Annotated in this window: 98 protein-coding genes, 1 pseudogene and 1 riboswitch (2 of these 100 cut by a window edge); of the genes and pseudogenes, 87 read left to right on the top strand and 12 right to left on the bottom strand. The window is 41.8% G+C overall.

What is annotated here, in order from left to right; translation table 11 throughout:
• The 3 genes in view from ACSQ8P_RS29845 to ACSQ8P_RS29835 are tightly spaced (at most 23 nt apart) and all read left to right on the top strand, a layout consistent with a single transcriptional unit that may run on beyond the window.
• A protein-coding gene (locus ACSQ8P_RS29845; protein ID WP_436238507.1) for a helix-turn-helix domain-containing protein crosses the window boundary here: on the top strand, window positions 1-1,498 show its 3' portion. 695 nt of this gene lie to the left of the window's left edge; the window shows 1,498 of its 2,193 coding nt (coding positions 696-2,193); its start codon lies off the left edge, out of view; its stop codon occupies window positions 1,496-1,498.
• Between the two features lie 23 nt (window positions 1,499-1,521).
• The gene (locus tag ACSQ8P_RS29840; protein WP_436238506.1) at window positions 1,522-2,628 is read left to right on the top strand and encodes a glycoside hydrolase family 88/105 protein; all 1,107 of its coding nucleotides are present in this window, start codon (window positions 1,522-1,524) and stop codon (window positions 2,626-2,628) included.
• Between the two features lie 22 nt (window positions 2,629-2,650).
• A complete protein-coding gene (locus tag ACSQ8P_RS29835; protein WP_436238505.1) occupies window positions 2,651-3,622 on the top strand; it encodes a bile acid:sodium symporter family protein in 972 nt (323 codons plus the stop codon).
• Between the two features lie 41 nt (window positions 3,623-3,663).
• On the opposite strand, the gene ACSQ8P_RS29830 is transcribed toward ACSQ8P_RS29835, so the two are convergent.
• Window positions 3,664-4,449, bottom strand: a complete 786-nt coding sequence (locus ACSQ8P_RS29830; protein WP_436238504.1) for a HipA family kinase — start codon at window positions 4,447-4,449, stop codon at window positions 3,664-3,666.
• Between the two features lie 532 nt (window positions 4,450-4,981).
• On the opposite strand from ACSQ8P_RS29830, the gene ACSQ8P_RS29825 reads away from it, so the two are divergent.
• Window positions 4,982-5,476, top strand: a complete 495-nt coding sequence (locus tag ACSQ8P_RS29825) for a hypothetical protein (RefSeq protein WP_436238503.1) — start codon at window positions 4,982-4,984, stop codon at window positions 5,474-5,476.
• Window positions 5,477-5,567: 91 nt separating this feature from the next.
• Here ACSQ8P_RS29825 and ACSQ8P_RS29820 read toward each other — a convergent pair whose 3' ends face one another.
• Window positions 5,568-8,078, bottom strand: coding sequence for an S-layer homology domain-containing protein (locus ACSQ8P_RS29820; protein ID WP_436238502.1), 2,511 nt, complete (start codon window positions 8,076-8,078; stop codon window positions 5,568-5,570).
• A gap of 602 nt (window positions 8,079-8,680) precedes the next feature.
• On the opposite strand from ACSQ8P_RS29820, the gene ACSQ8P_RS29815 reads away from it, so the two are divergent.
• On the top strand, window positions 8,681-14,800 hold the full coding sequence (locus ACSQ8P_RS29815) for an S-layer homology domain-containing protein (protein ID WP_436238501.1): 6,120 nt from the start codon (window positions 8,681-8,683) through the stop codon (window positions 14,798-14,800).
• Between the two features lie 250 nt (window positions 14,801-15,050).
• Here the strand turns inward: ACSQ8P_RS29815 and ACSQ8P_RS29810 are convergent, their stop codons facing one another.
• On the bottom strand, window positions 15,051-15,881 hold the full coding sequence (locus tag ACSQ8P_RS29810) for a WYL domain-containing protein (protein WP_436238500.1): 831 nt from the start codon (window positions 15,879-15,881) through the stop codon (window positions 15,051-15,053).
• The gene (locus tag ACSQ8P_RS29805) at window positions 15,868-17,178 is read right to left on the bottom strand and encodes a helix-turn-helix transcriptional regulator (RefSeq protein ID WP_436238499.1); all 1,311 of its coding nucleotides are present in this window, start codon (window positions 17,176-17,178) and stop codon (window positions 15,868-15,870) included. The genes ACSQ8P_RS29810 and ACSQ8P_RS29805 overlap by 14 nt, the downstream gene beginning before the upstream one ends.
• A gap of 455 nt (window positions 17,179-17,633) precedes the next feature.
• Here ACSQ8P_RS29805 and ACSQ8P_RS29800 point away from each other — a divergent pair, with 455 nt between their 5' ends.
• From ACSQ8P_RS29800 to ACSQ8P_RS29790, 3 genes are read left to right on the top strand one after another with little or no spacing between them, the layout of a single operon-like run.
• Window positions 17,634-19,133, top strand: a complete 1,500-nt coding sequence (locus tag ACSQ8P_RS29800) for a TROVE domain-containing protein (protein WP_436238498.1) — start codon at window positions 17,634-17,636, stop codon at window positions 19,131-19,133.
• 36 nt (window positions 19,134-19,169) lie between these two features.
• Entirely contained in the window at window positions 19,170-19,952 is a 783-nt protein-coding gene (locus tag ACSQ8P_RS29795) for a nucleotidyltransferase domain-containing protein (protein ID WP_436238497.1), read from the top strand.
• Between the two features lie 34 nt (window positions 19,953-19,986).
• The gene (locus ACSQ8P_RS29790) at window positions 19,987-21,213 is read left to right on the top strand and encodes an RtcB family protein (protein ID WP_436238496.1); all 1,227 of its coding nucleotides are present in this window, start codon (window positions 19,987-19,989) and stop codon (window positions 21,211-21,213) included.
• A 357-nt stretch (window positions 21,214-21,570) separates the two neighbouring features.
• On the opposite strand, the gene ACSQ8P_RS29785 is transcribed toward ACSQ8P_RS29790, so the two are convergent.
• The 3 genes from ACSQ8P_RS29785 to ACSQ8P_RS29775 form a co-directional block, all read right to left on the bottom strand.
• Window positions 21,571-21,993 (bottom strand): hypothetical protein, encoded by a 423-nt coding sequence (locus ACSQ8P_RS29785; RefSeq protein ID WP_436238495.1) that lies wholly within the window; start codon window positions 21,991-21,993, stop codon window positions 21,571-21,573.
• A gap of 12 nt (window positions 21,994-22,005) precedes the next feature.
• Window positions 22,006-23,043, bottom strand: coding sequence for an eCIS core domain-containing protein (locus ACSQ8P_RS29780; RefSeq protein ID WP_436238494.1), 1,038 nt, complete (start codon window positions 23,041-23,043; stop codon window positions 22,006-22,008).
• Between the two features lie 200 nt (window positions 23,044-23,243).
• The gene (locus ACSQ8P_RS29775; protein ID WP_436238493.1) at window positions 23,244-23,390 is read right to left on the bottom strand and encodes a hypothetical protein; all 147 of its coding nucleotides are present in this window, start codon (window positions 23,388-23,390) and stop codon (window positions 23,244-23,246) included.
• Between the two features lie 169 nt (window positions 23,391-23,559).
• On the opposite strand from ACSQ8P_RS29775, the gene ACSQ8P_RS29770 reads away from it, so the two are divergent.
• The 23 genes and pseudogenes from ACSQ8P_RS29770 to ACSQ8P_RS29660 all read left to right on the top strand — a co-directional run bounded on the left by ACSQ8P_RS29770 (window position 23,560) and on the right by ACSQ8P_RS29660 (window position 55,716).
• Window positions 23,560-25,356: a sensor histidine kinase gene (locus ACSQ8P_RS29770; protein ID WP_436238492.1), complete on the top strand. Its 1,797-nt coding sequence runs from the start codon at window positions 23,560-23,562 to the stop codon at window positions 25,354-25,356.
• A gap of 104 nt (window positions 25,357-25,460) precedes the next feature.
• Window positions 25,461-26,780, top strand: coding sequence for an ABC transporter substrate-binding protein (locus ACSQ8P_RS29765; RefSeq protein WP_436238491.1), 1,320 nt, complete (start codon window positions 25,461-25,463; stop codon window positions 26,778-26,780).
• A 70-nt stretch (window positions 26,781-26,850) separates the two neighbouring features.
• Window positions 26,851-27,732, top strand: a complete 882-nt coding sequence (locus ACSQ8P_RS29760; protein WP_436238490.1) for a carbohydrate ABC transporter permease — start codon at window positions 26,851-26,853, stop codon at window positions 27,730-27,732.
• The gene (locus tag ACSQ8P_RS29755) at window positions 27,733-28,584 is read left to right on the top strand and encodes a carbohydrate ABC transporter permease (RefSeq protein ID WP_436238489.1); all 852 of its coding nucleotides are present in this window, start codon (window positions 27,733-27,735) and stop codon (window positions 28,582-28,584) included.
• 45 nt (window positions 28,585-28,629) lie between these two features.
• Window positions 28,630-30,264, top strand: coding sequence for a response regulator transcription factor (locus ACSQ8P_RS29750; RefSeq protein ID WP_436238488.1), 1,635 nt, complete (start codon window positions 28,630-28,632; stop codon window positions 30,262-30,264).
• Between the two features lie 111 nt (window positions 30,265-30,375).
• Window positions 30,376-32,010 (top strand): annotated as a pseudogene (locus ACSQ8P_RS29745) (endo-alpha-N-acetylgalactosaminidase family protein); the annotation flags it as partial.
• A 9-nt stretch (window positions 32,011-32,019) separates the two neighbouring features.
• On the top strand, window positions 32,020-34,359 hold the full coding sequence (locus tag ACSQ8P_RS29740) for a glycoside hydrolase family 101 beta sandwich domain-containing protein (RefSeq protein WP_436239637.1): 2,340 nt from the start codon (window positions 32,020-32,022) through the stop codon (window positions 34,357-34,359).
• 239 nt (window positions 34,360-34,598) lie between these two features.
• Entirely contained in the window at window positions 34,599-35,873 is a 1,275-nt protein-coding gene (locus tag ACSQ8P_RS29735) for a hypothetical protein (protein ID WP_436238487.1), read from the top strand.
• Window positions 35,846-36,556 (top strand): glycosyltransferase family 2 protein, encoded by a 711-nt coding sequence (locus ACSQ8P_RS29730; RefSeq protein WP_436238486.1) that lies wholly within the window; start codon window positions 35,846-35,848, stop codon window positions 36,554-36,556. Before ACSQ8P_RS29735 ends, ACSQ8P_RS29730 begins: the two co-directional genes overlap by 28 nt.
• Window positions 36,557-36,558: 2 nt before the next feature.
• Window positions 36,559-36,963, top strand: coding sequence for a DUF2304 domain-containing protein (locus ACSQ8P_RS29725; RefSeq protein WP_436238485.1), 405 nt, complete (start codon window positions 36,559-36,561; stop codon window positions 36,961-36,963).
• On the top strand, window positions 36,957-37,295 hold the full coding sequence (locus ACSQ8P_RS29720) for a hypothetical protein (protein WP_436238484.1): 339 nt from the start codon (window positions 36,957-36,959) through the stop codon (window positions 37,293-37,295). The genes ACSQ8P_RS29725 and ACSQ8P_RS29720 overlap by 7 nt, the downstream gene beginning before the upstream one ends.
• A gap of 5 nt (window positions 37,296-37,300) precedes the next feature.
• A complete protein-coding gene (locus ACSQ8P_RS29715; RefSeq protein ID WP_436238483.1) occupies window positions 37,301-38,383 on the top strand; it encodes a GNAT family N-acetyltransferase in 1,083 nt (360 codons plus the stop codon).
• 42 nt (window positions 38,384-38,425) lie between these two features.
• Window positions 38,426-39,091, top strand: a complete 666-nt coding sequence (locus ACSQ8P_RS29710) for a class I SAM-dependent methyltransferase (RefSeq protein WP_436238482.1) — start codon at window positions 38,426-38,428, stop codon at window positions 39,089-39,091.
• Window positions 39,084-39,935 carry a DUF3473 domain-containing protein gene (locus ACSQ8P_RS29705; RefSeq protein ID WP_436238481.1) on the top strand — a complete coding sequence of 284 codons (852 nt, stop codon included), beginning with the start codon at window positions 39,084-39,086 and terminating at the stop codon, window positions 39,933-39,935. Before ACSQ8P_RS29710 ends, ACSQ8P_RS29705 begins: the two co-directional genes overlap by 8 nt.
• Before the next feature lie 113 nt (window positions 39,936-40,048).
• Window positions 40,049-41,845 carry an adenine deaminase gene (gene ade, locus ACSQ8P_RS29700; RefSeq protein WP_436238480.1) on the top strand — a complete coding sequence of 599 codons (1,797 nt, stop codon included), beginning with the start codon at window positions 40,049-40,051 and terminating at the stop codon, window positions 41,843-41,845.
• A 158-nt stretch (window positions 41,846-42,003) separates the two neighbouring features.
• Complete coding sequence (locus ACSQ8P_RS29695) at window positions 42,004-43,830, top strand: APC family permease (RefSeq protein WP_436239636.1); 1,827 nt, start codon at window positions 42,004-42,006, stop codon at window positions 43,828-43,830.
• Window positions 43,831-44,052: 222 nt separating this feature from the next.
• Window positions 44,053-45,870 (top strand): APC family permease, encoded by a 1,818-nt coding sequence (locus ACSQ8P_RS29690; RefSeq protein WP_436238479.1) that lies wholly within the window; start codon window positions 44,053-44,055, stop codon window positions 45,868-45,870.
• A 126-nt stretch (window positions 45,871-45,996) separates the two neighbouring features.
• Window positions 45,997-46,165: riboswitch (cyclic di-AMP (ydaO/yuaA leader) on the top strand.
• Between the two features lie 575 nt (window positions 46,166-46,740).
• Window positions 46,741-48,411: a potassium-transporting ATPase subunit KdpA gene (kdpA, locus tag ACSQ8P_RS29685; protein WP_436239635.1), complete on the top strand. Its 1,671-nt coding sequence runs from the start codon at window positions 46,741-46,743 to the stop codon at window positions 48,409-48,411.
• 38 nt (window positions 48,412-48,449) lie between these two features.
• The gene (kdpB, locus tag ACSQ8P_RS29680) at window positions 48,450-50,486 is read left to right on the top strand and encodes a potassium-transporting ATPase subunit KdpB (protein ID WP_436238478.1); all 2,037 of its coding nucleotides are present in this window, start codon (window positions 48,450-48,452) and stop codon (window positions 50,484-50,486) included.
• A 28-nt stretch (window positions 50,487-50,514) separates the two neighbouring features.
• Window positions 50,515-51,078, top strand: a complete 564-nt coding sequence (gene kdpC, locus ACSQ8P_RS29675; RefSeq protein WP_436238477.1) for a potassium-transporting ATPase subunit KdpC — start codon at window positions 50,515-50,517, stop codon at window positions 51,076-51,078.
• Between the two features lie 80 nt (window positions 51,079-51,158).
• Window positions 51,159-53,462 (top strand): histidine kinase, encoded by a 2,304-nt coding sequence (locus ACSQ8P_RS29670; protein ID WP_436238476.1) that lies wholly within the window; start codon window positions 51,159-51,161, stop codon window positions 53,460-53,462.
• A 4-nt stretch (window positions 53,463-53,466) separates the two neighbouring features.
• Window positions 53,467-54,987, top strand: a complete 1,521-nt coding sequence (locus ACSQ8P_RS29665; protein WP_436238475.1) for a DUF4118 domain-containing protein — start codon at window positions 53,467-53,469, stop codon at window positions 54,985-54,987.
• Between the two features lie 30 nt (window positions 54,988-55,017).
• Window positions 55,018-55,716 carry a response regulator gene (locus ACSQ8P_RS29660; protein ID WP_436239634.1) on the top strand — a complete coding sequence of 233 codons (699 nt, stop codon included), beginning with the start codon at window positions 55,018-55,020 and terminating at the stop codon, window positions 55,714-55,716.
• Between the two features lie 588 nt (window positions 55,717-56,304).
• Here the strand turns inward: ACSQ8P_RS29660 and ACSQ8P_RS29655 are convergent.
• Window positions 56,305-57,009 (bottom strand): hypothetical protein, encoded by a 705-nt coding sequence (locus ACSQ8P_RS29655; RefSeq protein WP_436238474.1) that lies wholly within the window; start codon window positions 57,007-57,009, stop codon window positions 56,305-56,307.
• A gap of 211 nt (window positions 57,010-57,220) precedes the next feature.
• On the opposite strand from ACSQ8P_RS29655, the gene ACSQ8P_RS29650 reads away from it, so the two are divergent.
• The 41 genes from ACSQ8P_RS29650 to ACSQ8P_RS29450 all read left to right on the top strand — a co-directional run bounded on the left by ACSQ8P_RS29650 (window position 57,221) and on the right by ACSQ8P_RS29450 (window position 101,202).
• Window positions 57,221-58,285 carry an HD-GYP domain-containing protein gene (locus tag ACSQ8P_RS29650; protein WP_436238473.1) on the top strand — a complete coding sequence of 355 codons (1,065 nt, stop codon included), beginning with the start codon at window positions 57,221-57,223 and terminating at the stop codon, window positions 58,283-58,285.
• Window positions 58,282-58,584 (top strand): helix-turn-helix domain-containing protein, encoded by a 303-nt coding sequence (locus tag ACSQ8P_RS29645; protein WP_436238472.1) that lies wholly within the window; start codon window positions 58,282-58,284, stop codon window positions 58,582-58,584. The genes ACSQ8P_RS29650 and ACSQ8P_RS29645 overlap by 4 nt, the downstream gene beginning before the upstream one ends.
• Before the next feature lie 210 nt (window positions 58,585-58,794).
• Window positions 58,795-59,556, top strand: coding sequence for a YveK family protein (locus ACSQ8P_RS29640; protein WP_436238471.1), 762 nt, complete (start codon window positions 58,795-58,797; stop codon window positions 59,554-59,556).
• Window positions 59,537-60,208, top strand: a complete 672-nt coding sequence (locus ACSQ8P_RS29635; RefSeq protein WP_436238470.1) for a CpsD/CapB family tyrosine-protein kinase — start codon at window positions 59,537-59,539, stop codon at window positions 60,206-60,208. Before ACSQ8P_RS29640 ends, ACSQ8P_RS29635 begins: the two co-directional genes overlap by 20 nt.
• Window positions 60,209-60,254: 46 nt before the next feature.
• Window positions 60,255-61,538 (top strand): efflux RND transporter periplasmic adaptor subunit, encoded by a 1,284-nt coding sequence (locus tag ACSQ8P_RS29630; protein ID WP_436238469.1) that lies wholly within the window; start codon window positions 60,255-60,257, stop codon window positions 61,536-61,538.
• A gap of 21 nt (window positions 61,539-61,559) precedes the next feature.
• Window positions 61,560-63,275 carry a hypothetical protein gene (locus ACSQ8P_RS29625; RefSeq protein WP_436238468.1) on the top strand — a complete coding sequence of 572 codons (1,716 nt, stop codon included), beginning with the start codon at window positions 61,560-61,562 and terminating at the stop codon, window positions 63,273-63,275.
• 12 nt (window positions 63,276-63,287) lie between these two features.
• A complete protein-coding gene (locus ACSQ8P_RS29620; protein WP_436238467.1) occupies window positions 63,288-63,491 on the top strand; it encodes a hypothetical protein in 204 nt (67 codons plus the stop codon).
• Between the two features lie 80 nt (window positions 63,492-63,571).
• The gene (locus ACSQ8P_RS29615) at window positions 63,572-64,354 is read left to right on the top strand and encodes a hypothetical protein (protein ID WP_436238466.1); all 783 of its coding nucleotides are present in this window, start codon (window positions 63,572-63,574) and stop codon (window positions 64,352-64,354) included.
• Window positions 64,354-64,623, top strand: a complete 270-nt coding sequence (locus tag ACSQ8P_RS29610) for a PqqD family protein (protein WP_436238465.1) — start codon at window positions 64,354-64,356, stop codon at window positions 64,621-64,623. Before ACSQ8P_RS29615 ends, ACSQ8P_RS29610 begins: the two co-directional genes overlap by 1 nt.
• A 73-nt stretch (window positions 64,624-64,696) precedes the next feature.
• On the top strand, window positions 64,697-65,065 hold the full coding sequence (locus ACSQ8P_RS29605; protein ID WP_436238464.1) for a signal peptidase I: 369 nt from the start codon (window positions 64,697-64,699) through the stop codon (window positions 65,063-65,065).
• Window positions 65,066-65,085: 20 nt separating this feature from the next.
• On the top strand, window positions 65,086-66,909 hold the full coding sequence (locus tag ACSQ8P_RS29600; protein ID WP_436238463.1) for an ABC transporter ATP-binding protein: 1,824 nt from the start codon (window positions 65,086-65,088) through the stop codon (window positions 66,907-66,909).
• Entirely contained in the window at window positions 66,890-67,930 is a 1,041-nt protein-coding gene (locus ACSQ8P_RS29595; protein WP_436238462.1) for a nucleotidyltransferase domain-containing protein, read from the top strand. The genes ACSQ8P_RS29600 and ACSQ8P_RS29595 overlap by 20 nt, the downstream gene beginning before the upstream one ends.
• 155 nt (window positions 67,931-68,085) lie before the next feature.
• Window positions 68,086-70,023, top strand: coding sequence for a lasso peptide isopeptide bond-forming cyclase (locus ACSQ8P_RS29590; RefSeq protein WP_436239633.1), 1,938 nt, complete (start codon window positions 68,086-68,088; stop codon window positions 70,021-70,023).
• Between the two features lie 14 nt (window positions 70,024-70,037).
• The gene (locus ACSQ8P_RS29585; protein WP_436238461.1) at window positions 70,038-70,169 is read left to right on the top strand and encodes a paeninodin family lasso peptide; all 132 of its coding nucleotides are present in this window, start codon (window positions 70,038-70,040) and stop codon (window positions 70,167-70,169) included.
• Between the two features lie 93 nt (window positions 70,170-70,262).
• Window positions 70,263-71,207 (top strand): HPr kinase/phosphorylase, encoded by a 945-nt coding sequence (locus ACSQ8P_RS29580; RefSeq protein ID WP_436238460.1) that lies wholly within the window; start codon window positions 70,263-70,265, stop codon window positions 71,205-71,207.
• On the top strand, window positions 71,191-71,484 hold the full coding sequence (locus tag ACSQ8P_RS29575) for a lasso peptide biosynthesis PqqD family chaperone (RefSeq protein ID WP_436238459.1): 294 nt from the start codon (window positions 71,191-71,193) through the stop codon (window positions 71,482-71,484). The genes ACSQ8P_RS29580 and ACSQ8P_RS29575 overlap by 17 nt, the downstream gene beginning before the upstream one ends.
• Window positions 71,477-71,944 (top strand): lasso peptide biosynthesis B2 protein, encoded by a 468-nt coding sequence (locus ACSQ8P_RS29570; RefSeq protein WP_436238458.1) that lies wholly within the window; start codon window positions 71,477-71,479, stop codon window positions 71,942-71,944. The genes ACSQ8P_RS29575 and ACSQ8P_RS29570 overlap by 8 nt, the downstream gene beginning before the upstream one ends.
• Window positions 71,945-71,994: 50 nt before the next feature.
• Window positions 71,995-73,776, top strand: a complete 1,782-nt coding sequence (locus ACSQ8P_RS29565; protein ID WP_436238457.1) for an ABC transporter ATP-binding protein — start codon at window positions 71,995-71,997, stop codon at window positions 73,774-73,776.
• 40 nt (window positions 73,777-73,816) lie between these two features.
• Window positions 73,817-74,881: a nucleotidyltransferase family protein gene (locus ACSQ8P_RS29560; RefSeq protein ID WP_436238456.1), complete on the top strand. Its 1,065-nt coding sequence runs from the start codon at window positions 73,817-73,819 to the stop codon at window positions 74,879-74,881.
• Window positions 74,882-75,145: 264 nt separating this feature from the next.
• A complete protein-coding gene (locus ACSQ8P_RS29555; RefSeq protein WP_436238455.1) occupies window positions 75,146-75,883 on the top strand; it encodes a glycosyltransferase family 32 protein in 738 nt (245 codons plus the stop codon).
• Between the two features lie 16 nt (window positions 75,884-75,899).
• Window positions 75,900-76,853 (top strand): glycosyltransferase family 8 protein, encoded by a 954-nt coding sequence (locus ACSQ8P_RS29550; protein ID WP_436238454.1) that lies wholly within the window; start codon window positions 75,900-75,902, stop codon window positions 76,851-76,853.
• A gap of 25 nt (window positions 76,854-76,878) precedes the next feature.
• Window positions 76,879-78,078: a glycosyltransferase gene (locus tag ACSQ8P_RS29545; protein WP_436238453.1), complete on the top strand. Its 1,200-nt coding sequence runs from the start codon at window positions 76,879-76,881 to the stop codon at window positions 78,076-78,078.
• A 19-nt stretch (window positions 78,079-78,097) separates the two neighbouring features.
• Window positions 78,098-79,210 (top strand): polysaccharide pyruvyl transferase family protein, encoded by a 1,113-nt coding sequence (locus tag ACSQ8P_RS29540; RefSeq protein WP_436238452.1) that lies wholly within the window; start codon window positions 78,098-78,100, stop codon window positions 79,208-79,210.
• 16 nt (window positions 79,211-79,226) lie between these two features.
• The gene (locus tag ACSQ8P_RS29535; RefSeq protein WP_436238451.1) at window positions 79,227-80,414 is read left to right on the top strand and encodes a glycosyltransferase; all 1,188 of its coding nucleotides are present in this window, start codon (window positions 79,227-79,229) and stop codon (window positions 80,412-80,414) included.
• Window positions 80,401-82,002, top strand: coding sequence for a lipopolysaccharide biosynthesis protein (locus ACSQ8P_RS29530; protein WP_436238450.1), 1,602 nt, complete (start codon window positions 80,401-80,403; stop codon window positions 82,000-82,002). Before ACSQ8P_RS29535 ends, ACSQ8P_RS29530 begins: the two co-directional genes overlap by 14 nt.
• A gap of 27 nt (window positions 82,003-82,029) precedes the next feature.
• Window positions 82,030-83,130 (top strand): acyltransferase family protein, encoded by a 1,101-nt coding sequence (locus ACSQ8P_RS29525; protein WP_436238449.1) that lies wholly within the window; start codon window positions 82,030-82,032, stop codon window positions 83,128-83,130.
• A 28-nt stretch (window positions 83,131-83,158) separates the two neighbouring features.
• The gene (locus ACSQ8P_RS29520) at window positions 83,159-84,307 is read left to right on the top strand and encodes an acyltransferase family protein (protein WP_436238448.1); all 1,149 of its coding nucleotides are present in this window, start codon (window positions 83,159-83,161) and stop codon (window positions 84,305-84,307) included.
• Window positions 84,308-84,525: 218 nt separating this feature from the next.
• Window positions 84,526-86,880, top strand: a complete 2,355-nt coding sequence (locus tag ACSQ8P_RS29515) for a hypothetical protein (RefSeq protein ID WP_436238447.1) — start codon at window positions 84,526-84,528, stop codon at window positions 86,878-86,880.
• Between the two features lie 507 nt (window positions 86,881-87,387).
• The gene (locus tag ACSQ8P_RS29510) at window positions 87,388-89,217 is read left to right on the top strand and encodes a polysaccharide biosynthesis protein (RefSeq protein WP_436238446.1); all 1,830 of its coding nucleotides are present in this window, start codon (window positions 87,388-87,390) and stop codon (window positions 89,215-89,217) included.
• Between the two features lie 16 nt (window positions 89,218-89,233).
• Complete coding sequence (gene galU, locus ACSQ8P_RS29505; RefSeq protein ID WP_436238445.1) at window positions 89,234-90,109, top strand: UTP--glucose-1-phosphate uridylyltransferase GalU; 876 nt, start codon at window positions 89,234-89,236, stop codon at window positions 90,107-90,109.
• An 11-nt stretch (window positions 90,110-90,120) separates the two neighbouring features.
• The gene (locus ACSQ8P_RS29500) at window positions 90,121-91,287 is read left to right on the top strand and encodes a glycosyltransferase family 4 protein (protein ID WP_436238444.1); all 1,167 of its coding nucleotides are present in this window, start codon (window positions 90,121-90,123) and stop codon (window positions 91,285-91,287) included.
• On the top strand, window positions 91,250-92,311 hold the full coding sequence (locus ACSQ8P_RS29495; protein ID WP_436238443.1) for a glycosyltransferase: 1,062 nt from the start codon (window positions 91,250-91,252) through the stop codon (window positions 92,309-92,311). Before ACSQ8P_RS29500 ends, ACSQ8P_RS29495 begins: the two co-directional genes overlap by 38 nt.
• Before the next feature lie 49 nt (window positions 92,312-92,360).
• Window positions 92,361-93,446, top strand: a complete 1,086-nt coding sequence (locus ACSQ8P_RS29490) for a glycosyltransferase family 1 protein (RefSeq protein WP_436238442.1) — start codon at window positions 92,361-92,363, stop codon at window positions 93,444-93,446.
• Window positions 93,447-93,464: 18 nt separating this feature from the next.
• Entirely contained in the window at window positions 93,465-94,367 is a 903-nt protein-coding gene (locus ACSQ8P_RS29485; RefSeq protein ID WP_436238441.1) for a glycosyltransferase family 2 protein, read from the top strand.
• Window positions 94,368-94,404: 37 nt separating this feature from the next.
• Complete coding sequence (locus ACSQ8P_RS29480; protein ID WP_436239632.1) at window positions 94,405-95,475, top strand: EpsG family protein; 1,071 nt, start codon at window positions 94,405-94,407, stop codon at window positions 95,473-95,475.
• A gap of 24 nt (window positions 95,476-95,499) precedes the next feature.
• Window positions 95,500-96,627: an acyltransferase family protein gene (locus ACSQ8P_RS29475; RefSeq protein WP_436238440.1), complete on the top strand. Its 1,128-nt coding sequence runs from the start codon at window positions 95,500-95,502 to the stop codon at window positions 96,625-96,627.
• Between the two features lie 13 nt (window positions 96,628-96,640).
• Complete coding sequence (galE, locus tag ACSQ8P_RS29470) at window positions 96,641-97,702, top strand: UDP-glucose 4-epimerase GalE (protein WP_436238439.1); 1,062 nt, start codon at window positions 96,641-96,643, stop codon at window positions 97,700-97,702.
• Between the two features lie 11 nt (window positions 97,703-97,713).
• On the top strand, window positions 97,714-98,319 hold the full coding sequence (locus ACSQ8P_RS29465) for a sugar transferase (RefSeq protein ID WP_436238438.1): 606 nt from the start codon (window positions 97,714-97,716) through the stop codon (window positions 98,317-98,319).
• A complete protein-coding gene (locus ACSQ8P_RS29460) occupies window positions 98,306-99,295 on the top strand; it encodes an ATP-grasp domain-containing protein (protein ID WP_436238437.1) in 990 nt (329 codons plus the stop codon). Before ACSQ8P_RS29465 ends, ACSQ8P_RS29460 begins: the two co-directional genes overlap by 14 nt.
• A complete protein-coding gene (locus ACSQ8P_RS29455) occupies window positions 99,285-99,986 on the top strand; it encodes an HAD family hydrolase (protein WP_436238436.1) in 702 nt (233 codons plus the stop codon). The genes ACSQ8P_RS29460 and ACSQ8P_RS29455 overlap by 11 nt, the downstream gene beginning before the upstream one ends.
• 46 nt (window positions 99,987-100,032) lie before the next feature.
• Window positions 100,033-101,202 carry a DegT/DnrJ/EryC1/StrS family aminotransferase gene (locus tag ACSQ8P_RS29450; protein ID WP_436238435.1) on the top strand — a complete coding sequence of 390 codons (1,170 nt, stop codon included), beginning with the start codon at window positions 100,033-100,035 and terminating at the stop codon, window positions 101,200-101,202.
• 12 nt (window positions 101,203-101,214) lie between these two features.
• Here the strand turns inward: ACSQ8P_RS29450 and ACSQ8P_RS29445 are convergent, their stop codons facing one another.
• Window positions 101,215-101,382 (bottom strand): hypothetical protein, encoded by a 168-nt coding sequence (locus ACSQ8P_RS29445; RefSeq protein ID WP_436238434.1) that lies wholly within the window; start codon window positions 101,380-101,382, stop codon window positions 101,215-101,217.
• Between the two features lie 117 nt (window positions 101,383-101,499).
• Between ACSQ8P_RS29445 and glmS the strand changes: the two genes are divergently transcribed.
• From glmS to ACSQ8P_RS29430, 3 genes are all read left to right on the top strand, one after another.
• Entirely contained in the window at window positions 101,500-103,308 is a 1,809-nt protein-coding gene (gene glmS, locus ACSQ8P_RS29440; RefSeq protein ID WP_436238433.1) for a glutamine--fructose-6-phosphate transaminase (isomerizing), read from the top strand.
• 8 nt (window positions 103,309-103,316) lie between these two features.
• Complete coding sequence (locus ACSQ8P_RS29435) at window positions 103,317-103,664, top strand: helix-turn-helix domain-containing protein (protein WP_436238432.1); 348 nt, start codon at window positions 103,317-103,319, stop codon at window positions 103,662-103,664.
• 153 nt (window positions 103,665-103,817) lie between these two features.
• A complete protein-coding gene (locus tag ACSQ8P_RS29430; protein WP_436238431.1) occupies window positions 103,818-104,159 on the top strand; it encodes a helix-turn-helix domain-containing protein in 342 nt (113 codons plus the stop codon).
• Window positions 104,160-104,178: 19 nt separating this feature from the next.
• On the opposite strand, the gene ACSQ8P_RS29425 is transcribed toward ACSQ8P_RS29430, so the two are convergent.
• Window positions 104,179-104,352: an anti-repressor SinI family protein gene (locus tag ACSQ8P_RS29425; RefSeq protein ID WP_436239631.1), complete on the bottom strand. Its 174-nt coding sequence runs from the start codon at window positions 104,350-104,352 to the stop codon at window positions 104,179-104,181.
• Between the two features lie 197 nt (window positions 104,353-104,549).
• On the opposite strand from ACSQ8P_RS29425, the gene ACSQ8P_RS29420 reads away from it, so the two are divergent.
• The gene (locus tag ACSQ8P_RS29420) at window positions 104,550-105,416 is read left to right on the top strand and encodes a metallophosphoesterase (RefSeq protein WP_436238430.1); all 867 of its coding nucleotides are present in this window, start codon (window positions 104,550-104,552) and stop codon (window positions 105,414-105,416) included.
• A gap of 159 nt (window positions 105,417-105,575) precedes the next feature.
• Here the strand turns inward: ACSQ8P_RS29420 and ACSQ8P_RS29415 are convergent, their stop codons facing one another.
• Window positions 105,576-105,986 (bottom strand): hypothetical protein, encoded by a 411-nt coding sequence (locus ACSQ8P_RS29415; RefSeq protein ID WP_436238429.1) that lies wholly within the window; start codon window positions 105,984-105,986, stop codon window positions 105,576-105,578.
• A gap of 243 nt (window positions 105,987-106,229) precedes the next feature.
• Here ACSQ8P_RS29415 and ACSQ8P_RS29410 point away from each other — a divergent pair, with 243 nt between their 5' ends.
• Window positions 106,230-106,736: a tyrosine-type recombinase/integrase gene (locus ACSQ8P_RS29410; RefSeq protein WP_056608974.1), complete on the top strand. Its 507-nt coding sequence runs from the start codon at window positions 106,230-106,232 to the stop codon at window positions 106,734-106,736.
• A gap of 31 nt (window positions 106,737-106,767) precedes the next feature.
• Here the strand turns inward: ACSQ8P_RS29410 and ACSQ8P_RS29405 are convergent, their stop codons facing one another.
• Window positions 106,768-107,136, bottom strand: coding sequence for a helix-turn-helix domain-containing protein (locus ACSQ8P_RS29405; RefSeq protein ID WP_436239630.1), 369 nt, complete (start codon window positions 107,134-107,136; stop codon window positions 106,768-106,770).
• Between the two features lie 597 nt (window positions 107,137-107,733).
• Here ACSQ8P_RS29405 and ACSQ8P_RS29400 point away from each other — a divergent pair.
• From ACSQ8P_RS29400 to ACSQ8P_RS29355, 10 genes are all read left to right on the top strand, one after another.
• A complete protein-coding gene (locus tag ACSQ8P_RS29400; protein WP_436238428.1) occupies window positions 107,734-108,732 on the top strand; it encodes an LCP family protein in 999 nt (332 codons plus the stop codon).
• Between the two features lie 363 nt (window positions 108,733-109,095).
• A complete protein-coding gene (locus ACSQ8P_RS29395) occupies window positions 109,096-109,248 on the top strand; it encodes a hypothetical protein (protein WP_436238427.1) in 153 nt (50 codons plus the stop codon).
• A gap of 137 nt (window positions 109,249-109,385) precedes the next feature.
• Window positions 109,386-109,826, top strand: a complete 441-nt coding sequence (locus ACSQ8P_RS29390; RefSeq protein ID WP_436238426.1) for a hypothetical protein — start codon at window positions 109,386-109,388, stop codon at window positions 109,824-109,826.
• Window positions 109,820-110,584, top strand: coding sequence for a tyrosine-protein phosphatase (locus ACSQ8P_RS29385; RefSeq protein ID WP_436238425.1), 765 nt, complete (start codon window positions 109,820-109,822; stop codon window positions 110,582-110,584). The genes ACSQ8P_RS29390 and ACSQ8P_RS29385 overlap by 7 nt, the downstream gene beginning before the upstream one ends.
• 74 nt (window positions 110,585-110,658) lie before the next feature.
• Entirely contained in the window at window positions 110,659-111,414 is a 756-nt protein-coding gene (locus ACSQ8P_RS29380; RefSeq protein WP_436238424.1) for a YveK family protein, read from the top strand.
• Complete coding sequence (locus ACSQ8P_RS29375; protein WP_436238423.1) at window positions 111,395-112,084, top strand: CpsD/CapB family tyrosine-protein kinase; 690 nt, start codon at window positions 111,395-111,397, stop codon at window positions 112,082-112,084. The genes ACSQ8P_RS29380 and ACSQ8P_RS29375 overlap by 20 nt, the downstream gene beginning before the upstream one ends.
• Window positions 112,085-112,333: 249 nt before the next feature.
• Window positions 112,334-113,230, top strand: a complete 897-nt coding sequence (galU, locus tag ACSQ8P_RS29370; protein WP_436238422.1) for a UTP--glucose-1-phosphate uridylyltransferase GalU — start codon at window positions 112,334-112,336, stop codon at window positions 113,228-113,230.
• 17 nt (window positions 113,231-113,247) lie between these two features.
• Complete coding sequence (locus tag ACSQ8P_RS29365; protein ID WP_436238421.1) at window positions 113,248-113,892, top strand: sugar transferase; 645 nt, start codon at window positions 113,248-113,250, stop codon at window positions 113,890-113,892.
• Window positions 113,893-113,922: 30 nt separating this feature from the next.
• Window positions 113,923-115,215 carry an oligosaccharide flippase family protein gene (locus tag ACSQ8P_RS29360; RefSeq protein WP_436238420.1) on the top strand — a complete coding sequence of 431 codons (1,293 nt, stop codon included), beginning with the start codon at window positions 113,923-113,925 and terminating at the stop codon, window positions 115,213-115,215.
• 12 nt (window positions 115,216-115,227) lie between these two features.
• Window positions 115,228-115,343 carry the start of an O-antigen ligase family protein gene (locus tag ACSQ8P_RS29355; RefSeq protein WP_436238419.1) on the top strand. 1,117 nt of this gene lie beyond the right edge of the window, so only the first 116 of its 1,233 coding nucleotides appear in the window; its start codon is at window positions 115,228-115,230; its stop codon lies off the right edge, out of view.

The following is a 115,343-nucleotide window of genomic DNA, read 5'->3' as shown; positions in this document are numbered from 1 at the left end:
GGCAGTGAATTATCGAACATCTTCCAATAATTGGATCTATGCTTCCGTTGTATCTATTGATCAAGTGACGATGGAATCCAAGAAGATTGCACTCGTTACGATAAATGTCTGCCTGATTGTCTTTATCGTGATTGCAGCAGCCGCCTTCTATGGGAGTAGACGGATGTATTCCCCGATTCGCCGGTTGTTTCAGACGATGGAGCAATTCGGTGGCGAAACCACAGAGCCTCGCAAGAAAGATGAATTTGCTTATATCGAGGATCGATTTAATGCTTTATTCCGAACGCGGAAGCAGTTTCAACAGCAGCTTCAAGGTCAAACGGGACAGATGAAAGAGTTCTTCCTGTTGAAACTGTTCATGGGACAGGTGACGGAGAGCGAATTTGCTTTCAAGTGTGATGCCTATGGCTTCGCGGAAAAAGGGAAGCCCATGGGTGTGATTGCGCTGCAGATCGATTCCCTTCAGGATACGAGATACATGGAAAGCGATAAGGAATTGCTGCTATTTGCTATCCATAACATCGTCAGTGAGCTTTTGCCAGCTAATCGTTTGCTTGGATCACTGTTGCTGGATCAATCTCAAGTATCCCTGCTTACTGGTGATGTCGATGATCCTCAGGAACTGCAAAGGAGTTTTCATCAGGCAGCAGAGGAAATTAAATGCAAGGTTCATGAGCTGCTACAGCTTAAAGTCAGCATTGGGATCAGCCGCGTGTTTTCCCGGTATACGGATGCCATGAATGCGCATGCAGAGGCTTTGGAAGCGCTGAAAAGAAGGATCCGTCTAGGAAGTGATATCATCATCCATTATGATGATATCGAATCGGTTCATGAGAACAGCAAGTATCTGGTAACATCTCTGAATTACTTGAAAGATTATTTAGTCAACGCATTAAAAACGGGTGATGCAATCTCTACCTTTGATCATTTTGATCAATATGTTGCGTCGATCATGGAAAGAGATATCCGGTTTAACGATTTTCAATTCGTGATGGTTGAGCTGATCACGGAGATTCATGGCTATGTCCAGCAGCAAGGTGGAACGTTGGAAGGCTTAATCAGTACCAAATCGGTGCTCCATGCTTTCATGAAACTGAATACGGTACAAGAGATTACGTCGTGGTTTAAGACTGATTTGCTGCCACCTGCTCTTGCCTTCTTCAAAGGACGCGCTGATTCGCAATATATCAATCTCGCGCATCAAATGGTCGAAATGATCCATGAAGGCTATGAACAGGATATTTCCCTTGAGTCGTGTGCCGCGAAGCTTAAATATCATCCTGTTTATGTAAGTCGTGTTTTTAAGAAGGAGACAGGCGTTACTTTTATTGATTATTTAACCAACTATCGGGTAGACATGGCGAAGAAATGGCTGAAAGAGACAGATATGAAGATTTCGGAAATAGCCGAGCGACTTAATTATGCTAATTCAACTGGCTTTATCCGGACATTTCGAAAGCTTACAGGGATGACACCTGGTCAATATCGTGAAACGTAAGTTAAACATCAGGAGGGGTACATATGAATTATCAAATGCTGGATCAAATGAGAGATCAATATATGAAAAGTGAAGAAACTTGGTTTTCTTTGAGATGGCATTATATTGAGAACTGCATTCTCAAATCCTATTTGGACAGCTACAAGCAATCGGGTAAAGAAGACTATTACCTGTTCGTCAAAAGTTTCATTGATCGTCTATATGATGAAAATGGCAAAATCCCGGCCATTGATGTTTGTTATTATAGTATTGATCAAATCAGACCAGCGACCATTCTTTTTGACTTATACAAGAAAGAGAACGATCCCAAATATAAGCAAGTGCTTGACTTGATTTATGAGCAGTTGAAGACATATCCAAGAACAAAGTCCGGAAGCTTCTGGCATAAAGAAAATTATCCGAATCAAATTTGGCTGGATGGACTTTACATGGGGCAACCCTTTTATGTGCGCTATATCAAGGAGTTCGAGGAAAAGAAGGACTATTCCGATACAATAAATCAATTTTTAAACGTCAAAAAGTTTATTTTTAATGAAGTGAATCGGTTATACTACCACGCGTACGACGAGAGCAGAGAGATGTTTTGGTGCGACAAAACGACGGGGATGTCTCCGAATGTCTGGGGACGTGCTGTAGGCTGGTTTGTGATGGCCTTGGTGGACGTGCTTGAGCTTCTGGAAGATGAACCTGCTGACAGCGAACCACTGAAAACGATGTTGCAGGAAGCGCTAGATGGCATGTTGCCTTACCAGCATAGCGGGGGTATGTGGTATCAGATCGTTGATATGGGCGATAGATCAGGGAATTACTTGGAATCAAGTGGAACCTTGATGCTTGCTTATGCCATGTTGAAAGGTTCGCGCCTTGGCTATCTTGTTAAAGAATACGCCGAGCAAGGGAAGTCTGCATTTGATGGCACTGTTCAGCAATATCTCCGTGAGGAGAATGGAGAAGTGCTGCTTGGTGGGATCTGCAGAAGTGCAGGACTTGGAACTAACCCTGATACGGGCAAGGTACGTGATGGGACATTTAAGTACTATACGGAGAACGAAATTATCGTGAGTAATAATGGACATGGTGTAGCGCCACTGCTTATGGCCTATAGCGAGGTTAAGCTATTAGAGCTGTAAAGTCTTGTTGGGAGAGAAACCAATGCTGAATAAATTAAACAAGAGCCTGGAGAAATGGCTTCCGCTGATTACCCCTACGAGTGTTATTCTAGGAATTATTTTGACAGTATGGCTAAAGTCCTTTACTTACTTAGTACCATGGATTTTCGGTTTTATGACATTTACAGGCAGCTTAAGTATGAACTTTAAAGATTTAAAAAGAGTATTAATACAGCCGTTCCCGATTTTCGTCTCGATGATTGCTCTGCATGTGTTGATGCCTGCTGTTGCATGGATCTTTGGAAATGTGTTTTTTCATGATGATGTTTATCTGAGAACAGGGCTAATTCTAATGGTAGTCATTCCTACTGGTGTCGTAAGTTTCATGTGGGTTTCCATTTATAAGGGGAATATTGCGCTAACGTTGTCGGTTATTTTGATTGATACATTATTATCGCCGTTTCTCGTGCCCTTTACGATGGAGGCGTTTCTCGGCGTACAAGTCAATATGGATGTTTTTGGTATGATGAAAGGCCTTTTCTTTATGATCGTCCTTCCGTCATTACTGGGTATGCTGCTAAATCAACTTTCGCAAGGAAAGGTGAAGGAGAAATGGGGCCGCCACTTATCGCCTTTCTCCAAAATAGGATTGGCTTTCACCATTGCCATTAACAGCGCTGCTGTAGCACCTTATTTCACTAAAATTGACAGTAAGTTGGTCCTGACAGCTTGTGTGATTGTCGTGATGGCTTCATCTGGCTATGTCATTGGCTGGCTGATCGCCAGATGGCTAAAGTGGGATCGTGATATCATGGTTACCATGGTGTTTAATAGCGGTATGAGAAATAATAGCGCTGGTGCGGTGCTGGCCATTTCGTTTTTTCCACCCCCAGTCGCAATGCCTGTAATTATGTGCATGCTTTTTCAACAACTACTCGCTTCCTTGTTCGGGCAATTATTATGTAGATCCCCTGAATTGATAAAACGGAACCCTGTATCACAAAAAACGATCTAAGGGGAAGTCACGTGCCCACTATATTGAATGCGTTTTAAATATCAGGAAATTAAGCCCCTTCCATATTTTTTTGCAAATTGATACACCGAATCGGCAAATGTTTTTTTCTGCACTTTGAGATAAGTAACAAGGGCCTCTTTGTCTTGAATCGGTACACCCCAATCCTCAGGAATTTCCCGAATCACTTCTTCAATAAGGGTTTCCGGTAAAGCAAGGATCTGTTCAATGTATGAAGAGAGTATCGATGGATCTTCAAGCATGCCCATAGTCCAAATATGAACGATAGAATCCTTTTTAAACTTATCGTGCTTTTGCAATGTTGCTTTGTTCCATTTATATCCTCCCGGAAAACATTTACCGTGATCGATCATATGAATATCATATTTGCCTTCCGGTAGCCGCTCCAAAAGAATGTTGCTTTTTGTACGGTCAGAGTTATGCACCCAATGATCGAATACGAAAATTCCGGCCAATACTTGGTTATTTTTGATTTCCATTTTAGTCGGATGAGGAGGTTGCTTCGAGAGGCCTCTGCAATTGTCTATAAATAGGCTCGCAAATTGTGTGCCTGGATTGTATGTGGAAGAAAACTTTTTCGGTATATATTGTATCTGCTGCGCTGTCATATTCACTATTTTAAATGGCACTATAGGCAAAGAAAGGTGTTGCCCTAATCTGGCGATCACGAATTCATTTACCAGTTCCCTTGTTCCGTGGAAATTGTTTTTACATTTTACCGCATAACGGTTTCCATCATTAAATGACAACAAATGTGCGGCTTTTCCAGACAGCGTCTCCAAATATTTTATCGGTTCTAATGATGTCATCGCTCCGCAACCCTTCTTTGATAGAATCTAACATTACAATATTCAAAAATAATTTAAGAGTATGGACAAAAGGGATATTATTTTTCAAACCTGGCGTTGCTGAGGTGCGGTGAACCTTATCATAAATAATGGTTAAGGGGGCACTAAGTTAACGAAAAACGTTAGTTCAATGAAATAGCGACAGTCTAGGACTTTTTTCTAGTCCTTTGCTGTCGCTGTTTCTTTCTAAGGTTAGTCTAAAACTTAGTCAATGAAGTCTGACGGTATGACAATTCGAAAAGCCGCATGGAATAAAGACACCCAGTCTAACACTCCACTCCTTTATGTTAACTTGCTCCGATTATAAAAAAACGCTACTGACAACAGTATGTCATTAGCGTTATAACATTTTTGGGGCTTACTCCCGAATTCGATTTCGGAATGCGTCAGTACACGATATGGATGTTGCTGCGTTCCCCGATCTCAACTTTGGTGTAGCTGTTCAAGACAAATTTTCAATTCATTTGTACAATCATCACTAGCAGCATTTCATATGATGAATACAGAAATATGCATAGGGGTGATTGAATTGAAGTTCAACTATTCCATCCGTACACAATTTAGCTTTTTAGCAAAAGATCGTATGTTAAGTTGTATTTTAGCCAGAATTGCGAGGCAACGTGTTAATATAACCGCTATCACTGTCATTAAAAAACATAACCAAAGTAATAGTCTTAGGCTCGTAGCTGGTTCACCCGATACGGAAAGCCCGAGCGATCTTTGGATCGTCAGAAGTATATTAAAGTCTTTTGGCGTTAAGTTCAGAGAAGAGAAAGTCGTTCAAGTGAAAAATATTACTCCTAATGTTCCAGGTGTATTTAATAGCATCTTCGGCGCAGTTTGGTGCAGGGTAAAAGTGAAAGCAATGTATGATGGAGAGCAGAACGCCTCATTCCTCAATGTTTCCGATGTAAAAAAAACGATACGGATCTTGTCGCAAAAAAATGTGCGACAATGCCCGAAAAATTGTCGAAGCTCCAAATTCTAGATTTTTTTGAGGCAATATATAAAAGCAGCAGGTAAGGACGCGGTGTCCCTGCCTGCTGCTTTTATGTTGTTCGTTAAACGAATAAACGAGATTAGTTCAGTGAATTCAAAAGTGTTTGTAATTGCGTGTTGAGTTTTAGAGCATTAAGGATGATTTGCAAAGCCTCTGCGCGTGTGGCATTGTTCTTCGCATCAAACGTTCCATCCGCTTCTCCACTGATGATACCTGCTTGTGCCTCAGCTTTGATCTCTTCTGCTGCATAAGAACCTTCCAGATCATTAAACTTTCCTTTAGTTACGTCCTTTGAAACGTTGTCAAGGTTTAAGAGACGGGATAAAAGAACCACCATTTCCTCTCGTGTGATCATGTTATTCGGCTTGAATGTGCCGTCCTCGTAACCACTGATGACCCCAGCATTTGCAAGATTTTTAATTGCATCTTTTGCCCAGTGATTAGCAACGTCTTTCATTCCAGCGCTAGTATTGCCTTCAGCCTTAATATCAAAAACACGACTTAATATTATTGCAAATTCAGCACGAGTGATATTACCATCCGGATTGAAGCTACCGTCCCCGTAACCTTCAATCACATGTAGCTTAACAAAAGTATCGATCGTCTTTGCAGCCCAGTGCCCTTTAGTGTCTGAAAGTGTTACAGTAATCGAAGTTTTCAGAGCTTCCTGAACGCGAGACTCGATATTTTTAACAACATTGCCGTCACTCTTCACAACATCCGATTTGAACACATCTTTTGGAGGCGCAGTTAAAGGAGCAGGAGCTGGATCCGGTGTCGAATCATCGCCAGAAGAGCGAGTATAGATAGTGATGGCTTTGGATCCCACCACTTGGGCTTCATCGTTCGCAGTTGCCTGAACGGTAATCGTACCAGCATACGTTGCTGTAAGCAGACCATCCGCATTGATCGTTGCTGCCCCTGTCCCGGGAATTACTGACCAGCTAAAGGTTTTATCAGTTGCATTGTTAGGAGTTACCTCCGAACTAAATTGAAGAGTATCTCCAACGTACATGGAACTACTAGAACTGGAAACTGTAATAGAAGTAACAAACAGAGCAGCTCGTATGACATTGACTGTATAGTTCATCGTTGAGCCATCTTGTGCAGTTACGACATAGCTAATGATATTTGACCCTAGAATCAAATCAATCTGATTGTTAACTGGAATCCCATTATGTTGTATTGCAACCGTCGCGTTACTATCCGATGTTGTATATGTAGCCGTAGTGACAGAAACATCGTTTGGCACGGTTGCGCTGTAGTCGTACACACCTTCACTAACTGATGGATTCAGCGTGATACCACTTAAATTTATTGAGGTTAAGGCAGCATTATTTGATCCAGCTCGTGTTACAGTCACTGTATAAGGTTGTATCGTTCCATCTTGAGCCGTAACAACAACGCTAATGACATTAGAGCCCACACTTAATGGGATCGGATTACTAGTTGAAGCTCCATTGAACAGTAACTCCGCTGTCGCATTGTTATCCGATGTGCTATAAGTAGCTTCGGTGACTGACACTTCGTTAGGCACAGACGCCGTATACGCATACACATTTTCACTAACTGTTGGAGTCAGCGTGATTCCGCTTAAATGTAGTGAGGTTAAGGCAGCATTATTTGAACCTGCTCGTGTTACAGTCACCGTATAGGGTTGTATCGTTCCATCTTTAGCCGTTACAACAATGCTAATGACATTAGCGCCCACACTTAATGGGAGCGGATTATTAGTTGAAGCTCCATTAAGCTGTAACTCCGCTGTCGCGTTGTTATCCGATGTGCTATAAGTAGCTTCGGTGACTGACACTTCGTTAGGCACAGTTGCCGTATAGGCGTACACATTACCACTTACCGATGGATTCAGCGTGATACCACTTAAATTTAGTGAGGTTAGCGAAGCATCCGAAGAAACATTTTTCTCATATATGAGTTTCGTACCTGAATACAATGAAAGTGGCGTTGACGACATAGAACTAATATCAGACTGAATGACAAATGTGACATACCCATCTACTGTGTAAGAGGATATACCTTCCATTGCATTGCCATGGTTGCCAAGTGGGTCAGTATCGTAAAATGATAAATTTTTATTCGTCGAATGGGCGAATACTTCCGTTTGACCATTCACAAGTTCACCATCAGTCCCATAAACAGCAAACTTCACATCTACATAATTCGTGTCATTGATATGCGCTACCGGTTGTCCTGCTTGAACGACATGATCTGCAGAATATGTCGGCTTTTGTGATGAAGCTCCCTCGAAATTTATAGTCGTAGAACCAGGATAGCTATAAGTGGGGACCCAACTGATACTACCGTCACTCACATAGAAGCCGACGATTTTTTTATTGTTGTCTGTTGGTATTATTACTTGCTCTTGATTGATTTGACTACTTTGGTCCGTTGTTTCCAGACTTCCATCTGAGTATCTAACATATAATTGCTCAGTAGCATTTAACTTATCCAGGTTAAAGTTAAAAGTTAGGGAGGGTGTTTGTATCACACATCCGCTCAACAAGAACAATATCAGTATCGAAGCTAAAACAACACCGTATTTCGAAAAACATATCTTGGTTCTACCTCTCATAAAATTCCTCCAATTCATAATTTACATGACATATAGGACAATTATATATTGAAAATAGGGCTAATTACTCATTTCACAAGAAAAAATATGTCGAATTTCAAAACTATTTATTTGAGATATAATAAAATAACTATTTCACAAGCAATTCCATTCCGTGTATACTTCGAAAGTCCTAATTCAGCCGATATCTGTATAACCTAACGGCAAACGAGTGTTTAATAAGAAAATAGGACTTTCAACTCATTCCTTTTTATAATTATATTCACTGATCATCAAAGTTTATTTGGCCTATTTGCTGATGGACAAACACTTACTGCCCGAAATCTCTTATGAGCTTTAGCTCGATCCATTTAGGAGGGGCCATAGAACATGCTGCCAGCATGTTCCAAGAAATAGGTAAAAATAATGTGCATTCTGGTTAATTTATTTTCTTATCTGCGTTTCTTATTACATATATAATGACGAAAGCACAACAACATGGAATATGGCCTAACGAAATATCGAATTGGAAGGGAGTTAAATTAAAGCGCTTACAGAAGTTGGTGAGGGCAAAGTACTAATTAAGATTTCATACTCGTTTTAATAAAAAGGAGTGAACCTGTGTGATAAAAAGTAAAAATCTGCAGAAAAGCATGGCGGTTTTCCTAGCATTGTTCATGGTAATTTCGTTATTTCCAACGAAGCCTGCTTTTGCGGCTGACTTGCCAGTTAAGGTGGTGACGATCGACAGCGACGCTGCCGATACGAACCCAGCAAATACGTTTAAAGGTTATGGCGTAGTATCCGGTAATAACACCTCCCGTTTGCTTTTAGATTATAAGGACGAGCATCCTACCCAATATTGGGAAATTATGAATGGATTATTCAATCAGGATACGGGTGCTGGCATCAATGACATCAAGATTGAGATGGGCAACGATTCCAACACGTCATCTGGAACTGAGCCAGCTACGAAGCGCTCTGACGATGAGTCGGCTAATGTTCGGCGTGGAGCAGGATTCGTATTTGCAGCTGATGCGAAGACCATTAATCCGAATATGAAAGTAAGTATACTTCGCTGGACCCAGCCGAGTTGGGTTCAACCATGGAGCGATGGGAATACGGATCCAACACTACCTGCTACACTAGCGTCATACGAGCGAATGTACAAATGGTACAAGGATACCGCAATTGCCATTCAGGATACATATGGCTATTTACTCGATTACATCAACCCAGATCGTAATGAAACGAGCACACCCAATGTGAATTTCATTAAATGGTTTGCGAAACGGATGCGGGCAGATACTACTTTCCCTAACTACGATAAGATTAAAATTGTCGCTTCCGACGAGAACACTACACTCAACATCCCAACGAAAATGCTAGCCGATGCCGATCTCATGAATGCGGTTGACGTTATGGCTTACCACTATAACTTGGCAACAAGCCCAGACTATCTGAAGGTAAATGAGGAGAACAAGAAGGAAGTTTGGTACAGTGAGGGCGTGGCCCCACAAACTGCAGCCAAATATCGCGCTAATTCTGATAGCGTATTCGGCGGTGTTGGTAGTGCGCTAGACATTGCTGGTCGTTTCATTGGGATGTATACCCAAGGAAGACGTACGCATTATATGTTTCAACCAGCTGTAAGCGCCTTCTATAGCGGTGCTCCTTATAGCAGCAAGGAGATTATCTCAGCCAAAGATCCATGGTCTGGTTACTATACACCTGATGTGGGCATCAACACGACCATGCAATTTACCCAATTTGCCGCAAATAACTGGATGTACATTCCTAATGCGAGCGCGGGTGTCATTGGAAATAGAGGGAACAGCGAGATGGACGGCAACGTTACAGATGCTGAATATAACCGTCTAACCTTTGTAAGCCCTGATAAGAAGGATTTCTCCGTGGTCATGGTCAATGACAGCGATCGCGTAGCTAATTACCAATTTGATGTGAAAAAGAATATTAGCAATGCAGGCAAAACTCTGCAGGTGTGGGAGACACGTGGACCTGACGCTGGACAAGCGTATGATGCCAATTGGTATCAAAAGCTTAGTGATATTGCAGCTACGGATAATGGAGATGTCTATTCGTATACGCTAACTGTGAAACCGCACGCCATGGTCAGCTTAACGAGCACAGTCACTAACCCAAACACGGGTCATGCTCGTACACCTTATGTAAGAAACAATCAAATCCCAGCGCAAAGCGTATTGGATGTTGCAGGCAGCAACCCTGCTATTCTGTATGAAGATGATTTTGAGTATAGCAACTATCCCGTTGTGAATGGCCTAAGTTACCTTGAACGCCGTGGGGGTACCCCGCGTTATACGGCAGATCAGGGAGGTGCGTTTGAGGTCTATACGGGCATTGGGATGAACGAATCTAACGGATTGAAGCAAATGATCTATTCGGGCAATAGACCAGGCACTTGGGCTACGACCCCGTTCTCCTACACGGTGCTTGGTGATGAGCGCTGGGCGAATTATGAAACTTCGATTGATTTCAAAATGGATTTGGATGGGACCCACACGGGTGAGAACTATGTCGCGTTAGGTTTGCGTCATACGTTGAATGGAACGACATCCGATTCAGAGTCAGGTTATAAATTCCGAGTATATGCCGATGGCACTTGGCGTCTGATCCGCTTCACGGCAACAGTGGCATCTGGCAGTATGGATAACTTCGATGCTAGCGCGTGGCACCATATCTCCATAAAAGCAGCTGAGAAATTTATCACGGCTACGATAGATGGTAAGATTCTCACAAGCTACACCGATAATGCTGGTGGAGCACCACTCTCTGGGCAAGTCATGATTCAGAGCAGTGTTCGCCAGTCGATCTTTGACAATTTGAAGGTAGAAGCTGTTAATGGCTATGTACCTTATGCAACAGATCGTGTGGACGACCTTGATTCCCGAGTAACCTATCATGAAGGCAGCTTGCCATGGGGGCATAGTCTATCAGGTGGTGCAGGTCGAATTAACCGGACAATCACAACTAGCGGAACGACTATCCTGCCTAGCAATTCTACGAAAATCGAGGGTACACCGAATCGGTGGTACTTGGTAAGAAATGAAGGAAATACATCAGCATGGAGCTCTAATACCTCCAATGCTTGGGCAGGAGAGACTGGCAGCTATGCCTCCTTCACCTTTAGCGGGACTAGCATTGCAGTCTACGGAATTCAGCAGGGAACAAGTCCTGTAGCAAGAATGGATGTTTATCTGGACGATGCACCTGGCTACACCAATGACGTCTCTAAGCGGGTTCTACAAAACTTTAAGTTCAATAACGGCTCCGCCGAGCAGCAAATCTACTCGGTAACGGGTCTTGCACCTGGCACGCATACGATAAAAATTGTCAAAACTGCTGCTGCCTCCGGCGCAGGTAACTACATTTCCATTTCGAAAGCAGTGGTTTCGGCTGATAACACTTCTCCTACTTATTTGGAACTGCCTTTCACAGGGACAGGATTTAATCTAGTAGGTGATACAGGCAGCGGGACACTCGACATGTACGTGGATAACACACTTGTGGATTCGAATGTTGTCATACCTGCAGCTACTATAAACCGTTCGAACACCTACTCGTATCGTGGACTATCTAATGGATCTCATACATTAAAGGTCGTCATGAAGGATGGCAGCATTTCCATCGACGCCATTGATATCATGGGAGCTATTTATGGCACGGTTTCCAAAACAGCACTTACTTCCTTGATATCACAGGTAAGCAGCTATATCGAGGAGGATTACATGCCAACCGAGTGGACGGCATTTACGAACGCTTTGACCGAAGCGCAAGTTGTGCTGGCTGATGCTGCGGCAAGCCAGTATGCGATCGATTCTGCAACGACTAAACTTCAGACTGCTTCAGATGCGCTAAGATTGAAAAAACAGCCTGTAACGGTAACCGGTGCCTATGCCACAGTTGTTGCTACCAAAGTGGGCGAAGCAGTCGCGGGTCTGCCAACAAGTATTAAAGTTACACTTGCTGATGGTACGACAAACGTGGATGCTAACATTAACTGGGTCAACAACACAGCAAGTAGATTCATGGCTCCATATTCCACCACGTCAATCAAAGGGGAGGTCGTTGGCGGTAAGAACCTTTTTGTGAATGCTCAAGTGGAGGTAATACCTAGCGATTTGGTGTACTTTATCGACCCTGGCGTCGCTGGTGATGTAACGCCACCTTTTACAGCAATTAAAAATTTGATGGGTATAGGCTTGCTCAACGATAAGGCCGATCAACCATCGACAAGTGATACGGTTTGGGGGCATACGCCAACGGATGCGAATTACAAGTACAAAACGATCACTGGTGCGGTCGTCGCAACGGACAAAAGTCAAACAGGTGTCTATGGTTCGGACACGAAGAATAACCCACTCGTGTATGTGCTCCCTTTAAAAGCAGGTAAGTACACGATTACATCCTTTCATCGGGACTGGTGGAACAATACTTCCCGTACGATGGACATTACCTTGAGCTATCAGGATGCCGGGGGACTGCCCGTAACAAAGAATGTACGAAGTGGCTTGGTTGCAGGACCGGATGGCACGTCGGTTTCCTACGACTTTAACCTTCCTACAGACGGGACCGTGAAATATACGGTAAATAATACCTATACAGGAAATCAAGCCGCACTGATTAGCTATCTGGGTGTAGCGAAGAAAATCGTAAATCCAGCTGACCAACAAGCTGTAGATGCCGCGAAAGGCATCATCGACGCAGGTACCTTTGACGTTAACAAGACGATAGCCAACACCGAGAATGATGTGAAACTATGGTTAAGTCAAACCATTAATGGCTTAGCTGGCTTGAATGTGACTGGTGTTACGGTAGGTGAAATTACGTATGTATCCTTCCAAGCCGCGAGTGGCGATACGGACGGCAGCTTTACTTTCAATGTTCCACTATCCAAAGGTAATGCGGATGCAACGAGCGTAGCTGACGGTACGATTATAGCACTAGATTCAACCAAACCTGTTATTTCTCTAGTTGGAGATGCTGTGGTAAACCTTGCCATCGGTTCGGATTATGTGGATGCTGGAGCTACGGCATTAGATGATCGAGAAGGCGATATCACAGGGAATATCGTGACGACGGTTACCAGCAATGTCTATAACGGAACTTCCGTCAATACATCAGTAGCGGGAACTTATACGTATCACTACAATGTGAGTGATGCTGCAGGTAACGCAGCTGCGGAAGTAACGCGACAAGTGATCGTATCCGAAAATCCCGATGTAATAAAGCCAATCATTACGTTAAACGGTGATGCGATTATTTATCTAGCAAATGGCGCGGGTTACATCGATGCTGGAGCTTCGGCTGCAGATGATCCAGATGGCGATATTACGGGGAATATCGTGACAACGGTAACTAGCAATGTTTATAGTGGCGTGTATAGCGGAACGACTGTCGATACAACTTTAGCGGGAACTTACACGTATCACTACAATGTGAGTGATGCTGCAGGTAACGCAGCTGCGGAAGTAACACGCACAGTCGTTGTAGCCGACAAAGAGCAAACCTCAACGCCGGATCCAGAAACACCGTCAACGCCGTCAACACCGGAAACGCCTCAAACTCCGGAGGATTCGACAACACCAGAATCGACGTCGACTCAGATTTTAAAAGATGATGATTTATCAGCTGCAGTTGCGGGTACGATTACAGCTAAATTGAAAGACGGCAAAGATACCGTGCTGCTGCCAAGTCATATTACTGACCTAGTTGGAAATAACAGTCTTCAATTAGTGCAGAAAGATTTTACAATCGAATTCTCCAAGGAAGCGCTCAAAAATATCCATGGAGCTGTTACTGGCACGCAAGCTGATGGTGCACAAATTAGCTTCTCAGCAACGGTTGCCTCTAAAGATATTGTGACCAATCTTATTAATAATCAGGCTATTAACGGTTCTGCTCGTTTAGCCACGGCAAGTGATGTATATGATTTTAACTTAAATATGGTTACAACTGATGGAACTCAAATACCTGTAACAACGTTTAAGGAGCCTTTGGTACTCTCATTTAAAGTGAATCCGAATGCGGATCCTAATTTGTTAGGCGTGTATTATATCGCAGCAGACGGAACCATTCAATATGTGGGAGGAACTTTGGTTAATGGCGTGATGACCGTCAAGGTAACACATTTCAGTCAATATGCTGTGCTTGAATTTAACAAAACATTTTCAGATGTAAGTACAACCTCATGGGCAAGCGGTGTTATTAAGAAAATGGCGGCAAAGCATATCATTGATGGTGTTACTGAAACAGAATTTAACCCGGAAGGAAACGTGACACGGGCACAATTTGCAGCTATGCTTGCACGTACTTTAGGCTTGAAAGCGGAAGCGGTTAGCAGCACTCAATTTAAGGATGTAAATCCTGGAGCATGGTATGCAGAGGCGATTGCTGAAGTTAATGAAGCGGGTATCGTATTTGGACGCAGCTCAGATACATTTGCACCTGACGATGCCATTACGCGTGAAGAAATGGCAGTTATGACCGTTCGTGCCTATGAATATGTGAAAGGCAAGAAAGTATCTGTGACGAACACCAACTCGTTTAGTGATCATGCTCAAATCCAAGAGTGGGCACAAAACGCAGTAAGTGCTGCACAAGCAGTTGGTTTGATTCAAGGACGCAGTGCGAATCAGTTTGCTCCACAAGAGCTGATGACACGTGCTGAAAGCGCACAAGTAATTTCCAATCTTTTGAACTAAATGCAGAAATAAATTAGTCATAACGAAGGACATGTACAGCAGGGATTCCCTGTGAGTACATGTCCTTTTCGCGTAAGTAACTAACAATGAGTGATCTCACAAATCTGTGTAAAAAAATGTTCAATAGAGAGCCACATCAGGAATAGCCCTCCTGTAACAATAAACACTGCTCCCGCAATCGCAATCCAAATATGCGACTTCGTTCTTCCGATTTTGCTCTTATTACCCTTATCCCATTCATCCGTAGGCTTTATATAGCTCCCTCCTTTTCCTCACCAACCGAACTCACCCCATAACGCGCCAAAGCCTTCGTTGCCGACTCCAACATGCGTTTTTTCAAGAAATCCCCCTCAATAACCCGGACTCGTTTACCAAGAAAACGGATCTTGGAGAGAAGATACTCCGTTTCGTCGCCAAGAATAACTACACTGACTCTGTAGATATCATTCTCTGTGTCGTAAGCAACGTCTTTTTCGAAGCTAGAGAGGGCATATAGAATACGCGACAACTCTCTATTGTAATCACGAACGACTTCAAGGACAGCTTCGCCTTTCCGAGCGTCGAGGGCCAGCTTGATTTTCAGGAGGATGGTCTCTGCATCCAAGGTTTGCAATGCCTCTGACGTGACGGAAGCAATCTTATCCAATTTAGTACGCATGAACATGTGATGTCGAAGGTGGAACCAGAGCAGGTACCATTCCCTTTTGACCATGGAGTATTCTAATTTATAGGGCAACCCGGATTGGTCCGAATGGACGCGTCCGCCTTTGATCTCGTAAGATAAGCGTATTCCGCTTTTCTCCGTTATAAGACTTCGTAAAGACCGCAGGAGTGGGTGATAAACCTGTTTCTCTTTACTGCGGGCTTTTTCAATGAGATGATCCGAGGTGTCCATGACCCTGTCTTGGCCCAGAATAGCATGTAGCTTGCCCAACGTTTCAGGAGTGAGAGCCTCATCTGCAGCGGGATGGCCAAGCATCGTTTTCAACCAGGCCCTTTCGTGCGAAGTGACCATGAACGTACCTGAATCCTCTAGCCTGGAAATAATTTGGTAATTAAAAATCTTCTCAAACAGATTCATAATAAGCCTGAATCTCCTTCCATTCGGCGATCAATTCCCTGCGGAACTGAACAGGCTCGAGTATTTCACAGCTAGACCCGAAGCTGCGCAGCCACGGTTTGATTTCTGTCGTCCCGTTAACCATGATCTCATAGATAAAAGATTGCTCATCCTCCTGCACGATTTGTCCCCATTGACCTTGCAGCAATACACGCTCCCTTACAAAGTTAGGCGCAGAACCCTCTGGATTGTAAAATCGGGCACGAACCATTACAGGTTGCCCCGTATCAATCAGCCAGCTATACCGAATTTTCGCATGAAGCTCGTTCATCCTATTCGTAAAGACATCCTCTTCAACGGATTCATCTTCTTCGATCTGCGTGATCCCTTCCAAACGATATTTCCGAATCCCCTCTCTGCCATTTGCGAGAAGATACCATCGTCCATATTGGTGATCGTAGACCACCTTTAAGGGAAGTGTTTTCTCCACTTTTCCGTTCGTATCCCGTTCGAATAACGGGTTGGTGTTTTTGGAGGCATAGCTTTTTTCAGACTTTGGTGAAAAATATAAGAATCGAACCTTCCGACGGCTGCGGATCGCACTAAGGATCGTGAACAAATGCGCTTCATCTAAGATACGGGAATAATAGTGATACTTATATAGGAAAGGCTCAATCGCATGCTTCTCAACTTGTTGGCGATGAAAATGCTTTTTCAAACCATCGCGCAGCAAATAGCCTTGAACAGAAGGTACTTGCGTGTTTGCCATGACATCTACGAAATCATAGAGATCATAGAGTTCCTCGTCTGATAGTCCATGGATCAAATCATTTTGAATCCGATAGCGATAGGGACGAGCACCTGCCTGCCTTGAAATGACACCAACTTCCTCCAGATACTTGAGATCGGAACGAATCGTCTTCTCATCTGGCAAGGATAGATCGGTAGACTGACTGGTGCAACAGATGTCTAACAGCTCCATGGCTGTCAAAGCTTGTTCGTTCATCGCGGCTAAAAGCAACGAGATTCTTTGAGATTCCGATTCCTTCAAGGATTTGGCTCGAAATAAGAATAACAGCATCGGATCGGTGGACTCATAATAGCTGAAGCGAATTGTTTCGGAGAATTCCTTCCGCTGCTCCTGCGGTAAATGCTGATACGTAGAGCTTACGATCTCTTTTAACCGTCGAATGGTCTTGTCAAAGGTATGTATAGAAATGCCCAGTCTCTCTGAGAATTGCTGTCTGTTGTAGGCGCCACTCGTCAGCACGAGCATACGTAGAAACTGGATTTCTTTATCAAAGCTTTCCTTGGCCACCGCAATCCTCCGTTCAAACTACATCATAACTTCATTGTAACAGGGGATGGATTTGGGGGAAATGGTAAACTTTCTCTGATGTCGTAATACTTTTACCATGTTCGATGGGTTAGAAATGAGTGAAAATAAGGTCATAAGGCCGACACGATATCGTGTTGGAGATAACAGTCATCGAGGCGTATGGAAGGGTTACTTCGACTTTTAATCGGCATGTCGTTGGTTCGAATCCAACTTTCTCCAAGTGGAGGAATAGCTCAGGGGTAGAGCAGCGCGTTCCTTTCCGCCCATTTCCTCGATGATTTTCAATCAAAAGAATAACTGGTGAGGCGCTGAGATGGGTTACTTCGAGCTAAATCGACCAATGGTAAATCCGGGCAATACGGCAGGTTCGAATCCTGCAGCAAACCTATCTTGCCTTTTCCTCATCAGTGTTTCATTTAAGGAGGTTCAAGAACATGAGCATAGCCAAGAAACTGTTCGGTTCACTAAAGCCGAATACCGCTAACAAAGACAACTATCCAGCATTCACGCGATCTGTGGAAGAGCAATATCTACAGACACTTCTAACCAATACAATGAGCAATACCTTTTATGCGGATCAAAATGAGTTAGTAACCGAGGCTGCGCAACTACATCACGAAATGGCAGACGCCAATCCGACGTTTATGGCCAAAGCCATTGTTTTCGCTCGAAATGAAGGCTTCATGCGATTACAGCCGTTGTTCGGGCTTGCGATTTTGTCCCAGTACCGTCCAGACTTGTTCGCCTTAATCTTTCTACAGGTCATCCGTATTCCTTCTGATTTGTCGGATTTCTTAACGATATTGAATGGGCTTGGACGAGGAGAAGGGGGCCGTGCTGTAAAAAGGCAGGTGAACCGTTTCTTAGCAGGCGTATCTGAATATTGGGCTATTAAGTATAATGGGCACGGTAGAGGGTATAGTCTAGGAGATGCGATTGCTACGGCACATCCGAAACCACAAGATTTGGAGCAGCAAGCTTTGTTCCGTTATTTGCGGGGACAAGAGGCGAATCTTTCCTTGCTACCGCAGGTGGAAGCATTGGAGAAATTGAAGCTTTCCTCAACGGAGCAGGAGGAGATTGCTTGGATCGAACGTGGTAAGCTACCGTATGAAACCGTGACGGGTGCCATCAAGCCATCGAAGGCAGTATGGGAAGCACTGCTCTATCAAATGCCGACATTTGCGCTGCTTCGTCATATGAATGCCTTGCTGCGGGCTGGTGTTTTGGAAGAGAAGAAGAACTTGGACTATGTCATCAATCGGATCACTGACAAGCAGGCGCTTCGCAAAGCAAAGATTATGCCATTTCGGTTAGCGACAGCCTTCCGTCAGGTGGAGCACTCGGACTTGCGAGATGCTTTGCGAGAAGCGACGGATCTCACTTTTGACAATCTGCCTGAGCTTGGGGAACGTACCGCTATTTTCCTAGATATCTCGGGTTCAATGCAAGGTCAGTATCTGGAGATTGGTTCGGTTTTCGCCCTGGCTCTGTACAAAAAGACGCAAGGAAACTCGCTATTCTGGCTCTTCGATACGGATGTCGTGGATGCGAAACCCTCCCGCATGGATAGTATCCTCACGCAGGCGGCACGAATTCACGCTCGCGGCGGAACGGATACAGGGGCTCCGGTAAGGAAGCTGATCCAGGAGCGCAAGAAAGTGGATCAAATCATCATCATTACGGATGAGCAGCAAAACAGCGGCAGTCCCTTTTACGAAGAGTTGAAGCGGTATCGTTCCAAGGTAAATCATGATGTGAAGGCCTTCATAGTCGATATTGCGCCTTACCGGCATGCGAGGGTTCCGGTTCAGGATCCGCAAACCTTTTACATTTACGGGTGGAGTGATACGGTACTTGCCTACATTGCGCAATCTGTGCAAGGATATTCAACACTGGTGGATCGGGTGACGGCGATAGCGTTAGGGGGTTGAGTGCAAATGCAACATGTACCTAAGGAGGAAAGTCATATGTCAGATGTTCATCAACTAATCCTAGAAGAACTGAAACGGATCGAGAGGGAAGAAGGCGTTCGCATCTTGTATGCCTGTGAATCAGGCAGTCGAGCATGGGGCTTCCCCTCCAAGGATAGCGATTATGACGTAAGATTTATATATATCAGGCCAGTGGATTGGTATCTTTCGATTTATGAGAAACGAGATGTCATCGAGCGACCAATCAGCGATATGCTGGACATCAACGGTTGGGACTTGAGGAAAGCCTTGAATTTGTTTCGTAAATCGAATCCGCCATTATTAGAGTGGTTACAGTCTCCCATACCCTATATGGAGAATTTCACGATAGCTGATCAAATCCGCCGCATTTCGCCACTAACCTTTTCACCAAAATCTTGTATGCATCACTACCTACACATGGCGAAGGGGAATTATCGGGAATACTTGCAAGGTGATCATGTTAAAATCAAAAAATATTTCTATGTACTGCGCCCGATCTTGGCCTGTGAATGGATTGAGCGAAATAACACAATGCCGCCTATCGAGTTTCAAGATCTTGTCGATAGCTTAGTGCCAGCGGGTAGTCCACTGAAGGCGGCTATTCAAGAGCTGCTTGCTCGTAAAATTGCCGGTGATGAGATGGATTATGAGCCGAGAATTAATCCGATTAATGAGTTTTTAGAGGTGAGAATAGCCTATTATGATCAAATGGCATCCACCATACAGGTTGGTGAGGGTGGTCAGGATCGGCAGCTTGACGAGTTATTTCGATCGGCATTGAGGGAAGTATGGGGATAGGTTTTATAAATTTTAAGTACAGGAGCTGAATTCCATGGCCTATCAAAATATAAACGGCGTACGCGTCTGGGGGCAACCCGATGAAGGCGCTTTGTCACAAGCAAAAATATGTTCAGAAACAGGAAGAGTCGTTCAGACGCTTCTTATGGCTGATCATCATAAAGGGTACAGCCAGCCGATAGGCGGGGTTGTCGTATACGACGGTCAATTATCGCCATCAGGTGTTGGCTATGATATCGCTTGCGGGAATAAAGCCGTAAGAACAAACTTATTGGCTGCCGATATTAAGCCTCGCATGGCAGGTATGATGGATCAAATTGCACGTAAAATATCCTTCGGTATCGGGCGTGTAAATAATGAAAAAGTTGATCATGATTTGTTCGATGCCCCAGATTGGGATGTGTATAAAGCAATCGGTAAACAAGAGCACGACAAATTGAAGGCATTAGCGCGTGATCAGCTTGGAACCGTAGGCAGCGGGAATCATTTCGTGGATGTGTTTGAGGAAGTGAGCACTGGCCGGGTGTGGGTGGCGAATCACTTTGGCAGCCGCGGGTTTGGTCATAAGACAGCGAGCGGTTTTATCAATCTGACAGCTGGCCGCGACTTTCTGGGCAACGCACCAGGTGAAAAGATGGATCAACCGCCGATTCTTTTGGATTTGTCGAGCGAACTGGGAGACATGTACTACAGAGCTATGAAGCTGGCAGGGCGGTATGCCTATACGGGGCGAGATTATGTGATGGAGCAAGTGTTGACTATTCTAGAAGCAGAAGCGGATTTTGCGGTGCATAATCATCACAATTTTGCATGGAAAGAGGTTCATAATGATCAGGATACCATAGTAGTTCGGAAAGGGGCTACGCCTTCTGCACCAGGACAATTAGGCTTTATTGGGGGCAGTATGTGCGATATTTCCGTGATCGTTAAAGGGAAAGATACCGATGAGAATCGAGATGCTTTCTACAGCACCGTGCATGGCGCCGGCAGGGTCATGAGTCGGACGCAAGCGGCTGGCAAAATGAACTGGAGAACCCGCACCCGAAGCGGCGGACAAATTTCACCAGATCGCATGATGGATGCAGTCAACGATTACGGTGTGGAGCTTCGTGGAGCAGGTACAGATGAGAGTCCTTTTGTTTATCGGAAGCTGGAAGATGTGCTAGGCGCGCATGAAGAGACAATTGAAGTTCTGCACGTGTTGAAGCCAATTGGTGTTTGTATGGCGGGGGCGGATGAGTTTGATCCATATAAGGATTAAGAGAGAAAACAGCTGAAATCCAAGCTGTAGCTTTGAAAAACACGCTTACAGCGGGAGGCAGGGGAGAAAACAGCTGAAATCCAAGCTGTAACGACGAAAAACACGCTTACAGCGGGAAGCAGGAGAGAAAACGGCTGAAATCCAAGCTGTAACGGTGAAAAACACACTTACAGCGGGAGGCAGGGGAGAAAACGGCTGAAATTCTTGCTGTAACGGTGAAAAACACGCTTACAGCGGGAGGCAGGGGAGAAATCAGCTGAAATCCAAGCTGTAGCGGTGAAAAACATCACTACAGAGGCCACTCACGCAAAAAAAAAGCAATCCCCCAAGTAGTAACCTACTTCGGGGACTGCTTTTTTACTCATTCAACGCATCCTCTAATTCCCACGTATCGCCGATACCGCTCACCTTGTAACAAGAACCCTCCAACGAAATACAAGCTTCCAGTTGGAGCTGCGGAAAGGTTAACAACCAGCTTTCCTCATTGTTCTCATATCGAATCGGGAGCACCTCATGCAGGTGCCGAATGAAATCGAAGACATTCGTGTCATCACCGGAATCTCGCTTAAAATCAATCCAATGGCCTGTAACCTTTCGATCGTTCACTGCGGTGAGGAGATCAATAAGCCAAGAAGGAGCAGACCCTGCTTCTTCAAGTTCGTTATCCGCAATGTGCTCCGCCAGAGCTTGCTTATTAATCGTCTGCGACCCGTCCGCAGTCAATGCTGTAGCCAGCTCATCCAAGAGCTGACTCAATTCGTTCCGTTCAGATGAACCCATGCCCTCATCCTCCTAACTTACTGGAAACATCGTATTGATTTTCAACTTGCCATTGTCTGGCTGAATATCTAATTGGACTTGATCGCATGTGACCTCTGTGCCATCACGGAGATAGCCGACCCCTGCACCTGGCACGCTGATCACGGTACCCATGCCGACAAGCTTTTGCTTCGGTGCATTTTTAGTTACCAAAGTACTGTAAGCACTGGTGAAAGCCGCCTTATGCTTATCATCCGAAACGAATTTCGAAGCGGCTTTACCTGTTGGCACTTTACTCACCCGACCCGAAGGCGCGGTACCGCTTTTCAAGCGCTCGCGCTGCTGTTCTTCCGTTGTATGCGCCCCGTGATCGGCATAGGAATGACCACCACCGACATCATACGTACTTGGATCATTGGCATCCAATCCATCGTATAGGGTGGCAGCCACCTTTTGGATCGTATCCGAAGAGGATGATGCCTCTCCACTTACTAAACTATCGTTGTCCGATCTCTGCATTTGCATACGTTCTCCGCCCAAATCAGATGCTTTCGCTCCCATATGATCGGCTTCGGATTCTAATCCGTGGTCATCATTAATGGCGACGCCCCCAGCTTGCTGCGTAGGTGCTACTCTACCTTGGCGTTGTTGGACGACATGCCAAGCCTCATGCGGCAAATGCTGCTCTTGACCAGGTCCTACATGGATGTCATTCCCTTGCGCATAAGCTAAGGCTTGCAGCTGAGCAGGTTTATCAGAATTGTAATGCACTTTAACGGAATCCATGGACAACCCGGATAGGTTTTCAACACCTGATTTCAAATTATCGGGCATGCCAGTGTTATTTTTTTTTGTCTGAATGGGTTTCTCTGGTTGTGCTTGTGTTTGAGATCTAAATAATTGAGCGACGGCGCGATTTCCGATGGTTCTCTGTAGTTGTGCGATATGTGAAGTGGAAAAAGGGGACATGCGATCCGCTGTTCCAGTCTGTTTAGCTGAACTGTTAGATTGGGTCTGTTTATCGTGTTGTTCTGACGATTGGTTATTTTTCACATGTGATTGATAACTCATGAATAAAATTCACCGCCTAAGTAAATTTCCTAACTTTCAACAAATTTCCTTTAGTTTCCTTATTTATTTTAAGGTAAAAGTTACCAAAGGACAACAGTTCTAAAGTTGTGTTTATTCACGGAAAAACAAAAGCCATCCCTTGAGGTAAAATCTTGGGGATGGCCTTAAACTTCTTTGGAAGGTTCAAAGTGAAATCTCTATCAGTAAGGAAAGTAAGGAATCTGAACGTGCTCGATTGTCACACCTACGGGTTTAATAATGATATCCTTGGAATCTGGCATTTTCTTCGGAAATTGAATCGTACCGCTTCCATCGTAATACATAGGCTTTTCTTGTTCATTTTTCATCCTTACGCCCTCCTGTATTATTAATATTACATTATTTAGCGTAGCATTTTTTTGCGGATTAAACAATAAATAAAAGGCGGGGAGTTGCTCTTAAACCAACAAGTGATATGCTATCATTATCTTCAAATCATTATTCCTATCAATCTACCAATCGGATGCGAGGCCACATATGAATCGATTGCGAAAACCATGGAAAACGTCCACGACCCTTTATATTTTACTGTTTACGATGGTGGTCCTGCCGATCATCACGATCTCCGCGACGATTTTGCAGGTGTATAAACGAGACTTAATTCAGCAGACAACGGATCGATCACAGCAAACCCTGCATGCGGTTAAGTACTCGATCGAGCAGGAGATCAATAATGTGGTCACCTTCTCGGCAGCGGTTGGCATGGATTCGGAAATTCTCGAGACAGCGACTCTGATGAATGAGTCCAGCTCTAATGAGCGGCAGCCGTACTCGAATGACCTTTCGAAAGCGCTGGGCAAGTACAGCTCCTCGATGTCAGGCAGGGTGCAGTCAGTCAATTTCTTTTTCAAAAACGGCGGCAGCTATTCGTATCTCAAGGATTTGGCCGTCAGTGATTCCGGACTGCGAACGTCGAGTTGGTATTCGAAGACCATTTCGGAACAAGATCATGTGCATTTTATCGGTAAGCAAATGGGTGTGCTGTATGGTTCCCCCACTTCAACCAGCATAGTGACGACGATCAGACCGAGCTATTATCAGATGCTGCACAATGTAGATTTTATTTATTTCGTATTCAGTACGGACTATTTCGAAAAGATGCTGTGGCAAAATCCGATCAGCGGCTCGTCCGCGTTTCGCATTGTGACTGCCGACGGAGATGTCATCGCGTCCAGCTATAATTTACCACCGGACGAACACGAAGTGGATGCTTCGCTCATGGAGCGTATTTCGAAGGGGACGGAAGGCAACTTCGTTGACACCATTGATGGCGAGAAGATGTTGGTTACGTATGCGACGGTGGGCATTGCAGATTGGAAAGTAGTATACAAGATTCCATATGGTGAATTGACCGCCAAATATAACAGCATTTATGAGCTTCTCCTTTTCGCTACAGCTGTCATCACGGTTATTTTCTTGTTCATATCCTTCTATTTGCTGCATTACTTAATGAAGCCGATTCATGTCCTCGTCGTCAAAATGTCCCGTGTCATGGAAGGCAATCTCAATACCAAAATTGAAGCCTCTGGCAGCGCAGAGACGGTGACGCTCGGTCGTACTTTTAACCATATGATGGATCAAATCAAGCTGTTGATTAAGCAAACGGAGCTGCAGGAGAAAGCGAAGCAGAAGGCCGAGTTCGCTGCTATGCAATCGCAGATTAATCCGCATTTTCTCATTAATACACTCAATTCCATTAAGCTCATGGCTATGATCTCTAGGGTCGATAATATTCGCAATATGACGCAGGCGTTGATTCGTCTCGTATCGTCCTCCTTTAATCGCGGAGGCAGTTTGACGCTGCTTTCGGATGAAATCGAAAATCTGAAGCAGTATATTTTCATCATGGAAACACGCTACGGCAATAAATTTGAGGTCAAATGGGATGTGGATCCTTCAGCGACGTCGTTCTATATTTTGAAGCTGCTGCTGCAGCCGATTCTCGAAAATGCGATCACACACGGTTTGGTAAGTAAAGAAACCAACGGTTTGATTACGATTGAGATTCGCAAGGAAGGTGAACGGCTGCATGTTGTCATCGCGGATGATGGCGTCGGCATTCAAGACGAACTGATCGAGAAGCTGGCCGCTTCGGATCAGGATGATACGTTTAGCGGCATGGGTATTCTGAATGTTCACAAACGAATTGGCCTGCATTACGGAGCTGAATATGGCGTCACGATTGAACGGCTTGCGCCGACGGGGACGAGGGTGGAAATTATCGTGCCTGTCATTCGAAGTCACAGTGAAGATCCTGACGTTAGTTCAAAATAGATCAAGTAATGGGCAAAAACGATCATTCGAGCGTCTCTTTTCATCGATTATGATTAAAGCAAGGTACAAACAACCTAATCGATACCAGGTGGAGGGTTAACGCAATGAGTAAACGAAAATGGGTAAGTTCAGTGGCTTTGATGGGGGTCGTCGCCATGACTGCTTTGACAGGGTGTGGATCCAAAGACGAAGCTAGCACGACGGCAAGTTCATCAGTGCCTGAAGCGACGAAGGCAGCAGCAACAGCCAAGCCAGCAGAGCCCGTCAAGCTGAAGCTTGCGATGTGGGACACGAAGGCAGATTTGGATTTCTGGACAGAGAAGGTGAAAGAATATACGAAGCTGAAGCCGAATGTATCGGTTGAAGTGGAGAAGGTGCCGGATAACGGCGGCCAATATCTCAAAGTTAGACTAGCAGCTAACGATTTACCGGATCTGATGTACTTAAAGCCTGCGCAATTCCAAATCTATAAACAAGCCTTGCTGCCTCTCGATGATTTGAATGCGGTCAAAAACAATAAATACCCGACCAAGGTCGATGGCAAAGTGCTCGGTGTTCCGCTCGTATCGTTCTCCGAATTTGTGTACTACCATCCTAGTATATTTAAAGAATTAGGCATCGAAGTTCCGAAAACGTTTCCAGAATTCATGGCAACTCTAGAGAAAGTAAAAGCAAACGGCAAATACACACCACTCGCGATCGGCGGGAAGGATGATTGGACGTTCTATCCGCTGATGGAGTTTGGTCCACACATTTTGTCTGGCGATGAACAGTTCTTGGCGAATCTAGCGAAGAATCCGGCACCATTTGCTGCTGGCAGCACGTTTGACAAGGTGGGTAAGGTCATTAAGGAGATTGCGGATAAAAAGTATGCGGGTCCAGATGCGCTGTCTGTTTCTTTTGACCAATCGACACAATCCTTTGAAGCGAATAAATCGGCCATGATCGCACTCGGACAATGGTATTATGCGTCCTATATGGAGAAAGTGAAGAAGGATGACGATTTAGCCGTATTCCCGCTGCCATTCCGCGAAACGACAAGCACAGATCTGCAATCCATCATGATGTCCGACAATAACGTCGGTATTAATAAGAACACGAAAAACCTGGAAGAAGCCAAAGCCTTCTACGAGTGGATGTTTAGTAAAGACGTCTACACGCCGTTTATTAATAAGCTGCAACAGTTCTCGACGGTCAACGGCGTGACGTCTGAGCTGCCATTTTTCAATAAATGGACAACGACGTACCCATACAAACCATTCATCTACTACGGAACAGACGAAACGTATGCCAAGGTGAGTGCTGCAGCGCAATTTGATCCTAAGAAAGCGGCGCAAAGTATTTTCGCTGGTAAACCGATTGATGCAGTTGAAAAAGAACTCAACGAGAAATGGAAGAAATCCATCGATTCCATAACGAAGTAAGCGTTCATACAGGGTACTATTTGAGAAAGACGGAATAGTACCCTTTTTCCATCCAAAAGGAGTGAGTGGCATGAGCTATACCTTACAGAAGAAGGTTATTATCGGGTCGTTTTTGTTTGTTCCAGTCGCACTCATGCTATTATTTCTCATCTATCCCACCTTTCAATTGTTTCGATACAGCATCACAAATTGGGATGGCTACAGTGAGAGTTTGAAGTATATCGGATTCGAAAACTACCGTAAGCTATTGTTTGATTTTCCCGACGCATGGAAAGCCATAGGCAATAATGGCATCTATTTCGTCGTACATTTGCTCTTCATCCCGGTTGAAGTCATGACAGCGGTGCTGCTGAATCGCACAATGCGTGGGAGTTCGTTTTTCCGTTTCACGGTGCTTATGCCGTACATTATTAATGGCATCGCAGTCGCATACATGTTTAGCTACATCTATAATCCTGTGAATGGTCCGCTGAACGAGCTGCTGAAAGCGGTGGGTTTGGAGTCACTCATTACGGGCTGGTTAAGTAACTTGAATGTCGTCAATTATTCGCTAGTCGCCGTATCTGTATGGCGCTTCAGCGGTGTACATATCATTCTGATCTTAGCTGGCTTGCAGTCCATTCCAACGGATCTCTATGAAGCTGCCAAAATGGATGGAGCGGGCTTTTGGAAGCAGCTGCGCCATATTACGCTGCCTGGGATTCGGCGTGTGATGGAAATTATTCTGTTCCTGAACATTTCAGGCGCGCTGCTGCAATACGATATTCCTTATGTTATGACAGGGGGCGGGCCTGGAACAGCAAGCTCTACCTTTGGATTATTTTCGCTGCAAACGGCGTTTACTTACAACAATTACGGCCTTGCTTCGGCTATGGCAGTTTCTCTTCTGATCCTCATTATCGGCTTCTCGTCCCTGCAAAATTGGATCATTAAAGATCGGAGTGAAGCATAAATGAACACCTCTCTATCTGAAAATAAACGTCAATTGCTCAGCAACGTACTGTACTATATACTTTTTATAGGCATGTGCTTGATCGTCTTTATTCCAATTCTTCTCGTCGTTTTCGGTTCATTGAAGACGAATGCGGAGCTGGGAGCGACCTCGCCATTTTCGCTGCCTAGCCATCTATTTTATTTCGATAATTACGTTAAAGCCTTCCATGATGGCCACATTTTATTAGGCTTGCGCAACACCTTCGTGCTGGTTGTGGTGAGTATGGCGGGTAATGCCTTGCTTGGCACAATGACAGCCTTTATCTTGAATCGATTCGATTTTAAGCTTAAAAAAATAGTGCTGCTGTTGTTCATTGTTTCTATGATTATCCCAGCCTACACGACAGAAATCGCTCGGTTTCAACTCATCCACTCGATGCATTTGTACAATACGCTGGGGGCGCCATTGCTCATTTATGTGGGCACGGATATTATGCAAATTTACATTTACATTCAGTTTCTAGAGAAAATTTCCCAGCAATTAGATGAAAGCGCGATGATGGATGGGGCGTCGTATTTCCGAGTATTTCGCTCGATTATTTTCCCTCTGCTGCTGCCTGCAACGGCTACACTTGGTATTCTGAAAAGTGTGACGATCATGAATGATATTTATTTGCAAAATTTATATATGCCCAAGAAAGAATTGGCGACGCTGCCGACGGCTCTTATGTCTTTCGTTAGTGAACGAACATCGGATCTGGTAGCACTTTGCGCAGGTATTATTCTAGTGCTCTTGCCTAGTATGCTGTTCTATCTGGTTTTTCAAAGGTACATCTTCAAAGGACTGATGGACGGTGCGATCAAAGGGTAGCCGTTGATATAAGAACAGTTGAGCATCTCTAGGAGGAGGACTCCCATGTACAAAATGATGATCGTAGACGATGAACCGTTAGTTCGCTTGGCCTTGCATCATTTGCTTGATTGGCAGAAATTCCATATAGAGATCAGCTGTGAAGCGAGCGATGGCGTAGAGGCCTTCGCTCTTCTTCAGCAACGTGGCGATATTGATCTTCTGCTCGTCGATATTCAAATGCCAAGAATGAACGGCATCGATCTATTGAAGGCGCTGCGTGAGGCTGCCCTCCCGAAATGTCCGCTTCCGATTATTCTGAGTGCTTATAGTGATTATAGCTATGTGCGGGAAGCGTTCCTGCTGGGAGCGCTCGATTATATCGTGAAAGTGGATATGGATGAGGAGCATATTCGCCCTATCATTACGAAGGCTGTGAAAGAGTTAGGACAAATCAGCCCTGTACCGAATGTGGAAAGTGTAGGGAAAGAGGACAAGCTGCAGATGCCTAGTCCAGATAAGGACGCGCTCCTGCACAAGCTATTGGACTTTGATCCTCAAGAAGATGCCGAAGCGTTCGTTCAATTGGGGGTATCGGGGACGAATTTGTTTAACGAAACGAATGAAATGGTCATTGTTATTCACGTTGCAAGAGGCATTGATACGACACGAACGCATGGCTTCATTCAACAAACGATACAGTCTGTGCTTCAGGAGATGTCGATACGCCATGAAATTGTTCGTCGTGAGCTAGGTGAGTATGTCATCATGTGTGCCTTCCCGCAGGATCGCAGCGAATCGGTAATTCGCACGAAAATTCAAAGCATGCTGACAATGATTCAGACGCGTTTGCTGCAGTATGTCAATGCGGCGATATCGGTAGGAATTAGCGACTTGGCAAATGGCTTCAAGGAGTGGAGCCGGCTGTACCATCAAGCGCAGCAACTGGCGGCTCGGAGTTATTATGAGGGCTTAGGCAAGCTCTTCTATCCAGAATCACAGAGTCATAAAAACGGGAGCAAGCAAGGGCTATGGGAGGATTTGAGGGCATGGAAGCTAGCTTTGCCGCAAGCATTGAGGCAGGTGGACAGCACTCAATGGGTACGTGTATATGAAGAGCTAGATAAGCGATTAGCAGGTGCCAAGCAGGAGCATCCGGATAAGCTGCGGAGCTTTTTTGGAGACGTGCTATGGGAGCTTGGGGCTATTCTCTATGCCAAGGATATTCGGATTGAGGAAGTCCAGCCGACTTCACGCAACCCTTTCGAGGCGATCAAGCAGTTAGAAACGTTAGAGGAAACACTCAGCTACATCCGAGAGCTATGTCATCGAACGCATACCGTCATTCATGGACACACTGAAATGAACGCAGCACGTATGAGCGCACCGATTGCCAGCGCGAAGAAATTCCTCGATATGCACTATCGTGAGGAGGTTAACCAGTCACTGATTAGTGAGATGGTTGGTGTGAGTGAGAGTTATTTGAGCAAGCAGTTCGTCAAAGAAGTCGGCTGCAATTTCATTCACTATTTGACGAAGCTGCGTATTGACGAGGCGAAGCAGCTGCTCGAATCAGGGAACCGAATTTCGGATATTTCGGAGCGAATTGGATACCTAAACCCGGAGCATTTCAGTCGTATTTTCAAAAAGATGACAGGGTATAGCCCGAAGGCGTATCGAGAGAGCTTGAAGAAAGAATGAGCTATCGCCAAAAAACATCATGTAAGAACAAAATGTATCAAGCGTATAGCCGTAATTTCGGTGATATAGTAGGGGGGAAGTCGATTAGTCATTAAAAGGGAGGATGAATTGATGATTCAAAGGGGAAGTTTGAGGTGGAAATTAGGTTTTGCATTCTCGGCGTTAGTCGCATTACAGGTTGGATCAATCGCAAGCGAACCTTTATCCAACGTGATGGTTAGCAAAGCTTATGCAGCAACGCAAACCATTGCCAGCTCCGTGCTTCAAGTGAATGTGGACACCGCATTTCCGAAAGTGAACCAGTACACTTGGTTAGCGAATGGCGCCGTTATGTACGGTTCAGAGGATACGCTGAATCAGGTGTATATCAATGGTACGGCGTACACCCCCACGGTTTCATTTTAAACAACTGGATCAGACACTGTATTGTATACGCTTACATTATCCTCGATCAACATTGTGGTTTCGGTCCAGATGAAAGTTGTAAATAATACTTTGCTTTTTGACATCACGAATATTGCGGAAAATGGCGCCACGAAAGTAAATACGATTGACATTCGCAATCACAATTTACTTTCAGTCAGGAGCACGCAAGCTGGTGCTGCGTTCGCCGGGAATAAAATGTATACCGCCGTCACGGGAACTGGTGACACCATCAAGTCCGTTACTGGCACACCAACAGCGGATGCTGCTTCGGTCGACTACATGTATGGCTTCGTGAATACGAACCAGCTTGCCGGGGGCTTATGGACGAATTCGGTCTACGAGAGCTCGGATAACAATGGACGCGTGAAGGAGCAGACCGTTGCCAAAACAGGCTACTCACGAACAGGGCTATGGAGCGGAGCTTGGATCTATCGAGCCAGCGGAATGACAGCGACAGATCCTCTTCCGAGCGCGAAGGTGGTTATTACTGGTGACGCCAACGCCGATAGCACTGTCGATTGGCAGGATGGCGCCATTGCTTATCGCAGTATCATGAACAATCCCGTGGGTGCTGACAAGGTGCCAGATCTCGTTGTTCAGCGTATTCCGATGAACTTCGCGAGTCAGGCAACGAATCCATTTACGAAGACGTTGGATGAGACGAAGAAAGTGTACAATGCGACAGATGGGCTGGGCCAAATGGTGCTGCTGAAAGGCTACGGCTCCGAAGGCCACGATTCCGGGCATCCGGATTATGGCGATATTGGACAGCGCCAGGGTGGAGCCGCTGATTTGAATACGCTCGTAGGCGCAGGCAGTACCTACAACGCTCTATATGGGGTTCATATCAATGCGACGGAGTCGTATCCGGAGGCGCAGGCGTTTAATGAAACGCTCGTGAACAAAACGGCGCCAGGCTGGGATTGGCTAGACGCTTCGTACTATATCAATAAGCGATATGATTCTACGTCAGGAAGCCGTTTAGCTAGACTGCAACAGCTCAAGAGTCAGGTGCCTAATTTAGGCTATATTTATATCGATGTGTGGCAGTCGAATGGCTGGGACAGCCGTCAGGCAGCAAGAGAAGTGAACTCGCTGGGTTGGCCGCTGGCCACGGAATTCCCTTCCGACCATGAGTACAATAGCATCTGGAACCATTGGGCCGTTGATTACAATTATGGCGGTTCGGATACGAAAGGCTTCAACAGCCAGATAGCCCGCTTCATTCGCAACCATCAGAAGGATACCTGGATCGCGCGTGATCCGCTGCTCGGTGGGACGGAGATCTCAGCGTATGAAGGCTGGCAAGGAAAAACGAACTTCGACACGATGATCAATATGACGTTTGGGACAGATGTACCAACGAAGTATTTGCAGCATTTTAAAATCATGAAGTGGACTTCGAATACCATTCTCTTTGAAAGTAATGTTGCTGCTACGAATGCTAGTGGCACACGTGTGATCACGAAAGATGGGCGCACGGTCTTGAATGGCGGCTCTTATCTGCTCCCTTGGAATCCGCTAACCGAGGATAAGCTGTACCATTGGAATGCTGCCGGTGGCAGTACGACATGGACGCTTCCAGCAAGCTGGTCAGGATTAAGCACGGTGAAGTTGTATCAGCTATCGGATCAAGGCAGAACCTTGGTGAGCGACCTTGCGGTCACGAGCAATCAGATTACGATACCAGCAACTGCGAATAAGGCGTATGTGATTTATAAAAGCGCTGCGGCAGCCAATCCGGCTGTGAATTATGGAGAAGGCGCTGGCATCTCCGATCCAGGCTTCAACAATGGCAATTTAAGCGCATGGACGGTTGCAGGCAGCGGCGCTTCCGTTGTACGGAACACGAACGGGCAATATGAGCTTCAGCTAGGTAGCTCAGCGAGTGCAACCACAGTTAGTCAAACGCTAACAGGGCTTACGCCAGGTACGTATTATGCGTCGGTCTATGTGGCAACTAGCGGCAGCCGTAAAGCCTACTTAGGGGTTAATAATTATGGCGGTGCGGAAGTAAGCACGTACGCTAACAGCTCGCTGTGGAAAAATTACATCGCAGCTGACTCCAAACAGAATACGATGCTGCAGCGTATGTATGTGTGGTTCGATGTGCCAGCTGGCGGGACAACAGCTACGCTTTATTTGAAGGCTGACGCAGGCACAACTGCCGTGACTTTCGACGATGTGCGTCTGGAGAAAACGACCAAAACGGCGAATCCAAATAACGATTATTTCGTACAGGATTTCGAAAATGTTCCGGACGGTTGGTTCCCTTTCGTCAAAGGACCTGCAGGCGGTATCAACGATCCCCGCACCCATCTGATGAAGCTGCATGCCCCTTTTTCACAAAAGGGTTGGAATGGGAAGACAATCGATGATGTGCTGAATGGCACATGGTCACTCATGGCACATAAGGAGAACTCCGGTCTGCTGTACCAGACGATTCCGCAAACCTTGCGTTTCGTACCTGGCACGACCTATACGGTCACCTTCAGCTATGAGAATCAGGCAGCCGGGGATTATGCATTTGTCGTTGGAGACGGGACATCGGTGGTGTCGACAACGAGCTTCGGAACGGTAACGACACCGACGACGTTTACGAAAGTGTTTACGGCAGGAAGCTCAGGCAATAGCTGGATTGGGATTCAAAAGGTAACGAGCAATCATACAGATTTTATTATGGATGATTTGAAAGTATCTGCGGGAGGTTCCGTTCCCGTTGATCCGACGCTGATTCCGCAATCACAAATGACAGCAGTTGCGACGAGCCAAGAGACGGTTAATGCGAGCAATGCAGCCGGGAATGTGCTTGATGGCAATCTATCGACCTTTTGGCATACGAAATGGGACTTATCCAATGTGTTGCCACAATCGATCACGCTGAATTTGGGTGGCAGCTATGCGGTTAATCAAGTGAAGCTGATGCCGAGGCAAGATGGCGGAGCGAACGGTAACATCACCGGCTATAAGGTGTACACGAGCACAGATGGCACCACATTTACTCAAGTAGCCACAGGCACGTGGACGAATGATGCATTGGAGAAAAGCGCTGCGTTTACGGCTGTAACAGCTTCGTATGTTCGTTTGGAAGCTACCGCAGGTGTTGGAGGCTGGGCATCTGCTTCCGAAATTAACGTATATAAGTCAACGAGCAGCGGCACCGGGTATTCGCAGGATTTTAACAGTGGCATAACGGGTTGGAATCGTGTGATTGGAACGGGAACGGTGAGCAGCCTCTCAGGTGGACTTAACTTGAATGCGAATAACAGCTCAACCGTTGTTGTAGATAGTAATTCACCAGCGAAAGCGGATGGTGTGTATACGTTCAAGGTGACGCCGCAGAATGCAAACGGGCGCATACAGGCCATCTTCCGATATACGGACGTGACGTCTTGGGCCGCCATTGGCTACGATGTAGGCACATCATGGGCGTGGTCGAACGGCACGGGGCAGTATGGGAATTTCACAGGCCCGGCTCTGACGAGCGGTGTTACGTATGTCATGAAGGTCCAGTTTACGGGTACCACTGTTACGGTGTGGGTGGATGGAACGCAGATTTATACGGGAGCGTTAACGAATATCCCAACAGCTGCGGGGCAAATTGGCTTGCGCAGCTGGAATGCGGGCAACATGTTGATCGACGATGTGGTGTATTCGGATAATGAATAGGTAGGATCGAGAACCCCTTATGAGAGGGGTTTTTCGTTTTCTTTTGGATAGTCCAACATACGAAATATCCTAGAAGCCTGCCTTCTATTAAACTTACATAAATAATATTTGAAAATAGTTAAAAAGAAGCAGGATTTTATCATGGAATGTCGAAAATTCTATGTTGTTTTCACATTTAGATCACACTTTTTTTACAATTCGATCACAATTATTTTTACAGATATGGAGTTGTTAGCAGAGTGTATCCAATCTATCAAATCTATCAGAAATACAAGGATTATGAATGGATGTACATCCTCCCCCTAGTTGTGCTTTCACTGAAGAAGACCTTAGATTACTATTTCTTTATTTTAAACTCTGACAAGGGGCTTCCGAAATCGGAAGATTCACAGTGGTATCTGAATTACGCCCACTCCTTGTTAACAGATTTCAAGATTGGCTTACATATGAATGATCTTCTTTATATGGGCTATAACCTCGTTCTCGCCATATTAATAGGTGTGTTTAAGGAGGAACATATCGTTGTTTTTGTACAGGCTGTAACAACGGCATCGTGTGTGATCCTGGTCTATCTCATCACGCTTCGCTTATTTAACCGAATTACCGCAATTATAGCCTCGTATTTCTATGCAACTTCCTGGCACATTACGCTTTGGTCGATGTACATTCTTTCAGATAGTCTATTTATGAATTTAGTCCTGCTGAATGTTTTCCTTCTTCTTAAAACGCTTGAAAATAACAACAAAGTAGTGGGTTCGTTCTTCCTCATTTCTTCGCTCTTCATGCTGGTATTCCGGCCAACGGGTGTCCTAACACTTACTTTTATTCTCATATACATAGCCCTGAATGTTAACCTAGAGCAACCAATCAATTTCCTCAAGAGGCATAGATATAAGTTTGTATGCGCTTTACTATTCGTTCTTGCAGCTGTTTGCTTTCTTGTATTTACTCACAAATTCAATCCGCTTCTTACCTCTCTACAATATAATGCGAAGTTAGTTTTATACAATATTTATGCCAAGGGCTGGATTTACGATAACCCTTCAGGTCATGACTATTTCTATCGTCCTGATTATCGCATTGATATTCTAGGTAGCTTGATCTTAAGCTTTCTTATTCATAATTGGGATCATGTGCTGGTGTTATATGGCAGAAGGGTGCTCGCCTTTATCGGCTGGTGGGTATGGAAGACGGATGTACAGAGTGTGGCAGGGGTTATTAAATTGTGTAAGGATGTCGTCCCGTCACTTCTATTTCTATTCGGAACTTACGCTGCCATAAAGAACAACATTTTCAGGAAAACATCGATTGTTTGGCTAGTCATTGCATCGATATTCATATTCTGTATGGTGTTGTTCATGGATAGTATGTATCGATATAAGCTGCCTGCTTTACCCTTTATTTGTATCGTCTGTGGGTATGGCGTCGAAAGATTGTTCCGCCTAATCCTATTCTGCATTAATAAATTTGGGAGGAAGTTGCTTCAATGGAACAGAAACAAGCACTCATTGTGATCCCGGCCTATAATGAGCAGAACAATATTTTAAAGGTAATCAGGGATGTACGTGAGAATCTTCCTAGCTACGATATTTTAGTTATTAATGATTGCTCGAAGGACAACACGTCTGCGATAGCCAAGCAAGCCGGAGAGGGAGTCAAAGTTGTAGACCTTTCCTATAATCTAGGGATTGGTGGCGCGGTGCAAACTGGCTTTAAATATGCCGAGAAGAACGGTTATTCCTATATGGTGCAAATTGACGGCGACGGTCAGCACCTTCCCAGCGAGGTGGATAAGTTATTTGCGTGTATGACGCAAACAGGGGCCGATATGGTCATCGGCTCTAGGTTTTTAGATATTAAATCGTTCCGAACGACATGGACAAGGCGCCTGGGTATTAAAGTGTTCTATTATTTATTTCGCTTATTAATCCAGACGAAGATTACCGACGGTACATCAGGGTTTCGTATGTATAATCGCAAGAGTATAGAGCTGTTAAGCCAATTCTATCCAGAAGATTACCCAGAGCCAGATGCCATTATATTGATTAGCAAACATGGACTTCGCATCGGCGAAATCGGCGTTGAAATGAGAGAACGTGAACACGGTGCCTCATCGATAACTCCGATGCAAAGTCCCTATTATATGACGAAGGTGATTATGTCGATCTTATTCTCTTTTACAAGGACAAGGTGGTAGGGATGCTAACGAGTGAACATCATCTGTATAGTGTGCAATTAATGGGTGTCGTCTTCAGTTTAATTCTAATGAGTACCGTATTTATGATGGTGAGGGCTAGAAGACTTCGGGAGAAATATGCACTTGTATGGTTTGTGATTGGCATATTTACGTTGATTATGTCCATGTTCACGGATTTGATGGAGTCGTTCTCCAAACTACTTGGTATCGACTATGCGCCATCTGCATTTTTTGCCATTCTGATCGCATCTGCCTATCTGCTCCTGCTGAATGCGAGTATAAGTATCTCAGGTTTAAAACTACATAACAAAGCGCTTACACAGGAACTGGGATTAACGAAGCTAAGGCTTGAAGAGCTTGAGAAGAAAAGCAATGAGGAGGAAAAATCATCAAATATATCATGCTAGTTGCCAGTGTACTTATGACGGTTGTGGCCAGTACCTTGCTTAAAATAGGGGGTCGAGCTGTCAATTTTGAAGGTGGAATTATGACGATCGCAATAGGTTACATGACGACACCATTGATTGTAACCGGCTTTGCCTTCTACGCGCTGGCTGCCTTTATCTGGATTTATTGCTTGTCTCAATTTGACCTGAGCTATGTGACCTTCGTGTCGAGTATTCAATATATTTTTATGATTCTCGTTTCGATTATGATTTTCCATGAACAAATTAGCGCCATGAAGTGGGCTGGATGTGTGTTTATTATGATTGGTGTCATTTTGTGGTTGAGAGGATAGTCTGCATGTACCGTTGTTTGCCCTATATCGAAGACATGAAGGAAGACTGGGACAGGCTGGCATGGTCTCAGGGGACCGTTTTTCATACATTGTCATTTCGACAGATTCTGCTCGAGACGTTTGGTTATCAATGCTTGTATCATGCTGTGGTTGATCAAAGTGGCCAGATTTGCGCGTTAATTCCATTAACGAGTGGTCGTAACTTAGGACTCAAGAGGGTAGGCGTTTCGCTCCCCTTTGTCAATTATACGGATGTGTGCGCACGGAATGAGGAAGCCGCGCAATTTGCTATGGCTGCAATCGCGCAGCTGAAGGAGAAATACCGTCTTCTTTACATCGAGTTGAGATTTAAGAACGGGGCGGTTCCCAGCGAACGCAAGCAGCTGTCTCAGATGCTAATGCAATTGGATACAGTTCATGGCCAACTAAACGACATCAATCACACGTTCGTACTGCCATTAACCAATGAAGATGAGGTTCTATCCCTCTCCACTCGCAATAATCGAAACCATATCCGAAAGGTTTACAAGAACAACTGGTTTCAGGTTTCCTATGATAAAGGGAATCTGGCACAATTTCATAAGGTATACGTCCGGCGCATGAAGCAGTTGGGTTCACCAGCTCAGGATATTCGTTTCTTCCAAAGATTCTTCGACTATTTACCAGATCATGCGGTGCTGCTAACCGTCATAGACGTAGAGACCGGTGAGGTAGCAGGCGGTATGCTCCTATTAATAAGTCCAGGGGATTCAACACTTTATTATCCCTATGGCGCGAATTCGACGGTGTACAACCACAAATATCTGAATAACTTTATGTACTGGGAAGCTGTGAAATTTGGGATAAAAAGCGGGCTAAAGCAGCTTGATCTCGGTCGTTCACAAACAGGTTCAGGAACGTATAAGTACAAAGAACAATGGGGGGCTGCTGCCGAGCAGCTCACGTATTTTGTCATGGGCAGCGCCAATAAAGAGACGGGTCCTCCGGATAAAGAAAAGCTTCGCTTCTTCATCGAACTCTGGAAGATAATGCCTAACAGGGTGACTGAACCGGTTGGTAAGCAGCTTATTAAGTATCTAATGCCATAACGAACAAACTATATGTGTCATCACAATCGGGGGAAATAGATCATGGCAAATCTTAGCTGGAAGCAGTATTTTGACAAGCGGGCAGAGGTTCATGGGGCTTCCGTACAATCTTCTGACTATTATAATGAGGAAAGCTTCTTTCTGCAGCGAAATCATACGTTAGGTTGGCTCGGAGAGCTTCACGACAAAGAGATTTTGGATGCCGGCTGTGGCGTAGGTGCATTTAGTGAGCCTCTCGTTGGGTCAAACACGGTTTATGGGGTGGATTTTTCGGAGAGAAGCCTCGCCTTTGCCGCGGAAAGAGGTCTTCGTACATCGTCGGATGATCTAACAGCGCTTCACTTTGAGGAGGGCAAGTTTGACGTCGTATTGTGTATTGGTGTTATTCAACTGATCGAACAGTATCGAGCGGTTATTGCGGAATTGGCTAGGGTAACGAAGCCTGGGGGGACGCTGCTCATTGAAACCTTGCACAGTCGGTCCTGGCAGAGGAAAGTGCTCCGATTGTTCGAGAAAACCAAGAAATTCGATCGCATGTATGCGATGGATGAATTAAAGAAAGTGTTCATAGAGCATGGATTTGAGCATATAGAGTTCTTAAAGATCTATCACCCCTTTCCACGCGTAATGAAAGGAAGCGCAGAGTGGAAGGTGTATGATCGGTTGTGCACATCATTCGCCATCAAGGGGAGCAAGAAGCATGTCTAATTCTTCAAAGCAGATAACGAATCTACTAACTTTTGACATTGAGGAATGGTTTCATGCAAACTATGACCACGTAAAGCCTGACCGCAGCAAGGGTTCTAACTTCCGAGCACATATGGATACCCTGCTACAGATGTGCAGCGATGCGGGATGTAAAGCGACCTTTTTCACACTTGGCTGTATTGGGGAGGATTACCCGGATATCGTGAAGGCCATCGCGCGTGAAGGTCATGATGTCGCCTCTCATGGGTATGCCCACGAATTAGCGTATAAACAAACGAGAGAAGAGTTTCGTGCGGATGTCCAGAAATCAGTGGATATTCTTGAGAATCTAACAGGAACGAAGATACTCGGGTATCGGGCACCGTCATGGTCGATTGTTGAACGGAATCTTCACTATCTCGAGGTACTGGAAGAGATGGGCTTCCTGTATGACGCTAGTATTTTTCCTGTAAAAACGTTTCTTTATGGGATTCCAACAGCGAAGACTGAGATTCATAAGCCGATAGTGAATGGTAGAGAACTTAATCTCTACGAGGTTCCGATGTCTGTCATGCGTGTTGCTGGGAGAAATGTTGGTTACTCTGGCGGGTTTTATTTCAGATTCTTTCCCGAATTCATTATTCGAAAAGCCATGCAATCAGCCAATCGCCAAGGGAAGAGTTCCATTGTCTATCTGCATCCGCGCGAAATTGATTCAAGGGAACATAAGCTGGAGCTTCCCAGCAAGGAGCATTTTATCCATTATTACAATATTAAAGGTACCAAAGCTAAGCTGGAAAACATGTTGGAGACATTCTCCTTTACGTCAATTTCGGAGCATTTGAAAAAGCAGTATATACGATGAACATATGTGGTATCCGTTAGAAGAGTTGGTTAAAAGTTGCTCAGACATACATTTAAGTGTACATTTATTAGTTGAAATGGATGCTCATGTAGGAGTAAAGGAGAACGAAATCGATGACGTATATCCCAAATCGAAATAAATTAACTGACGTTAGCCGCACTCTGGCTAAAGTTGCAATAGGAGAAGAAGCTGCTGATCTTGTTATTCAAAATGGTACCTTAGTCAATGTGCATTCTGGCGAACTTATAGCCCATATGGATGTCGCGATTGCTGCGGGACGAATTGCTTTCATAGGAAGGGCTGACCATACCATCGGGGCTCACACAAGACGGATTGATGCCTCTGGAAAATATATGGTGCCGGGCTTGCTAGACGGCCATATGCATGTGGAAAGCACGATGCTTTCCGTGACGGAATTCGCCAAAGCGGCGATCGTCAAAGGGACGACGGGGATTTTCATGGACCCCCATGAGATAGCGAATGTGTTCGGCTCCGAAGGGGTCAGACTCATGCACGAAGAGGGGCAACCCTTGCCGCTCAAAGTATTTACGACTTTCCCTTCCTGTGTGCCAGCGACGAATGATTTGGAAGATGGCGGCGCTACCTTAGAGGTAGCCGATATTCAAGCGGGACTGCAGTGGGACAATGTGGTGGGACTGGGTGAAGTGATGAATTTCCCAGGTGTTGTGTACGGAGATCCCAAAATGTGCGGAGAAATCGAAGCAACGCTGCAAAGCGGGAAAACAGTGACAGGACATTTCCCAAGTGACGATGATCGTATGCTGCAAGCTTATCTCGCATCTGGCGTTACGTCGGATCACGAGACGGTAACCCGAGAGCAGGGTCTGCATAAAGTTCGCATGGGGATGCATCTCATGATTCGAGAAGGCTCTGCGTGGCATGATGTCAAAGAGGTCATCAAGATTGTCACCGAGGATGGCGTCAATACGTCCAATATCTCACTTGTTACCGATGACGTGAATCCGCAAACGCTCGTGGAGAAAGGGCATCTCAATCATGTTGCACGACGCGCGATGGAAGAAGGTGTTCATCCAGTCACCGCGATCCAAATGGTCACGATCAATGTGGCGCGTTATTTTAAGCTGGAGCATGATGTGGGATCGATCACTCCGGGGAAATGTGCCGACATCCTATTGATGGCAGATCTGCAGAAGATGGAGCCTTCCATGGTCATTACGGATGGTCAAATCATTGCGGAGCAAGGGGAGCTGGCAGTCGAATTCCCTGTGTTCACGTACCCAGCACATATTCGCAATTCGATGAACGTGAAGCGGGAGCTGATGGCAGACGACTTTAAGCTTAGGGCTGCTTCTGAGCAGGAGAAAACGAAGGTCAATGTGATCAGCGTGATCGAAAATAGTGCCAGAACCGAGAAGATGACAGCGGAGCTCGCCATTCAACAAGGGATTATCCTGCCGGATATCGAGCAAGATATTGTTCGCTTAGCTTGTATCGAGCGGCATCAAGGTACAGGTCAAATTTCACTTGCTTTTGCCCATGGCTTTGGTGTGAAGTCTGGCGCGGTGGCCTCTACGGTAGCCCATGACAGTCACAACCTGCTAGTGATGGGGATTGATGAAGCGGATATGGCGTTCGCTGCGAATGAGCTTGTGAAGCTTGGCGGCGGCATGATCGTTGTGGAAAATGGCAAAGTGCTGGCTCAGGTCCAGATGACCATCGCTGGCCTGATGTCAGAGAAGACACTGCCTGAAGTCGTCAAGGAAGTTGCTAAGATGGACAAAGCGTGGCAACATATCGGTTGTTCCATGAACGCGCCGTTCATGACGTTCTCGCTCATCGCCCTGCCTGTGATTCCGGAAATTCGCATTTCCAACCGCGGGCTCGTGGATGTGACCCAGTTTAAGCTGATTGATGTGGAGATTGTCTGAAAAATCAATATCAAATCAATATAATTCGAACCTTTTCTGAACATTAGAGCATTATTCTAATGTTCTTTTTTCTGCATGGCGTTACCAGTATTAATAATGAATTTCAAGAAATAGGGCAAACTGAAACGAACTTATCACATCAAGGTGGTGTACGCACATTGTTGACTGATTTGAAGCGTTTGTTAATAGGCCAGCCCTTGAAGTCCCATGAATTAGGCGAGCAGAAGCTGAATAAAAAGAAAGCATTGGCTATTCTTTCCTCAGATGCACTCTCTTCGGTAGCTTATGGTCCCGAGCAGATTTTACTTGTCTTAATTACGATTAGCGCAGCAGCCTTCTGGTACACAATCCCTATCGCTTGCGGCGTTCTGTTTCTCTTAGTAGCTCTTATTCTGTCCTATCGACAAATCATTTTTGCTTACCCACAAGGGGGAGGTGCTTATGTCGTATCAAAGGAAAACCTGGGGATGAACGCCGGGTTGTTTGCGGGCGGATCCTTATTGGTTGATTACATCCTGACTGTAGCGGTTAGTATATCCGCGGGTACTGATGCGATAACGTCTGCATTTCCAAGCTTACATAGCTACACAGTACCGATTGCACTAGGACTCGTCTTGTTTATTACGATCCTCAATCTTCGCGGAATCACAGAATCGGCCTCCATTTTGGCGTATCCTGTGTATTTGTTTGTGGTCGCTCTGTTTATCCTAATTGGTATTGGCTTGTTTAAGATCCTTACAGGTCAAATTTCTCCTGATTTGCATGCCCCTTTGGGGACACCTGTTGCGGGCATTTCCTTATTCATATTGTTAAGAGCCTTCTCTTCAGGCAGCTCGGCCTTAACGGGGGTGGAGGCGATATCCAATGCGATTCCCAATTTCAAGACGCCTGCCCCGCAAAATGCTTCCAAAACATTAATGGCCATGGGCTTGCTATTGGCTCTTTTGTTCGCGGGCATCGTCTATTTGGCCTACTACTACGGCATTGTGCCGCGCGAGAAGGAAACCGTCGTTTCTCAGATTGCGACGGTTACATTTGGCCGAGGTGTGATGTATTATATCGTCCAAGGCACAACCGCGATGATTCTTGTTCTCGCCGCGAATACGGGATATTCCGCATTTCCTTTGCTCGCGGTTAATCTGGCCAAAGATAAGTTTATCGCCAAAATGTTTACGATGCGCGGCGACAGATTGGGCTATTCGAACGGAATCATCTTCCTAGCTGTTACTTCTATGTTATTAATCATCATGTTCAAAGGTCAAACGGAGCAGTTAATCCCTCTCTATGCTGTCGGGGTGTTCATCCCTTTCACGCTTGCGCAGACAGGTATGCTGGTGAAATGGATTCGCGAGAAGCCTAGAGGTTGGCTGGTCAAATTAACGGTCAATTTGATAGGGGCATTTATGAGTTTCATCGTGATGATGATTTTCTTTATCACCAAATTTGGACAAGTGTGGAGTGTGCTCATTTTCCTCCCGCTCATCGTTTTCATTTTTCATCAAATTAAAAAGCATTACGATGCGATCGCTGAACAATTGCGACTCTCTTCTTGTGAACCTGCCCTCCCGATTGAGGGGAATGTCATGATTGTGCCGGTAGCTGGTTTCACACATGTGGTGGAGAATTCGTTGAACTATGCCAAGTCGCTTTCACCCGATCAAATTATTGCGGTGTATGTGGCTTTTGAACGGGACGATGAGAAAAAGTTTGAGGAGAAATGGCAGAAGTGGCAGCCCGATGTGCGTTTAGTCACGCTGCATTCCCATTATCGAAGTATTGTTCATCCGCTGACCAAATTCATTGATACGGTTGAACATAAGGCCTCGGAGTCTAGTTTCCGGGTAACCGTGATCATCCCGCAGTTTATACCCAAGAAAAACTGGCATAACATCCTCCACAATCAATCCAGCTTGTTGATTAGGGCTTTCCTGCTGCGTAAGCGGAACTTGGTTGTGACGACAGTGCCGTATCATTTGAAAAAGTAGAGTAGGCGCTTGATGGTTTGGGGCGGAATGCGCCAGCCAAACAGATTAGTCCGATATCGCCGAACTAAATCGCCTCAAACAACCCTCATATAGGGATAAAGGGTAAATATTTCGGCAGAATCGGACTATTGCCCCTTTTTAATAAGGAACCAACACGTAATCCATACCACTTGCCAAAAATGACTAAATAAGAGCATAATGTACGTTATAAAAGTTGCTATCATGTCAATAAATGAAAATATGGCGGTGGAACGATTATCAACGGAATTAGGGGAACAAAAGCTTAATAAAACAAAGGCGTTGGCCATTCTCTCCTCCGATGCGCTATCTTCCGTTGCCTATGGCCCTGAGCAAATATTAATAGTCTTAATGACCGTTGGCGCGGCTGCAATTTGGTATTCGATCCCCATTGCCGTCGGTGTTTTAGTTCTGCTTTTAGCACTAATCTTGTCATATAGACAAATCATCTTCTCTTACCCCCACGGTGGTGGAGCCTATGTGGTATCTAAGGAAAATTTGGGCATGTATCCTGGGCTAATTGCTGGCGGTTCGTTGCTAGTCGATTATATTTTAACAGTAGCTGTTAGCGTGTCGGCAGGTACGGATGCGATTACCTCAGCTTTTCCTAGCTTACATGCGCATAATGTCCTCATTGCAGTAATATTTGTCCTCTTTATTACAACGTTGAATTTAAGAGGCGTAACGGAGTCTGCTTCTATTTTAGCGTATCCGGTTTATTTATTTGTTGTGGCGTTATTCATTTTGATTGGTGTTGGCATTTACAATATCTTAACTGGTCAGGTATCTTCGAGTGTGCATACATCCTTGGGTACACCCGTTGCAGGGATTAGTTTATTTCTACTTTTAAAAGCATTTGCTTCAGGGAGTTCTGCTTTAACGGGTGTTGAAGCGATCTCGAATGCGATTCCGAATTTCAAAGAGTCGGCCCCTCATAATGCTGCTAAAACATTAGCCGCGATGGGCACATTATTGGCTCTGTTATTTGCCGGAATCGTTTATTTGGCCTTTGGATATGGCATTGTTCCCACTGCTGAGGTAACGGTTGTTTCTCAAATTGCGGAACAGACCTTTGGACGGAACTTTATGTATTTCTTCATACAAGGAACAACCGCGTTGATATTAATCCTTGCTGCTAACACAGGATATTCAGCCTTCCCTTTACTCGCAGTAAATCTGGCTAAAGATAAATTTATTCCAAGAATGTTCACCATACGAGGAGACCGATTAGGATATTCCAATGGGATTATCATTCTCGGCGTATTATCCATTGTGCTAATCATTGTTTTTAAAGGAAAGACCGAACATCTTATCCCCCTTTATGCAGTCGGTGTATTTATCCCATTCACCCTTTCACAAACAGGGATGGTGGTCAAATGGGTTCGAGAGAAACCGAAAGGATGGATCTCCAAACTCATTATTAATACAACAGGTGCTGTAATCAGTCTGATCGTGTCGATGATGTTCTTTTTAACTAAATTCTCGCAGGTCTGGCCAGTCTTGGTGTTCTTGCCTTTAATTATCTATGTCTTTCATCGCATTAAGCAGCACTATGAGGCTGTTGGTGACCAATTAAGGCTTGCAAACCATCAACCTGCCATACCCGTTGAGGGGAATGTCATTATTCTCCCAGTGGCTGGTATTACACATGTGGTAGAGAATTCATTAAACTATGCCAAATCGCTGTCACCTCACCAGATTATTGCTGTTTATGTGCCATTTGAACGAGAAGATGAAGCTATGTTTGAGGAGAAATGGGAGAAATGGCAGCCTGATGTGAGACTTGTGACGCTGCACTCGCCCTATAGAAGTATTATTAATCCACTGACCAAATTCATTGATACGGTTCAGCGTAAGGCCGGTGAATCGAATTATCAGGTTACAGTGATTATCCCGCAGTTCATTCCTAAAAAAGGTTGGCACAATATCCTGCATAACCAATCGAGTTTACTCATTCGTGCACATCTGCTATATCGGAGAAATGTGATCGTAACTACGGTGCCGTATCACTTAACGAAATAGAAAAAGGGCAGTCCTTACTTCACAGTAGGGCTGCCCTTTTTCATGATTATTCCTAAATAATAACGCGGGGAGCATTTTACATTCAAGAGCAATCGGCGTAACATTCGGTTCAACAACAGATCGTGTTAAAGCAAAACGCTGAGTTCCCGTAAGGGAAACGGGAGAACTAATAGAAGCCGATTCGATACAGCATCGGTTTCTCGGGGTGAATCTAAAGCAAGCGCTGCTTGCTAAGGCAGGGCACTTCCAAGCCCGAATCCGACAGATAACCTCGTAAGCGCATTGGAAGAGAACCGCCTTTCTTTTCGTGCCTTCCGCAGCGCGTGAATTCAAGTGTGGCAACCTCAACTGCAATTGAACAAGAACTAAGTTTCCTTTCTGATCGCACTTATTTATTTGAGCATTCTGGGGCGTATATCTCTTTCTAGGGTCCCGGGGTATTGTAAAAAAAAGCACCTTCAACCACTTGCTTTTGAGTGGGGAGGTGCTTTTTCGGCTTCTGTATATCCAATTTTTATACTTTTTTTATACGAGACTAAAGATTCTTTACCCCTTATTTATACGGTTCGGCGTTACAATGTTTCAGGAAAGGGGGCGGAGATCATCATGTACAACGATACAACGATGATTTTATTATTGGCAATAACATTTCTAGGGTTCTGGGGATTTGCAACATATTGCGAAAATGCTTGAGCTTAAGCTTTCGAAGTCGTTTTTCAAGAAAAACTTTAGGAGGCAATCCACTATGATAGTTATCGGACTTATTGCATGTGCCATTATGGTATATCTCGGTTTTGTTTTAGTGAAGCCAGAGAACTTTTAATAATGAAATTTGAACTCAAGTAGGCAAGGGGAGAACCAACTATGGGAATGGGATTGTTACAAGTAGCCATCACACTGGGAATTATCATGCTGCTGGTAAAGCCAATGGGGAGTTACTTGGTCAAAGTGTTCAGCTATGAAAAGAGTGACCTTGATCGTGTTTTTGGTCCTTTCGAGCGAGTATCTTATCGCCTAATGGGCGTTAAAGAAGACGAAGTCATGGGTTGGAAAAAGTATGTAGGAGCTGTCCTGTTAGTTAACTTTGTCATGATGCTTCTTATGTATACTGTTTTTAGGCTTCAAAAATACTTACCATTTAACCCTGATGGCATAGGTAATATGCCTCCGGCACTCGCTTTCAATACAGCCGTTTCTTTCATTACCAATACGAACTGGCAAGCTTACAGCGGTGAAAATGCACTATCCTATTTGTCACAAATGGTGGGACTTACGTTCCCGATGTTTACTTCGGCAGCAACTGGATTTGCTATTGCCGTTGCATTCACACGCGGTCTAGTTGGCCGTCAAGATAATCTAGGGAATTTTTATGTGGATATAACGAGGGCGATTACACGCGTATTCCTGCCAATTAGCTTCATTGTTGCTTTGGTTCTAGTTTTTCAAGGTGTTCCACAGACCCTACTGGGTGCCGTACAAGCGACAACCATTGAAGGTGCTGGGCAAACGATTACCCGTGGTTTAGTTGCTTCTTTTGAATCTATTAAACACATAGGCACCAACGGTGGTGGTTGGTTCGGTACGAATGCGGCGCATCCTTTTGAAAATCCAACGCCTGTCGCGAACTTAATCCATATTATTTGTATGATGCTCCTGCCTACATCGCTAGTGTACGCATTCGGACTCATGATCAAGAACAAAAAGCAAGGCTGGACGATCTTTGCTGCGATGGGGATTATTTTCGTAGTTATGGTCGCTACGGTTTTCTATGCTGAATACAAAGGTGTGCCTGCAGTAGATGCGTTAGGCGTACATGGGAACATGGAAGGCAAAGAAGTTCGATTCGGACCGTCCGAATCCGCGTTATTTACAGCTGTGACCACGGCTGCAACAACAGGCAGTGTAAACAATATGCATGAGTCACTTACGCCTCTAGGAAGCATTGTTCCTTTTGCAGAAATGATGTTGAACAATGTGTTCGGGGGTAAAGGAGTAGGTTTGTTAAACGGCTTGCTTTACTTGATCTTATCCGTGTTTATCTGCGGGTTAATGGTGGGGCGTACGCCAGAGTTTCTAGGTAAAAAGATTGAAGGGAAAGAGATTAAACTAGCGGCCATCGCGATTCTTACCCATCCGCTCATCATTCTCGCACCGACCGCTTGGGCGCTGATTCGCCCTGAATCTATTCATTCCATCGCTAACCAGGGCACGCATGGTCTCTCTGAGGTGCTGTATGCCTTCACATCGGGTGCAGCTAATAATGGATCGGCCTTTGGTGGCCTGACCGCGAACACGAACTTCTACAACTTGGGCATTGGTATGGTGATGCTGTTTGGCCGTTACATTTCAATTATCGCGATGCTGGCCATTGCCGGATCACTTGCTACGAAGCGAGTTGTTCCTGTTACGACGGGAACACTTCGGACGAACACGCCTTTATTTATGGGAATTATGATCATGATCATTCTAGTTATTGGTGCTCTAACGTTCTTCCCGGCGCTGGCATTGGGGCCGATTGCTGAACATTTGGCGGTGCGTTAAACGGATAGACGTAATAGAGATGGAGGATTGATTGGACTGTGGAACGTAAAAAAACATTAACCAAAGACATTATGAATCAAGCTACCGTTGATTCGTTCAAAAAATTAAATCCTTGGATCATGATCAAGAATCCAGTTATGTTCGTGGTTGAAATCGGTACGGTGATTACACTTCTGCTTTCACTTACACCAGAGTTATTCGGCAGCTCAGAAGTAGGGCGTGGGTATAACATCGCGGTGTTCTTGATCTTACTGTTCACTTTGCTATTCGCTAACTTTGCTGAAGCTTTGGCGGAAGGTCGCGGTAAGGCTCAGGCTGATTCCTTGCGGAAGACGAAATCGGATACGATGGCTCGCTTAGTTCAAAAGGATGGCTCTTATAAGCAAGTATCTTCGACTTCTCTTCGCAAGGGGGATGTGGTCCGCATTGAAATTGGAGAGATCATCCCGTCCGACGGCGAAATCATTGAAGGCTTAGCTTCCATTGATGAGTCAGCCATTACCGGTGAATCTGCTCCGGTCATTAAGGAAGCAGGCGGCGATTTCTCATCTGTGACAGGCGGTACACGGGTAGCTTCTGACTATATCGTTGTCAAAGTATTGACGGATCCCGGCGAATCATTCTTGGATCGCATGATCGCACTCGTCGAAGGTGCTAAAAGGCAGAAAACACCGAACGAAATTGCCCTAACTACGCTGCTTGCTGTATTAACACTGATCTTCTTAATTGTCATTATGACGATGGTTCCGATGGCATCGTATTTAAACGTAAAATTAGAAATTTCCACATTGATTGCGCTGCTGGTATGTCTCATTCCAACGACAATCGGCGGTCTCTTATCCGCGATTGGTATCGCTGGGATGGATCGTGTGACGCAGTTTAACGTATTGGCGATGTCGGGTAAGGCTGTTGAAGCTGCTGGCGATATCGATACGATGATTCTGGATAAAACGGGGACGATTACCTTCGGGAATCGGATGGCTTCCGAGTTTGTGCCTGTTGGTGGCAGATCTGCGAAAGACATTACGTTTGCAGCTCTGCAAGCCTCTGTGAAGGATGAAACACCAGAAGGACGTTCGATTGTTGAGCTAGCGAATAAACTTGGCGAGTCTTGGCAAGCTGATCTCTACTCGGATGCAGAAGTGGTGGAGTTCACCGCAGAAACGCGGATGTCGGGACTTGATCTTGCAGACGGTGTTAAATTCCGCAAAGGTGCGGTTGATGCGATTAAGAACTATGTTACTGTGCATGGTGGCAAAATTCCTGCTGAATTAGAAGCGATAACGAACCGAATCGCGAAAGCTGGAGGCACACCACTCGCGGTTGCGATTAACGAGCGAATCTATGGTGTTATTTACCTTAAGGATACGGTAAAACCGGGCTTGAAGGAACGTTTTGCGGAACTTCGCGCAATGGGCATCAAAACTGTGATGTGTACAGGAGATAACCCACTTACGGCTGCAACGATTGCACTCGAGGCTGGTGTAGATGAGTTTATTGCTGAAGCGAAGCCGGAAGATAAAATTGCCGCAATCAAGAAAGAACAGCAGGAAGGCAAGCTCGTTGCCATGACAGGCGACGGCACGAATGATGCGCCTGCACTTGCACAAGCGGATGTAGGACTAGCGATGAATTCAGGGACGATGGCTGCCAAAGAGGCGGCTAATATGATCGATCTGGATTCCGATCCAACCAAGCTGCTATCGGTGATCTCTATTGGTAAACAATTATTGATCACTCGTGGGGCTTTGACGACGTTCTCGATCGCCAATGACATTGCTAAATACTTCGCGATCATTCCTGCGATGTTTATTCTTGCTATGCCGCAGCTGCAGGCGTTGAATATTATGAATCTGGCGTCGCCAGAATCGGCTATTCTATCTGCTTTAATTTTCAATGCTATCATCATCCCGCTGTTGATTCCCATTGCCATGAAGGGTGTTAAGTACCGGGCGATGTCGGCTGATAGGCTGTTGTCACGTAATATTTTGCTCTACGGTATCGGTGGTGTGGTTGTACCATTTATCGGGATTAAAATCATTGATATGGTACTTCACGGCTTAAGCATCGTGTAAAGAGATAGAGAAACGAGGAGATCATTTTATGAAATCGGTTATGATAGCTGTTCGTGTATCGTTATTGTTCATGATCGTCTGTGGACTTATTTATCCACTTGCGACGACAGGGGTGGCTCAAGTTCTATTCCCAAAACAAGCAAATGGCAGTCTCATAGAATCAGGCGGTACGGTGATTGGATCGGAATTACTGGCTCAAAGCTTCGAATCTCCGAAGCTGTTCCATCCAAGAGCATCGGCAGCCAAGTATGACCCTACAGCATCATCTGGCTCCAATACAGTGGTAGCTTCGAGCGATTATGCAGCGGTTATGGCAGAGAAAATTGCCGCGTTAAAGGCAGAAAATCCTACGTTAACGGAGATTCCGGCAGACTTAGTTACTGTTTCTGGCTCAGGCTTTGATCCGGACCTGTCACCTGAAGGAGCGAAAGCCCAAGTTCCAAGAATTAGTAAGGAAACCGGGATCACGGCGAACGAGCTCAATTATTTAATTGACCGCATGTCAAAAGAGCGGCAGCTGGGCATTTTCGGGGAACCAAGGGTCAATGTGACAGAATTAAATAGGGAACTGCTCAAACAAGTGAAATTATGAGCAATGATTCTCGTTGGACCACTCTCGTTAGGTGAGAGTGGTTTCTGCACTTTTTAGAGACATGGAAGGAGGTACGAAGCATGGAGGGTTTCAAGAGAAAAACGCCTGAAGAAATCCTATTATCGATTTCCAAACTGCACCGCGGCAGCTTGAAAATTTATATCGGGGCAGTAAGCGGGTCAGGTAAAACCTATCATATGCTGCGAGAAGGGCATAACCTCAAGGGGCAAGGGATCGATGTCGTGATATGTGCAGTTTCGACACTCCAACGACCAGAAACCGTGGAACAATTAGGAGATTTGGAGAGGGTACCCAGCATTCATTGGATGAAAGACGGTGTGGAACAAAAGGATCTGAATCTGGAAGCCTTACTTGAAAGAAATCCTGAAGTTGTTCTCGTTGATGGGCTTGCTCATCAGAACCGAGAGGGTGCCCAATTTCCAACTAGGCTCGAAGATATTAAATATTTACTCTCGCACGATATTAGTGTCATCAGCACGGTGAATGTCTATGAGCTAGAAGGGACGATGGAGGTTGCTCATAAGCTGACAGGCATTGAAGTGGGCTGCTGCGTCCCCTCTGATACCTTAGAACTGGCCGATGAGGTGAGACTCATCGATGCAACGCCGGAAGCGATTTTAACACGGCTAGGAGAAGGGCATTTAAAGGGGAATCAAGATGCAGCCTTATTTAAACGCGGTAATTTAGGTGTGCTGCGAGAATTGGCGCTCCGTCTTGTTGCCGAGGATGTGAATGATTCTTTGGAAGCACATCGTGAACAAATGGGGTTTCAGGGGCCTTCCGGAGCGACGGAACGTATTCTGGTTACAACGCAATATCATTGGAATGGTTCCATTTATGTACGCCGAGGTCAACAAATTGCGAAGCGGTTGAATGGCGATCTGCATGTAGTTACGCTGCGTAAACAAGGTAAAACGCTTACCAAAGAAGCAGCTGCTTTTCGAAGATCAATTATGAAGCTTGTCGAGAAAGTAGGCGGTAAATTTGAAGAGCTGCCGCTTTCTTATCGCCGCTGTATCCCTCAGATCTTAGTGGACTATGCGAACGCAAATCATGTTACACGCATTGTATTAGGGCATTCCAAACAAACGAAATGGCAAACTTTGATACAAGGCTCCGTTATCAACGGTGTGTTAAAAAGAACCAAAAACATCGATGTGTTTCTAGTAGCTGATCGTGCTTCTCAAGAAGGTGAGCGTATTCTGCCGGCTCATATTCACACATCTAAGGAGCCTTACAAATATAAACGTTTGAGCAAACAAGAAGTGGACGCGAAAATCGAAAAAATTAAACGTGGCAGATTCAAAGTTTACATTGGCGCTGCGCCTGGTGTCGGTAAGACGTACACGATGCTGCGTGAGGGCAATGATCTGCTCAAAAAGGGGATCGATGTGAAGATTGGTTTGCTTGAAACGCATGGAAGAAAAGAGACGACCCAACAAGTGGGTGATCTTGACATAGTGCCGCGAGCAGTAAACCAATATCAAGGTATTAACTTGATGGAGATGGATACAGAAGCTATCATTCGTCTGCGACCTGAAGTGGTCTTGGTTGATGAACTTGCGCATTCCAATGTGCCAGGAAGTAAGAATAAGAAACGCTATGAAGATGTGCTGGAGATTCTGGAAGCTGGTATTTCGGTTATCTCGACTGTCAACGTTCAGCACTTGGAGAGTCTGAATGATGCTGTTGAGCATATAACGGGTATTCGCGTGCGAGAAACCGTACCAGATAGTATGCTGCGTACGGCAGATGAAGTTCAGTTAATAGATGTTTCCCCAGAAGCGCTGCAGCTTCGTATGAGAGACGGCAAGATTTATGCGATGGTCAAAGTAGATCAGGCGTTAAATAACTTTTTTAAAACGGGGAATCTGATCGCTCTACGTGAATTAGCGCTGCGTGAAATTGCGGATGATGTTGATGAACGTCTAGAGTCGATGGAGCGCAAGAGCTCTTTGCGTGGTCCATGGCGAAGGAAAGAAGCCATTTACGTGTGTGTTACAGACATTTCACAGGCCGATCGCTTAATTCGGCGGGGGTTTCGTATTGCTCATCGGCTTAAAGCAGCTTGGCATGTAAGTTTTATTGCGGTTCGGCAATCGGATGAGGAGTGGAAGACAAAGCTAGAGGTATTAGAGAAGCTGACCCGTCGCTTGGGAGGCGAGTTTTCCTATCAAGAGGTAGTGAATCGCAGCCATATTCCACGTGTTTTTGCAGCGAAAGCAAGTAACGCTGGAGCTACGCAAATCATCGTTTGGAAAGACGATATTGTCAAAAAGCTTTTGCCGCATGCAAGCACAATGGATGTGCTCATTGTTGCAGATTATGAATCGTGGCAAACTTCGCGAAATAGGGTAAAATAATCCTATGGACACTCAAAAAAATGAACATACAAACTGGCAATCGTATGGTGTGACTGCACTTTTTATCGTCCTGTTGACGATATTTTTAAAAGGTTTTGAATCCTTCTTCGATCTGGTCAATATATCGCTACTTTACTTATTTCCTGTTCTGTTTAGTGCTGTTCGATGGGGGAGGGGGCCCTCTTTCTTTGCTGCGGGACTAGGTGTGTTGGTAGTTGACTTCTTTTTTGTCCCACCTACCCTCAGTCTTACGGTTTCTGATTTGCGTTATATCCTAACGTTTATTGTGTTCTTATGTGTGGCTGGCCTTACGTCAAGCCTTGCTTCCAAGCTTAGAAATCAATTCCATCAAGCACAGCAGAAGGAAGCGAATACCGCTGCCTTGTACGCGTTAAGTCGCAAGATAACAGCGATTTCAGATTTAGATATGTTGCTGAAGCAGATTGTTCAACATGTTTCCGATACGTTAGATGCGAAGGCTGCTATCATTTTGCCAAATCAAGAGGGAGTACAGCAGGTAGAAGCTTATTCGAAGGATAGTGAAGATTGGGCCAGCGATGAAGCCCACCTAACTATCGCCGGATGGGTGAGTCATAATCATACGATTGCGGGACGAGGTACTCGAACATTGAGTGAATCCTCGGATCTGCATGTCCCTTTAGCGACAGACCAGCAGATGCATGGTGTGCTTGCTGTACAAGTTGGCGATCGATTCATGTCCGATATGCCAGAGCTTATTCGCATCATCGAAGCATTATCAGATCTTGCAGCCGTGGCCATTTCTCGGGTCAAGCTAGCGGATGAGGCCAAAGTGGCGCAATTGACTGCCGAGTCTGAGAAGCTCCGCACAGCTCTGCTGGATTCGCTCTCTCATGAATTACGCACGCCGCTAGCTACGATTATTGGCTCCGTCACGGGCTTACTCGAAGGGGAGGACGTCTTTAGTCCAGATGATCGGCGAGAATTATTGCTGACGACGCGTGAGGGAGCTACTCGCATGAATAGACTTGTGGGGAATTTGCTCGGCATGGTTCGGATTGAGAGCGGCATGATGCGTTTAAATAAGATGTGGTGCGGGATCGAGGATGTTGTTGGAGTTGCCTTAACGCAGTTGAAGGATGCGCTGCAGAATAGAGTTGTGAACATAGATCTTAATCCGGATATGCCATCCGTTCCGCTGGATGAAGTTCTTATGGAACAAGTGTTGATGAATGTGATCAGCAATGCCATTAAGTATTCGCCTGAAGGAAGTGAAATCCGTATTCAAGCGGAGAAGGAAGGCGACATTCTGAGTCTGACAATTGCAGATGAAGGGGCGGGTATTAATCCAGCCGATAGGGAACGGATATTCGAGAAATTCTATCGAGGAGATCGTACGAGGCATATCCCCGGAACGGGGCTTGGACTAGCTATCTGTAAGAGCATCGTGGAAGCACATGGCGGTTCGATTAGAGCAAGTGCGAGGAACGACGGCAGTCAAGGCACTGTTATCCAGCTAAAAATACCTTTTTCTCATAATTCATAATTCACAATTCGCTAAGAGGGACGGATGAACATGATAACCACAGGGGCGAAAATTTTAGTCATTGATGACGAGGCACAAATACGAAAATTATTGCGGGTCACGTTAACTGCACACGGCTTCGAAACGGCAGAAGCTGCTACGGGGCAGGATGGCTTGCTGCAGGCGGCGATGCTCCGGCCGGATCTCATCGTGCTAGATTTGGGGCTGCCGGATCTGACCGGCATGGAGGTGCTGGACGGCATTCGTGAGTGGTCGAATGTGCCTATCATTATCTTAACCGCGCAGGATCAAGAGCCTGACAAAGTCGCAGCCTTGGATCGCGGCGCAGACGATTATGTGACGAAGCCATTCGGCATGGGCGAATTCATGGCCCGCATGCGAGTGGCTCTTCGGCATATAGCCAAAGCGCCGGATGAGCCTGTGCTGAAGCTCGGCCAGCTTGTCATTGATTTGGCCAAACGCAGCGTTGAGCTTGGTGGGGAGAAGCTGAAGCTAACGCCAACGGAGTATGATTTACTCAAGGTGCTTGGCGTTAATGCAGGACGTGTAATGACACATAAGCAGCTGCTTAAGCAAGTGTGGGGCGGTCAGCAATATGAATCTGACAGCCAATATCTTCGGGTATATGTAGGACATTTGAGAAAGAAGATCGAAACAGATCCTGCGAGACCTCAGTATATTTTGACGGAGCCGGGGATAGGGTATCGCTTTGCTTGGCAAGAGAACTAACGAAGTGAAGCTCAACGAAAAAAGCTACTACCCCCACGATGGCGTGGGGGTAGTAGCTTTTTTCGCTCTTCGAGGCATTGGGGGAAGCGAAGTTTCGTAGAAGTAGTGATTGCTGAGTCAGAGATATTGAGTTGGTCTGATGGAAGTTTCATAATTCTACTTGCTCCAGACGAATAGATGGATTTTCTACAGTTAAATTTTTGAATTTTCCGATCAAGCGCAGAATAGATGGAGAACCTACAGTTAATTTTAACCATTTTGATCGATCTGAAAAAAAGTGGCAGTTTTACCTACATGTTTTACAGTTAAATCGAATTTTCGAGGAAATTCCTCGCAAATAGCTGTATATTATCCAGTTAATACAAGTGTAGAGCACTAGTCCCTCAAAACCTACAAACTCCACCAACAACGTCCAAGCGCCAAGATCACGTGTCCGCATCCCGTGCGTATATTCCGGTTACTCGCTGTCCCAAGTTTCGAACGATTTGTTGAGCCAATACGACACGTGTGGCGATTGGATGTACCAGCAAAAAACCAGTTAACATCCGCAGAACCGGATGTTAACTGGTTTTAATTTTTTATGAAGAATTAACAAGTAAAAGAGTCAATAAAACGTAAATCAATCCCAAAGAATATCCATGAGAATCCGGTCCAGCGGAATCCAGAAACCGATGTCCGTCCAACGAACACTGGGAAATACCAGTATTGTTGTCCGTTGCTTTGCCAGACATACGTGAATCTGAACAAGCAGCGGGAGATACCGCCTGGATCTACGGCATATACACCCGGCGCTTTAAGCGGCTTATTAGGAATGTGGGATGGTGGCGCAGCGGTTGGCGGTTGAAATCCGCCTTGCCCTGGTCCAGGTCCTGGAGGTGGAAATCCGGGTCCTGGTCCACCTGGGAAGCCGCCAGGTCCGCCAGGGAATCCTGGTCCCCCCGGGAAGCCGCCAGGTCCGCCTGGAAATCCGGGTCCACCCGGGAAACCGCCCGGACCGCCAGGGAACCCTGGTCCACCTGGGAATCCACCAGGGCCACCGAAACCGCCTTGCCCACCTGGAAATCCAGGTATCATGCCGCCAGTTCCTGGGAAGCCAGGGATGCCGAAGCCACCTAAGCCGCGTGGATCATAGGCGGGTACCCAGCCGTAGTATTGGGGTACAGGATAGCCGTAAGGGTATGGCGTATCTTGTGGATAATAAGAAGTTGGATAGTCCGATTCCGTTGCCGCGCTTTGTGAAATCTCAGTTTCAAGCTCTACGTCGCGCAGTTCTTGTTTTTTGTTCGAAGCCATTCGTGAAGTCCTCCTTAGGTAAATGCGGATTGTCGATACTTACTATATGCAGGGGGATAGACGGATGTCACGGATAGCAAATAACAAAAGTTAAGGATCACTAGACCTATAAGGAATGCTATAATAATTTTAATTGGGAAATTTAACCTAGGATACTTTGTCGAAATATAGGTTGATTCTCCCATATATATGATGGAATTTGTCGTATATAATGGAAATTGGTACGATTTTGAAATTATTGGAGCGGGATTTCTTGAGAGACCTATTGGGTAAACGATTAAGATATGATGTGACAACAAGTTATGGGCTAGTCTTAGTTCCTATCCATACCGTTCTCAATCAAGAGCATTTGGACTTATTTAAGCAGCATCGCATTGATACGATGGATATCGTAACCACGACCATGCCTGATGGCCAGAAGCAATCCGCACCTGCTCATGACGCGAATCATCTTGTTCAAAAAGCGACGGAATATGCCAAAGACTTATTCGAACGTATTCAGACGCAAAAGAAAATACCGCTGCTTGAGATTAAGTCAGAATTAATTCCTATCGTCCAGCAGGCGGCCGAAAATCCGGATCTCTTTCAATTATTTCAAGCCGTCAAAGCGAAGGATGAATACACCCATCAACACAATATAGGCGTGGGCATTCTTTCGACGCTAATTGGCAAATGGATGGAGCTCGCGGATACAGAAGTGGCCCTTCTATCCTTAGCAGCAACCATGCATGATGTGGGTAAAATCAAAATTTCTCAAGAAATTCTCATGAAGCCGGGTAAATTAACAACGGAAGAATATGAAGAAATTAAAAAGCACACCATTCTTGGATATAATATGCTGCGTGAAACGGTAGGCATTAACTTTCGTGTAGCTCTGGTTGCCCTTCAGCATCATGAGCGAGCAGATGGCACGGGATATCCCCTGCAACTGCAAGATAGTCAACTAGATAAAATGAGCCGTATCGTAGCTGTTGCAGATGTATTCCACGCGATGTCATCGAAGAGGCCCTATCATGAAATGATGCCTTTTCACGAGGTCGTCAGTCGCTTAAGGAAAGGTTTCTTCGGCGAATTAGATCCGCATATTGTTTCCGTTTTTTTACAGAATATCATCTATAATCTAGTAGGCCGGCAAGTGCTTCTCACGGATGGCCGCTGGGGCGAAGTCGTCTATATCAATCCAACGGATGATACGAATCCACTCGTGAAAATCGAAAATACCTTTCTTGATCTCAGTCGAGAAAGACACATTCATATAAAGGAAGTTGTCATATGAAGCCAATGATCTCAGAAAAGTCAGACGTTTTACTTCAATTCTATTCCAACTATGGTCTAACTCAACGTGAAATCGAAATCCTTTCTTTACTTGCTACATATGGTTATACCAACAAGGAAATTGCCGAAAATTGCTGTATCAGTGAGAAAACAGTAAAAATTCACCTTGCCAATATTATGGGTAAAATCGGTATTGGCTCCATGCGGAAGCTGCTAGCTTTGCTGTTGCAGCAAGCTCTGCTAGTTTCAAGATTAGGTGCGGGTGAGTCAGTCCGCGTAGCATCGATGGGAATGAGATAATTAAGGAGTTTTACCTAGTAAAAGCAGCCTATCCTCTAGGAGGAAGTGCTGCTTTTTGCATTCTACAGCTCGTTTAAATTTGATACGATTTGGAACTAAAAAACGATAATATTGTGTTGACATGATACGAAAAGTATCTTAAAGTAAGAGTAACAATTAAGATACAAATAGTATCATAACAAAACGAAATAGACTTAATGGAGGGGAATCATGGAAATTAATTTTAAGGAATATTTGATGGTCATAAAGAAGCGATGGTGGCTTATTGTTATTGTCGTTTTTATTTGTACCTTCCTTACAAGTATGTATACAACTTCGAACTATGTGCCAATCTATCAGGCATCAACGAAATTAATTGTGAATAAAACATTTGAGCAAGATCAACTAGGTACGGAACAGATCGATTATGGTGCGATCGGTGTGAATATGGCGCTCATCAATACCTACAAAGAAATCATTAAGACCCCAGCTATTATGGACAAGGTCGTCCAACGTTACCCTGATTTACGAGTTTCAACGGATCAATTAATTTCAATCGTCAACGTGACCAATTTAAATGATACGCAAGTGATGTCGATTGTAGTGCGACATTTCTCGCATGAAAGAGCTGTTGGCATCGCAAACGCTGTCTCAGATGTGTTCCAAACAGAAATCCCTCATATCATGAAGGTTGATAATATTACGATTCTGAATCGAGCCAAAGTTCAGGACAATCCTACTCCTGTGAATCAGAAGTCGAATCAATATATCATCCTAAGCTTTTTTGCCTCCTTGGCTGCTACAATTGGTATCATTCTGCTGTTGGATGCATTAGATGATACATTGAAAACGGATGAGGATATTCGAGAAGTATTCGGACTTTCAACCTTAGCCTACATACCGAAAGCGAAGTACGGGAAGATGAAATTGAAACGGAAAAATAAATTAAGTAAAAAAGCAGAGGATATTCCATATGCGAAAACTATCTACTAATTCGACTTCTGTCGCCTTGAAGCAAATTCTCCATAATTCCTCTACCTCAGAAGCTTACCGTTCATTGAGATTTAACATTGAATGCTCGGTATTCGGTCGTGAGGCAAAGACCATTACCATCACTTCAGCAAGTCGGGGTGAGGGAAAGACAACAACTGCGGTTCAATTAGCGGTCGCTTATGCTCAGATTGGGAATAAGGTCATGCTGCTTGATGCAGATCTGCGAAATCCAACGATTCACTTGGTTTTTGGCGTTGAACCTAGTCAGGGGCTCACGAACTATCTGGAAGGACAGATTTCCATGAATGAAATCGTACGAGAGACGATCGTGGAGAATCTCGAATTAATCCCATCGGGATCAAGGACTCAGAATCCTTCGGGATTGTTAGCCTCTAAGTTAATGGATACCCTACTCGCAACGCTGAAAGAAAACTACGATATTATCATTATTGACTCCTCCTCGCTACTGACAATTACAGATGCCAAAATTATGGGATCCAAGAGTGATGGTGTCCTACTTATTGCCCAATATGGCAAAGTCAAACGTGACATTGCGAAGAAAGTGAAAGAAGAGCTTATGTTAGCGAATATGAAGTTGATTGGCGTTGTACTTAATGAAGTGAAAGATAATCAGGCAGATGCTTATCTCTAATCAATTCTTTTGAAAAAATAAAGTAAGGGGAGAGAGTTTATAGCGAATGAGACAAAAAAGAAGAAAGCCACAGTCGCGAACTGTAAGAATAGCTTCTATTTTAACGCTCAGTATTGGAATTTTGGCTGGATGTTCGGACACTGCGATCGAGAATACAGACGCAAATTCAGTCTATACCGATCAATCGCAACAAGCGGTTAGAGTGTTCAAGGTGATTAAACAAAAAATCGGTGACTCGACAGAGCGCGTCGCTGAAGTACAATTTTCTGCTCAATTTAAAATTATGTCTAAAACAACTGGTGAGATTGAGCAAATTATGAAGAAGCGTGGCGATATGGTTCAAGAAGGCGATGTCATTCTGAAGTTGAAATCCAGCGAAATGCTTGCAGGACGGGAAGCCGCCGCTACCTCCGTTAAGACGCTGCAGGATGCGATTGAAAAAGCAAAAGTAAGAGGACAGAAAGAAACGGATAATCAGAAATCTGAGTTAAGTAATGGCATTCAAAAAATGGAACTAGGGATGGCATCACTTGTCCGCAGCTACAATAAGATGAAGAATGACTTTGATATTGGATTAGCAACCAAAGCCCAGCTGTACCAAATGGAAACTCAGATGATGAATGCTCGGATGGATCTAGACCAAATGAAGGTTAAATTACAAACACTTGAGCCCGTTGATATAACATCAGATTTGGAGTCGCAACTGAAGGCTGCCAAACTTACCTTGCAACAGGTTGAGCAATCGATCCAGAATCTTGAAGTAAAAGCTACGGTCAGCGGTCTGATGACGGAGATGCCATTTGAAGCTGGAATGGGCATTCAGTCAGGAGCCCAGATTGCTATGATTCAAAGGCTGGATCCTATCAAAATTAAGTCTCAGCTATCAGATGAAGAGATGAAGCTAACTAGTGGGAAGACGGAGATGTCGTACTTTCTTCCTAATAACAAAACGAAGTATCAAGGGGCTATTAGTTATCTTTCGAAAGTTATCGATCCTGAAACGAAAGCTTATGAAATTAATCTTGAAGTACCTAACAAGGATCTTCTCTTAAAGCCAGGTATGAAGTTGAAGCTTCAACTGTCGGAGGAAAAGGATCTCATTGTGGTGACGGTACCAACCTATAGCATTGTTAAAGAAGGCGATAATGCTTACGTATATGTGCTCTCGGGTGATACTGTCGAGAAACGTAACATTCAACTGGGTAGAGTGAACGAACCTAAGCAAGAGGTGCTTTCTGGTCTTAAAGAAGGCGAGATGGTTGTGAAATCCAATCCTAGCGCTTTAATGGATAAAGCGAAAGTTCAAGTAGCGGCAGTTGAAGAGCAATAAATAAAAATGGAGTGACTTTATTTGAAAATACATTGGAAAAAAACAACGATAATGTTCATCCTCGCTGTCTCTCTGGTCATTCCATCGGCATCCTTCCATGTTGCTGCTGATGAGAAGTATTCACAGTCTTTCACACTTAGTCGTTACCAGCTGACGGAATCTCTTCAAGTTGATGTTAAAAGCGTACTAAATGAACCAACTACAGAAGGAACTAAGATTGGCGCTGTTGTTCGTTACTATAACGCTGGCGAGCGCTTAGTCGGTGTTCCTGAGTATGAAGTTCGTGTCAAAACGAACGAGGGTCTGGAATACATCATGCGTCCTAGTCAAGCAAATGCGAGGAATATTCAGCCTAAAGAAACCATCGAGCTTAGCTATTTGAATGTCGTAGATCGATATGACGAATTTGCCTTAAACGAGCTATCATGGTCGGATGTGGATGAATTCGTCTATCCGAAGGTAGAAAAGAAAATTATCTCTTTGCCTATCACGGATCTGGAGTGGAAAGGGGAGAAAGCGAATCTATCAGACCCTGCTCAAATCAAGCAGTGGCAGGATACGTTCACAATCCCTATGCTTACGGACAAAATTCAATATCAACCAGTGAGCTTGAATGAACAGAATACGCCTGATGGGATCAAAACGGTAGTAGGCTTCCTTGCAACCAATATTGGAGACAAGCCCATCAGCGTACCTGATTTTCGAATAAATGGGAAGTCAGGGAATAAAGTATATATTGGTGAAAGACTGGAACAAGATGACCTTATACTAGATCCTGGTGAGAAAAATTATGTGCACTATGCCATACCGGTCAAGAGTCGTGCTGAGTTGAAAAACTTAACGGTGCTAACACCGGAAGACTTTGTAGCAGATGATAAAACACATATCTCTTATACAATCGGCAGATTGATGATCAATTTAGTTGGAGCAACCAATTCAACTCGCTTACTAAACCCAGTGGGGTCCTATGAGTTGAATAAGCCGATTCAGTTCGATCCAATCAGTCAATTAATTCGATCTGATATTGAGGTATCCATGGTAGACTTGAATATGAGTGAAAGCGCAGGCGGCGGATTCAAATCCGTAGTTGCCAAGTTTAAATTATTGAATAAAAGTGGCGATTCCGTCCCAGTCCCCTCATTCCAGACGGTATTAACAATTGCTAACGGTAAAAAGTTCTCAGGTACTAGGCAAGATACGAAAGTAGATCTGCTGATCCCCAATATTAGCTACGTTATCTACTATACGTACATCGTGCCAAACTCTGAGACAGGTGAGCGTCTAACGATGGAGATTCTTGATGGCAAAAAGGTTGAGCCTTATAACTTCACCATCGCGGCATTCAGGACGAAAGTTATGGATACAACAGACAGTACCCTCGCTTTCTATCCTTTTCAGGTCAAATTAAATGACACGTCATTGCAAAGAAGCTTCAATTTAGGAAACGGACCTAATTATTCTTATAAGTTAGGTGTAGATTTTGATATTAAGCTGCAGGATGAAATTGTCGTGGATCAGAGCTTTTCCAAACTGAGATTAGAGGTAGCGGATGGATCAAACCGAATTATGACATCGAAAGTATTTTCGTTCGTTGGTGAGAAAAAGCTAGTGAGCGGTACAGAAATCCTGACCTTCGATGCAGATACCTTGGAAGCTACGTTAAACCTTCGTCTCTATGAGGTTATAGATACCCCATTTGGAGAAGTAAGAAGACTAGTACAAACGTTGAAACGATAGGAGGTGAAAAAAATGGAAAAGGAATCCAGGGTGGAACGGAGACAGTATACGCGTCCCATGGTATTAAGTCAACAACCGGTTCGTTTTGAGACGGCCCAAAGTTGGAATAGAGGCAAGGGTAACCTGAATCACCCAGGCACAGGGAATGACGGTATCAATTATCCTCTCCCTCCGTACACCGGACCTCATAAAGGTAAAGGAAAAGGAAACGGTTAGAGCTAGTTATTCTTCCAAAGAGGTCAATGGTAGATTGCCGTTGACCTCGTATTACAAATAGGGTCCCGAGGGGATATATTATGGTGTGTATGTATACCAAAATTGGTGAGCATTTTATCGAAATACGTTGTCTTTCAGAAACGATTGAGAAATGGATTCAAAGGAACTTCATGGCCGAATTGTCATCGAAGGTTAGGCCTGATCTCTACATTCAACTCACAGAGGGCTATGGGGTCCCCTTTGATGACTACAACGTGGTGATAACCAAAGAAGCGGATACCATTTCTTTTCGCAGGGCTGATTACTTGATCGAGACCAGTACGGATTATCGCAATGCCAAAATCTCCGTACATAATGAATTAGCTCTCAAGCATGCCTTGATGAATATGTACAGCTCCTATATGGTACATCACAAGTGGGGACTGTTAATTCATTCGTCATGTGTAATCGATAAAGGGAAAGCCTATATGTTTGCAGGCCATTCAGGGGCAGGCAAATCGACTGCCGCTAAGTTATCACATCCCCGTGAGCTTTTTTCTGATGAAGCAACAATTGTGAAGATCACGGCTGAGAAGATTACGGTGTTTAATTCTCCTTTTCGAAGTGAGCTGGACCGAACAAGCACTCAGGAGACTAGTCCGTTAGCAGGCATATATTTATTGAATCAGGCAATCGATAATCAGGTTTTGCCGCTTAACAAGTCGAATGGATTTCTGAATCTCATGGATAAAATATTTTATTGGTCTCACAGCTCCGAAGAAACCGCGTCCATCCTCCAATTGCTGCAGCATTTGGTCAATTCAGTCTCAGTTGGTGAGCTCTATTTTCGAAAAAACAATACATTTTGGGAGTTGATTTCGTAATGACCCAGTACCTTAGGATGAATGATTATGAGTCTATTCAACTGGATATGGAATGGATTATTTTGAACACAGATGAATATAACTTAACGAAGTTAAACGGCGTAGGCGGATTCTGCTGGTCTTTGCTTAGCACTGCACAAACGGTAAGCTCAATTAGTGAAGCCATTCGGAAGGAGTATGAATTCGTCGACGAAACGGTTGAAGAAGATATTGAAACGTTCATGAACGACATGATTCGGCGAGGCTTGGTTCAATATGCAGTTGCATAAGGAATTCCCTCAGCTTATTACGCAAGTAATGGAAAAGAGGGGCTGGATCGAACTTCCGGCTCAAGGAACGAGTATGTATCCTTTTATCAGAAAGGGGGATATTTGCCGGTTTGTATCCACGGAGGCTGCGAACATAAAGAAAGGCGATATCATCCTGTTTCGAACACCTCATGGCGGCTTAGTCGCCCACCGTTTTTGCCGATGGGTAACGAGGGACCGCCAGCAGCAGTACCTTTGTAAGGGAGATTCCAATTTAGCACATGATGAGGCTATCGCGCTGGATCAGATGATTGGCAAAATGACCTGGATACTGCGCAATGGGCGAACCATCTATGTGAAAGATCTGGCCGCATATGTTTGGGGGCAAATGGTCATCGCATTTCCCACGATATCGCGTTTACTAAGAGTGTATTTAAATCGAAGAGAAAGTAAGCAAGCCTAGACTTTCTGTGGAGTGTCCATATGAATGGAATCATTCGAGGGTACCTTTATACCATTAGAGAATATCTGACTTTTAAGGATATTCGGAAAACCTATACGCTGCTGACGCCATATATGCTACAGCACTGGAAGGCATATGCAGCTCTCTTTTTCCTATTATTCGTGGATATCGCCCTAACATTGGCCTATTCGTGGTTCTTTGGAAACCTGACGGACGCTGCTATTCAAAGTAATTTTACGCGTATGAAGTGGTTAATTCCCATAGGACTTAGCTTTGTTATATTAAGTATTATTTCAACTTATCTGAATACTGTTTTTGAAACCATCGCAACGAATGCAGTGAAGAGGGATTTCTCCGTACGATTATTTAAACATATCTTACTTTTAACGGGGAAGGATATCTCCAATCACCATTCCGGAGAGCTCATGTCTCATTTTACCAATGATATTCATAGCATTAACGGTGTTATTGGCAGAAGCTTAATTGACCTTATTAGACTCCCCTTTATTTATCTGGCTGTTTTCATCTATTTGATGCAAATTAGTTGGAATTTGGCACTGATATGTCTTCTAGTTGCCCCGCTTTCGATGCTGTTTGGTGTCATCTTTGGATTATTACTCCGTAATAACGGGAGGTTGGTACATGATCTAATAGGAAATATTAGCAGCCTTCTCAATGAAACATTTCACGGTTTGCATGTCATCCGATCCTTTACGATGGAAAAATCAATATTTTCGAAATATGTTAGTAAAAATCAGAAACTCTACAATTTAGAATTGAGTAATGCAAAACTTCGCGGATGGTTCTATGTAGGGGGGCATGCGGTTTCTTCGATAACCTTCCTGGTTAGCCTCTGTATGGGTTCATACTACGTTTCATTAGGTGATCTTACCGTAGGCTCTTTGCTAATTTTTGTTAACCTGGTTAACCATTTGGTGTATCCACTGACAGAACTTGCCGGACAATGGGCAGGTTTTCAACGATCATCTTCCGCAATGGAAAGAATATTCAAAATCTTGGAACAGCCAACAGAATCAAGAGCTTTACCAGCATTCGTCCAATCTAGAGCGTTGGAGAAGTCTATTCGATTTCAGGATATAACGTTTAGCTATGATGGACATCGTAACATTTTTGAACATTTGAATTTGCAGATTCCGGCCGGAAAGGTCGTTGCCATAGTCGGTTTGAGCGGCGCGGGGAAAACGACTTTGTTTAATCTGCTCTTAGCCTTGTACAAACCGCAGTTAGGTGAAATTTTCATTGATGATCGTTCTAGTGAAGCATTCACGCCTTCGGAATTAAGGAGCTTATTTGCCCATGTTTCTCAAGAAACCTTCCTTTTTGGCGGTACGATAAGAGAAAATCTCCAATTAGCTCGAGACGGCATTACGGATGTGCAGATGATGCAGGCTGCAACGATTGCCAATATCCATCCTTACATAATATCTCTTCCGCATGGCTATGACACCGAAATTGGGGAGAGAGGGATTAAATTGTCCGGAGGACAAAAGCAACGTATAGCGATTGCACGAGCGGTGCTAAAAAATGCCCCAATCCTTCTCCTGGATGAGGCTACCTCTGCCTTGGATAATGAGACAGAGCAACAGGTAAAGGAAGCGCTGCAAAGAGTAATGGTCGGCCGCACCACACTTGTCATTGCACATCGATTATCGACGGTTAAGAATGCTGATATCATCATCGTCATGGACAAAGGGGAAATTGTCCAAATCGGGAAGCATAGCGACTTACTTCTGGAGAATGGGCTGTATCGCAGTTTACATCGGAAGGGATTTCAGAAAGGGGAAGAACTTGTTGATCATCACTATGATACAAGCATTATATGATCCGCGAGCAGCTATGCCCCAGGACATAGAGTTCTTTGAGAAATCACTCGAGGATATTGAGTTTTTTGGAATATGGCCGCAAATGTATTGGCTGTTAAAGCAGCGGGGACAATTGGATCACATGCCGTCTTTTTTTCAGGAGCGGTTGAAATGCAAATACGAAGAAACGTTGTATCTGAATTTGTTTATCCGAAATCAAACGAAAATCGTATTAGAAGCACTAGAAGAAGCGGGAATTCAGACTGTTCCCCTTAAGGGTACTCTGTTTGCCGAAAAGTATTTCGGACACCTAGGAGCTAGAGCTACGTCTGATATTGATCTTTTAGTACATCCATTTGAACTGGAAAGAGCAATACATTGTGTGAAGTCACTGGGTTATACAACGGAGCAAGAGCGGATCCCTTCCCATTTCCATTGGAGCTTCAGTAAAGAAATACCTGACAGCGCTATTCCTCTGACCATTGAGCTTCATTGGGATTTGTTGAAGGAAAAGACATCAGAGTTAAATATCGACGAGTTTTGGGAGCAAGCAATTCCTATGGAGCCATATCGGTATATCAAGGAATTATCGGATTACCATACGTTTTATATGATTTGTTTGCATGGCTGGAGACATAATCTGAGTTCTCTTAAATATTTTTTGGATATTAGACAGATGATTCATGTGCAGGATAATTTAGATTACACTCGGTTGTCGAAGGATGCTGCAGCGCATAAAACCAGGAGAAGGATCGTCAGAATGCTGGCGATTGTTTATCATCATTTTCCGTATCTGGCAGATACGAAAGAGCTACACATTGGGTGGAAGGTCCGTCTATGGTGGGAGTACAGCTCATTAAGAGATAATAAGAGGTCCTTCAGAAGATATATGAATTGGATTTATTATCATTTTTTTGATTTTGATACAGTGAAACATACTATGGCAGCGCTATTTGATTTTTCGTATAGCGTAACGAATATGATGTTTTCAAGTGAAATTAATAAGATGCAAGAAACAGTTGACAGTGCAAAAAGAAGATGATATTCTGAGATTGTTCTCGATAAAGAACAATCAGTGATCGAAAGAGAAACTTATGAACGATGTATAAGTAAATAAATATTAAGTTAAAATGTATAGTATCGTTCTTTAATAAGAACCGGTGATTCAGATATCTATTATGTGAAGAAGGTGAAATGATGAGTGCCATTGCTGGAATATACAACTACAGTCAAGAGCCAATTCAAATTGAGCATGGATATCGAATGATGTTCGATTTAGAGAAATTTCCAGCAGATGATATTCAAACATGGCATCAAGATCACGTATTCCTAGGCTGTCATGCACAATGGATAACGCCAGAATCCGTCGGTGAACGATTGCCCTACTATGATTTTGCAAGAAAATTAGCAATCACTGCGGATGCCATCATTGATAACCGTGATGAGTTATTCGATAAATTACAAGTTGAACGAGAACGAAGAGCGAAGATGCCGGATAGTGAGCTGATTCTACTAGCGTACCATAGATGGGGCGAAGAAAGTCCCAAGCACTTAATTGGTGATTTCGCCTTTATGATCTGGGATGAGAGAAAGCAGCGCATGTTTGGGGCCAGGGATTTCTCGGGATACCGAACTTTATACTATTGCGGGGAGCGGTCGTTCTCTTTTTGCTCGACGATAGAACCGCTGTTGTCATTACCACATATTAAAAAAGAGCTAAATGAACAATGGCTTGCCGAATATCTAGCTATCACGGGAATGATCGATACCGTAGATGCTGCGACTACTCCGTATAAGCAGATCGAACAATTGCCACCAGCTCATAGCATTATGGTAACCCGGGACAGCATCCAGTTAAAGAGATACTGCACGCTCACGCCAGGAAAACCCTTGAAATTAAAATCGAATGAAGAATATGTTGAAGCCTTTCAAGAAGTGTTTCAACAAGCAGTCACCGCTAGATTGCGAACTCATCGTAATATTGGCTCTCAGTTGAGTGGAGGTTTGGACTCTGGTGCAGTTGTTAGTTTTGCTGCTAGGGCTCTACGGGCTGAGAATAAAACAATTCATACCTTTAGTTATATTCCTCCCAAAGATTTTGTTGATTTCACGGCTAAACAATTAGTGCCGAATGAAAGTCCATTTATACAATCTACTGTTGATCATGTAGGTGGTATTTCCGCTCATATCTTAGATTTTGAAGGAAAAGATTCATACTCCGAAATTGATGACTTTCTCAATGTTCTGGAGATGCCTTATAAATTTTTTGAGAACTCGTTCTGGTTGAAGGGGATGTTCGAACAGGCCAGTAAACAAGGCGTAGGCGTGTTATTAAATGGTGATCGAGGTAATTTTACAGTATCTTGGGGAACTGCACTCGATTATTACGCTACGCTTATGAAGAATCTGAAATGGGTTCGTTTATTTCAAGAATTGGATCAATATTCAAAAAATGCGGGTGGGAATAGATTGCGTAGGCTGCCTATGATCGCAAAAATAGGTTTTCCGATATTAAACAAAATTCTTCCAGATAGTCCACGTTATCAATTTCCATCGCTAATTAGTGATGAGTTTGCTAAGCGTTCAGGTGTTTTTAAAAAGCTGAAGCGATACGGTGTCGAGCAGACAGGATGGTTCAATCCTCCTAATCTCTATGAGGAGCGAAGAAATTTATTCGAAAATATTTTTCCTTGGAACGCAGGTAACACATTGACCTCCAAGTTATCCTTACGTTATGGCTTATGGAAGCGCGATCCAACGAATGATTTACGTGTGGTCCGATTCTGCTTATCTGTACCAGAAGGACAATATGTTCAGAATGGATTTGATCGGGCTCTCATTCGAAGGTCCACCGAACATCTACTACCTGATAATGTTAGGCTAAATCAACGCGTTCGGGGTGTTCAAGGTGCTGATTGGGTTCACCGGATGGTGCCACACTGGCCATCATTTGTGAATGAGCTTCATGAGTTGCAAGCAGATAAGCAGTTCTTTGAGCATGTAAATGGTGAGTTAATTCAGTCGGCATTACGTAAGGTTGAGCAAGGGGCACGGACCGATTATTACAAGGATTCAGATTATAAGATTTTAATGCGAAGTATAATTGTTTATCGCTTTATGAAAAAATTTGCTTGAAGGGAGGTGATACTATGAAAAAAGAATGGAAAAAACCTGAACTAGAAGTATTAGAAGTGAGTATGACTATGCTTGGAAGCGATGGTAATGACTTGGATAACGATTTTCCAGTAGGCACTCCGCGTGGCAGTCTAACGTTTAGCTAAGAACGAATAACGACTACATAGAAAAAGGCCCTTATACAGCTACTAAGTATAAGGGCTTTATCTAACTATAGACAAATGGAGTGAGAACAAATAATGTTGGAAATTGAAAAAAAACTTGTTTATAAAGCGTTTGGATTATCCATTAGTAGTGATATTCAGATGCCAGAATTGTATCAGGTGCATAATTATGAAACCCAAGTTGACATTGAAATCGTATTTGAAGATCTGTCAAAGCTCTGGAGTGAGCACTCAGCAGTACAGAAGGACTTTATCGTTCATGAAAATAAGGTCATGTTTAAAATCCCTCAAATCGCTACATTCTGTGTGCAAAGTGGAAATAAAATCGTCGTACAACCCATTCAAGACGCTGATGAAGATGAGGTGCGACTTCTTATTCTAGGTACGTGTATGGGGATCATCTTAATGCAAAGAAAGATATTTCCTCTACACGGAAGCGCAATTGCTATTGATGGGAAAGCATATGCCATAATCGGGGACTCAGGGGCAGGAAAGTCAACATTGGCAGCGGCATTTCTAAGACAAGGATATCAGTTGCTAACGGATGATGTCATAGCTGTGACTTTAACAGAAGACAATACACCCATTGTCACGCCCTCGTATCCGCAACAAAAGTTATGGATCGAGAGTTTAACACAATTTGGCATGGAGTCGAGTGGCTATCGTTCTATTTATCAAAGGGAAACGAAGTTTGCGATTCCTGTTGCCTCTCAGTTCACTTCACAGTCTTTACCATTAACAGGCATATTTGAATTAGTGAAAGGTGAAGGGGATACAGTTAAGATCCAGTCTATTGAAAGTCTAGGTCGATTACAAACGCTCTTCTTGCATACGTATCGAAATTTTTTAATTCCTTGCTTAGGGTTAGTAGAGTGGCACTTCACTAATTCCAGCCAAATATTAAATAAGGTAGATATGTATCAACTACAGAGACCAACAACGACATTTACTGCACAAGAGCTTGTTTCTATCATTCTAAATTCAATTCATGGAGGGAAAGCACATGTTACATACTCATAATATTACTTTGGAATCAACCGTTGTACAGGGAATAGGGAATGTTGTAAGTGATATGGCAGGAGAAACAGTCATGCTCAACATTCAGAAAGGGAAATATTACAATTTAGGCGAGGTTGGAGGTGTTATATGGGAAGGAATTGCGTCACCGAGCACGGTTAATGGCTTGATTGATGCGATTATGGCGGAGTATTCAGTTGACTATAAGGACTGTCAGGAGCAAGTAGTAACTTTTCTAGAAATGTTACACAACGAAGGGCTGATTGAGGTCCGTGAATAATCTGAAGATATTTCTCTCCTACGATAGACGAACGCAATGGATATATCTTGAAGCCTTTATTATGCTGGGCTGGGCTAGGCTCATGAAGAGTAGGCCATTTGCTAAGATTGCTCCCAGCTTAGGAACGCAAATGATCGAAACATCCTATACATCAATTGAAACTGATCAAACTGTATTAAGACTTATCTCGCAAGCGATTGATCGGATGAGTAAACACACCTTCTGGGAGAGTATGTGTCTTGTGAAAGCGATGGCTGCTATGAAAATGTTAGAACGACGTCGAATAGAGAGTACGATGTATCTGGGAACAGCAAAGGATGAGAGTGGAAAGTTGATCGCCCATGCGTGGCTTCGCAGTGGGCCTTATTATATTACTGGTCACGAAGTCATGAATAGATTTACTGTTGTTAGTAAATTTGCTAAACAATTGAACAGCAACAAAGGAGGGCAATCGTTATAAATAGCGCTTGGGATTATCCAAGAAGCTGCCTAACCTTAGGAGGAAGTTAAGTGAGACATGTCTTATACTTTGCAAAAGGAATACATACATTTTCGGGAAAAATACTTTACTTTAACTTGATTGGCATGGTGTTAATTAGTTTGCTGGAAAGTGTGGGGATCTTCCTACTAATCCCTTTGATTAATCTGACTGGTGTGCTTGCGGTGAACTCCAGTGAGGTTGCCGCGGTGTCATGGATACAGAAAATGTTTCAAAGTATGCCTGAAAATGCAAGTTTACTTATCATTCTAGTATGCTACTTAGGATTGATCATAGGGCAAGGCTACTTCCAACGCAATCAAACCATTCTTAATGCGAAGATTCAACAAAGATACACACGGCATCTCAGAGAAGAAACTTATAAAGCAATTCTTCAAGCTAATTGGGGATTCTTCTTGAAGACTAGAAAGACCGATCATATTAATTCATTAATAACAGAAATATCTCGTGTAAGTGCTGGCACGCAGATGTTTCTTCAACTTATTTCATCACTTGTTTTTACTTTCATTCAAATTGGAATGGCTTTCTGGTTATCCCCTGCAATGACAGTCACTGTTATTTTTTTCGGAGTAACCTTAATTGCTTTTTCTCGCAAGTTCATTAGGAAATCTAGCTCAATAGGCGAACAAACAACGCAGCTAAGTAAAGCTTATTTAGCCGGTGTAACGGACCACTTTAATGGGATTAAGGAGATTAAAAGTAATTCCTTAGAGGATTCACATATCTCATGGATCCATACTATAGGAAAGAAATTGGAACATAATATCGTTGAAATGATCAAGTTAAACACAACTTCCCAATTTATTTTTAAAGTGGTTTCTGCATGTCTAATGACATCGTTTGTCTTATATTCGATTAAGATGTTTCAAGCACAACCGACACAGTTGATGTTGATTATGGTTATTTTTTCAAGACTTTGGCCGAGGTTCAGTGGATTGCAATCCAATTTGGAGCAACTCGGTGGAATTATTCCATCTTTTGTTCAATTAATTCAATTAAAAAACGAATGTTTGAAACAAAATGAAATAACAGATGGAGATCAGCGCAGCATCGAACCAATTCGCATTGAAAGGGAGATCGAATGTCGCAATGTGTTCTTCCGATATAACACCAATCAATCTCAATTTACACTCCAGAATATTAATATTACCATTCCTTCCAACCAAATGACGGCTATAATTGGGCGTTCCGGTGCAGGAAAGAGTACTTTGATTGATCTGTTAATGGGATTGAATCTACCTGAGAAAGGGCAAGTCCTTATTGATGGTACGCCACTAACGAGTGAAAATTTACTTTCATTACGACATGCGATTAGTTATGTGCCTCAAGATCCGTTTCTTTTCAATTCCACCGTGAAAGAAAACTTATTACTGATGAAGCCAGATGCTAGTGAGGAAGAACTGTGGACAGCTCTCCGATTTGCTGCAGCTGCGGAGTTTGTAAAGAAGTTACCTCAAGGACTTCATACGCTAATAGGAGATCGGGGTATTAAGTTATCAGGTGGGGAGCGTCAGAGACTGGTTATAGCAAGGGCTATCTTGAAAAAGCCATCCATTCTCGTGCTCGATGAAGCAACAAGCGCATTAGATACGGAAAATGAAGAGAACATTCAACAAGTGATTCAGTCGTTAAAAGGGGAAATGACAATCATTGTCATTGCACATCGACTATCAACCATACGAAATGCAGATCAAGTTATTGAAGTTGAGCAGGGAAACATCATTCAGGTTGGTGGCTTTCACGAAGTTATTCAGAAGAAGCGAAAAGCAACAGAAATTGCAACGAATTGGTGAAATAAACGTGGAGTCTACGAGTTGGAAAGGAAGATTTCTTTTGATTAAGCCGCTTATACGTGCACTTTATGAGCCATCCATGGAAATGACATTTGATGATCATTTAGCAGATCATATTATTGAGCATTCACTAACCCCACAGGTTTATCATTTACTTCATGATCAACATAAATGGTCACAGGTGCCAGTGGTTATTCAAAAGAAATTGAATATGAACTATAAACCCGTGTTCTTATTTAATATGTTTCTTAAGAGCCAGAACGAATTATTATTGGGACAGTTTGAAAACATGTGTGTTGAGGTCATGCCCATTAAAGGTGTTTACTTTGCAGAAAAATATTTTGGACATCTAGGTGCTAGAGGCACCACAGATATTGATATCTTAATTAGAAAGAAAGATATCGACAAGGCAATCGCTGTTGTTAAATCGATGGGCTTCGAAATCGAAGAAGAGGAAGTTCCAGGACATTTTCACATCAGCTATAGCAAAATCGCACCAGATACTTCGATCAAAGTTAAAGTGGAGATTCACTGGGATATTCTAAAAGAAAGTACATCTAATTTCAACGTGGCAGAGTTTTGGGATGGGGCACTAAAGGTTGGAAATTATCAATATGTCAAAATGTTATCTGACTATCATACATTCTACTTAATGTGTCTTCATGGATGGAGGCACAATTTAGATTCTCCCAAGCATTACTTGGACATCATTCAAATGATCTATGTTGTAGGACATCGCTTCAATTATGAAGATCTACTTAGAAATGCCAAGACACATCAAACTTACAAGCGGATGCTGCGCACGCTATCTATCGTCTATAATGAATATCCGATGTTAGAGAGGGTTAAGGCATTTCCTCGAAAGAAGATTTCTAGAAAAGGCCATCAATACATTGATTTTATTGATTATCAGTTTCTAAGCTACGATCATCCTTGGCATAGTTTACATGAAGTCGGACAATGGCTTGTGCCCAATCAGTTTGAAATTGAATCGCAATTAAAGAGTAATGAGAAGCGGCGTATGTACATCTTGCAATTAGTAAACTTATATAAACAACGAATCACAAGTGCGTGTAAAGCGATCTTTCTTAGATGGAGTCAGTAGCGCGAGTTGTTCTCCAATGGGATTACGTAACGAATAATTGTGTTGACATGTTCTCTATAAAGAACTATTATAAGAATATACCCGTGATGGAAAGCGAAATTGCTGGAAGTCTGTTTAGGGGGAATATGTCGAATAACCATGCCGAGTCGTTCTTTATGAAGAACAACTCGGTGGTGCTGCTTAGTTATAAAGACTTTAATTATGAGATTTTCAAGGAAGATCTTATAGTTAAGTGCTTTAATTTCAAAACGGGGAGAAAATTGAATGGAACAAACAAAAGGAATTCCTAAAAAAATACACTACTGTTGGTTCGGTAGAGGTGACAAACCAGAAATTGTTAAAACCTGTATGAAGAGTTGGCATACTCATCTGAGTGATTATGAATTTGTTGAATGGAATGAGGATAACTTCGATATTCACATGAATTCCTATATAAGTGAAGCGTATAAGGCAAAGAAATTTGCTTTTGTAAGTGACTTCGTTAGAGTGTATGCACTTTGCAATTACGGAGGCATCTACTTGGATACAGATGTGGAAGTGTATAAATCCTTTGATGATCTGCTCCATCATGATTCTTTTTGGGGATTTGAACAGGAGAACTTCATCGCAACTAGCACGATTGGATCCAAGCCAAGTAATAAGCTGATCCAGACATTTCTAGATGCTTACAAGAATACGGAGTTTATTAACGATGACGGTACTTACAATGATCTGACCAATGTCGCTATGATAACTGAAATTCTGAAGCTCAAGGGAGTCAAACTAAATGGGGAGTATCAAGTCCTTGAAGAGGAAGCTGTATTCTATCCCCAGACTTATTTCTCCCCTTATGATTATATTAACTGCAGAAGATTCATATCGGAGAAGACATACGCGATGCATCACTTTTATAAGAGTTGGTTACCTGCTAGGACAAGGTTGAAAAGTAATATTAAATTAACACTAGCCAGAATCATTGGTGGTAACAATATCGCTAAATTAAGAGCATTACTGACTAAATAGTTGGAGGAACCGAAATATGACTCTCAATGTTGTTTATTCATCTGATAATAATTACGCGCAGCATGTAGGTGTATCCATGTTGTCTTTGTTTGAGAATAATAAGGATTTCGATCACATTCATATTTATTTAATAGAAAATAAGATATCCGCGGAGAACAAAAATAAATTAGAACAGGTTTGTAAGAAATACAAACGAACGATTAAATTCCTTGGATTTAACGAAATTTCGAAGAAATTGAAGTTAAATATTGGAAATCAGATTTCACTGAATTCATATGCTAGATTATTTCTTCCTAGTGTGATCGAGAGCAGTATTGATAAGATTCTATACTTAGATTGCGATTCCATCATAAACAGTTCATTACAAGAACTCTGGAGAACAGACCTAAGTGAACATTATGTTGCCGGTGTATGTGATACCGTGAGTGAAAATACAAAATTGAAAATTAATATGGATGTTCAGAGTTCATATATAAATGCAGGTATGTTATTGATTAACTTGAAAATGTGGAGAGAAGAAGAGATCGAGCGTAAATTTGTTGAGTTTATTGCTGCGAATAACGGCCAAGTCTTTCATCATGATCAAGGAACTATAAATGCAGTTTTACATCATAAATTCAAAGTACTTCATCCGAAGTATAATGCAATGACCATATTTTTTACGATGCGAAGAACTGAGATTATGCAGTACTACGGACTAAACGACTACTACAGTGAAGCTGAATTGAAGGAATCTATAGATACACCAGTGTTTATTCATTTCACGCCAGCATTTGTTAATAGGCCCTGGGTAAAAGGATGTAAGCATCCATTGGCGTCACAATATCAGAAGTATGTAGAGATGAGCCCTTGGAAGGGTGTAGGTTTAGATGCAGATAAACGAAGAATAGTAGAAAAGATGGTTGCTGGTTTATATAATCATTTCCCATTTCGAATGGCGAATGGTATTTGCAGGATCATATTTAAATAAAGTTCGATAGACGTGGGGGATGTTTATGGAGAAGAAAAAAATACTTGTAAGCATGTACTCCATGCACATTGGTGGAGCAGAAAGAAGTCTAATTGGATTATTAGAGAGCTTTGATTACAGCGTATATGAGGTTGATTTGTTTCTATACAGGCATGAAGGAGAGTTTTTAAGTTTTATTCCTAACGAAGTCAACTTATTACCAGCTATAAAACAGTATACGACATTTGAAAGACCTATAAAGGATATTGTAAAAGAGGGTCATATCTATTTAGGATGTGCGAGAATTCTGGCTAAATTAAAAGCTAAGATAAAAAACAGAGGACTTCAAAATGACCAAGGAACGTATAAACAAATGCAATATACTTGGAATTATTCAATGCTAGGGTTACCAAACATTGAAAAAAAATATGATGTTGCTGTAAGTTTTCTTGGTCCGCATAATTTTATACTTGATAAAGTAAAGGCAAAGACTAAATTAGGCTGGAACCACACCGATTATTTTAGAGCAGTGAACCCAGATAAATATTTAGATGAAGAAATGTGGAGCAGATTAGATTATATAGTGAATGTTTCGCAGGATAGTGAGGAATCATTCCTGAAGGTGTTTCCAAATCTTGGACATAAAACGATCACAATGGAGAATATCATATCATCTAAGTTTGTAAGGGATCAATCGGACGAGGAGATCGAAGATGAGATGCCAGATGATGGTTCTATAAAAATTTGCTCTGTAGGTAGATTTTGTGATGCAAAAGGATTTGATATGGCAGTAATAGCATGTAAAAAACTTGTAGAATTAGGCTATGACATTAAATGGTATATTGTGGGCTACGGCGCGGATGAAAATTACATTAAACAATTAATAATAGAAAATAATATTAGTGAAAAATTTATATTGCTGGGTAAGAAAATAAATCCATATCCTTATATGAAAAGATGTGACATATACTGTCAGCCTTCAAGATACGAAGGTAAAGCTGTAACAGTTAGAGAAGCCCAAATTCTTGGAAAGCCAGTGATCATAACAAATTACCCCACGGCAAAAAGCCAGCTAGAGAACGGTGTTGACGGATATATATGCGAGTTGTCTGTTAAAGGGATTGTTGATGGAATAGAAAAGTTATGTAAAGACGTGGAATTATTAAATTCGGTAGCAAGCAATTCAAGGACAAGGGATTACGGTAATAAAATTGAGATGAATAAATTATATAGTTTAATAGGTTGAACTTTAAGGAGATGAGATAATGAAGATATGCACAATAACCTGTCATGATGTCTATAATCATGGTGCTTCATTGCAGGCTTATGGATTGATGAAGTATCTATCGAACTGTGGCCATGATGTTGAAATCATAGATTACAAACCAGATTACTTAAGTAACCATTACAATCTATGGAGTATTAATAATCCTAAGTGGGAAAAGAACATGTTAACAAAGGCCCTATATTTAACACTGAAAATTCCAGTTAGAATACGCGAGCGTAATAAAAAAATAGCATTTGATAATTTTACGACTAAATTCTTGAAAATAACGAAATCAAGATATAAGTCAAACGAGGATCTAAAGAAAAATACACCTCATGCAGATGCATATCTATGCGGCAGTGATCAAATTTGGAATTGTCTCCATAAGAATGGAAAAGACCCTTCGTTTTATTTGGACTTCGTACCTGATGAAAAAATAAAAGCATCTTACGCTGCAAGCTTTGCAACCGATACAATATCTGAAGCATACAAACCTGTGGTGAAAGAGCGAGTGGAGAGATTAGATGCTGTTGGTATAAGAGAAAAAAGTGGTGTCGAAATCCTACATAGTATGAATATTCATGAAGCCGTTCATGTTGTTGATCCAGTATTTTTACTAGATAAAGAAGATTGGGATCCTATTGGTACAAGAGGGTTTAAAGAAGACTATATCTTAATATATGATTTCGACAGTAGTCATCTAATAAAAAAAATAGCCATGGAGATAGCTAAAGAAAAAGGATACAAAATATATACCATACATTCAGGTAAACTTAAATATGCGGATAAGTATTTTACATTAGATGGGCCGGAGACCTTTGTATCTCTGGTTAAAAATGCACAATTTGTTATATCGAATTCTTTCCATGCGGCTGTATTTTCAGTACTTTACGAAAGGCAATTTGCTATTGTAAATAGAACCGAAGCTATAAATACAAGAATGAGGGATTTGTTGGAAGACTTGAAGCTTAACGACAGATTAGTTGATGAAAACTATGATTTAATACGGTTGTTAAGATCTATTAAGTATAAAGAGAGTAAAAATATATTAAACGAAAAGATTAGTTTTTCCAAGAACTATTTACAAGGTGTGCTATCTATTAAGAAATAGGGTGAATGGGGTTACTATGAAAAAGAAAATACTGTTTGTGATTGACTCTTTGCATAGTGGAGGGGCCGAAAAAAGTTTAATATCCTTACTAACCTTATTTGACTATGAGAGTTATGAGGTAGACTTGTTAATGTTCTTGCCAAATGGTCTATATTTTCCTTTGATACCTAAAGAAGTTCGGGTGCTAGATGTTCCTAATGCAATCCAAAGGAAACGAAACAGGGTTATGGAAGTTGTGAAAAATGGAGATTTAAAGACTTTATACACAAGAATTGGTTTAGCTCTAGATCATAGAAATCCGTATGTAAATAATAAAATGCATGGTGCTCAAATTAATTGGAAATGGATGTCAAACAGTATAAATAAACTTGATCAGAATTATGAAGTAGCAATTGCCTATAGTCAAGGTATGCCTACTTATTTTGTTGCAGAAAAGGTAAATGCAAATAAGAAAATTTCTTGGTTTAATACAGATTATAAGTCAGCTAGATATAACAAGGATTTTGATTTTAAGTATTTTAATAAAATAGATAAAATTGTAACTGTTTCAGAAGCATGTAAAGATGTTTTGTCAGAAAACTTTGAGAATATATCAGAAAAATTTGAAGTTATTTATGATATTGTTTCCCCAAAATTAATAAATGAGATGTCAATTAGAAATAGTGGGTTTGAAGACAGTAATGACGGTATAAGAATATTGACAATTGGGCGGTTTGTGGATGCCAAAGGATATGATTTGGCTATAGATGCATGTTATCTACTAAAGAGTGAAGGGGTAAACTTCAAATGGTACGCTCTTGGAGAAGGTCCCTTAAAACTGAATATTGAACAACGAATTAAGGAAAAGAACTTGGAAGATACATTTATTTTGCTGGGAGTAGATGCTAATCCATATCCATATATTAAAAATACTGATATCTATGTACAGCCGTCAAGGTTTGAAGGGAAACCTATAGCTGTTAATGAGGCAAAGGTGCTATGTAAACCTATCGTTGTTACTAAGTTTAGCACAGTAAATAGTCAAATTACAGATGAAGAAAATGGAATAATTGTTGATATGAATTCAAATGATATCTATAAAGGAATTAAAAAAATGATAGAAGATAGCAAGCTTAGACAACAAATTTGTTTGAATCTAATGAATGAGAAAGTAGGGACTGAAGAGGAGATACATAAAGTGTACGCTCTGATTGAGTCGAACTAAAGATGGTGAACCTACAATGAGAGTAAAGAAGGCGAGCATTAATGTTATTGTTAATTTACTGACTTTCATATTGGGATTATTACCTGCCTTTATAGTCAGAAAGGCCTTTTTGGATTCGTTAGGAAATGAATTACTGGGTTTAACTTCGCTATACACAAACATCATAGGTTTGCTGTCCATTGTAGAACTGGGAATAGGCAGTGCTATTATTTATTCATTGTATAAGCCTTTTGCTGAAGTAGATAAAGAAAAGGTGAAAGGATATCTAAATTTTTACTCCAAGTTCTATAGAATGGTAGGGTTTGTGGTTCTAGGGTTAGGGTTACTAATGACTCCTTTCCTAGATCTTTTTATTAAGGGCCAAGTAAACTTAATGGATGCCCAATTATATTTCCTGTTGTTTCTGATCAATACGCTGGTTACTTACTTTTTTTCTTATAAATTATGCATTCTAAACGTTGCCCAAGAAGGTTATAAAATATCAATAGCAACTACCGTAAGTAAACTATTAATCTCAATTTTACAATATTCATTGTTAAGTATTTTTCCGAATTTATATATCTATTTAATCATTCAGATCCTTATTAATCTGATTTATTATGTATTTATGAATGTATACATAGACAAGAAATATCCGTGGCTCAAACAGACATCCGGTGCTATAGAGGATGAGGAACGGAAATCATTAATTAAAAATGTCAAAGCGCTTTTTTTGCATAAGATAGGTGGCGTCCTTATATTAGGTACAGATAATTTAATTATCTCTTCCTTCGTTAGTCTGACAGTAGTGGGAATATTTAATAGCTACAGTATGATATTAGGTGCTGCGCAAGGATTAATATCTAGTTCTCTTTCGGGGGTGTCTGCCAGCGTTGGGAATTTATTGGTAGATGATAATAACGAGGTTGCGTATAAAGTCCATAGAAGATTATTTTTTCTAAGTTTTTGGATAGTATCATTTGTTGCGATTTCGTTGTTTAATACAATTGAACAGTTCGTAAGGTTATGGTTGGGAGAAGGACAAAGCTTAGATAATCTCACAATAATTCTACTTCTTATTAACTTCTACTTTTTTTTGATGCGAGGGTCCGTTGAACGGTTTAAAGAAGGTGGTGGGATCTATTATCAAGATAGGTATGCCCCATTATTAGAAGCAGCAATTAATTTAGTGGCATCTATTGTATTCATTAAATGGATAGGTCTTCCAGGTGTTCTTTTGGGAACTTTACTAAGTAACTTGACTGTTGTTTTCTGGCTTAAACCTAAAATGGTGTATAAATATATCTTTAAAAAGAAATTAGTCGAATATTTTAAAGTATACATTAAATATCTAATAATAGGATGCATACCGCTTACTATAACCCATATATTGACAATTTATCTCAAGGAGATAAATAATGTGTATGCCTTATTAGGTAACGGCATGATCCAAATCGTCGTGATTAACCTTTTCTACTTTATTATATTTAAGAAGAATGAAGATTATAAATACTTCGAAAGCTTGGGCTATATTCTACTCGAAAAAACGAAGTTACGATTTGTATCATTGCGATTGAAGCAAAAAGAAACAAAAAGAGAATTGGGTTGAAAATAATTTGTAAGTGAGGTATGACTAATGCTGCTTCCATTAACGTCTCTTCGTTTCTTCGCGGCTATATTGGTTTTCCTATGGCATATCAATATACTTAAGAATTATCAAACAGGTTATATTGGCGTATCTTTTTTTTTCATGCTATCAGGATTCATTTTAACTTATAGTTATCACACGAAATTTAATTCTTTAAATCAAAGAAATCTTACTAATTTTTATGTTGCAAGAATAGCGAAAATCTTTCCGGTCCATATATTAACGTTTATTTTAGCTATACCTTTTATTCTGCACAGCGGCGTAAATTTTAAGTATTTAATAATTGGCATATCAAATCTACTGTTACTGCAAAGTTACATTCCAATAAAAGAATATTATTTCTCATTTAATGGTGTTTCTTGGAGTATATCGGTTGAACTATTCTTTTATATGCTATTCCCTGTCCTAATATTAGCATTATTAAGAAATAAAATTACATCTAAGATATTGAATTTGTCTCTACTTATGATAGTAATATGGGGGACGTGTATAGTTTTTTTTGGATCTTATCAGGCGAAACTTGATGACTGGTTAACTTATGTGTTTCCATTTGTGAGAATAGTTGATTTTCTTATAGGGATCTGTTTAGGCTTAATTTTTTTAATTATTCAGAAGAATCCTAATAAAGTACTTGGAAAGATGAGGTTTGCAACATTCACATTCTTAGAATGTCTATCTATTTTACTGTTGATTGGAGCAATCGTGTATTCTCCTCATATTAATCAATCTTTACGGTTTAGTCTGTACTATCAACCATTTTGTATATTATTAATTTATGCTTTTGCCAGCCAAAGTGGTGCTATTTCGAAGCTGCTATCAAATAAAACTTTGGTCTATTTTGGTGAAATAAGCTTCTCGTTTTATATGATACACGGACTTGTAATCAGATATCTTTCTGCACTTCATGTTCCTTATACCCATGGTATGGTAGGATTCATGATTTCAATTATTTCAAGCTCCATTATTTATAAATATTATGAAGAACCACTTCGAAAGAAAATGCGTAATTCCTTTGCTTACTATGTTGATAATAAAGATAAAATTACTAAAGAAGAACCACCTAAAGCAAAGATTAAGGTTTCGGTATAAACGATTAACCAAATACTGGAGGCGTTTTGTGAATAGACGATATGATCAATTAGATTCTTTGAGGGGATTAGCTGCTTCATCCGTTCTGTTATCGCACTTAATTTTTCCGAGTTTCTATCTAATCGACAAAATAAAGAATACTCCTCTGCATATTTTTTGGGCTGGACATGAAGCAGTGATTCTATTCTTCCTTTTAAGTGGTTTTGTCCTTTCATTACCTTTCCATAATAATAAAAAGACAAGATACAGAGATTACTTAGTAAAAAGGATATGTAGGATTTATATTCCATATATTGCGTCAATTATACTTTCGATTCTTCTCATGACTACTCTTGCGCACACTTCCATTCCAGAACTTGGTAATTGGTTTAATGGTAATAGGATATCTTCTCTCTCAAGTGAATCATTGATTGGCCATTTTTTGTTTTTAGGGGATTATAATAGTACAGAAATAAATCCTGTGGTATGGTCGCTCGTTCATGAAATGAGGATATCACTTATATTTCCTCTCCTAATGTTCTTTGTGATTAGACTTGGCTGGAAGAAAAATATTGCACTTTCACTGGCGTGTACTGTTATTTATTATTTGTGCATTAAGACTATCAATTACAATATTCCATTCATCTATTCTATACATTATATCGGGTTTTTCACAGTAGGTGCATTACTAGCCAAACACAGACAATTTATCCACGATCTATACCTTAAATTAACAAATAGTTTAAAGTATACCATTATGATTGTGGGTGTTATGGCATATACGTACACATACTGGTTTTTCCCTAATAGTGCTTATCTGCATGTAACACTTATTAACGATTGGGTTGTAGCCATTGGTAGTTGTATATTCATTATCTTTAGTCTCAATTCTAATATTTTGAAAAAAATATTACTTTTAAAGCCAATTCATTTTATTGGACAGACTTCATATAGTTTATACCTTTTTCACATCCCTTTATTGTTAACTTTATTTAACATTTTTTATGAGAAAATGCCTATTTGGTTGATTGCTGTAATTGCATTTGTATTTTCTTATATTTTTGCAGGAATAACATATTATCTAATTGAAAAACCATCGATTAAATTAGGTGGAATTTTGACTACTCGCTTTAAAAAGATCAGTGTTAGTTCTGAAAGTTCAGAAGCAGTAAAGCAAAAATATTCATTGAAAGTATAATTTAATTAGGAAATGCAAAAATACAGAGACTGAGTTTAGCGGTCTCTTTTTTGTTTGCATTATTATTTTGAGAAGAAAAAATATAATGAAGTTAGCCTTTCACTTTCAAATAATTTCAGAATAAAAAGTCCGAAATATAAGCTAATTAATCAAAAAAAGGTGATTCTGTAACATTATCTTCATCTATTGAATATCCTTTAATAGGAGGTGTTTCATAGATGGCGTACATGATTGAGCTTGGTCGCTGGGGGATAACTCAAGGTCTACCTATCAAACGGTTAGAAGTAATTAATTCAGTTAGCGTGAATTGCTATGCTGATGCAGATTATTCAATTGCATACAAGAACATGATGGGATTTAATAATGCATTCGCTTGGGCCAAAGCGTCGGGTTATAATAAGGTCACAGTTCCTTTTGGCAGCTATTCGGTATGCTATAGTAATATATCTGACAAAGACTATGAAAATAAAATTGTCATTAACTTTGACAACTTTTCTGTAGATCTTAATGGCTCTACCTTTAAGGTTATGTTTGATTCTGTGAAGCGTTCGCCTTACGACAAGATGAAGTCAGGCAATAGCTGGATAACTAATACTGCTCCAACATATGCCTTTCCTGGCACAATGATGGTGGTTAGGGATTGCAACTTTACTGAAGTTAAGAATGGAAAAATAATAGGCGATAAAATAGACCGCGACTTTACTTTACCGAACGAAAGAGGAATAGATAACACTTACGGTATATTAGCAGGAGGAAATTGTAAATACATTAACATAGAAGGCCATGATGTGTCACTCTTTATGGGTGATGGTGTGGCTGTTAGTTCTGGTAAAAACAATACATTCATAAAAGTTGGCTACGATATGAAATGGGTACTAGGGGAATTAGATACGAATGGAGCATTCATAGCCTCCAATGCTCATTGTGTATCGGATTATATTTCAGTTAGTCCCAACACACCACACTTCTTACAGGGGTATGGTTATACTCAGGGTTTGACAGCACTCGTAAGCAGAAGATATACAGTCTACATGTATGATGCTAATAAGACCTTTGTCTTTAAGGCAAATCAATTTGCTCTAAAAGATTTTACTACGACTAAACTCACAAAATTTATCAGGTTAGTAGTGGAAGAAACATCTGTTGATCCTAACGGATGGCAAATGCAGCTTAAAACTGGGTACTACGGTTCTTATCTTACTTTTCAGAATAACTATATTCATCATAATCATAGAGGCGGAATGAGCCCTGGTGTAAATGACATGTTTATCATTAATAATCACTTCTATAACAATGGAGAAGCTTATGATTATGAAAATAATCTACCCGGTGCCGCTAATACGAATGGGAGTCCTTGGTCAACGAGATATCATATAAATATGGAAGACTCCCAAGGTTTTAATATACACATTATTGGAAATAAGTTTGAGAATGGGAGACTAGGAATAGCTGCAAGGGGCTACAACTATGTCATAAGAGACAACTGGTTTAAGAATTGTGGTGTGGTCTTATACAGAATGATCTACGCCACCGTGAAAGATAACTATTTTGAAGGTCCTTCTGCCGGATTCAATACCTATCCTTATGACACTCCTTGGAATTCTTATCAAGACTATATTCGATATTGGGATATAGAAGGGAATGCTATAGAAGGTGATTTTATTGTTGTGGGCAATGCTACAATAAAAAATATATCAAACAACACTATACAGGGCATGGTGTCCTTACAATGCGAAGTGAATAATTTTAGGGACAATCTATTTAAGATTGATAAAGATATTGGCTTTGCTGAGGTAATCAATCTTAAAACCGTATCTAATATCTACGGCTGTTCCTTTATAAAAAGCAACCAAAGTAAAGCTAAGAACTCCATAACATTTGAGAACTGCACGTTGTACGATTGTACCTTTAAAAACATAAAAATACAGGTAGACAACAATGTGGTAATAAAGGATAGTACAATAACTGATTCAGGGTTTAATATTAGAGGGGCTTCTCTAAAGCTTGATAGCTGTAAAGTCAGCCATGGAACTTACTCTCTTTTAAACAACTATCCGATTAACCCTGAGAACTCTGCTTTTATAAACATCATAACTAGCACAGTTCCTACTTCTCTAGAACTCAAGAACTGTGATATTACCTCAAATTCAGGTCAGTCCATCTTCTCAGGTTACAATGCTAAAAGTATACCTATTAGTAGTGTTAAAATAGAGGGAACTAAAATCGAGAAGCAACTAAATAACAAACTCGGTTTCGGTATGTTTGGAGGTGCTGTTTCTATAATTAAGTCTCAAATATCTTGCGATGTTAAAGTACCTGTATATACTCCGAATCCCGCCCTGATACATCAGTTCTCAGACAATGTATTCACTAATGTTTCATTTAATATTAAACAGTCAGATATTGTTTACACGCAGCAAGATATTGGCATACTTGCAAGACCATTAAGCGGAAATGGTGTTCCTTCCGTAGTTCCGCAAAAATTGGGCCAAGAATATTACGATATAACAAACAAAAAGCTATATAAATCCTTCGGTACAACAACGACCGCTGATTGGGTCCTGATGAACTAACTAAGAAATTTCAACTATTAGTACGATGGGAACCGAGCTGTGTTGGATCGGGATTTTTTGAAAAGTCACTAGGAAATCTAAGGCTGGAATGAATATAACATTCATTCCAGCTTTTACTAGTAAAAATTAGGTTGACACGTTCTTTATAAAGAACTACAATTAAAGTAATTTAAGTGAACCATTTTTTCGTCTATTTTTTTTAATCTAAATGTTCTTTATAAAGAATATTTATCGAGAAAACGTTCTCTAAATTAATTAATGAGCAGAGTCGCTCTTTGTCGTTCTTTATAAAGAACCTCGATGGTCGTGTATCTCTCCCGGTCATGTCTCCTTACCGTTATCAACGGAGGCACTCGATCATGCTGTGGGTTTATAGGACCTTAGACGCGAGTCGTCAAGAGTGTGGTGCGAGGTGGGGTTAGATGCCCTATTGATTAAAGGGTTTAATTATAAGGTCTTTTTCCAAAGGCCCTATACTTAAGAACTTTAAAGAAAGGGTGGATTTATTTGTCTTATAGCCAACGGTTGTCACTTTTAATTATAGCGGACTCCTTTATTGTATTAACCTCTATTTTCTTTAGTCGATTTCTTTTGAGCGCAGATCTTCGAGTTATCACATTGCCGTTAGTTGTAAGTGCAATCGCATTATTAGTAAGTCATCATGTATTTTCACTGAGGTATAAACTTTATAAAAAAGCATGGGAATACGCGAGTGTAGGCGAGTTAATCATTGTTTTTAAAGCCGTTTCGTACTCGATTATTGCTGCTGCGTGTGTTCAACAAATTGTTGTTCAAGATATTTACTTTCGGTTACTCGCTGTTACATGGATGCTGCATATTTTGTTAATCGGCGGCTCTCGCTTCTGTTGGAGATTACTACGCGGCACTTTGATAAAGAAGACGGACAACAAGAAGCGGACATTGATCATTGGCGCTGGGTCAGCCGGTACCATGGTAGCAAGACAGCTAATAAAAAATAGCGATACAGAGCTTCTGCCAGTTGCATTTATTGATGATAACGTACGTATCCACAATCTAGATATTATGGGGATTCCGGTTGTTGGGGGGATAAGTCGAATTGAGAAGACAGTCTCTGAACTTGGCATTGATAGCATTATTATTGCAATTCCTTCCTTAGGACGGAAAGAGTTGAATGCGATTTTCCAAGAATGCGCCAAAACGACAGCCAAAACACAAACCCTGCCAATGTTAGAGGATCTTGTAACAGGTAAGCTTTCGGTCAATCAATTCATGGACGTTCATGTTGAGGATCTATTGGGTAGGGAGCCGATCGAGCTCGATATCGCAAGTATTTCTGAGTTTGTTACCCACAAAGTGGTATTGGTAACCGGTGCAGGAGGCTCTATTGGCTCTGAAATCTGCCGTCAGGTTTCTAAATTCCAGCCCAGTAAGCTCATCTTACTAGGGCACGGAGAGAACAGTATTTATTCCATCGAAATGGAATTGAAGGACATATGTGAGTACGCCCAAACGGAATTCATTACAGAAATTGCTGATATTCAGGACTCACGCAAAATGATGGCTGTTATGAATCGACATCGCCCTGATGTCGTGTACCATGCGGCAGCTCATAAGCATGTACCGCTGATGGAACGCAATCCCGAAGAAGCGGTTAAGAACAACGTGATTGGAACAATGAACGTTGCGATTGCGGCAAGCAAGTATGACGTGAATACCTTCGTCATGATCTCGACGGATAAAGCTGTAAATCCAACTAGCGTCATGGGAGCCACGAAGCGTATGGCTGAAATGATTATTCAAGACATGGATAAGAGCAGTAATACGAAGTTCGTAGCGGTTCGATTTGGCAATGTTTTGGGTAGCAGAGGCAGTGTCATTCCAAGGTTCAAGCATCAAATTGAAAAGGGTGGTCCCGTATCGGTCACCCATCCGGATATGATTCGCTACTTTATGACGATCCCAGAAGCCTCTAGGCTCGTTATGCAAGCTGGCGCATTAGCCAAGGGTGGAGAAATTTTTGTCCTCGATATGGGTGAGCCTGTGAAAATTGTTGATCTGGCCAGAAATCTAATCAAGCTTTCAGGTAACTCTGTGGAAGATATCGGTATTGAATTTACCGGAATGAGGCCAGGAGAGAAGCTTTATGAAGAACTTTTGAAAGCTGAAGAAATTGAGGAACAGCAAGTGTATCCGAAGATTTATATCGGGAAAACGGCGGATTTATTCATGGATGAAATCAAAGAGGTCATTTCCATGTACAACACGTTAGATAAGGAAAGCTTAAGAGAACATTTGCTTAATATCGGTAATAGTAATGTCATTCTTTTATCCAAAAAACTATCCTCTGTAGGCTGAAAAGGAGCAATCACGTATGAAAGTTAGAAAAGCAATTATTCCAGCTGCAGGTCTGGGGACAAGATTCTTACCTGCAACGAAAGCAATGCCGAAGGAAATGCTGCCCATTGTTGATAAACCGACCATTCAATATATTGTTGAGGAAGCCGTTGAATCGGGCATTGAAGATATCATCATTGTGACGGGTAAAGGTAAAAGAGCAATTGAGGATCATTTTGATAACTCCTTCGAGCTTGAGCGAAATTTATTGGAAAAGCAGAAGTTCGAGCTGCTATCGGAGGTAAAAAAGTCTTCTAATGTAGATATTCATTATATTCGCCAGAAGGAGCCTAAGGGCTTAGGGCATGCAATCTGGTGCGCACGTAAGTTTATTGGCAATGAGCCATTCGCCGTATTGCTTGGGGATGACATTGTTCGAGCGGATAAGCCTTGCTTGCAGCAATTGATGGAACAATATGAATATCAGGATGCATCCATTATCGGCGTAAAGCACGTACCTGATGAAGAGGTATCCCGATATGGGATAGTGGATGGCTTTGAGTTGGAGAACCGCCTACATAGCGTCAATCATCTTGTTGAAAAACCCCTCAAAGAGTTAGCACCTTCCAATTTAGCGATCATGGGGCGTTATATTCTAACACCTACAATTTTCGAGATCCTCAATAATCAGCAACCAGGGGCTGGAGGCGAGATCCAGTTAACCGATGCGATCGCACAACTCAATCGGATTGAATCCGTGTATGCTTACGAATTTGAAGGGACCCGCTATGATGTCGGGGAGAAAATGGGCTTTATTCAAACGACGATCGAATATGCATTGCAGCGTAAAGATTTAAGATACGGTCTGTTGAAGTATCTTTCCGAGCTCATGGAGAAAGAATTAATCAAATAGGTGATGCCACGATGTCTAGAAAAGTATTGTTTTGTGCAACGGTTGATCATCACTTTAGGTCCTTTCATCTGCCTTACTTGAAATGGTTTAAGGAGCAGGGCTTCGAGGTTCATGTTGCTGCTAGTGGGAATATTGAGCTTCCCTATGTTGATAAAAAGTTTGACATTCCGATACAGAGGTCACCATTTCATCTGAAAAATGTGAAGGCATATTCCCAACTCAAATCCATCATCACTCAAAACAAGTATGACATCATTCATTGTCATACCCCAATGGGTGGAATGCTTACACGATTAGCGGCGAGAGGGGCACGGAAACGTGGAACAAAGGTCATATACACAGCGCATGGGTTCCATTTTTGCAAAGGTGCTCCTCTTAGTAATTGGTTGGTGTATTACCCGATTGAGAAGTTTTTTTCAAACTTTACGGATTGTCTCGTAACGATAAATGAGGAAGATTATGCCTTGGCAGTAAAGCGTCGGTTTAACGCCAAAAGAATCGAGCATGTTCATGGCATTGGGGTTAATACAGAGCAGTTTCAACCGATTTCTGACTTGCACAAACAAGAACTGAGAAAAAGCTCCGGATATGCATCAGATGATTTTCTTTTGTTCTATGCAGCTGAATTTAATGAAAACAAAAATCAGCAGCTGCTTATTCATGCAATAGCCTTACTTAAGGATAAGATACCCCATGCGAAGCTGCTATTAGCTGGAAGCGGTCCATTACTGCAAAGCTGCCGTAATCTCGCGATTCGTCTTGGTGTTGAAAACATGGTGGATTTTCTTGGATATCGAAATGACATCTCCACGATATTACCACAATGTGATGTAGCAGTTGCGTCAAGTCTTCGTGAGGGTTTACCCGTCAATATTATGGAGGCTATGGCATGCGGTTTGCCGATTGTAGCAAGTGTAAATAGGGGACATGCTGAGCTTGTTAAAGATAGGGTAAACGGTTATATCATTACAGAGCTAAAGAGTGATCAGTTTGCAATAAGGCTGACCCAACTCTATCAGGCTGAGAAATTGCGGAAAGAATTTGGGATTGCGAGTGTACATCGGGTGAAAAGATACGCAATTGCTCAAGTTGGAAATGAACTCACGGGGATATATACAAATTACTTTTTGGGGGATAAGGATGGGACCAAAGGTAAGTATAGTAGTGCCTATATATAATGTTGAAGCGTACTTAAGTAGATGTCTGGACAGTATATTGTCCCAAACATTACAAGATATTGAAGTCATAGCTGTTAACGATGGGTCAACTGATGCAAGCGGAGAGATCCTTGACCAATATGCTAGTAAAGATACTCGTATTATCGTGATCCATAAGAAAAATGGCGGAGTATCTGCAGCTCGCAATGATGGAATCCAATTGGTAAAAGGAGAATATATTGGTTTTGTTGATCCAGACGATTGGATCGATCATGATATGTATGAAGCATTGTATCATTCCGCAGTAGAAGAAAAAGCTGATATTGTAATGTGCACGTATATGCGAGAGTTTGGAACTCACTCAAAGGAAAAAAAGTTTAATCTGCCAGATAAGGTTTGCTTTCGGAACCAAGAAATACGTTCAAATATCCTAAGGCGGTTAGTAGGACCAGTTAAAGAAGAAATGGCAAATCCTGAGTATTTGGACGCTTGGGGAACTGTGTGGTCCAAATTGTATCGAACTGAACTTGTTAAGGGAAATAACCTTAAATTTATCGATCTTAGTGTTGTGGGTACCAATGAAGACTCTCTGTTTAATATCCATACCTGTTATTATGCTACAGTATTTGTTCTACTGAATAAGCCATATTATCATTACTGGCGGGTAAATACGACCTCGGTAACATCCGGTTACAAACCCGAATTACATGACAAGTGGTTTAAGCTTTATAGCTTTATGGAAAGTTTCATAAAGGAAAAGGAACTGCCGCCTGAATTCTATGAAGCTTTAAATAATCGTATTTGTCTTAATATGTTGGGACTTGGCTTAAATACGATAAGTAACTCAGAATCCTCATTTTTGAAGATAAGTAGATTAAGTACAATTTTAAATGACAATCGTATGAAACGTTCCTTTAAACAATTTGAAACAGTTTATTGTTCATTTGTTTGGAGAACGTTTTATTTTTGCGCCAAATTTAGGCAAGCGGTCGGATTATACATCATGCTTGTAACCATTAATAGACTTCGAAAAATGATTAGATAGGAAAGTGATAACTTTGGAACCTACTCGTGTACTTCAGGTAGTTACAATCATGAACCGCGGCGGACTTGAAACAATGTTAATGAATTATTACCGACAAATAGATCGAAGCAAAATACAATTCGATTTTATGGTACATCGAGAAGAAAGAGGGCATTATGATGATGAAATTTTAAAGCTTGGTGGGAAGATATACACGATGCCACAAATTCGCCCGGGGAACTACAGACTATATTTTAAAATGCTGGATGAGTTTTTTGCTCACCATTCGGAATACAGCGTTGTACATTCACACATCAATGAAAATAGCAGTTTTGTACTGAGAGCAGCGAAACGTGCGAATGTTCCGTGCAGGATTGCACATAGTCACTTAAGTGATTTAGGGATGGATTTAAAACTGCCTTTTCGTATGTATGCAAGATTCGTAATGAAGAATAATCCAAACAAGTTTTTTGCATGTTCCAGAAATGCAGGTCAGTGGTTGTTCGGAAAGGAAGTATCAGATTCCAATGACATGACAGTTCTTAACAACGCTGTTGATGTAGACAGTTTTAAGCTTGATAAAGGTATTAGAAATCAGATTAGACAAGAATTGCAAGCGGGCGATAAATTGGTCTTGGGACATGTGGGGAGATTTAACAAGCAGAAAAATCACGATTTCTTAATTGACATATTCAAATCTGTTCATGATAAATGTCCTGAATCTATGCTTGTGTTAGTTGGGGATGGATATTTAAAACCAGCAATAGAAAAGAAAGTTGCAAGGTTAGGTTTAAGTCCTCATGTAAGATTCCTAGGAGTTAGAGAAGATATTGAGTCTCTTTTGCAGGGGATGGATATATTTGTTTTCCCATCGCGATTTGAAGGATTGCCAGTTGTACTTATTGAAGCGCAGGCAGCTGGTCTAATGTGTCTTGTTTCGGATGCGATCACACGAGAAACAGATGCAACGGGACGTATTCAATTCATTAGTCTAAAGCAATCCCCTGTGGAGTGGGCGTCTCAAGTACTTGCTTCTTCTTACGAGCATGAAGATACATCTAGACTAATGCGTACAAATGGATTTGACACTAATGAAATGTCTAAATGGCTAGCAAATTTTTATATAAGTAATGGAATATACACAAATCAAGCTTAAATGTATGGAGGTAATGTAATGATTCCGGTAGTAACAGTTTTCACACCAACGTTCAATCGTGCGTATACTCTTCATTTATGCTATGAAAGTTTAAAAAGGCAAACTTCCAAGAATTTTGTTTGGCTAATTGTTGATGATGGTTCAACAGATGAGACTGCTGACCTAGTCCAACAATGGATATTAGAGGGAGTTGTTAAGATTCAATATCATTTCCAAAATAATCAAGGAATGCATGGAGCTCATAACACGGCCTATGAACTTATTAATACTGAACTCAATGTATGCATTGATTCAGATGATTATATGGCCGATAATGCCATAGAGCTTATTGTTGGTTATTGGGAGAAATATGGTAATGAGAAATATGCTGGTATTGTGGGTTTAGATGCTACACCTAATGGAAATATTATTGGCACAAAGTTACCAGATCATATTAAAGCATCTAAAATATCAGAATTATATGCGAGACACAAGATCACAGGTGATAAAAAACTTGTATATCGGTCTGAATTAACACGAAAATGTCCACCATATCCGATCTTCGCAGGGGAAAAATATTGCCCATTAAGTTATAAATACCTTCTAATCGATCAAGAGTGTCCATTACTAATTATGAATGAAATATTATGTCATGTTGAGTATCTAGCTGATGGGTCCAGTATGAACATAATCAACCAATATAAGAGAAATCCAAAGGGTTTTTTGCATTTTAGAAAAGTAGCCATGAAGTTTGCTCCAACCTATAAGGACAGATTACGTGAGGCTATTCATTACGTTTCAAGTAATTTAATGATCAATAATTATAAATTTCTAATGGAGTCTTCCTATAAATGGACTACGTTAGTAGCAATGCCTTTTGGTATATTACTCTATTTTTATATTTTGAATACGAATAAAAAGACTGTACTTAAGAATAATTAAAAAATGAATAGTAATGTGAGTGAAAGGGATTGGTAGATTGGCCATTTTCTATATTAATCTTGTTATTGTCTATTTCTTCTCTTTGTTTGCAAGATTAGTTGTTAATAGGTCTTCGGGGTTAACTGTTTCAAGACCGAACTTTTTGTTAGCTTTGATTGTGATGGTTACAATGGTTTTAGTTTCAGGGCTTCGCAAGAATATTGGAGATACATATTTTTATATGTTTTCTTATGCTCAAAATGATTTTAGCTGGGAAAGTATTAAAGATATGAAGGATGTTGGTTTTAACATCTTTCAATTGCTTTTGCAGAAGATATCTCATAACCCACAATTATTAATTTTAGTAGTAGCTGCTGTAACAAATGTCTTGATTATCTTCACCTTATATAAGTACGCAAGATTATTTGAATTGAGTTTATATGTTTACATTACAAGTGGTATGTATATAGCCTCCATGAATGGGATTAGACAATTAATGGCAGCAGCAATTGCATTTGCTGCAACGAAATATTTGTTTAACGGCGATTGGAAAAAGTACTTTCTAGTTATCCTTGTAGCAGGACAAATACATCAAAGTGCTTATATTCTAATCCCACTGTATTTTGTTGCTAGAAGAAAAGCTTGGACATGGTCGACTGGTGCATTACTGATACTTAGTATTTTTGTAGTCCTTGGGTTTAATCAATTTTCATCCGTAATGTTCTCTGTTTTAGAGAATAATCAGTATGGTGGATATGTGAATGCGGAAGTGGGAGGTACCAATATAATTCGTGTTGCTGTTAGTGGTGTTCCTATCCTATTTGCCTATCTAGGAAGGAATAAGCTGCGAGAAATTTTCCCGCAAAGCGATTATGTTGTCAACATGTCATTACTAGCCTTCGTATTTATGCTTATTTCAACACAAAATTGGATATTTGCTCGAGTTTCTTTTTATTTTCTATTATATAACCCGTTGTTAATCTCATGGATAATTCATTTATTTCATACACGAATGCAAAAATTATTATATTACTTAATAATTGTTTTTTACTTTATTTACTTTTTTTATGAAAGTGCTATTAGTTTAGGAATCGTTTATAAAAGCGACTTCATTCATTTTTTTCAATAATAATTTGACGTTAGGGGGATAGTGATGACGAGAGCTAGAAACTTGGGACAAAAAGATAATCAAAATAAATTATATAATATTCAATATTTAAGAGCATTTGCTTCAATTGTAGTTTTGCTTTTTCATGTAACTAATTTAATAAAGCAACAAATTAATTATGATTTTGCATACAATATTTTTAGTTTTGGATACATGGGAGTCGATTTATTTTTTGTTTTAAGTGGATTTATTATAAGTTATATTCATTTTGCAGATTTCGGATTAAGTTCAAGGTTAAAATCATTTTTTCTAAAGAGGTTTACTCGAGTATTTCCAGTATATTGGATTGTATTATTTCCAGTTGTTATTGGCAATCTTCTAATACCTTCGATGGGTATTGGAAGTGAAAGCTACACTACCGAGATCATTACTTCAATGTTTCTAGTACCCCAAAATCATCATCCTATACTTGATGTTGCATGGACACTAAGACATGAAATGTTTTTTTACATTATTTTTGGTTTACTTTTCGTCTTTAATAGTAAGAAGATAATACTATGGATAGGAATATTAACCTGGTTTGGAATGTCGACATATTCTCTATTTTTTAAGCCGGACGGTTCTTGGTTGCTATTTAATTTTATTTTCAGTCCACTTAACTTGGAATTCATATTAGGTTGTTTTGTTGCATTCTTACTTTTAAAAATTAAATTTAGTTTGAACTTTGCTAGAGTTCTTACTTTCCTGGGTATAGGTTTATTTCTACTTTCCTGTATGAATGAATATTTTGGTGTTTATGAGATGAATCGGGTAGTTCAATGGGGAATTCCATCGACTTTATTGATTTTAGGCCTAACCATTTTTGACATCAAATCGTCGGTACGGGTAATTAAGATATTGCATTATTTGGGAAATGCATCCTACTCGATTTATTTAACCCATGTTCCTTGTATATATTTGTTTATTTTAGTTATGAATAAATTAATGTTATTTGATTTACTAGGAAGCTTCTTTGCAGTATTAATTTGTTCAATCCTAACACTGGCCTCTGGATGTATATTTTATCAGATTGTAGAAAGACCAATGTTGAAATTTGTTAAAAAAGTATTCTTGAATGATCAATTTAGAACGTTGAAACCAATATCACATCAGGTAGTTAAAAGTAATTTATGAAGGGGGAGTCCAAATGGCAATTCTCGTAACAGGAGGTGCCGGTTATATCGGCAGTCACACCTGCTTGGAATTATTGAATGCAGGCCATGAGGTAATCGTTGTTGATAATTTAAGCAATAGCAGCATTGAATCTTTAAGAAGAGTAAGTGAGCTCACTGGGAAGACAATCAAATTTTATCAAGTTGATTTATTAAATAAGGAAAAACTTGATACCGTGTTTGGACAAAATAATATTGAAGCTGTTATTCATTTTGCAGGGCTTAAAGCAGTAGGGGAATCCGTTGAGATTCCTCTTTTTTATTATCATAATAACATTGGTGGAACCATTATATTATGTGAAGTCATGAAAAAATATGGGATAAAGAGAATGGTATTCAGTTCCTCTGCAACCGTATACGGAATGTCAGAAACTACTCCAATTACTGAGAATTCCCCGTTAAGCGCGACCAACCCTTATGGGCGCAGTAAACTCATAATTGAAGAAATATTGAATGATTTATATGTCTCTGATAATAGTTGGAGTATTGCCGTTTTGAGGTATTTCAACCCAATTGGAGCTCACAAAAGCGGGCGGATTGGTGAGGATCCAAATGGTGTGCCCAATAATCTAATGCCTTACATTTCACAAGTAGCTGTTGGGAGACTAAAGGAACTTAGTGTTTATGGGAATGATTATTTAACTTTGGATGGCACAGGTGTAAGGGATTATATCCATGTTGAAGATCTTGCTCGTGGGCATTTAAAAGCCTTAAAGAAGATAATGGCAGACTCAGGCGTGGAAGCTTATAACCTAGGTACTGGACAGGGTTACAGTGTGCTTGAAATGGTTTCTGCTTTTGAACGTGTTTCTGGTAAGTTAGTGCCGTATAGGATAAGAGATAGAAGACCAGGTGACATAGGTATTTGTTATTCGGATCCGACGAAAGCTGAGCGGGAATTAGGATGGGTTGCTGAAAAGGGAATAGAAGAGATGTGCCTTGATGCGTGGCGTTGGCAGTTGAGTAACCCAAATGGTTATCAGGAACTGTCGAACACATCGAGCGAGTTTGAAAATCCAAGACTCATAGTGATGTAGGAGAAGATCCCATGAAGCGTTTATTTGATTTAGTTGTCGCGGTGACTTTACTCATTGTATTTCTTCCGATTATCGGAATTGTTGCCATCCTAGTGAGGATGAAGTTGGGATCGCCAATTATTTTTAAACAGATGAGGCCTGGATTACATGTGAAACCTATTCGAATTTTAAAATTTCGTACAATGACAGATGCTATAGACAAAGATGGGAGACCATTACCCGATTCAATTCGGTTAACACCTTTTGGTGAATTTCTTCGAAAGTATAGCTTAGATGAACTACTGCAATTGATTAATGTGATAAAAGGTGATTTGAGCTTAGTGGGACCTAGACCACTCCTAGAAGAGTATTTGCCACTATACACCGTAGAACAAGCCAAAAGACATAACGTTAGACCTGGAATTACAGGTTGGGCACAGGTAAATGGTAGAAATGCGATCTCTTGGGAAGAAAAATTTAATCTAGATGTATGGTACGTTGAAAATCAAAGCTTTCTACTTGACTTAAAAATATTAGTTTTAACATTAAGTAAAGTACTGAGATCGGAAGGAATTCAGAACGGTAAACATGCAACAATGCCAATATTTGAAGGGAGCATGAAAAATGTTGAACAGTAAGATGAATATTTTGTTTACTAGCTCGGGTAGAAGATTATCCTTATTACAACAATTTAAGAAGATGTTCATTCAATATGGTATTAATGGGAACATAATTACTGCTGATTTGAGGCTTACGGCACCTACTGCTTTTATTAGTGATAAGCATTACATTGTACCCAGAGTTACAGATCCCAATTACATGACGAGATTAAAAGAAATTTGCCGAAATGAAAAAATTGATATTATTATTCCTCTAATTGATACGGAATTAATGGTATTATCGGAAAACCAAAAAGGTTTTGAAGAAATAGGCGTTAAGTTACTCGTCTCAAGTAAAGAACTGAACGAAATGGCAGGCGATAAAATAAAAACATACCAATTTTTTCAAGAAAGAAATATTTCAACGCCGAAAGTCTTCACAGAAGATGAAATTAATAATAAGCAATATCAATTTCCGCTATTAATTAAGCCTCTCGATGGAAGTTCGAGCGTTGGGGTTACCAAAATTAATAACGAAAAAGAATTGCTATTTTTTAAGGATTACATTCCGAATGCGATGATTCAGGAATTTGTTTCTGGTACTGAGTATACGGTTGATGTGATGCTCGATTTTAACGGGAATATCCGTACTGTTGTTCCAAGATTACGAATTGAAACTAGGGCTGGAGAAGTAAGTAAGGGAGTAACGAAGAAAGATGATGACATTATCGCTGCAGTCCAACGCGTAGTCAATTTATTACCAGGTCCAGTTGGATGTATTACCTTACAATGCTTCAAAAAGAACGATGGAGAGATTACCTTTATTGAAATAAATCCTCGTTTTGGCGGGGGCATCCCACTTTCTATTGAGGCTGGAGCGAATTTCCCATTGTGGGTCCTCCAAATGTGCAGCGGAGAGAATTTCACTGAAGGGGATTATTCTTGGAGGGAAAATTTGACGATGCTTAGATATGATGATGCCATATTTACGGAGAGTATTCAACATGACCTGTAATGCTTTGGTGTTCGATATGGATGATACCTTATATGAAGAAAGACATTATGTGAGCAGCGGTTTTGCAGCAATTGATAGTTGGTTGAGCAATACGTATAACCTTTTTGGTTTCTATGAAACAGCAATGGAGTTATTTAATTCAGGTGAAAGAAGTTTAATTTTTAATAAAACATTACTTAAGCTCAAGATCGTTTATGATGATTCGACTATTAAAGAAATGGTGGAAGTATATCGTTCTCATAAGCCAGATATTCAGTTATCAACGGATGCCAGTTGGATCCTTGAAAAGGTGAGAGAAACGGTAAAGATTGGTTTAATTTCAGATGGCTATTTAATTTCACAGGAAAAGAAAGTAGAAGCACTTAAGCTACTTGAGAAATTTCACTCCGTTATTCTTACTGATAAATTAGGTAGAGAAAATTGGAAGCCTAGTCTTGTTCCATATGAACAAGCAAGTCAGGAATTAGGTGTCCCACATAGTCAGTGTGTGTACATAGGAGATAATGTTAATAAAGATTTTTATGCGGCTAAGAAACTCGGATGGACAACGGTTCAAATTGATCGTAAAGAGGGTATATATTCCGGCATAGCTGCGGAAGAGGAATTTACGGCGCATTATAAAATAGATAGTTTAAAAAATCTCATGGAATTACCAATGCTCAAACATATGTTTACAGTAGGTGCTGAATAGCACTTTTTTTGTTTGTTATTCTATTGGAAAAGGGTGTTCATATATAATGTTTACCAACAAAAAAAGAATCTATCTTTCTCCCCCGCATATGAGTGGTAATGAAATGGCGTATATCCAGGACGCTTTTGATACAAATTGGATCGCTCCGCTAGGCCCACATGTCGATGCCTTCGAGAAAGAGATAGCAAGTTATGTCGGTCTTGTTGATGCGGCAGCAGTGAGTTCGGGGACAGCGGCTATACACTTAGCCTTGCGACTATTGGATGTTGCTGAAGGCGATACCGTTTTTTGTTCAAGTCTAACGTTTGTTGCTAGTGCCAATCCGATTGTTTATTTGGGAGCAACCCCTGTATTTATTGATTCAGAGCCAGAAACGTGGAACATGTCTCCGCAGGCCTTAGAATGTGCTTTATTTGAGGCAGCTCGTAATGGGAAATTGCCTAAAGCGATCATTGTCGTTAATTTATACGGTCAAAGTGCCAAGATGGACGAAATCGCGGCCTTGTGTAAATTATTTCATGTCCCCATTATTGAAGACGCGGCAGAATCCTTAGGATCGACCTATAAAGGAAGAGCAAGCGGTTCATTTGGAAAGTTTGGCGTCTATTCCTTCAATGGGAATAAGATTATTTCCACATCAGGCGGAGGCATGTTGGTATCTAATGACATTGACGGGCTGAATAAAGCACGCTTTCTAGCCACGCAAGCACGTGATTATGCGCTGCACTATCAGCATAGTCAGATGGGATACAACTATCGTATGAGTAATATATTGGCGGGGGTTGGTCGAGCGCAGCTTGCGGTTTTGGAAGAAAGAGTGATCGCTAGACGTGTTGTATTTGAACGCTATTATCACGAGTTAGCCCATTTGCCAGGCATTCAGTTTATGCCGGAGTTACCGAATACACGATCGAATCGGTGGCTGACAGCGTTGACAGTCGATGCCAAAGAATCCGGCGTATCCGTGGAGACATTAATAGAACATCTGGCGGAAGAGAATATCGAGGCTCGTCTAGTTTGGAAACCGCTGCATATGCAGCCGCTGTTCGAAGGGGTTACCTATTATCCGCATAGTGACAACGACAATGTGTCAGAACGATTATTCCAATCAGGCTTATGCCTGCCTTCGGGCTCTAGTATGACGGAAGAAGAGCAAGATCGGGTCATTACATGTATTCAGAAATCCATCCTTAAAGCCAATAGTATTAGTGCTTAACGAAGAGTTTGCCTACGAATTCTCGTCCATTTTCATACGATGATGAATCATTTTCTGGAATAAAGTTATTTTCGTTTGGATGTCGAGGCAGTCTTGATAGAGGATGTAGTTGTAGTCATGCATGAATTTATGGTACATACGTATCACCTTTCTCCATACGTTTATCCAAAATGAAGTCATGACATGAATTCCTCCCTTCTGTACAAACGTATGAATAAACAGACAAATCTATTCAGTTATTCCTAAATGCTGCCTTGTTGTTCTTTATTAAGAATTGGGATTAGGGAGGTAATACGAGTGTGCGGAATTGTGGGATATATCGGCAGTCAGGATGCGAAGGAAATATTGGTTAAGGGATTAGAAAAGCTAGAATATCGAGGGTATGATTCTTCTGGTATTGCTATTTTGAACGACAATGGCCTGCATCTGTATAAAGAAAAAGGCAGAATTGCAGCGCTTCGCGAAGTTATTGATCCGGAGCAAGGGGCGCGAATGGGAATCGGTCACACAAGGTGGGCGACGCATGGCAAACCAAGTAAGCGCAATGCACATCCTCATCAAAGTCATAATGGTAGATTCACCGTCGTACATAATGGTGTGATTGAGAATTATCAAGAGCTGAAGGAGAAGTCCCTTGCGCATATTCCATTCTCCAGTGATACGGACACGGAAGTCATTGTACAAAAAATGGAGCAACTTGTGGAGAGTGGGTTATCCGTCGAGGAGGCTTTTCGGCAGTTACTTCTAGCAATTAAAGGTTCATACGCTATTGCTGTATTAGATAGTCAGGACACGGAAACCATTTATGTTGGCAAAAATAAAAGTCCTTTACTCATCGGGCTTGGATCTGATTTCCATGTTATTGCGAGTGATGCGATGGCGATGCTGCAGCTTACGAATCAATTCGTCGAATTGATGGATGAAGAGATGGTTATTCTTCGCCAGCATGCCAAAATAATCAAAAATCTGGATGGTGAAATGATTCAAAGAAGACCTTTTCAAGTAAAGCTGGATGCCAGCGATATAGAGAAAGGTTTATACCCGCACTATATGCTCAAGGAGATTGACGAGCAACCATTGGTTATTCGTAAAGTGATATCCAAATATCAGGATGGCCAAGGGGGGATCTTGATTGACCCGCAGCTGCGTGAACGTGTGACATTGGCGGATCGCATTTATGTAATAGCCTGTGGAACCAGTTATCACGCTGGATTAGTTGGTAAGCAATTGATCGAGAAGATCGCGAACATACCGGTTGAAGCACATATCGCCAGCGAGTTTCTGTATAACAGGCCTATTCTGTCCGCGAATCCGTTGTTTATCTTTATTTCGCAGAGCGGCGAGACAGCAGATAGCAGAGGCGTATTGGTTGCGATTAAACAGATGGGCTATCCTACCGTAACAATAACTAACGTGCCAGGCTCGACGCTATCTCGCGAAGCGGATTATACGTTACTAACGCATGCGGGACCAGAGATCGCCGTAGCTTCAACGAAAGCCTACACGGCACAAATTGCTGTATTAGCTTTACTTGCCTTCGATAGCGTAAGAGGGAAAGGCATGGAGCATCTGCAGGCCATTAATCCTTTTCATGAGCTGAGTATCGCTGCGAACGCTATGGAAATTTTGATTAATAAGAAAGAGATGATGGAAGAGGTCGTATGGCAATACCTCACCTTCTCACGGAATTGCTTTTTTATCGGCCGAGGGGTAGATTATTATGTTGCATTAGAAGGTGCGCTAAAGCTGAAGGAGATTTCCTACATCCAAGCAGAAGGGTTCGCAGGCGGAGAACTCAAGCACGGCACAATTGCTTTAGTTGAGGAGGGGACACCAGCCATTGCTCTCATTACACAGCCGCATATTCGTGCGAACGTTCGAAGCAATGTGCAAGAAATGATGGCACGTGGTGCCCATGTTTGCATGATTAGCATGGAAGGATCAGAGGAGAGAGGCGATCACATTGTGCTGCCTGCCGTCCATGAGCTGCTAACCCCTCTGGTTTCAGTTATTCCGTTACAATTAATCGCATATTATGCAGCTAAATATCGGGGCTGTGATATTGATAAGCCCAGAAATCTTGCCAAAAGTGTCACTGTGGAGTGATGATAACGATGATTGGTCACAATATATCGAGTATTCGTAAGCAAAGGGGGTATACATTGTCCGAGCTTTCCGAACGGACAGGTATTTCCAAGTCGTATCTAAGCAACATTGAGAGAAATTTGAAACAGAATCCTTCCATTCATGTCATCGAGAAAATTGCTTTGGTTCTCAAGGTTGATCTGAAAATACTTTTGAAAATTGCTGTAGAAGTGGAAACAAACCAGCAGCTTGATCAGGAATGGATGGATTTTATTACGGACTTAAAAAAGTCAGGAATTAAAAAGGAACGGATCCATGAGTTGAAAATTTTGATAGAGTTTATGAAATGGCATAATGACAAAACAACTAATTTATGAAGAGATCTTATGTAACTTATTAATGGCAGGGAAGTAAAAACTAGCCCCTTAGGGGGCTAGTTTTGTTCTTTATTAGGAACAACATTTGTTCTTTAATAGGAATTCTGTTATACTAATAGGAGCAACTACTACATTTTAAAGGGAAGATCTAATATGATTGGTAAACGTGTACAACAATTAAGGAAAGAGAAGGGCCTGTCCCTCACAGAATTAGCTGAACGGGCAGGTGTGGCCAAATCGTATATTAGCAGCCTAGAGCGGGACATCCAAAAGAATCCTTCTATTCAGTTTCTAGAAAAGATTGCAGCTGTATTAAAGGTACCTGTCGACCGGCTTATTGATGATCAAGAAGAGATAGTTGTAGGTGATCGAGAGTTAGATGAGGAATGGTATGAAATCATTAAAGAAGCTATGACCTCCGGAGTAGATAAGCAGCAATTTCGGGAGTTTTTGGATTTCAATAAATGGAGAATGAAACGGCCTAACGATGAATAGCTAGCTTTGCTATGTGAACTTATGGGGACATACAGGGATCATTTTCATTTGTGTTTTGTGTTAGTTTCTTGGGGTGGAAGGGGCTTCTTAAGAACGCGCGGATATCTTCCATAGTAAGTCCCATCTTACGAGCGCTCATAATAAGATTGATCCACTCTGCATCATACTCTTCTATATCCATTTGCTTTAGCATGTTCACAACTGACCCCTCCAAAACTTTCTGTGTAAGATACGCTTTGTATCGTTATATGTATTATCGCATGTTTTTTCTCCGAAATCAATCCCGTTAACATTAAAATTATACAAACTGTATCATGGATTGATAAGGGAATTATGTATTATTTTGTATGAGACATAAGTCTTTGGACCTATTTAGGAGGCGGACGCAGCGTGGACGATACCCCCTTAAGTCGCAGGTCATTCCTCAAGCGTAGTCTAATGACAGTTGGTTCTTTAGGGATATTAGCGGGGATGAGTGGTGCATATGGTATTTTCGGTGAGCCAAATTGGACCCAGATAACGACGGTCAAACTATCATACAAGCGTTATCCATCTTCGTTTGCAGGTATGCGAATCGTACAATTCAGCGATACGCATATTAGTAAGCATTATGGCTTATCTCATTTAACTAAATTGGCCCAGCTGCTGCAGGGACAAGAGCCTGACATCCTTGTTTTTACTGGCGATTTATTTGATTCCAGACAGGGCGAAATATCGAATGACGTGATTCCAATTCTATCTCAGCTTCAAGCGCCTTATGGCAAATTTGCGGTACTAGGCAATCATGATTTGCGTATGGATGCGGAACGAATAACGGAGGTATTGGAGAAATCTGGTTTTAAGGTGCTAGTCAATGAAAGCCAAAGAATCAGCCGAGGTGATGAAAGTATTCATATCGTCGGTGTAGATGAGATGTTCCACGGCAACCCCAATCTACCACTCGCGCTAAAAGGGATTGAACAAGATGAATTCGTTCTCTTGCTCGCACATGAGCCTGATTTTGCCGATTGGGCTTCGAGATACCCTATCGATTTACAACTTTCCGGCCACAGTCACGGTGGGCAGATTCGTATTCCTTTTTATGGAAGTGTGTTCACACCAGATCTAGGCCAGAAGTACTCGATGGGTTTGTACAACTTCGCTGGAACTGAGTTCCATGTGTACACTAATCGCGGTATAGGTACGACCTTATTACCGATTCGATTTAATTGCCGGCCTGAGATCACTGTATTCGTTCTCGAGACGAATTCCATATAAATGCAAAAACTCCGCGGCACAATGGATGCAGCGGAGTTTTCTATTACCACATAAGAAAGCATAAGTTTTCGACTCTCGAAAACGGCTTTATTATTGGCGATAAAAACAACATCTAAAACGCGGTCGCTCCTCCTCGAAGTACTTCGATAGAAGTTTTTCTCAATAACAGAACCATTTTTTCCAGATATTATAGGATTCTTCGCATTCAATATCTTCGAAATCAAAATCGTCCCAGCAATCTTCCCAATCAGAATCGTCCCAGTCGTGATTGTTATTGTCTTTATCTTTATCCTTGTCTTTGCCCTTGTCATTGTTGTTTTGATTGTTGTATTGATTGTTGTTTTGATTATTGTTTGGATTGTTGTTTTGGTTGTTGTTGTAATTACTGTTGTTAGTGTTGCCATATGTATTTGAATTGAAAATTTTACTTAAATTATTCATGAATTGAGATAGTAGACTATTCTTCTGTGAATTTCCGTTATCATAGCCTGAAGCAAAGGCTGATGCAGGAAATAGAATGGTAGTCAGGAGTATAACAATAAGCGGTATCCTTAGCATTTTCTTGAACATGGATGGCGCAACCTCCTTTCTAGAATAGTATAATAATATTGTTCTTTATAAAGAATTATACTTTAAATTTTAGGGTTTGAGAACAGTGAAAGGCATAGATCATTTCTTAAATTTATGATACAATATGTAACATAGTAGATGTAAAGGGAGTGGTATGCCAATAAAATGATATCTTTACCCATCGATAGATACATAACGTAACATATTCTATGAAACAAATTAAGGTCATGTGAGGTGCTACTCATGCAAGTTGTTCAACCAATTAGAGAACAAGAAAAGATCGAGCAAATTCAGGAAGTGTTGAAAGAACAATCGGTTCGTGACTGGCTGCTTTTCACAATTGGGATTAATTCAGGACTTCATCTTAGTGATATTCTCTATTTAAAAGTAAAAGATGTAACGGATCGAAATATTGTGAGTGTAAGAGAGGAGAAAACGGGGAAAGTAAAGACATTCCAGCTTTCTTCGCAGCTGAAGGCTTATATTAAGGAATATGTCCAATATATGGATGAAGACAATTACTTATTTCCTTCCCAGCGTACGGGTCACCCTATTAAGCGAATACGTGTGTATCGGATTCTTAATCAGGCTGCAAAGCAGGTAGGCTTAACAGATATAGGCACGCATACCCTTCGTAAGACCTATGGCTATCATTACTACCTCAAAACGAGAAATGTCTCTGTACTTAGAGATTTGTTTAATCAGTCAGCACCATCCGTGACTTTAAAGTATATTGGTGTCAACAATTAATGGAAGGCTGAGCGTTGAGAGCAGTTAGTCATTACTCTAATGAACGCTCAGCCCTAACAAAAGCAATAAATCTTCTTGCTTCCTCAGCAGATAATCGTTTTCCATCCACAGTTAATGAAAACTTCTGTAGAATACCCTCGTCTGTTAAATCGAGATTTTCGACAAAGTCTCGCACATCTTCATCCAAGACAGTTTGTTGATGATTCGTACGCCCTAGCAAATAATCAATAGAAACATTGAAAAAGTTTGCAATCTTATTAATAGTTTCATAATCAGGTTCGCGGCGATTAGTCTCATAGTGAGACAAGGATGCTCTAGAAATACCTATTTTGATAGATAAATCCTCTTGGGTTAGTCCTCTTTTTTCACGTAAGAGTGCAATGCGATCTCCGTATTTCAGCTTGATCAGTCCTCACTGTTCATAATCATTCCATTATTATATCCACTATCATTAACGAAATATACCAGAAGATAATTATAACAAAGCAGAGATTCATTTGACTAGATACAAAATGTATTTGAAAAAATTAATAAACCCTTGATAAGTTACGAAATGTATCATATAATGAATATTATATACATATTGTAACAGGTTACGACATTTAGTCATACATTAAGGGGTGGTAATTGATGATTAATTTTGAAAAAGTATATTGTGTCGAATGCAACACAATGATGGATAAGTGTGATGCCAGAAAGATTTTTAAGACAGGCTACTATCATACAACGATTCCTTTGGCTCATTGCATGAAATGCGAGACTATGCATGCTATTTACATTCCGAGCTATGTTGAAGGAATGGCTGTTGCGAGTTGGATTTGATCGGATAAGGCGGAGGCAACATGAGAGACATGAATTGGACTTGTCATCACCAATAAGCCACGCTCTCTTAGTTGCATAAGAGACGTGGCTTATTATTTATCTTCTCTCTTGTATTTCTATAATCCCGATGATACAATACGTATCTAATAAATGGATAAGTTAAAGGAGTGACTACATGCGTCGTTGGGTAGTGTACACTGCAGGCTGTCTCTTTGTTGGATTCATTGGGGGGGGATTAGGCGTTTATTGGAAATATGAGCCCGTTCATCACTTTGAGCAAGTAGACGTGCCGGTTTTAAGCAGGCCATCGCTTCCTATTGAGGAAGGAGTGACGGTCACCCAGCCTAAGCCTGCTTTGCAGCCAACGCCTCAAGTCACGCAGCAAGTACCAGCTAAACCGATAAAGTCATTCAATGTGCTTATCCTTGGGACGGACGCTAGAGGTAACGAGAATTCAAGATCGGATGTTGTTATGGTCTTACACATTATTCCTGGCACTCGTAAAATCAATATGATATCCATCCCTAGAGACAGTCGCGTCTTTATTGAGGGTGTTGGATACACCAAAATCAATCATGCGCATATGCTTGGCGAGATGCGGGGAGGTAACGAGGAGGGGACGAAGGAAGCTCTTCAAACGGTATCGAATTTTCTAGATGTACCCATCAATTATTACATGAAGACTAATTTTAAAGGTTTTGAGGATTTCATCGATACCATTGGCGGCGTTAATGTAGAGGTTAAAAATGATATTTATTTACTTCATTCTGGGGTGACACTACCTCAAGGGAAACAGCATATTGACGGCAAATTGGCGCTTAGTCTGGCAAGAGAAAGATACGCATTTGCGAATGGAGATTTCGATAGGCAAAGCGAGCAAACACAGCTATTAAAAACGGTTGCTACAGAAATCTTGAGACCAGAGCATATGGGAGAAATCGCAGGTTTGCTAACAAAAGTTAAGAAAGATATCGTGGATACTAATTTCCAGGATAACGATATCATTAGCCTAGCCTGGCTATTCAAAGGAATGACTGCGGACGATTTTACAACCATGCAAGTTCCGGGCCATAGTGGTTATGAGATGGATCCGTTGGTGCATTCACGGTTATATTATTGGATTCCGGATATGGCGAAGGTGAAGGAAATGAGCTCTACGTTATTTAAAGATTAAGGCCTTGCAGTCAAAAAAGAACCAACTTTCGCACTTTAGATACATTTTGTATCTGTTGGAATCGGAATTATTTTTTTTTGAAATGTCATATGACAAGAGCCGCTGATTCTATCAGACTTGGGTGCGCTTACAAGATTTCTTGCTCAAATCCGTGCAGGATTCTAATCATATCCGAGGATTTACGGGCATAACTTTGAAAACAGATAATGAAATTTTCACACATGCTATACAAGTCTTTGAGGATCTATCTAACTTTCTTTTTTGTGAAATCCTCTTGACAAGATACGAGATGTATCATAAATTGAAAGCAGAATTAAAGCGAAATGTCATAAAACATAACATGATCAGGAGTGGTGCTCTTTTATGGAAAAAGATAAGCCAGTTACACTTGAGATTAACGATGTTTTAAGACATTTGGGACTGGATTTGCAGCAGTTTCTGTTGTGGAAAGAAGGCCAGTCGACGAAAACCCTCCAAGTTAATCCAAACAATGCTCCCCTCACTCACGAGCGATAACACACGTCGCATCGCATCCAAACATTCCCCTAAATGCTCGATTACGTACGCCACACTTGTCGCCCGCACATAGAAGTCAGCACCTGTTGTAGTCAGGCTCAAAATGATACATACCGTAACATTAAGGAGGAGAATAAATGACTACATCTTTTGCTGAAGGATCAGAAATAGTTTTGAAATATCCTTGTTATGGTTTGATGAATATTAAGCAGATTGAAGGGCGAATGTTGGATTCCAAGTTTACGCCGTTCAAAGTGATCGACATTAGTCCTTCGCGGATGGGCTTCACTTCTTATTTAAGTCTACCCATAAATGAAAATGTGATTTGGTGTTTCCAATTTAAGTTTCATAACGAAGAAATATCGTTATGCGGTGTGCTTCGTGAAAAAAGCCAGTTAGAGAATGGATATGTCTATGCCGTGGAGTGGTTGGCGGAAGAAACATCGACAGGCGCCATCGTGCTGCAAACCATTCGTTTCTGGGAGCATCAATTTAAGAATGAATTTGAGAAAGCTGTGCGTGGCTATGTCAATGCCATGGAGCTAGCCAATAAGACAACAATGGATGTTTCATGCTAATTGATACGCATTGCCATATCTTACCTGGCATTGATGATGGCGCTAGAACGTTGGATGAAGCCATCGAAATGGCTCAATATGCTTCTAACGAAGGTATTCATACAATCGTGGCCACGCCTCACCATGGTGACGGGAGACACGATAATGAAGCGGAGAAGGTTGATCTTGCTGTACAAGAGTTGAACGATGAGCTTGAAAAGCGTCGTATACCCGTTCGTATCCTTCCAGGCCAAGAAGTTAGAGTCTCAAAGGGACTTCTTCTTGACTTGGATGCGGGGCACATTCGAACACTGAATTATAGCCGGTATGTCTTGCTAGAACTACCTCCAACAGGTATTCCTAGTTATTTTGACGAGGTATTGTATGAATTGCAGGTTGAAGGCTTAACGGTCATCCTGGCACATCCGGAAAGGCAGCTTGATTTCATTGTAAATCCCCGCTTGCTTTACAGCTACGTGGAACAGGGATGCCTGTGTCAAATGACTTCGCAGTCCTTGATGGGACTATTTGGCCGCAAAATCCAAAAGTTCGCCAGGTATGTTTGCAAGTCGCATTTAGCTCATTTCATCGCCTCGGATGCGCATAATTTGGCTAATCGGAGAAGTCATGTAGCAGAAGCTTTTTCGTATTTGGAAAAGGTTCAGGGTCGTAAAGCTCTGGAGAGGTATTCGATTAACGCGGCATGTGTCATACGAAATGAAACGATCGTAACGGAGACCTACCCGTATAAACGGAGGTTGTGGTCTTTCAATGGATAAGAAAATTTTTTTGAGCATCTATCTGACGTGAATTGATATGTTATCTAACATTACATTAACTATTGGAGGTCACAATGGAAATTGAACTCAGGCAATATTTGACCGTTGTTCAAAAAAAGCTAGGGTTGATTGCAAGCATCGTGCTCCTAGCAAGTGTAGTTACTGGGCTTGTGAGCTACTATTTGATTGATCCTCTTTATGAAGCCAGTTCTAAGATCATCGTCAATAAATCGACAGACATTCAAGGTAGGGATAATCTCGATTACGATTCGATACGAACGAATGCATTGTTGATTAAGACGTATAAGGAAATTATTTTAACCCCTGCCATACTCGACAGTGTTGTTGCGAAGTATCCTGATCTTGGTTTGACAAGCGCTGAACTCATGGACATGATTCTGGTTAGCTCAACGGTGGATACGCAAGTGATGAACATCTCGATTAGGAGTTTCTCGGCAGAGAACGCAGCTAAGACAGTGAATGCCGTCTCCGAAGTATTTAAGAATACAATTCCTTTCATTATGAAGGTAGATAATGTTGTCATTTTGAGTGAAGCAAAGCCCGAGGATAATCAGGGGCCAGTTTCACCTAATATCATCATGAATGTAGCGATCGCTTTCGCCCTATCCCTGATGTCCGCTATTGGCTTGGTCTTCCTCTTAGACTATTTGGATGATTCCATCCAGTCGGAAGTCGACATTGAACAATATCTGGGCTTACCTACACTTGCTATCATTTCTAAAGTAAAACCAGAAGATTTGCAAAGCAAAGCACCTTCTAAATCACATAGAAAGGTAGGGGATACGGTCTATGCGAACGCTAATCAATAAGCATCAGCTCATTACGGAATTGCAGCCTAAATCGCAAGTGTCCGAATCTTATCGAACCTTAAGAACGAACATTCAGTTCTCATCAATTGATCGCATCATGAAGACCATTTTAGTTACATCGGCGCAGCCTGGGGAAGGGAAATCAACGACAGCTGCTAACTTATCCGTTGCCTACGCCCAAGAGGGGAAGAAGGTACTGATTGTTGATGCTGATTTACGAAAGCCAACCATTCATCATTATTTTGGTAAGTCGAATCGTTACGGTTTGACCAGCGCCATTGTGAACCGAACCCAATTTGATGAGTTCATCAGTGAGACGTCTATCGAGAATTTATTCCTTATCACCTCAGGTCCGATCCCTCCGAACCCATCAGAATTGCTAATGTCGCAGAAAATGACCGCTTTCCTGGAGGAAATGGCAGCCAGATTTGATGTCATTATTATTGATTCGCCGCCAACGTTAGCTGTGGCAGACGCACAAATTTTAGCTACAAAATGTGATGGTGTTGTCATGGTCATCAGTGATGGGAAAGTCAAACGAGATATGGCTAGAAAGGCTATTCATAACTTAGAAAGAGTTCAGGCGAAGATTCTAGGTGTCGTCCTCAACAACAAGCGCCATAAGAAAAGTGATGTTGCGTATTACTACTATTATGGAGATAAGGAATGAATAGATTGTAGATCACTAAGTTCTGGGTTATGTCTACTACACCCTTATCAGTGTAGACACTCGTTCATGCTGTGGGCTAATAGCCTTAGACGTTATCGTCGCTGGTGTGAAGTGAGGTGGGGTTTAATGCCCTATTGTTTATTTTAAAAAATCGAGTCGTGCTGTATTCGTCATGAAGACAGCATGCCTGGTTTTTTTAAAACCAACAAAAGCAGCTAAATAGAGAAGAGAAAATAGGAGGAGTATTGGATGGAGAGAACAGTAAGGAAAGCAATCATTCCTGCAGCTGGTTTAGGGACTCGATTTTTACCCGCAACGAAAGCAATGCCGAAAGAAATGCTGCCCATTGTGGATAAGCCAACCATTCAATACATCGTAGAAGAGGCAATAGATTCAGGCATCGAGGACATTATTATTGTGACCGGGCGTAGTAAGAAGCCGATTGAGGACCATTTTGATAAAAACTATGAGCTGGAACAGAACCTGGAGAGCAAGAACAAAAGCGAATTATTACAAATCGTTCATGATTTAACGAATTTAGTTGATATTCACTATGTAAGACAGAAAGAAGCACTAGGATTAGGTCATGCGATCTGGTGTGCACGCAAATTCATTGGTAATGAGCCTTTTGCCGTTTTGTTAGGCGATATGATTATTGATAGTAAGGTCCCCTGCCTAAGGCAGATGGTGGATGTCTATGAAGCAACGAACGGTTCGAACATTATTGCCGTTGAGTCAGTACCCTGGGAGGACGTGAATAAATACGGCGTAATTGAAGGAAAGGAAGTAACCGATCGGCTTTCCTTTGTCCACAATTTAGTGGAAAAGCCACAGAAAAACCCACCATCTAATCTAGCCATAATGGGACGCTACATTCTTAATCCTGAAATTATGGATCTATTAGAACATACACATCCAGGTGTCGGCGGTGAAATTCAGCTAACGGACGCGTTGCAGCAGTTAGCACAGAAGCAAGCCATGTACAGTTATATGTATGAAGGTAAATTATACGATGTGGGGAGTAAAATTGGATTTCTGAAGGCAACCGTTGAATTTGCCATGAAGAATCAGGAATTAAGCGAGGAGTTTGAGCGCTATTTGTTTGATTACGCATTAAGTCAGCATGCAATTAAAGCTATTGTGTAAGGAAGTGACTGGGCACAATGGAAATGATCAATATCGAGAGTAGAGCGAAAGTTACGTCATCCTCACAATCGTCGATCGCTGAGCCAAGTGGCATATATGTACAAATCATCAAGCCGCTTATTGATTTACTAGTAAGTTTAATGCTGCTTATCTGTTCATTCCCGCTATTCCTTTGCGTTGCCATTCTAATTAAATTCGATTCCAAAGGATCTATTCTCTTTAAACAGCAACGATATGGTAAGCATGGTCGTGTGTTTCACATTTATAAGTTTCGAACAATGTATGAGAATGTTCCTACGGAAGGGCGATCTCCGATATCAGGCGATGACGCAAGAATTACACCGATAGGTCGTATACTGAGGAAAACGAGCATAGATGAGCTTCCACAAATGATCAACATTCTCAAAGGAGAAATGAGCTTCATTGGTCCTCGCCCAGAGCAAAAATCAATCGTAGAGGCAGAATATACCGAGTGGGAGCGTCAGCGATTCTGCATAACACCGGGAATTACAGGGTTGTGGCAAATTAGCTCCGAGCGGAAGCTTCCCATCCATGAGAATCTGCAGCATGATTTCAAGTATGCACGTGAAATATCGTGGCAGATGGATCTAAGAATCATTTGGGGGACTTTGCGGGTTATGATGAGGAGCAATACAGTTTAATTTGAACAGCTGAGGAGATATTGGATGTAGATGAAAAGTAAACTGATAAACAGATTTCATGATTTGAAGAATCATGCACTGACAAGAAATACGTTGTGGATGTTCATGGGAAATGGCTTGAAGATTTTTATTCAAGCCATTTATTTTGTCCTTATCGCACGTGCACTTGGGGTCGAAGGGTTTGGTGCCTTTGTTGGTGTTGTAGCGATTACCTCCATTTTTTCACCTTTTGCTAGTTTTGGAACCGGGAATATTCTGGTGCAAAATGTATCTAGAAATCGTGCGTTATTCAAGGAATCTTGGGGTCAAGCACTTGTCATAACTTTACTATCAGGCAGCGCTCTCGTTGTAGTTTTTCTAGTCATCGTCCATATCGTGTTACCGGCGAATATCCCATTTATACTCGTTGTCATGGTTGCAATTTCGGATATGATTTTTGCAAGAATACTAGATATAAGCGGGCAAGCTTTCCAAGCGTTTGATAAGCTAGGTTGGACAGCGCAACTACAAGTTTATCAAAGCTTTTTACGGATGTTAGCGGCCTGCTGTTTGTTCTTTGCTGTAGATAAGCCAACTCCAGAGCTATGGGGAGGTTTATATGTATTGTGTACAGCTCTAACAACGATATATGGTGTCATTGCAGTAAATAGAAAACTTGGATCTCCAAGCTTTAAATTTAAAATGACAAAAAAGGAAGTAATTGAAGGATTTTATTTCTCAATTAGTTTATCTGCACAGGGAGTTTATAATGAAATCGATAAAAGTTTTCTGACGAAAATGTCCACTTTAGAAGCAACTGGTATTTATGCTGCAGCAAATCGCATTATTGATGTAGTTTTTACGCCAATACGCTCATTATTAGCAGCTTCGTACGGGAAATTTTTTCAACACGGCAGTACTGGGATCCGAGGAAGTCTTCAGTTTGCCAAGAAATTATTGCCTGCTGGATGCGTGTATGGTGTGGTATCTGGTATTTTCTTGTATGTATGCGCACCTGTCATACCCTATTTACTTGGATCTGATTATAGCAATGCGATTGAGGCTATTAGATGGATGGCAATCATTCCTTTTATTAGAGGGTTGCAATATTTTGCGGCTGACTTATTAACTGGAGCAGGGTTTCAAAGCTATCGAAGCATCCTGCAAATTGTGGTAGCCGTGATTAGTATTATTTTAAATATGTTGTTAATCCCGATTTATTCTTGGAAAGGAGCAATTTGGTCAGGGTTAATAGCCAATATGGTGTTAGGAATAGGTTTATGGGTTGTAGTTTGGCAATGCTATTCAAAAACCAAACTGATTCAGAAGTATGCTAGTCAGTAGTTTGGAGGCGTAATGCTAGGACAAAGAATATTTGCAGTAATATTGTTATTTTTTAGTACTGAAGCAGTTTTTCCTTTATTGAGATCAGAAAATGGTTTTAATATCTCTGTATTTAGAGAGATAGAACC

The organism is Paenibacillus sp. LjRoot153, from assembly GCF_964253085.1.
GTDB lineage: Bacteria > Bacillota > Bacilli > Paenibacillales > NBRC-103111 > Paenibacillus_E.
Note: the sequence above shows the minus strand (reverse complement) of the source record. Positions and strands in the feature narration are given on the sequence as shown.

Excerpts from the sequence above, each read along its gene's own strand:
- ACSQ8P_RS29840 (WP_436238506.1), top strand. The coding sequence starts at position 1,522 with ATGAATTATCAAATGCTGGATCAAATGAGAGATCAATATATGAAAAGT.
- ACSQ8P_RS29835 (WP_436238505.1), top strand. The coding sequence starts at position 2,651 with ATGCTGAATAAATTAAACAAGAGCCTGGAGAAATGGCTTCCGCTGATT.
- ACSQ8P_RS29830 (WP_436238504.1), bottom strand. The coding sequence starts at position 4,449 with ATGACATCATTAGAACCGATAAAATATTTGGAGACGCTGTCTGGAAAA.
- ACSQ8P_RS29825 (WP_436238503.1), top strand. The coding sequence starts at position 4,982 with ATGATGAATACAGAAATATGCATAGGGGTGATTGAATTGAAGTTCAAC.
- ACSQ8P_RS29820 (WP_436238502.1), bottom strand. The coding sequence starts at position 8,078 with ATGAGAGGTAGAACCAAGATATGTTTTTCGAAATACGGTGTTGTTTTA.
- ACSQ8P_RS29810 (WP_436238500.1), bottom strand. The coding sequence starts at position 15,881 with ATGAATCTGTTTGAGAAGATTTTTAATTACCAAATTATTTCCAGGCTA.
- ACSQ8P_RS29800 (WP_436238498.1), top strand. The coding sequence starts at position 17,634 with ATGAGCATAGCCAAGAAACTGTTCGGTTCACTAAAGCCGAATACCGCT.
- ACSQ8P_RS29795 (WP_436238497.1), top strand. The coding sequence starts at position 19,170 with ATGTCAGATGTTCATCAACTAATCCTAGAAGAACTGAAACGGATCGAG.
- ACSQ8P_RS29790 (WP_436238496.1), top strand. The coding sequence starts at position 19,987 with ATGGCCTATCAAAATATAAACGGCGTACGCGTCTGGGGGCAACCCGAT.
- ACSQ8P_RS29785 (WP_436238495.1), bottom strand. The coding sequence starts at position 21,993 with ATGGGTTCATCTGAACGGAACGAATTGAGTCAGCTCTTGGATGAGCTG.
- ACSQ8P_RS29780 (WP_436238494.1), bottom strand. The coding sequence starts at position 23,043 with ATGAGTTATCAATCACATGTGAAAAATAACCAATCGTCAGAACAACAC.
- ACSQ8P_RS29775 (WP_436238493.1), bottom strand. The coding sequence starts at position 23,390 with ATGAAAAATGAACAAGAAAAGCCTATGTATTACGATGGAAGCGGTACG.
- ACSQ8P_RS29770 (WP_436238492.1), top strand. The coding sequence starts at position 23,560 with ATGAATCGATTGCGAAAACCATGGAAAACGTCCACGACCCTTTATATT.
- ACSQ8P_RS29765 (WP_436238491.1), top strand. The coding sequence starts at position 25,461 with ATGAGTAAACGAAAATGGGTAAGTTCAGTGGCTTTGATGGGGGTCGTC.
- ACSQ8P_RS29760 (WP_436238490.1), top strand. The coding sequence starts at position 26,851 with ATGAGCTATACCTTACAGAAGAAGGTTATTATCGGGTCGTTTTTGTTT.
- ACSQ8P_RS29755 (WP_436238489.1), top strand. The coding sequence starts at position 27,733 with ATGAACACCTCTCTATCTGAAAATAAACGTCAATTGCTCAGCAACGTA.
- ACSQ8P_RS29750 (WP_436238488.1), top strand. The coding sequence starts at position 28,630 with ATGTACAAAATGATGATCGTAGACGATGAACCGTTAGTTCGCTTGGCC.
- ACSQ8P_RS29740 (WP_436239637.1), top strand. The coding sequence starts at position 32,020 with ATGATCAATATGACGTTTGGGACAGATGTACCAACGAAGTATTTGCAG.
- ACSQ8P_RS29730 (WP_436238486.1), top strand. The coding sequence starts at position 35,846 with ATGGAACAGAAACAAGCACTCATTGTGATCCCGGCCTATAATGAGCAG.
- ACSQ8P_RS29725 (WP_436238485.1), top strand. The coding sequence starts at position 36,559 with ATGCTAACGAGTGAACATCATCTGTATAGTGTGCAATTAATGGGTGTC.
- ACSQ8P_RS29720 (WP_436238484.1), top strand. The coding sequence starts at position 36,957 with ATGCTAGTTGCCAGTGTACTTATGACGGTTGTGGCCAGTACCTTGCTT.
- ACSQ8P_RS29715 (WP_436238483.1), top strand. The coding sequence starts at position 37,301 with ATGTACCGTTGTTTGCCCTATATCGAAGACATGAAGGAAGACTGGGAC.
- ACSQ8P_RS29710 (WP_436238482.1), top strand. The coding sequence starts at position 38,426 with ATGGCAAATCTTAGCTGGAAGCAGTATTTTGACAAGCGGGCAGAGGTT.
- ACSQ8P_RS29705 (WP_436238481.1), top strand. The coding sequence starts at position 39,084 with ATGTCTAATTCTTCAAAGCAGATAACGAATCTACTAACTTTTGACATT.
- ade (WP_436238480.1), top strand. The coding sequence starts at position 40,049 with ATGACGTATATCCCAAATCGAAATAAATTAACTGACGTTAGCCGCACT.
- ACSQ8P_RS29690 (WP_436238479.1), top strand. The coding sequence starts at position 44,053 with ATGTCAATAAATGAAAATATGGCGGTGGAACGATTATCAACGGAATTA.
- kdpA (WP_436239635.1), top strand. The coding sequence starts at position 46,741 with ATGGGATTGTTACAAGTAGCCATCACACTGGGAATTATCATGCTGCTG.
- kdpC (WP_436238477.1), top strand. The coding sequence starts at position 50,515 with ATGAAATCGGTTATGATAGCTGTTCGTGTATCGTTATTGTTCATGATC.
- ACSQ8P_RS29670 (WP_436238476.1), top strand. The coding sequence starts at position 51,159 with ATGGAGGGTTTCAAGAGAAAAACGCCTGAAGAAATCCTATTATCGATT.
- ACSQ8P_RS29665 (WP_436238475.1), top strand. The coding sequence starts at position 53,467 with ATGGACACTCAAAAAAATGAACATACAAACTGGCAATCGTATGGTGTG.
- ACSQ8P_RS29660 (WP_436239634.1), top strand. The coding sequence starts at position 55,018 with ATGATAACCACAGGGGCGAAAATTTTAGTCATTGATGACGAGGCACAA.
- ACSQ8P_RS29655 (WP_436238474.1), bottom strand. The coding sequence starts at position 57,009 with ATGGCTTCGAACAAAAAACAAGAACTGCGCGACGTAGAGCTTGAAACT.
- ACSQ8P_RS29650 (WP_436238473.1), top strand. The coding sequence starts at position 57,221 with ATGGAAATTGGTACGATTTTGAAATTATTGGAGCGGGATTTCTTGAGA.
- ACSQ8P_RS29645 (WP_436238472.1), top strand. The coding sequence starts at position 58,282 with ATGAAGCCAATGATCTCAGAAAAGTCAGACGTTTTACTTCAATTCTAT.
- ACSQ8P_RS29640 (WP_436238471.1), top strand. The coding sequence starts at position 58,795 with ATGGAAATTAATTTTAAGGAATATTTGATGGTCATAAAGAAGCGATGG.
- ACSQ8P_RS29635 (WP_436238470.1), top strand. The coding sequence starts at position 59,537 with ATGCGAAAACTATCTACTAATTCGACTTCTGTCGCCTTGAAGCAAATT.
- ACSQ8P_RS29630 (WP_436238469.1), top strand. The coding sequence starts at position 60,255 with ATGAGACAAAAAAGAAGAAAGCCACAGTCGCGAACTGTAAGAATAGCT.
- ACSQ8P_RS29620 (WP_436238467.1), top strand. The coding sequence starts at position 63,288 with ATGGAAAAGGAATCCAGGGTGGAACGGAGACAGTATACGCGTCCCATG.
- ACSQ8P_RS29615 (WP_436238466.1), top strand. The coding sequence starts at position 63,572 with ATGGTGTGTATGTATACCAAAATTGGTGAGCATTTTATCGAAATACGT.
- ACSQ8P_RS29610 (WP_436238465.1), top strand. The coding sequence starts at position 64,354 with ATGACCCAGTACCTTAGGATGAATGATTATGAGTCTATTCAACTGGAT.
- ACSQ8P_RS29605 (WP_436238464.1), top strand. The coding sequence starts at position 64,697 with ATGTATCCTTTTATCAGAAAGGGGGATATTTGCCGGTTTGTATCCACG.
- ACSQ8P_RS29600 (WP_436238463.1), top strand. The coding sequence starts at position 65,086 with ATGAATGGAATCATTCGAGGGTACCTTTATACCATTAGAGAATATCTG.
- ACSQ8P_RS29595 (WP_436238462.1), top strand. The coding sequence starts at position 66,890 with ATGATACAAGCATTATATGATCCGCGAGCAGCTATGCCCCAGGACATA.
- ACSQ8P_RS29590 (WP_436239633.1), top strand. The coding sequence starts at position 68,086 with ATGAGTGCCATTGCTGGAATATACAACTACAGTCAAGAGCCAATTCAA.
- ACSQ8P_RS29585 (WP_436238461.1), top strand. The coding sequence starts at position 70,038 with ATGAAAAAAGAATGGAAAAAACCTGAACTAGAAGTATTAGAAGTGAGT.
- ACSQ8P_RS29580 (WP_436238460.1), top strand. The coding sequence starts at position 70,263 with ATGTTGGAAATTGAAAAAAAACTTGTTTATAAAGCGTTTGGATTATCC.
- ACSQ8P_RS29575 (WP_436238459.1), top strand. The coding sequence starts at position 71,191 with ATGTTACATACTCATAATATTACTTTGGAATCAACCGTTGTACAGGGA.
- ACSQ8P_RS29555 (WP_436238455.1), top strand. The coding sequence starts at position 75,146 with ATGGAACAAACAAAAGGAATTCCTAAAAAAATACACTACTGTTGGTTC.
- ACSQ8P_RS29550 (WP_436238454.1), top strand. The coding sequence starts at position 75,900 with ATGACTCTCAATGTTGTTTATTCATCTGATAATAATTACGCGCAGCAT.
- ACSQ8P_RS29545 (WP_436238453.1), top strand. The coding sequence starts at position 76,879 with ATGGAGAAGAAAAAAATACTTGTAAGCATGTACTCCATGCACATTGGT.
- ACSQ8P_RS29540 (WP_436238452.1), top strand. The coding sequence starts at position 78,098 with ATGAAGATATGCACAATAACCTGTCATGATGTCTATAATCATGGTGCT.
- ACSQ8P_RS29535 (WP_436238451.1), top strand. The coding sequence starts at position 79,227 with ATGAAAAAGAAAATACTGTTTGTGATTGACTCTTTGCATAGTGGAGGG.
- ACSQ8P_RS29525 (WP_436238449.1), top strand. The coding sequence starts at position 82,030 with ATGCTGCTTCCATTAACGTCTCTTCGTTTCTTCGCGGCTATATTGGTT.
- ACSQ8P_RS29515 (WP_436238447.1), top strand. The coding sequence starts at position 84,526 with ATGGCGTACATGATTGAGCTTGGTCGCTGGGGGATAACTCAAGGTCTA.
- galU (WP_436238445.1), top strand. The coding sequence starts at position 89,234 with ATGAAAGTTAGAAAAGCAATTATTCCAGCTGCAGGTCTGGGGACAAGA.
- ACSQ8P_RS29500 (WP_436238444.1), top strand. The coding sequence starts at position 90,121 with ATGTCTAGAAAAGTATTGTTTTGTGCAACGGTTGATCATCACTTTAGG.
- ACSQ8P_RS29495 (WP_436238443.1), top strand. The coding sequence starts at position 91,250 with ATGGGACCAAAGGTAAGTATAGTAGTGCCTATATATAATGTTGAAGCG.
- ACSQ8P_RS29490 (WP_436238442.1), top strand. The coding sequence starts at position 92,361 with ATGAACCGCGGCGGACTTGAAACAATGTTAATGAATTATTACCGACAA.
- ACSQ8P_RS29485 (WP_436238441.1), top strand. The coding sequence starts at position 93,465 with ATGATTCCGGTAGTAACAGTTTTCACACCAACGTTCAATCGTGCGTAT.
- ACSQ8P_RS29475 (WP_436238440.1), top strand. The coding sequence starts at position 95,500 with ATGACGAGAGCTAGAAACTTGGGACAAAAAGATAATCAAAATAAATTA.
- galE (WP_436238439.1), top strand. The coding sequence starts at position 96,641 with ATGGCAATTCTCGTAACAGGAGGTGCCGGTTATATCGGCAGTCACACC.
- ACSQ8P_RS29465 (WP_436238438.1), top strand. The coding sequence starts at position 97,714 with ATGAAGCGTTTATTTGATTTAGTTGTCGCGGTGACTTTACTCATTGTA.
- ACSQ8P_RS29460 (WP_436238437.1), top strand. The coding sequence starts at position 98,306 with ATGTTGAACAGTAAGATGAATATTTTGTTTACTAGCTCGGGTAGAAGA.
- ACSQ8P_RS29455 (WP_436238436.1), top strand. The coding sequence starts at position 99,285 with ATGACCTGTAATGCTTTGGTGTTCGATATGGATGATACCTTATATGAA.
- ACSQ8P_RS29450 (WP_436238435.1), top strand. The coding sequence starts at position 100,033 with ATGTTTACCAACAAAAAAAGAATCTATCTTTCTCCCCCGCATATGAGT.
- ACSQ8P_RS29445 (WP_436238434.1), bottom strand. The coding sequence starts at position 101,382 with ATGACTTCATTTTGGATAAACGTATGGAGAAAGGTGATACGTATGTAC.
- ACSQ8P_RS29435 (WP_436238432.1), top strand. The coding sequence starts at position 103,317 with ATGATTGGTCACAATATATCGAGTATTCGTAAGCAAAGGGGGTATACA.
- ACSQ8P_RS29430 (WP_436238431.1), top strand. The coding sequence starts at position 103,818 with ATGATTGGTAAACGTGTACAACAATTAAGGAAAGAGAAGGGCCTGTCC.
- ACSQ8P_RS29425 (WP_436239631.1), bottom strand. The coding sequence starts at position 104,352 with ATGCTAAAGCAAATGGATATAGAAGAGTATGATGCAGAGTGGATCAAT.
- ACSQ8P_RS29415 (WP_436238429.1), bottom strand. The coding sequence starts at position 105,986 with ATGTTCAAGAAAATGCTAAGGATACCGCTTATTGTTATACTCCTGACT.
- ACSQ8P_RS29410 (WP_056608974.1), top strand. The coding sequence starts at position 106,230 with ATGCAAGTTGTTCAACCAATTAGAGAACAAGAAAAGATCGAGCAAATT.
- ACSQ8P_RS29400 (WP_436238428.1), top strand. The coding sequence starts at position 107,734 with ATGCGTCGTTGGGTAGTGTACACTGCAGGCTGTCTCTTTGTTGGATTC.
- ACSQ8P_RS29395 (WP_436238427.1), top strand. The coding sequence starts at position 109,096 with ATGGAAAAAGATAAGCCAGTTACACTTGAGATTAACGATGTTTTAAGA.
- ACSQ8P_RS29390 (WP_436238426.1), top strand. The coding sequence starts at position 109,386 with ATGACTACATCTTTTGCTGAAGGATCAGAAATAGTTTTGAAATATCCT.
- ACSQ8P_RS29385 (WP_436238425.1), top strand. The coding sequence starts at position 109,820 with ATGCTAATTGATACGCATTGCCATATCTTACCTGGCATTGATGATGGC.
- ACSQ8P_RS29380 (WP_436238424.1), top strand. The coding sequence starts at position 110,659 with ATGGAAATTGAACTCAGGCAATATTTGACCGTTGTTCAAAAAAAGCTA.
- ACSQ8P_RS29375 (WP_436238423.1), top strand. The coding sequence starts at position 111,395 with ATGCGAACGCTAATCAATAAGCATCAGCTCATTACGGAATTGCAGCCT.
- galU (WP_436238422.1), top strand. The coding sequence starts at position 112,334 with ATGGAGAGAACAGTAAGGAAAGCAATCATTCCTGCAGCTGGTTTAGGG.
- ACSQ8P_RS29365 (WP_436238421.1), top strand. The coding sequence starts at position 113,248 with ATGGAAATGATCAATATCGAGAGTAGAGCGAAAGTTACGTCATCCTCA.
- ACSQ8P_RS29360 (WP_436238420.1), top strand. The coding sequence starts at position 113,923 with ATGAAAAGTAAACTGATAAACAGATTTCATGATTTGAAGAATCATGCA.